Genomic DNA, 110,666 nt, shown 5'->3' with positions numbered 1-110,666 from the left:
CCTGACCGCCAGCATCAGCACGGCGCTCGCCGCCGACCGCACACTGGGCGGCCTCTGCGATTGGGTCGAGGCGGAGGCGCCGCAGCCTGTAGATCTGCCTGTCCAGGGCGCGGCGAGCCTGAAGGCCGCCGTTATCCAGGTCGTCCTGCACTATTCAACGGCTGACCCACTCAGCTGATCCCGATAACCCGAGGAGAACACCATGGCACGAGCCCAAGGGGCGCGAGCGCAGATGGCGCTTGCGTTCGAAACAACCTATGGCACGCCGCCTGCGAGCGGCTTTACCAAAATGCCTTTTGCCAGCACGACGCTGGGGGCTGAACAACCGCTTCAGACATCGGAACTCTTGGGCTACGGCCGGGATCCGCAGGCCCCGATCAAAGATGCGGTGACGGCGGATGGCGATGTTGTCGTGCCACTGGATGCTGAGGCCTTCGGTTTTTGGCTGAAGGCTGCGTTCGGCGCCCCGATGACAACCGGGACCGGACCCTACACCCACGAGTTCCGCTCTGGAAACTGGGCACTGCCGTCCTTCTCGGTCGAGACCGGCATGCCGGAGGTGCCACGATTTGCGATGTATTCCGGCTGCATGGTAGACAGCCTCAACTGGCAGATGGCGCGCTCTGGCTTGCTCACCGCGACGGCCAGCATCGTGGCCCAAGGCGAAAACATCGCCACGAGCACGGCGGCGGGCACGCCAGCCAATATCGCGCTGAAACGATTTGGCCACTTCAACGGGGCGATCACGCGCAATGGCTCCAACATCGGTAACGTTGTCTCTGCCGACCTTACCTATGCCAACAACCTCGACCGGATTGAGACGATCCGTGCCGATGGCAAGATCGACGGCGCGGACCCGTCGATTGCGGCTCTGACTGGCAATGTCGTTGTACGCTTTGCTGACCAGACGCTGGTGACCCAAGCCATCAATGGCGAGGCCTGCGAGTTGGAGTTCTCCTATACCCTGCCCATCGGCGAGACCCTGACACTGACAGCACATGCCGTCTATTTGCCTCGTCCCCGGATCGAGATCTCAGGACCGCAAGGTGTACAGGCAACCTTCGACTGGCAAGCAGCCAGTGATCCAGTTCTCGGCCGTATGTGCACTGTCACGCTTACCAATGAACGCGAGGTATATTGAGCATGCTGCGTTTAAACCTTTCCACCGAAGCGCGCTGGCTCAATCTTGGTCATGGCGTTCGTCTTCTTGTCGAACCACTCACCACCGCCATCATGCTCGCGGCGCGCAGTGATCCGGCGATTGTTGTTGCGGCGTCTGAGGCTGAGAGTAATGCAGACCACTCAAACGAAGATCTCGCTCGAGTTGTGGCCAAAGCGGTTGCGCGCATCGTAGTGAAAGACTGGGAGGGTGTGGGTGACGAAGACGGCAAACCACTACCTCTATCGCCTGAAGGCATCGACGCGCTATTGGAACTCTGGCCGATCTTTGAGGCGTTCCAAACAAAATATATCGCGGGCGCGCTCATTCTGGATGCAGAAAAAAACGCCCAACCGCTCTCGCCGATTGGGAATTTGGCGGGGGCGGCGAGTATTGCTCGGAATGCCGATCTGTTTGCGCGGAATGCCCGCGCAAGCTTCACCAGCCGTTAACCCTTGAAGGCTGGCAAATTTGGGATCTGGTGCTCAGACTGGGTGGGCAAATGCGCATCACTGACGGCATGAGCGGCGGCCGTGTCCTTGGATGGGATATGGCAACGGCTATCGAGATGGGCCGCGCACTTGGCGTTTCTACTACCATCATCGCAGAACTATTGCCCGCCATCGAAGCTGTAATGGTACGCAAAACAAACGAGCAGACAAGATTAAGCGGCCTCGAGGGGTTTGATCCCTGAGACATCAATTGTCTCTTTTGCGCACGCTAAATCCCACGCACGTTGCAGGTTCATCCAATATTCAGGCGTCGTGGAGAAGAAGCGTGCCAGCCGCAGGGCCAGATCTGCTGTAATGGCGGCTTCATCTTTCAAAATGCGAGAGATCCGACTGCGCGGGACAAACAAATGACGCGCCAGAGCAGCGCCACTCAATCCAATGGGCGCCAGATAGAGCTCACGCAAAACAACACCTGGCGAAGTTGGGTTTTTAAAGTGTCGGGACTGTCCTGCCATGGCAAACACCTTATGAACTCAGCTTTTCGATTAGGGTAACATTCGGAAGCCCAGCAAAATGCTTATCGCAAGTCAGTAACTTTGCTCCATTGAGATCAGCCGTTGCGAAAATGATTGCATCTGCTGTTGCGAGGCTCTGCGCGCGACAGGCCTCGGCCGCTGCAAGCGCCACTTCAGTGTCGAGTCCAACAACTTGGCAAGTTTGTGTGAATGCTATTACCTGATCTGCCTTGTCCTCGCTCAACTCGCGCGACAGCCATTTGGAAAGTTCGAGTTGAACAATAGTTGGCACAAGCCAATCTGTTTGCGCAGGCAGCTCGCCGGCCACCAAATCTCCGGTTGTGGAACCAATGAGCCATTCGATCCATGCGGATGTATCAACCAGAATCATTAGGTGCGATCCGCGCGGTCACGGTAATCGCGCGGGTTGGCGTTCTTTGCGATGCCGTGGAGCGCATCCCGTTTGGGGATGGGGACCAGCAAAACCCCCGATCCTTTAGGGATAAAGGCGAAAGTTAAACCCGCCTCCCACTGCTGTGCTCTGCGCACGGCTTTGGGAATTGATATCTGAAACTTCGAGGAGAGTGTCGCAGTATCTGCCATGATCATACTCCTTTCTGATCGATAAGCAAAACGTAAGATAAAATTTTCATTTCTTCAAGGATGCTTTCCTATGGCTGAAAAACGCGTCTCTGTCCGGCTCTCTGCCACGGGAGGTCGCCAAGTCCGTGCCGAACTTGAACGCGTGGGTGAAGCAGGCACACGCGGAATGGGGCGCCTGAGCCGAGAACTAGATCAGGCCAATGCTCGTATGGCAGCGTTTGCCCGCCGCGCTCGAATTGCGGCAAGTGCCGCAGCAACAGCTCTCGCAGGGGCGGTTGTGGTGATGACCCGGTCCACTGTGGCAGCGGCCAATGAGATCGATCAACTCTCACGAGTGGCCAATTCTGGGCCAGAGCTTTTCCAACGCTGGTCGGCGGCCTCCGCCACTGTTGGTATTGAGCAGGAAAAACTCGCCGACATTTTGAAAGATGTGAATGACCGCATCGGGGATTTTCTGCAGACGGGCGGAGGCCCAATGGCGGATTTTTTTGAGAATATCGCTCCGCGTGTAGGCGTTACAGCAGAGCAGTTTGCAAGACTGTCAGGTCCCGAGGCTTTGCAGCTTTATGTTTCAAGTCTTGAGCGCGCCGGCGTTAGCCAACAGGAGATGACCTTTTATCTTGAAGCCATGGCGTCAGATGCCACACGCCTCATACCTCTTTTACAAAACGGAGGCACAGAGATGGCACGCCTTGGCGCCCAGGCCCAAGGATTGGGCGCCGTGCTTGATGCGGATGCCATCGCGGCCATGCGCCGCTCAGAACTGGCCCTTGTCAGCATTGGGCAAGTCTTCACGGGCGTGCGCAACCGAATTGCAGTTGCCTTGGCACCGATACTAGAGACTGCAGCCAATGCTTTTGTGGCTCTCGCCTCAAGTACCAGCCCAATCTCTCGTGCCTTTGATGCGGTGCTCGCAAACTTAGATCGCTTGACCATTTATGCAGGCAGCTTTGCCACGTTTATGGCAGGGCGTTGGGTAGCTGCTATGGCTGCGGCGGTCGTGTCGGTACGCGGGCTCGCCACCACTCTTGTCATTCTAAAAGGCGCACTCATCCGCACTGGCATTGGAGCTTTAATTGTCGGTGCAGGAGAGCTTGTCTATTGGTTTGCTCGCCTCATAGCTGGCGCAGGAAGTTTTGGCACGGCCATGGGCCTGTTGAAAGACCTCGCCCTGGAGGTGTGGGAGAGGATAAAACTTGGAGCATCCTCCGTCGGGACCTCTATGGCCGCCCTATTCTACGACCTCAAAGCCGATGCTGCGGCTGCCATCGATAGTGCAATCGAGAGCGTCATTGCCTTTGGGAATACTGTAGCCAATACGTTCGAAGGTGCGCTTATGGCCATTCGTGAGATTTGGTCACGTCTGCCCGCTGTGGTGGGCGATCTGATCTTCACAGCCGCAAACCGTATGCTTGACGGTGTGGAAGCGATGCTGAACGGGGCCATTACGCGGATCAACAGTTTTACCACACGCATTCGGGACGCCTTGGCTGCAGTGGGGATCGAAACTGCATTCGGTGAGATTGGCGAAATCAGCTTGGGCAATATCGCGAACCCCTTCACAGGGGCTTCGCTTGAGGCTGGAGCCGCTGCGGCAGAAGCCTTTAGACAAGCCTTTTCAGACAACCCGCTGAGCGCCCCGGATCTTGGGCTTGATCGAATTACTTCGACCGCTTCTGCTACTGCGAATGCGTATAAAGAGGCTTCAGAAGATTTTGCTGTTCTTGCAACAGCTCCCTTAACCGCTTGGCAGGCTTTGCAGGACGCGGTCGCGGATACTGGCGCAGACGGTGCGGAGGCTCTGGATGGAGCAACGGCTTCTGCGGAACGTTTGGGGCAAGCCGTGGCAGAGGCTGGAGCAGCATCCACAGGCGCAGGGGCAGCAACCAACAGCGGATGGCGCGCAGTCTCAGAGGCATTGAAGGGCTATGCATCTGACGCGCTCAATTGGGGCAAAACCCTTGGGGAGACCTTAAGCAAAGCATTTTCTGGCGCGGAAAACGCGTTTCGGAGTTTTGTAGAGACCGGAAAGCTTGATTTTCGCGGCATGGTACGATCGATCCTGGCAGACCTCGCGGTTCTTCAGTTTCGGCGCGCCGTGTTGGGCCCGGTTGCGAACGCTTTGGGTGGGATTTTTGGTGGTGGCGGATCCGTGACAGCGGCCGTCTCCCATACAGGCGGGATGGTTGGCATCTCTGGCCATCAGCGCTACGTGCCATCAGCACTATTTGCGCTAGCCCCCCGCCTTCATCGCGGCGGCTGGGTGGGACTGGGGCCCGATGAAGTGCCCACCATTTTGCAACGCGGCGAGCGAGTCTTAAATCGCCAAGAGGCAGGACAGTACGCCCCAGGCATAATGGCCACATCCGGGATCAACATCCATATTGATGCCCGAGGTGCCCAAGCTGGGGTGGCTGAACAAATTGACCTGAAGCTGCGCGCAGCGCTTCCAGAGATCGCACGCATCGCCACTCAAAGCGTGGCCAATCAACGCCGCAGAGGGCATGCAATATGATCCCCGAGCTGCCGGTTTCCTTGGTGTCCTCGCTTGAGCGCAGACTTGCGACGGCGGCCACCGCAACCACCTCTCCTTTCACTGGCACACAGGAGATCCAAGACTGGGGTGGAGAATGGTGGGAGTATCAGATCACGCTGGCCCTCCTACGCCCCGGCGATGGGCGCCGTGTCTCTGCATTCTTCGCAGGGCTTGGAGGGGTCCGCGGTCGGTTCTTGTTTCGTGATCCCTCCATAGAACCACCGACAGACATTGGAAGCGGAACAGTTCTGGGCGGCAATCAAAGCGGCAACAGCCTTCAAACACGAGATTGGCAGACATCGACGCCGCTGTTTCAATCGGGAGATTTTTTCTCCCTTGGAACAGATGCGACAAGCCGAACCTATCAAATTACAGAAGATGTCAGCTCGGACGCAGCAGGCTATGCCACGCTGCGCTTCCTTCCGCGCCTACGCGAGATCCCGGTGGATGGGGCCGCTCTTGAAGTCATTAATCCCAAACTTGCCCTCCGCCTCATAAGCCCTGTGCCCTCTTCCATAGGGCGTGCAGGGAAATATCAATTCACCTTCGCTGCCAGAGAAGCCTTATGACCCGCAATGCAACCGTGGATTATCTCGCCGCTTTAAGCAGCGGTGAACTCTACCCTGCTATCTTCTTTGAGGGTGCCTTTGCATCTGGCTGGGTGCGCATTTGGACCGGATCACATGACATTACCTGGGATGATAAGCTCTGGACAGGTGCGGGCGCCCTCATCGGTCTTGGTGCCTTGGAAGAGACCTCAGATGTGGTGGCCTCTGGCACCAACGTTTCGCTCTCAGGCGTGCCTCTTGATCTCATCAGCTTAGCCATCGAGGAAGCGCGTCAAGGAAGCCCCGGAAGGATATGGCTCGCGCTCCTGACGCCTGAGCGCAAGGTCATTGCCAATCCCGTGCAAGCCTTCTCAGGACGTCTAGATATCCCTGAGATCAGTGAAGATGGATCCACATGCACTATCACGATCTCATATGAAAGCCGGCTGATTGATCTCAACACTCCACGCAACTGGCGCTACACCCATGAAAGCCAGCAGGTCCTGTTCCCCGGAGATCGCGGCTTTGAACATGTAACCGCAATCCAAGACCGCGAGATCACATGGGGGCGAGGATGACCTCAAGTCAAAGCCTGAAATGGGTTCACGATCTGCAAGCTGTCTGCAATCACCATGCCATGCTGCAAATCCTCAGAATAAAGCGTAGTGCAGCCCGCAGACAAAGCCGCTGCCACAATCATCGCATCATAAACCGAGAACTGATACCGTGCAGCGAGCGCAAGGCCCAAATCATGCGTCTCAACCGTCACATCACAAATATCGCAAAAATAGCGTACGCCTTTGAGAAAGGCGCCCGCCTCCTCCCAGCTCATCCCCGCTTTGCGCCGACAATTGGCCAATGCTTCATTGAGGACTTGTACGCTGATCACCCCACGCTTTTGCAAAAGTCCCGTTGCAATCTCCGCCTTCTCCCCCTCTTCCAAGAGATAGAGAATAATATTGGTGTCAAAAAACCAAACCGTCGTATATTGAGCAGTCACGAACTCAGCGGACATTGGCGTCATCACGCGACAAACGCTGATCCGCCTTCAAGCGTCCTCGAAACTGCGCCAAACCTTCTAACACCTCCTCAGGGCGAGGCTGCCGCAACACTGCAAAACCTTGTGCATCTGCGCGCAGATCAATCTCATCGCCAGCTTTGAGATCAAGCTTACGCACCAAATCAGCAGGCAAGCGCACCGCCAGCGAGTTTCCCCATTTTGCAACTTGCATCTGATCTCTCCTAACCAAGGATAAACATGTCTCACAATGTATATCAAATGCCTGAGCGCTGCAAGCCGGGCGCACGCGTTCCAAACTGGGACCACCTCCTCGCCCTATCCATTGAAGACGCACGCAGGCGCCCCTTCGTCTGGGGCGCGCATGATTGCGCCACTTGGGCCTTTGATGTTCGACACCGGCTGACAGGTGGCCCTGATCATGCGCAGATCTGGCGTGGACGCTATAAAACCCCACGTGGCGCTGAGCGGGTTTTGCGCAAACTGGGCTGGGCGTCCTTCGAGGAAGGCGCACGCGCACTATTGGGTGCGCCACTTGGAGCCGTAGGGCTTGCGCAGCGCGGGGATCTTGTTTTGGGCGGCCAACCCGAAGCCTTTGGCATCTGCTTGGGCGCCCGCGCAGCCTTCCTTGCGCCTGAGGGTTTGGCCACGCGCCCGCTCTTGAACTGTCACCTCGCCTGGAGAAGCTAAGCTATGCCTCCTGTTGTCATTGGAGCCGTGGCGCTGGGCGGGGCCGCTGTTGCGGCCGGTGGTGTGGCAGCAGCCTTTGCAGCCGGCGGATTGATTGGCTTTGCTGCCAATTTTGGCGCCTCTATGCTGCTCTCAGCCGCCACGCAATCGATGATGCCAAAACCATCTTTGGGTCAGATGGAGTTGCAATCACGCACCGTTACCGTGCGCGAACCAGTCATGCCCCGTCAAATGGTCTACGGGCGCACGCGGAAGGGCGGTGTGATCACCTTTCTTCACTCCACCGGAGCGCAAGATAAATATCTGCACCTGGTTGTGGTGCTTGCAAGCCACCGCGTCGAATCCATTGGGGCGATTTACTTTGAGGGCGAGATGGCGGTGGACGCAACAGGCCAGGCACAAGGGCGATGGGCAGGCAAAGTCACGATCGAGAAGCGCTTAGGGCGGCCCAATCAAGCGGCCTTCGCCGATCTGATCACTGCTGCCCCAGAATTTTGGACCAGCGCACATCGCCTTTCTGGCTGCGCCGCTCTTTATCTGCGCCTCACCTATGATCAAGACACATTCCCAGGCGGCATCCCCAACATCACAGTCGATATCGAAGGGAAGGATGATATCTTTGACCCCCGCACTGGTAGCACCGGCTTCACACAAAATGCAGCGCTCTGCATCGCCGATTATATGGCCCATCCGATCTTCGGCCTTGGTGCAGCGATCGGAGCTGAGGACGGGATCAGCATTGAAAGCCTCATTGAAGCCGCCAATATCTGTGATGAGCTAATCCCGCTTGCCACAGGTGGCAGTGAGCCACGCTACGCCTGCGATGGCGTGATCTCACTCGCAGAGACCCCAAAGACCATCATTGAGGCGATGCTCACCTCCATGGCGGGGCGCTGTGTTTGGCAAAGCGGCGCTTGGCACATGCGCGCAGGCGCTTACCGCATCCCCTCAGAGATCCTGACCAGTGATGATATCCGAGAAGGCGGCATCGCGCTCACAACGCGCCAAAGTCGCAGCTCCAATTTCAACGCTGTGCGTGGCCAATTCGTCAGCCCGGAGAATGATTGGCAGCCAGATGATTTTCCAGGCTTTGCCAGCGAGGTCTATCGCTTAGAGGATGGCGGCGAGCAAATCTGGCGCGATATCTCGCTGCCTTTCACAATCTCTGCGGCAGCCGCACAGCGCATCGCCAAAATTGAGCTTGAGCGCAACCGCCGCCAACAAACGCTCAAACTGAGTGGAAAGTTGAAAGCCTGGCGCGTGGCCGCTGGAGAAACTGCGCTTTTTAAATATTCTCGCTGGGGCTTTGACGGCGATGCTCTACCCGATGGAAAACCGTTCGAGGTTCAATCAGTGAGACTTGATCTCACCCAAATTGGCGAGGGTGTGCGCCTCGCACCAGAACTGATCCTGCGCGAGACCTCGCCTTTGGTCTACAGCTGGTCCGCATCCGAAGAACAAATCTATGCTGCAGCGCCGCGCACAACCCTGCCTTCTGCCTTTGATGTAGCCCCACCCGGAGCTCCAAAAGGCGAGGAAGAGCTTTACGTCACACGTGATGGCTCCGCCGTCAAAGTGCTTTTGCGCATCATCTGGCCAGAGGCTCAAAACGGCTTTGTGGATACGTACCAGGTGGAGGCGCAAAGAGATGGTTTGGGCTGGCAAGATTATGGGAGGACAACTGGTACCAGTTTTGAGCTTCGCGATATCCGCCCAGGCCAGTGGACGTTTCGAGTAAAAGCCATCTCGGTTCTCGGCGTCTCCTCTATTTGGCGCGAGGGCGCGCGCGAAGTGGTAGGCCTCACCGCCCCACCGGAGCCGCTTGAAGGTCTCACAATTCAAAACGCGGGTGGGCTCGCCATTCTCAAGTGGGAACGCTCTCGCGATGTTGATGTCAGGGTTGGCGGGAATATCATCATCCGACATTCAGTCGCGGAACCTGCAGATTGGTCGAGTTCTATATTCATGGACAAAATTGCGGGCGCCGAGGCGATCGCAGTCGTCCCACTCAAACCTGGCACTTACCTTGTTCGCGCAGAGGATAGCGAAGGCAGGCTTGGCGCAATCCGACACGTCACGACAAAAGCTTCTCATGTCTTAGGGTTCGCACCCTTCGATCAGCTTCAAGCTGAGCCCGCATTTTTGGGCGCCAAAACAAACCTTACTGTGCAAGAGGGCAGCTTACGTATCCCCGAAGAGTTAGACCCCTCCGGTGTACCTCAAACACAAAGCTATGAGGGGCTTTATCAATTCGAGACAGGCTTAGATTTTGGAGCACTCAAACGCGTGCGCGTGCGCAGCCATATTGAGATCGGCGCGCTTGCGTTGCGCGATGATATTGATGCGCGCCTCAATAACATAGACGATTGGGCCGATTTTGATGGCACAGATGGTGCCGAAGTTGATGCAGTGATTGAACTGCGTGAGACAGATGATGACCCAAATGATGCGCCCAATTGGAGCCCATGGGGGCGCATTGATAGCCACGAGATCGAGGCACGCGCCATAGAGGCCCGGGCACGCATCACCACCACAGATCGCGCGTTCACGCCCGCGATATTCGCGCTTCAGATCCGGATTGATGAGGTAAGCCCATGAGCCAAACCCCAAGCTTTGTGATCATTAATGATGCAGGCCTTGCCGTACGCGTGCGCCTCAATGAAATCTTTGAGGCGCTGCAAAGCTCCAATGCAGGCCCAAATGCGCCCGAGGACACCGCTCCAGGTATGCTTTGGTTTGATACAAGCACCCAACCCCCACGCCTAATGATCCGCAACATCAGCGATGATACTTTCCAAGAGCTGCTTGATGGCGGGACCTATTAAGATCACGCAGCTAAAAGCGAGACCATCCATGAGCGAGAGCAGCCTTATTGAAACACTCAACAGCTTTTTTGGCGGCGCTTTGACCACGCTTCTGGGCGCCACCATTGGCCGTCTCATGTATCACTCAGGCGAAGTCAAACTCGGTAATCGCAAGTTCTTCGGCAAAGAGCTTCTTTGGGAAATCCCGATTGCCATTGGTATGGCCATTATTGGCGAAGCGCTTGCAAGCTATTTGGGCCTTGGGCAGCCGGTCTCAACGGGCCTTGTGGCTACTTTGGCTTACTTGGGCCCACGTGGCGCAGAGGCGGTGATTATTCGCTGGCTGGGACGCCATAAGCGATAAGCTTCACCTTGATTTTACAAAATCACATTACCACATCAATGCAGTCACCGCTTGACCCAAGGGGGATATAATGACGCTTCTGACAAAGCAGGACCTTCTCGCGCGCATGCGCGCTGGTGAGGACCCAGTTCAGCTTATGCGCCGCGCCATTTTAGAAACAGGCGGCACCTGGCCTGAAGGCGATCTCGGCGAGGGACTTTTTGAGGTGCAATTCGAAAACATCACCGGCCTTGGCTCCTCTGCGCGCGCTGCAGTAGAAGATTGGGCTCATCAAGCGCAAGGTGAGCGCAGCGCCGCATAGAGGCTAAATGTAGCCCGCCCCTAATACCAAAAACATCTGCCATTCAGCCGCCCAAGATTTTGGGCGGCTTTTTTAGTCATGGGAGCAGCATATGACACCCTATCAAATCGCCCAAACTTATCTCGGCACAGTTGAGGGGCCAGGCCCTGAGAATAACCCCACCATTTTGAAGATGTACGCCAGCATTGGTCAGTCCCATATCGAACATGACAGTGTTGCTTGGTGCGCAGCTTTTGTCGGACATTGTTTGGAGGAGGCAGGCCTCCAATCCACACGCAAATTAACTGCGCGTTCGTATCTCACATGGGGCATTGAGGTCGACCTCTCTGAAGCACAAGAGGGCGACTTGGCGGTATTCTGGCGCGGGAAAGCCGCCAGCTGGCAAGGCCATGTCGGCTTTATCAGCAAAATCGAAGGTAAGTTCCTGTACATCCTAGGCGGCAATCAAGGAGATGCCGTTAGCATTGGGCGCTATCCCGCGGCGCGGCTTCTGGGCATACGGCGCGCGGGCCAAGTCACCCCAAAGGCCACCTGCTCGATCCTTGACGTGCAAACACGCCTCCGGGCTCTGGGCTATTACGAGGTGGGCGTTGCAGACGGCGTTATGGGGCCACGTACACGTGCAGGTATTCTCGCCTTTCGTGCTGATCGCAGCTTAGACCTCGCCCCTTTGATTGACACGAAACTCTGCGAGGCATTGCGCCATGCCCCATCACGCAGCGTAGATCCGGCCCGCAAAACAGGTGCGCCCCAGGAGAGCCGTATCCTTAAAGCCGCAAATCAACAAATGGGACTGGGGCTAGTTGGATCGTTCAGCAGTCTTCTCATGCTTCTAGAGCCACTCGTCTCAAACCTTGAAACCGCACAAGGTCTCATTGCCCGAACTCTCACGCTCCTGCACGACCTCCCCGGGTTCCAGTTTATCCCTACCGCTCTCATCTTCGCGCTCTGCGTCGGCATGCTGCTTTTGGCTTTCAAAACCCGTGCAGCCCGACTTGACGACCATCGCAAAGGCAAAACGCCATGAGCCTGATGCGTATGTTCACATGGGCCCAGCAAAGCCTGATTTCGCTCAAACTGGTCTTCACCGTCATGATACTTGCAGCTGCAAGTATTGGCTTTGCGATCCTGCGCGGCAAGCACGCCGCCCAATCCCATTACTGGCGCAAACGCGCAGAAGCCCGCCTTCACACAATGATCAAAGCAAAGGAGCTGCGTGATGCGCTTGATCAAAAAACTGCGCAAAGCCACCGTGATGCTCTGCGTCGCTGGATGCGCCCAAGTACCAAGCCCCGAGATTGATCCGTGCCTTTGGGCAAACCCCATTCGTCCAAGTGACGAAGATCAGCTCACAGATGAGACCACGAAGCAAATCCTGGTACATAACGAGATGGGAGAACAGTTTTGCGGGTGGCGCCCATGAGCTGCTTTGTTCAAGGCCCCGTCATTCTTATCGGCTATACCTATCGACTTCAGATTGAGACAGAGGCCGCGCTGTTCCCGTCTCAAAGTCTGTTTGAGGCCGATATCCGCGGGAAGCCGAGCGATCCCTTCGCACTCACAACATTAACGAGTGCAGAGGGCACGCTCGCCCGGATCAGTGACACGCGCGTTGAAATTAAAATCCCAAGTACGGCCACTGCGCGCTTCACCAAAGGTTCGGTTATGATCGATTTGGTGCGCCGCGATCTGCCTGAGCCTCTTCACCTAGGCTTCTCTCTGGAGATCCCAGTCCACCTTCCCATCACAAGAGACCCCTCATGACCAGTTACACTTCGCCCTGCGCATCAGGTCCAAGCGGGCCGATAAAAATCAACGTGGCTCAAGGGGTCGGGCGCGTGACCGTTCTAGGCCTTCCAGGCCCCGAAGGTGTTCAAGGCCCACCTGGCGAGCCCGGGCCCCAAGGAGCGCCTGGCATCACTATTGTTCCCGATAATCTCCCCATCAATGGAGGCTTTTTCTGATGGCCAATATTATTCAAGTAAAACGCCGTGTCTCTGGTCTCGCTGGAGCCCCCGCATCCCTCAAATCTGGCGAAATTGCCCATAATGAGATCGACCAAACCCTCTATGTAGGTCTCGGCGATGACGGTACCGGTACCGCAAGCTCGATCACACCTTTAGCCGGCAAAGGCGCTTTTGTGGATCTTGCTTCAACGCAAACCATCCCCGCTGTTAAGATTTTTTCGCAAGCACCGCGTGCAAGTGTCGATGCAAGCCTTGGCACGGAATTGGTGCGCAAGTCTCAATTAGACGCTGCACTCTCCTCTCTTGCTGCAGGCGATATGTTGAGCTCTGTCTATGACACGGATGCTGACGGCAAAGTGGATCAAGCGGAAGCCGCTGACAGCGCACCTTGGACAGGCATCACGGGCAAACCAAGTAATTTTCCACCGGCAACCCATAGCCATTCCATCTCAGAAGTCACAGGGCTTCAGGCAAGCCTAGACACAAAAGCCCCGCTTGCATCACCGAGCCTCACCGGCACACCGACGGCCCCTACCGCCACACCGGGGCTCAACAATACCCAAATTGCAACCACCGCCTTTGTGCAGGCCGCCGTCAATGCGCTCATTGGATCGGCGCCCGGCACTCTCGATACCCTAAACGAGCTTGCTGCAGCCTTAGGCGATGATCCAAACTTCGCCTCGAGTGTTACCACTGGTCTTGCAGAGAAACTCACAAAATCCGCCAATCTCAGCGATCTCACAGATGCAGCCCAGGCCCGTAGCAATTTGGGCTTAGGCAGTCTTGCCCTGCAATCTGCAGGTAATGTGAACATTACGGGTGGCATCTTAAGCGGTGTGACGATCGACTGCGGCACTTTCTAATCAAACGGGAGATGCATGACAGATGTCGATCAAACTCAAACAATCAAATGTGGCTGGTAAAGTCCCACAATTGAGCGACCTTGTTTTAGGTGAGCTGGCCATTAACACCTACGATGGTCGCGTCTTTCTTAAGCGGAACAATGGCACAGAGGCTCTGCTTGAGTTGGCCCCGCTTGAGAGTGGGGCATTAGGGATCACAAGCTTGAACTTAGGCAATTGGTCCCTGCTTCAAAATGGAACCAAGTTAGAGCTGCGCTATAACGGCACCACTCGCATGGCCCTCGACAGCTCAGGCAATCTCACCGTCACCGGTGATGTTACAGCCTTTGGAGCGCCATAATGCCTTTACAAACCACAGGGGCGATTTCGCTTGGAGATATTGCTGCCGAGTTCGGCGGCACCGTGCCGCATGCGCTCTCAGAGTATCGTGGCAAGGGAAATGCGCCAAGCTCAGGCGCAATTACTCTAGCGCAGAGTTTTTATGGGGCCGCAAATAGCCTCAGCTATGATGTCCTAGTCGTGGCGGGCGGGGGCTCTGCCGCCCAGCGCCATGGTGGAGGCGGGGGCGCAGGCGGCTATATCGCAGCCTCCTATTCGGATCCTGCAGGCACAGCTTTTGCCATTGCCATTGGCGCAGGTGGCGCCTCCTCCAGCAATAGCGGCTATATGGGCGGAGACACGACCTTTGGCGCGCGGCTTCGTGCGAAAGGCGGTGGGCGTGGCAGCACCGGAGATACAGGCAGTGCGATGTCGGGCGGCTCAGGTGGCGGAGGAGACTATGTCGTCACAGGTGGGGGTTCGGGGACCCAGCCGAGCCAATCAGGAGACAGCGGAACCTATGGTTTCGGAAATCGTGGGGGGAATTGGAGCTCTACCTGGGCCTTTGCTGGCGCAGGCGGCGGCGGTGGTGGTGCGGGCGCGCGCGGGGGTAACGCTTCATCTGGCGGTAGTCCCTCCAATACTAAGCCGGGCAACGGAGGCACGGGTAAAACTTGGCTCAATGGCACGACCTATGCAGGCGGGGGAGCAGGCTCAGCGCGCGGCAATGACCAAGCCGCCTATGGCGGAAGCGGCGGGGGCGGAAACTCCTACCCAGCCGGCGGACGCAATGGCGCGGCCAATACTGGCGGCGGTGGTGGAGGCGGCAGCGATGCTGTCAGTTCAGGCGCCGGCGGCTCAGGAATTGTCATAGTCCGATATGCAGGGACACCGCGCGCCTCCGGTGGGACGATCACCCAGTCAGGAGGCTACACATTTCACAGCTTTACATCATCAGGGACATTTACGACATGAGCCATTTTGCATGGGTCGAAGACGACATAGTTCAGAACGTGGTGGTTGCAGACTCTATTGCTGATCTGGAAACCATCACGCCACCGGCTTCTCAAGGTCAATGGATCCAGACATCCTACAATACACGCGGTGGGGTGCATTATCTTCCAAACAGCGACACACCAAGCCCAGATCAGTCAAAAGCATTGCGCAAGAACTTTGCGGGGATTGGCTTCACTTATGATGCAGAGAAAGACGCGTTTATTCCGCCGAAAGATTATCCCTCTTGGGAACTTGACCGTGAGACCTGTCTTTGGAAGCCACCAGTTCCGCGGCCATCGGATGGTACCGTTTATTATTGGAATGAGGATGGTCGGGTTTGGGTTGAGGCGACAGTGGTCAGTTAAGTTGGCGCCTGAAATGTCTTCGGAGTGCCGACCTCACCGATCGCGAAAGCCTTGCGCAAACCCCTTTGCCATATCCCACAGTAGCAGCATAGGGAGGCTTAGCATCCAAAGCAGGAATATCACCAATCGGATAGCCAGCATTGCGGCTAGCCCGACCGCCATGGCGCCTATGTAAATTAACTGTAGTTGTGCGGCCTTTTTGCCGCGCAGTTGCACGCCCGCAAATTTAAATGAAGAGTATTGGGGCTTCAGAAAGTTAAAGCTGCCCATGTGGTTTTTCACAGAAGCGCTCACACCAGTCTTGGACAAATTAAATCCAAGAGGTCCAGCTTTCCATCGACCGATGAATTGGAAACGACCATTCTGCAACGCGACCCGAGCGCCGTTTGCCACGCGGGTTGAAACCCGCAGGCCTTTGGAAGAGTTCGCCGTGAGGTTAACGGGTCCAAGTTTTTTCTCAGCACGAACAGAGACGCCGCCAGTGCGTGAGGCACGGGTGTATTTGCCACGATGTTCAATGCGGACTTGCTTGCCGCTTTGGTCTTTTTTGCCGAGGCCGAACATAAATAATTAAATACCGATCGGTACGAATCCGATAAGCCTTGAGTGGGCTTGCATGGTTATCAACGCACTAAGATTGATAAATTGCTTCAGTGTCTAGGTAATCGGATAGTAATGTGGCTCTTTTCTCAATAGAGATACTCGTCCAATAAGCCTGCAGATCATCGAACTCTGAGAAAAACTGTCCAGCCACATCTCCTGAAGAGATCTCAGCTTTCTCCATAAGCATTGCGATAGCATTGTCAGGATTGCTAATTTGAGCTGCTTCGTTGATTGCCAATCGCGCTCGAGCAATTCGTTCAGTTTGACTGGACATTATCAGTTCTCCCGCATTTTTCTGACCAAAGTGTACATCAATATCCGACAGCTATGAAGCAAAATGCGTTGTTTTAAGGTGTTGAATAAATTTATTTTTTTCCCGCTTCCCGATTACTCAGCTTTTGAAAAGGTGGCTATTACGTTCTGAAGGAAACCCAAACCACACTAAGTTAATCGATAAGTTCGTGCATGTTCCTCGAGGGGGAGTTCTTCAGACAGAGCTGCGCTAACGAGTTTGCCTTCAATATGGGGATCATGATGGCGGCGGTGTGGCATTTGACGGGAATGGTGGTGGTTGGGCTGGAAGGGATTGCCGGTTGCGGCGCTGCTGATCATTGACTGGTTGGTCCAGCGGATTCTCCCCTTATCGCAGCCCTGAGCACAAACGTGACGTTGGCGGCTCAATCCGCTTGAAGCATAAGGAGGGTGCGGCGTTTGACATCGCCATGGCGAACCACGACCCAGTGGCCTTCGAGGCCGCGGCGCGCGAGGTCGGGTTCCTCGGCTTCGGCTTCTATCCGCGCTCGGGGTTCATCCATGTGGACCTCGGCCCCGCACGCCAGTGGGGCGAGCGTTTCCCGGTCCGAGCGACCGCATTCGCAGCCGAGGCGCCGCCCGCCCGCGAGGTGCTGGCCGACAGCCGCACGATGAAGGGTGGTGGCACGGCGGGCGTGGCGACGCTGGGCGCGGCGGGCGTCGAGGTGGCACAGGGCGTCCTGGCCGAGACGCAATCCGCCATCCTGCCGCTGGTGCCGTATCTCGACACTCTGCGCTGGGTGTTCATCGCGGTGGCACTCTGTGGCATCGCAGTCACCATCTATGCCCGCCTCGACGACTGGCGCCGGGGGCGGCGGTGACTGCCGTCCTCCTAGGCAGGATCACGGCCAGCCCGTGGGTGTGGGGGGGCGCTGCGCTACGGAGCCTTCCTTCTCGCCGGGCTCATGTTCCTGCTCGCGCGCCGGCGGTCCGGCGCGCGAAGCACGATCTCCCCCATAAGGAGTTGGATCGGCAAGTTCTGCGGCAAGGGATTTCCCGCGAATTCCTGCGTATTTACGTTGTTCGCCAATTTTGAAAAGATCGAGCGGCGCAAGGGCCTCGAACAAACAGGTGGCACAAACTCTTTGGAAACCAGTGCCCGACAAGCCGCAGGAGCATGCCAAGGGGAGTGAACCATGTGCATATCGGCAACCGTGAGCTTCGGCGCTGCCGCCGTCCTTATACCGCTTGGCGGGCTTGCGCTGCGGCATGCCTGCACGACGGACCGGCGTTATCTGGTGTTGGCCTCGTTTCCCGTCATGTTCGGGGTGCAACAGATATCCGAGGGTCTGGTCTGGTTGAGCCTGGATGATCCGGACGGGCATTTTTCGCTCGGCGCCGCAATGGTCTTCCTGTTCTTCGCCTATGTCGTCTGGCTGGTGCTGGCGCCGCTTGCGGTGATCCCGCTCGAACACCGGAAAGACCTGCGGCGGGCTTTTCTGGGAATCCTGCTGTTCGGCGCGGTCTTTGGCCTGTCGCTGTTCCTGCCGCTTCTGGCCAGCCCCGACCGGCTCGGAGTCGATGTCGTTCACGGCTCGCTCCTCTACGAGACGCGCCTGATCTATGGCAGCCTGGTTCCGAGCGCGGTCCTGATAGCCATCTATGCCTGCGTCGTCTGCCTACCGCTCCTGACATCCTCGGCACCCGGCGTGCGACCGTTCGGAATCCTGGTCGCCGCCTCGATGCTGCTTACCATGCTCTTCGCGGGCTATGCCTTCAAGTCGGTCTGGTGTTACCTTGCCGCCATCAGCTCAGCTTATCTCGCCTTGATGATGTGGCGGCTTCCTAAACTAGCGCAGCGCCGGGTCTTCGAGGCGTGACCACAGCGCCGCGCCGATCACGGGCGGCACCGGGCGCCTATCGGCCAGTTTTCGCGCCGCGCATGGCATGGGATCGGGACTGCCCGCGCTTCAGGTCGCAGATGCCGTTTGCTGAGGGGCCGTTTCGCCCGATCCCGGCCTGATGCCGAACATCAGCGCGTAGATCACCGGCACCGCCACCAGCGTCAGCACTGACGCGAAGGCAAGCCCGCCCATGATGGTGACGGCCATCGAGGCGAAGAAGGCGTCCGGCAGGAGCGGGATCATGCCCATGATCGTCGTTCCCGCGGCCAGCACCACCGGCCGGAAGCGGCTGACCGAACCGGCGATGATCGCCTCGGCCCGGTCGCCGCCCTCGGCGATGCGGGCGTCCATTTCCTCGACCAGGATGATGGCGTTCTTGATCAGCATTCCCGACAGGCTCAGGAGGCCCAGAAGGGCTGTGAAGGTGAACGGCAGGCCCGAGACCAGCAACCCCAGCGCCATGCCGGTGATCGACATTGGCACCACAAGCCACAGGATCAGCGGCTGGCGCACCTTGTTGAACAGCAGCACCGAGATCACCACCATGACGAGGAATCCCAGCGGCAACTGCGTGCCGAGCGAGGCTTGCGCGTCCGAGGACGCCTCGTATTCACCGCCCCATTCCATCCGGTAGCCTGACGGCAACTCCATCGCCTCGATATCCGCGCGCACGGCCCGGAACGCCTGATCGGCGTTGAGGTCCGGCACGGAACCGCCAAGCACGGTGATGGTGCGCTCGCGGTTGCGGCGATGAATGGCGGCCTCCTGCGCCACGACGTCGATGCGCTCGACGACCTGGGTGAGCGGCACATACTGGTTGCCCGCCGCGCTCCAGACCAGCTGGTCGTGCAACTGCTCGCTGCTGCGGCGCTCGTGCTCCGGCACCCGCAAGATGATCGGAAGCTGGGTATCGCCCTCGCGGAAGGTTCCGGCACGCACCCCGGATGTCGCATAAAGGATCGTGTCTGCAATGGCCGAACGGGTTACACCGGCGACGCGGGCGCGCGTTTCGTCCACCACCGGCTCGATCACCAGTTCACGTTCGCGCCAGTCGGTGCGAAGGTCCATCAACGCGCCGGACCTGCGAAAACGTTCCTGCGCCTCGGCGGCCAGATCACGCAGCACCTGCGTGTCCGGTCCCGAGAAGCGCACCGCGACATCCGCACCCGACGGCGGGCCGAAGGCCAGTTGCTCGAAGCGGACCTGACCTTGCGGAACGCGTCCTGGCAGGTCCGACAGCCGCTCGATGATCTGCGGGATCATTGCGGCGTCGGCCGCGCGCACGATCAGTTGGCCATAGGACGAATCGGCCTGTTCGGGGCCATATGTCAGCATGAAGCGCAAGGCGCCGCGCCCGACCAGCGTGGTCACGCCCACCACGTCCGGATCGGCAAGGACCGCTTCTTCCAGCGCGATCATGTCGCGTTCGGTCGCGCGGATATCAGCCCCGCGCGGCAGGTTGTAATGCACATAGAAAAGCGGCGTGGTGGAGGCCGGAAAGAACGCCTGTTTCACGTTGCCGAAGGCGACAAGGGACCCTGCCGTGATCCCGACCATCATCAGCACCACAAGCCATCGCGCGCGCAACGATCCGCGCAAAAGCCAGCCATAGGCCCGGTAGACGACGCCGCGATAGGGGTCTTTTCCCGCCGCGTCCCCATCCGATCCGCGCAGCAGCCATGCCCCCATCAGCGGCGTGACCGTCAGCGCCAGAACCCACGACTGCAAAAGCGATATCGCGATCACGGCAAAAAGCGAGAACAGGAATTCGCCCGTGGCATCCGGCGACAACCCGATCCCCGAGAAGGCCATGATGCCGATCACGGTGGCCCCCAGAAGCGGCACCGAGGTCGCATCCGATGCCTCGCCCGCGGCCTCCTCGGCGGATTTGCCGCGCTGCATGCCGATCACCATGCCCTCGGCGATGACGATGGCATTGTCCACCAGCATCCCCATGGCGATGATCAGCGCGCCAAGGCTGATCCGCTCCATCTCGATCCCGAACGTGGCCATGAAGAACACCGTCCCCAGCACGGTCAGCCCCAGCGTGGCCCCGACCGTCAGACCCGCGCGCCAGCCCATCGTCAGCATCAGCGCGCCGATCACGATGGCGACCGACAGCGCCAGCCCGGTGATGAAGGAGGATACCGCCTCGTCCACCACCCGGTGCTGCTCGTAGATCGGCAGGATCTCGATGCCTGCGGGCAGCGCCTCGGCGACGTCGCGCAGACGCGCCTCGACCCGTTCGCCTACGGCGACGACATTCTCGGTCTGGATCGCCGATACGCCCAGCGTAAAGGCCCGCACGCCGTCGTGGCGGATGATCTGCTGCGGCGCCTCGGCTTCGCGGCGGTCCACATGCGCGACATCGAGCACCGAGATCTGCTCGACGCCGCCCACACGCCCCACGCGCAGCGCCTCGATCCCGGCGACGCTGTCGAACCCGGGCAAAAGCAAGGTGCGCAGCCGAGCATCGTCGGCACGGATCTCGCCCCCTTGCAGAACCGTGTTTTCGCCACTCAGAAGGCCCAGAACCTGATCGGGTGGCAGGCCCAGCCGGGACAGCCGGGCCGAAGGCACTTCGACCATCACCACCTCTTCGGGCAGGCCCAGCGTTTCCACCTTGGCCACACCTGGCACCGTCAACAACTCGCGTCGCAGGCGACGGGCGATCTCGCGCTGGTCGGACGGGCTGTAGCCGCTGGCGGTGACGGCATAATACAGCCCGAAGACATCGCCGAAATCGTCATTGACCTGCGGCGCCCTCGCCCCGTCCGGTAGGTCGCCCCCGGCGTCGCCCAGCCTTCGGCGCAGCTCGTCCCAGACCTGCGGCATCTCGTCGGGGCCATAGGTATCCTTGATTTCCACGGTGATCTGGCTGAGGCCCGGCATGGATTTCGATTCCACCCGGCGCAGCTGCGGCATCTGCTGGATCGCGCTTTCCAGCACCTCGGTCACTTCGCGCTCGACGTCCTCTGCCGAAGCGCCCGGATAGGGTGTGAAGACCAGCGCGGTCTTGAGCGTGAAGCCCGGGTCTTCCAGACGCCCGACATTGGCAAGCCCCCAGAGACCGCCGATCAGACAGCCAATGATGAGCAGGGAAATCGCAACAGGGCGGCGAATGGACCAGACGGCAAGGTTCATGGCGCGACCCCGATCAGAACATGGCCGGGCGCACCAGCACCCCGTCGCGCATCTGCCACCAGCCTGCAGCCACGATCCGCGCACCAGGCGTCACGCCGGACAGGACCGGGATGCGGTCGCCCTGCGGCAGGCCCAGGCTCACCTCGCGGGGATGGGCGCGGCTTTCCTCGTCGACGACCCAGACGCGCGGCGCCGCACCGCTGAAGGTGTCGACGGCCGACACCGGCACCATGACCGCATCGACCCTCTGACGCGGGCGAAGCTCGACGGTCGCGGTCATGCCCGGCAGGATGCGCGGGTCGGGCTCGCGCAGGGCGAATTTTACGGCATAGGTCTGCGCCACCGGGTCGGCCTCGGTCACGAAGCGCGCCAGATCCAGCGGCATCGCCGCGTCGGGAAGGGCGGGGAACCGCGCCACCGCCTCGTAGTCTTCCGGTGCAGTGCGGGCTAACACCGCCAGATCCTCGGGCAGCGAAATCGCGACCATCAGCGTGCTGACGTCCTGCAGGCGCAACACCGGCACTGCCGGGGTCACGTTGGAATAAGTCTCGATCAGGCGCCGGGCGACGATGGCCTCGAAGGGGGCAGAGATGCGGGTCTGTTCGAGTGCGCGCTGCGCCTCGGCGACGGCGACCTCGGCCTGCCGCAACTCGGCGCGCGCCCGGTCGAGCTGCGCGCGCGGCGCCGCCGCTCGTTCGACCAGCTCGGACACCCGGGCCTCCTCGCTGCGGGCCAGATCGACCACCGCTTCGGCCCTCTCCAGGGCGAGGCGAAAATTCACGTCGTCCAGCGTGGCGATAAGTGTGCCTGCTGCGACGCGCTCCCCCTCGGTGGGGCCGATCTCGACGATCTGTCCGCCGATCTGGAAGGCGATGTCCACGGTCCGCTGCGCCTCGACCCGGCCGATGAAGCTGCGCGCGGCAAGCCCATCGCCGGCCTGCACCACCTGCATGGGCACCGCGACGGCGGCCTCGGTCGGGGGCGCACCTGCGTCTTCCTGCTGGGCCAGGGCGTTCATGTTGGTGAACCACGCGGTGCCGCCCAGCCCGATGAGTGCGATGATGACTGCGAGAGCGATAGAGAGGCGTTTCATGTGGCAGGCTCCAGATCTTCGATCATGGTTTGAATACGGGTGAGGGTCGCCTTGCGCAGGGCCGGATCGGCGGGTGGCAGGCGCATCAGATGCTGGAACCGCAGCCCGTCCAGCGCCGCCAGAATGACCAACGCGCTTGCCGGGTCGGCAGTCTCTTCCAGAACACGCCCGGTATAACCCTCGATCAGGCGGTTCACCGGCGTCATCAGCGCGGGGGCTTCCGCCGCGGCAATCATGATCGCCATGGAGATGTCGGGATCAAAACGCTCGAAATGGCCGAAGGCGCCGACGAGGGCGCGCAGCGTCGGGTTTGGCTGCCCGGACGCGGCATCGCGGAACTCGAAGAAACTCTGTTCGAAAGCAGCAATCATCTGGTGCATGAGACCTTCAAGCAGCGCCAGCTTGGAGGGAAAGTTGTAGAGAACGCCGCCTTTCGACATGCCAACCTCGCGCGCGACGGCCTCGATCGTCAGACAGCCCGGGCCGTCACGCGCGACCACGGCACGGGCGGCGTCTAGGATCTCGTCAGGGGCATTGCGCGCGCGCATTCCATCTCCGGGGCTGGCGTTCCGACCATTTGGTCGGAAACCGACCGATTGGTCCTATAGATGCTGCGTCGCAGAAGTCAAGCTGATCCCGGTCGACGTCGACGTCGACGGCAAACCAGGTTGGAGAGATCAGACCATGGCGCCGATCGTCCGCCGGAACCGCGCGAGCGCGATGGCAAAGAGGATCGCGCCGATCGCCGCAAGTGCGAGGAACTGGGGCCAGACGATGCCGATGCCCGCGCCGCGATAGAGGATCGCCTGGGCCAGCATCACGAAATGCGTGTCGGGTGCCGCCAGCGCCACCACGCTTTCGGGCACGTTCCCGATCGCGTTTGCGGTATCGCTGCTGTCGCTCGGTGAAATGGCACACCTGGCGGCGAGCATTAACTTGGGCAGGACCATCATGTTACGTTTTTGCATGATCGATTGCATTGAGTTTCCTTTCGCATTTGCTTTCTGCCTCGCCAAAACGGGGCAATCCGCTGTCAGTCCTACCAAAAAACAGAACATGAAGACCAACCGATTTTTCACTTGAAGCTCTAGTTGCTGTAGGTGCTATGTCGATCTGAACTGTCCGAATCCCGAGGTCCGTTCATGCCGTCTTATATCCACCGCCATGATGATACCGACGCTCCGCAGGCATCCGGCGACGGCTGCTGCGGAGGCAGTCGAAGCTGTGGCAACGTCGCTCCAGTAACGCCCGCGCCGTATGCCGGGCGCAGCTTTCAGGTTTCAGGCCTCGATTGCGCCGAAGAGGTCGCGATCCTGAACAAGGTGGTCGGCCCGAAGATCGGCGGGGCGGAGCATCTCGCGTTCGACGTGATCAATGGACGGATGACCATCCTCGACAGCGCAATGAAGGTATCGGACGGCGAAGTTGCAGAACTGGTGGCAAGCACCGGCATGACCGCCAAGCCCTGGGATGCCGAAAACGCGTCGGTCGACCAGGCGGCCCATCTTGCACGCCAGCGGCTGTATACGGCGCTCAGTGGCGGCTTCTGGGCCGCGGGATTTCTGTGGCACATCATCGAGACCGGCATGGGGGGGGCACTCGGCCTCTTCGCAGGGCACGGCGAAGCGCCGATGCCACGGGTCGAGGCAGGGCTATTCGCGGTTGCGATCCTGTTCGGTGTCTGGCTCGTGGCACCCAAGGCATGGTCGTCCGCACGGAGACTGTCGCCCGACATGAACCTGCTGATGGTGGTCGCGGTGGCCGGTGCCATAGGGCTTGGCGAATTCTTCGAGGCGGCGACGGTTGCGTTCTTTTTCTCGCTCTCGCTCTACCTCGAAAGCTGGAGCGTCGGGCGTGCGAGGAATGCGGTCTCGGCGCTCTTGGACCTTGCACCACCGACGGCGCGCGTGATCCGCGAAGACGGAAGCGAGGCCGACGTTCCGGCGGCCCAAGTCGCCGTAGGCTCAAGCTTCATAGTACGCGGTGGCGACCGTATCCCGCTCGATGGTGAGGTGACGGACGGCGCGGGCGCGGTCGATCAGGCGCCAATCACCGGAGAGAGTGCGCTGGTCCCAAAGGAACGAGGCGACGAAGTCTATGCCGGTACGATCAACGGCGAAGGCACACTGACGGTGCGCGCCACGAAGGCCGCCTCGGACACCGTGTTGGCCAAGATCATCCGCATGGTCGGTGACGCCCATGCCCGCCGCGCGCCCGTGGAGCAGTGGGTGGCGAAATTCGCCCGCATCTACACGCCTATCGTCATGGCTCTCGCCATTGCAATTGCCCTGCTGCCGCCGCTCATTTTCGGGGGGGCCTGGGATTATTGGTTCTACAATGCACTCGTTCTGCTGGTGATCGCCTGCCCGTGTGCTCTGGTCATCTCGACACCGGTCTCCATCGTCGCGGCGCTCACCGCTTCGGCGCGGGCGGGCGTACTCATCAAGGGTGGTGCCTATGTCGAGGCACCGGGTCGGACCACCGCGCTGGCCATGGACAAGACCGGCACAATCACAATGGGCGAGCCCGAAGTGGCGGCTGTGCATCCGCTGGGCGGGGCTTCGGCGCAAGATCTGATGACCCTCGCCGTTGCGCTGGAGGCACGTTCCTCGCATCCCTTGGCGCGCGCCATTCTCGCGCGGGCAGAAGCCGACGGCATCAAGGTATCCGCCGCGGAAGATACCCGAACCGTTCCGGGCAGGGGACTTGAAGGACGCACAGACGGCCGGTCGATCTGGCTGGGGTCGGACCGGTTTGCCGAGGAGAAGGGATTCGGCGATGCCATTCCGAAGGATTTGCGCGACCGCATCGAAGGGGCTGGCAGCACCCTTGTTGCCGTAGGCGACGACACCGGCGTCACCGGCATCCTGGAATTGCGCGACCGTATCCGCCCCGATGCCAAGGGCATCGTGGCACAGCTCCACGCGCAAGGCGTGAAGACCATCGTCATGTTGACGGGCGACAACGAGCGGACAGCGCGCGCCGTTGCCGCCGAGGTCGGCATCGACGAGGTCCGTGCCGAGCTTCTGCCCGAAGACAAGGTGACAGCCATCGAAGAACTGGTCGAAACGCATGACATGGTGGCCATGATCGGCGACGGGGTGAACGACGCCCCCGCCATGGCGCGCGCGCATTACGCCATCGCGATGGGTGCTGTTGGTTCGGACGCGGCAATCGAGACGGCTGATATTGCCCTGATGACCGACGACCTCGGGAAGGTGCCTTGGCTGATCGGTCATTCGCGCCGGACAATGTCGATTATCCATCAGAACATCGGTATTTCCTTGGCGACCAAGGGCGTTTTCGTTGTCGCTACCGCGTTCGGACTGGCATCGATGTGGGGCGCGATTGCAGCCGACGTAGGGGTGTCATTGCTGGTGGTGGCCAATGCCCTGCGCCTGCTGAACAGCCAAGAGGCCAAGGCGCCGCCGTCCGGCGGTGAGCAGGTTGGCCCACAGATGACAAAAGCCGCGCTTGCCCACGGACATTGATCAGGCAGCATTTGCAAGGTAACGTAATGTCCATATCAGACCTCACGAAAGAGGCGTCGAGCAGTGAAAAACATCCGATTTCCCCGCCGCGCCGTCCTGTTGGGCGGGTTGGCAGCGTTTTTGTCTGGCTGTGCCAGCAAGTTCCGCAGCTATGGCGGACCCGAAGTGACCCGTGTTCGGCTTTACAAGGGGCAGCGTTTGCTTGTTCTGGACGGAGCCGATCGCGTATTGCAAACCTATCCGGTCGGGCTGGGTTTCGCTCCTGAGGGTCACAAGCAATTCGAGGGAGACGGCCGGACCCCTGAGGGCGCTTACGTAGTCGATAAGCGCAACCCCGACAGTACGTATCATCTTTCGGTTGGCATCTCCTATCCGAATGAGGCCGACATCGCCTTTGCTGAAGCGCAGGGCCTTTCCCCTGGCGGCGACATCTTCATCCATGGTGGTCCACGCCCAGGCATCGACCCAACGGACGTCCGCGACTGGACAGCTGGCTGCATCGCGGTCACAGATCGGCAGATCGAGGACATCTATGCAATGGTGAAAGACGGAACACCTATCCACATCTTTGCATGACGGTCTTTCTCATGCGGCGGTAGTGAGCCGTCGCATTGGCGCCATTGCCCAGCTCCACGAAGCCAAGATGAGCGCCAACAGCATCCAGTCCCCGAAGCTCGCGTAGAGTGTCGGCGGTCGCGCGGAGGGCAGGCTAGCGTCGATGATGCCCGTTTCGCCGGTATCGAGCCGCGCAACGATCTCTCCGCTCGCGTCGATGACCGCGGAGATGCCCGTATTCGCGGCTCGGATGACTGGAAGGCCTTCCTCTACGGCGCGCATACGTGCGGAAGCCAGATGCTGCTCGGGTCCGATGCTGGTGCCAAACCAGGCATCGTTTGTCGCGTTGAAAATCCAGTCCGGCCGGAACAGGTCGTCGACCACATGCCCTGGGAAGATGATCTCATAGCAGATCGCCACGGCGACCAGCGGCACACCCGGAAGCGCAAGCGTTCTCGGGCCCGGTCCGGGCGTAAAATCGCCCAGACCCGCCGTGAGCCGCTCGATGGGCAACCAGCCGCGGAATGGCACATATTCGCCGAAGGGCACGAGATGGTGTTTCGCGTATCCGGTCAGGATCTCGCCGGTCTCGTCAAATGCCTGGACCGTGTTGAAATATCGGGTGCCATCCTCGCTCGGTACACGGTCCGGCACACCGGTGAGCAGCACGCTGCCTTCCGGTAGCGCAGTGGCAATCCGGGCCCGCGCCTTCTTATCCTCATCGAGGAAACCCGGAAAGGCGGTTTCCGGCCAGAGAAGAACGTCGAAATTGCCGGGGCGGGAAGAAAGTTCGAGATAGCGCGCGAAGGTCGCCTTGCGGTTCTCGGGCGCCCATTTCTCCTCTTGGGGAACGTTGCCCTGGACGATGCGCAAATCGACACCGGGTAGCTGTTGTGCATTCGACTGGAGGCGGAGCGTGCCGACGGCCCACATCATCGCGATGCCGGCCAGCGCCATGAGCGAAGCGGTCAATCGTTGCCGCCCGGACGCCATGACAGCCGTGCCGGGGAGTGTCGCGACGAACACGCTGAGAAAGCTTAACCCATAGCTTCCGACCCAGGCGGCGGTCTGGCGAAGGGCGGCGTAGTCGGCAAGTGCGTAGCCGGCGAGGTTCCAGGGAAACCCTGTCAGAACGTGACCACGCAACCACTCGGTCGCGGTCCAGGAGGTCGTGAACAGGAGGCAGGCGAGGAGACTACCCAGGGCTCCGTGCCGCGCGATTTCGGCGAAGAGCGCTGCGGCAATGGCTGGGAAAATTGCGAGACCTGCGGACAATCCCGCGACGGCCGGGATCGCCATCGCCCCGAACCGCTCGGCCTCGACGTAGAAACTCTCTGCAATCCACGAAATCCCGAAACCGAACTGGCCAAGACCAAACGCCCAGCCGACGAGGAAAGCACGCCCGAGGGAGAGATCGCGAAGACCGACAAAGAACGCGGAATAGGCAACAGGAACGAGCAGGAGAAGCGAGAAAGGCGGGAAAGTCAGAACGGTCAGCGCCCCGGCGACGAAACCGAGCGTCATCCGCGAAAGAAAACGGTGGCGAAGAGCGATGCGGTTCAGAATTTCCGGCTTCACGACTTGATCGGACGTCGCGCGCTGATCCATGGCGCGGCGAGCAAGAGCCCCACGCCACCGACGACAAATACATCGGCCATGTTGAAGGCAGGCCAATGTGTTGTGCCAATGTAGAAATCCAAGAAGTCTGTTACAGCCCGATACCGCACACGGTCGATGACATTGCCCAGGGCTCCTCCAATGATCGCGCCATAGGCAAGCGCTTCGACCGCATTTTCGGCGCGAAACAGCATAACCCCCAGCCAGATACAAATGGCAAGAGCAAGAGCGATGAGGCTCCACCACGGCGCGCCGCCCAGCATCCCGAAAGTCACGCCGTCATTACGATAAAAGACGAGGTTGAATCCGGCAAACATGGAAATCCCGGCGCTTAAACTGGCGGCATTCGCAACGACAATGGCTTTGTCGGACGGCGCGACGAACACAATTATGTTTTCCAGAAATGGTTCAGCGATCACAGTGTCTTCGCGCGGGGGCTGGCCCATCACATAAATATCGTCGGCGTTATCTGCGATACGGGCGAGCACGACTTCGCGGTTGGTAATCTGCAGACGTGGCTCGACCCCCGGATACCTGCGTTTGAAGTTTCCTAGCAGTTGCGGGAGAAAATATTTCGCTGTTGAAACAGCGGCGACAGACAATGGGCCTGCAATGTCTCGCTGCATGTCCTCAAGTGCTGTCTGCATGCTTCTAAGTCGCTCCAGGTGTCACTTGGCACTTAATTGTAAGATTGCGGTGGTTTTTGACGGGTTGGGCACTTTATTCGAGATTTTGAATGTCTTCAGTCTCAAATTAACTGCATCTGGCGAGGACCTGGTAGCCCGAACGCCGGGTTGATCAGATGGTCGGTTTCTTCGATGAACCGGAGTCTGTTGTGCCCGAAAGTGTGCGCCTGAAGCATCTGCAGCATCTCCGGGCCGGCGCGCTCCACGATGGCGACACCTGCCAGAAGCGCCGGTCGGATATGGAGTGGTACAATTGGATGCTTGGGTGAGGGTGGGAACGATCCCTCTCGGGCGATGACGTCATCGAGGTCCGGTACTACGACACTGAGAACTCGATAGCGCCAGAGTTCAGCGTCGCGCGGGAATGGCCAAGGCACCCGGCGCATCAGCAGAAGGCGGGCGAGTTCCAGCGGTGATGTCCATGTTTGAATGTCGCGTTCTGCATCATCTTGGAGCAGCTTCTCACCACGATGTGCGGCGGCATGATATTGATTGAACGGACGGCCGCGGTCGCATTGAGCCAAGTCCTGGAATGGCCGGGCGCAATGCGGGCAAGTGATCCGCCATCCCTGCAAATCACAACGTAGGATTGGTCCTGGATCGGAGGTGCCCGATTTGCAGCTGGAGCATCGCTGTAGCGGTTCCTTTGCGATGAAACGATGTGCGGATCTCCGGATGTTGGCGAATGTCATCCGGCGCACGGTCTTGGCATCCATCGAGAACATCTCCGCCAGACGGCCTGCCTGGTCCCGGCTTAGTGTTCGGTCGGCAATGTGCAGCGAGACGGCGTCAGGCAGCCCATGGCGCAGCATGGTCAGGGCCGGAACCCCGTAGAACGCGGCGTGGCGGGCAATCCAGGACGAGAAGAGTTCACCCGTAGCCGGCGGCAGGACGACCGGAAGACGCCCGTTCATGCATAGACCGCTTCCACATCAAAGTCCGGCGCCCAGGCGTCGACAGCGCTGTCCGTGATACGTTCGCTGCCGTCCACGACCGCTTCGATCGCGAGGCTGTTGATCATGTGGAAGATGTTGGCGGTGATGCCGTCCGTGATCTGCAAAATGCGGCGCAGCGACTTCGGGGTCAGTACCGAGGGGCGATGAAGCGGCGTGTTGCGCAGGATCGATGTCACGAGGGTTTCGAAGTCTTCGTTTGCTGCCCATCGGCTCAACGTGAACTGTTCGAACCGACGCGCGAGTTGAACATCCCCGCCGATGGCCTCTCGCGCATCGTTAACGCCAAAGCAGACCAGCGAGATTTGGAGACGATTGCTGAGGAAGCGCAGGGTGTTCAGGACGATGCGCTGCTCCCGGTAAGTTCCGGCGAGGATATTGTGGACCTCGTCTATCACCAGCACCTGCACGCCGATCGCCTCCATGATCCGCAGGGCTGCCTGTTCCATCTGCGTGATGTCGGCGCGGGGCGACTGTGGCGCGCCGAGAAGGGTGAGAAGCTCACCGTAGAAGCGACGCTCGCCGGGGCGGCTGACCATTTCCATGGCAAGAACCGGTGTCGTCAGCGCCCCTGTCGACTTATCGAAGTTTGGCGGGTGCTGATCGCGGAACCGCTTCATGATCATTGTCTTGCCCATCCCGCTGTCGCCGTAGATCGCGATCGAGGGCATGCGTGTGCCTCGTGGGTGGTCGAGCAGCGCGTCCAGCCGACCAAGTGCTTGCTTGGCGCGTGGGTAGAGCACCCATCGGCGTGATCGCATGGCACGAATGCGTGCCGCCTGTGGTTCAGCAAGTAGTGCCGCCGCGCCGGAGGTCAGGTGAGGGGTCGTGTCGGTCATGGTCGCTCCAGCTCAAATTCAATCCTCAACAAACGGGACCGGTTTGCTGGAGTCGATACCGCGGAGCGTGCCCGGTTCCCTCTTATCAAGTCGCGCCTGCGTGCGGGATCGGCCGCGCTTTGCTGCGGCCGTCTTCTTGGCCGCTGCCTCGACTAGCGCTCGTTGCTCGAGAACGGTCCTGACGATGGCGCGGGTACCGACCTCCCGGCGGCCCTTCTCTCTAAGGGCACGGCGGGCGGTCATCGCCTCGTGCAATGTGACCTGCGGCAGCGCCAGGTCGGCATACCGCGCCTCGACGAAGTTCCCCGAGGGCCGACGCACGAACACCCGCGACATGTCGCGGGGGTCATACTTGACAATCAGGCGCCGTTTGGTCCGTCCTACATCGGCGCTCAGTGCGGCCGACCAGTAGCGCAGACCGAAGAGATGAATGCCCGTCGGCCGCAGGGTCCGTTCTTGCTCCGGCAGGAAAGCGAGCCAGAACCGCAACCGATCCTCCGGCAGCCGGAGCGGGATTTCTCCTTCTTGTTCCCGCCAGACCGCGAGTGGTGGACGGCCGAGACTGCCATGGATCGATTGATGATAGGCACCGACGATGTCGAGTGCGATGTACCGTTCAAGCTCTCGCAATGTCAGGGCAGCGTGGCGTTTCGGGTCGTAGTCGCCCAGATCCCGCTCGTTGCTGAACGTCGTTCCAGGAAGGAGGTGCAGCCGTCCCATTTGCGTACCGATAAGCCGCTCGATATGCCCGCCGAACCGCGGCGTGCCCGGTGGCCGCCAGTCAATGGCAATGCCCGCATCGTCACATCCGCGCTTGAAAGCCCGGCTGCGGAAATCTGCGCCGTTGTCGACGTGCACCTTGTCGGGAAGACCAGCGACGGGCCACGGCTCCACAATGTCGCGTTCTTTCAGCCAGGCGGACTTATCGAAGACGGAGTGGAGCAGGCAGAGGCTGGTAGATAGGCGGGAAGGGGCGTCCATGGTGAGGTAGAACCCTGTCACCATGCGGCTGTAGACATCCATCGCGAGCGTCAGCCATGGGCGACCCACCGGCTCACGTGTTTCCTCGTCGACAACAAAGACGTCGGCTCTTGTATGGTCGATCTGCACCACCTCAAGCGGACGGGTAGGGTGGAAGGTTCCGGGAACTGCAGTGGCCGCCTTCTCGACATTGTGCTCGCCCCGGCGCCGGGCGCGTTTGCGAAGATCGATATCCTCGAGCCGCGCCACAATCGTGCGCCGATGCGGCGGCTGCAGGCCCGCAGTCAGGCAGTCCGCGTGCACATCCCGCACCAATTGTGAAATCGATGGCCGAGTTCTCTTGAGGTAGTGTTTGTTGATCGCCGCGTGAATGATCTCCTCGCGTGCAGGGTCCAGCGTTCGATGACCGGTCGGTCGTCCGCGCTTACGCTCGACCAAGGACATCACCGTCCCGCCCTCACGAAACAGCTTGACCAGCCGAAAAACGGATGCCCGGCTGAGATCGAGCTCATCAGCGAGGCGTGCAATGTCGGCGGCAGATGTCCGGCCGGGATTGTCCTTAAGGAAACCACGGATCGCGTCGGCACGGCCTGACGCCTCGTTCCAGAGGTCTTCGTCAATCTCGTCGGAAAGAGGGTCGGTCATGGCAGTTCGGCACCGATTGAACTTCGGAGTGACAGTCTCAGTTAAAGTGACAAGCTACAAGCGGAAATCTCAATTTAACTGCCCAATCTCAAATTAAGTGCCAACGCAACCTACTGAAATCATTGAAAGTGTAGTCTCAGAATTAAGTGCCAAGTGACACTACCGATAAGATACAAACAGCGACACTATGCGACTGATTTTGCGAGACCGGGTGATAGCTGAAGGGCGGAATTATGCCGTTCACTGCGGGCAACGACATCAACACACGCGGCCATGCAAAAATGTCGAATTGTTTATGAGCCGAATGGTTTTGTACGCTCATGCAGATACTTAGCTTTCGGCAGAAACATGGCGAACCTGAACACAATCCTACAAGCAATTGTAGAAAAAGGGTCTCGGTGGATCGAGCCCGCAATTCAATCTGAGCCTCCAGCGAGCCAGATCCGCATTCTTTGCGACAAATTGCTGTCGTCCAAAGGAGAGGCGTCCGGCGTCGCACTGGCAGATCAGGCTCTGCGTTTATATCGTGACTTGTCGGCGGACGAAAAACTCGGGTTCTTCGAATTTTTAGCGGTCGAGTATAACCCCGCACCCTCGGATGTGCTGGCCGCTGCTGAGGATTATCAGGCGGACCAATCCTCAGCAAATTTAAGGCGGCTCGCGCATAGCTGTGAACCGCAACGGCAGGAGTTGCTCAGGCGACTGAACTTTGCACCACAAGGAACTTATCGCCTCGTAAAAATGCGTGAGGATCTGCTTCGCTTAACGCGAACCAAACCGGAGCTGCAGCGTATCGACGATGACCTGCGGCACCTTCTGTCGTCCTGGTTCAATCGGGGGTTCCTAACCCTGAGGCCTATAAATTGGGACTCATCGGCCCGTGAACTTGAAAAACTCATCGCCTATGAGGCCGTACACGAAATCAAAGGATGGGATGATCTGCGCAGGAGAACTGAACCTGCGGACAGGCGCTGCTTCGCGTTTTTTCACCCCACGATGCCGGAAGAACCGCTGGTCTTTGTCGAGGTTGCACTCACAGGTGAGATCCCAAATTCTATACAGGAACTTCTCCGCGAGGACCGGGTACCAAGCCTGCCAGAAGATAAAAAGGTCGCCGTCTTCTATTCGATATCGAACTGTCAGGCCGGTTTGAAAGGTGTGTCTTTTGGTGCCTTTCTCATCAAACAGGTCGTCACGGATCTATCGCGTGACCTTCCAAACCTAGAGCTGTTTCTCACGCTCTCGCCGGTGCCCGGCTTCATCAAATCGCTTGAAGAAAAAATCAGCCTCGGAAATGAAACCACCGATGTCGAAACATTACAGGCAGTCGTCAACCTAGCGGCGGCTGGAAAACCTATCGGCGAAGACATGGCGCAAACCGTGCGGATGCTCGCAGCAGATTACTTGGCCAATGACAAACATAAAAAAGGGACGCCCAAGGATCCAGTTGCCCGCTTTCATCTCGGCAACGGTGCCTGCCTTCACGCTGTCCACGCAAATGCTGACCTTTCTGAAAGAGGGATGCAGAACGCGGCAGGCGTGATGGTCAACTATCTCTATGACCTCGACAAGCTCGAGGCCCGTCATGAAGCATTAAGAAATGAGGGAACGGTCGCTCTGTCTCGCGATGTGTCAGCGCTGATCTCCGCGAAAGGTAAGGTATCCCATGGGAAAAAACTATCTGCATGAGCGGTTGTTTTCAAAACACCGTAACAATTCCGACGTCTTCATGTATCTGCAAGATGGCAGCCAGATCACCTACGAAGAAGCCTACTCGAAAATGGCTGCCATGGCCTCCGCACTCCTAAGCCTGGGTCTTAAACCCGGCGACCGCGTTGCCGCCCAGATTGAAAAATCCCCGACATCGATTTTTATCTATGGTGCAACCGTCATGGCAGGTGGCGTTTATTTGCCGCTTAACACCGCCTATACACATGATGAACTTTCCTACTTTCTTCATGACGCGACACCGGCAATTTTTTTTGGAGATGCCGCCAAAACTGAGGATCTGACTGATCTCGCAGCAGAGGTTTATGCAAAACTCATACCGGTCACCAGCGACGGGGCCATTGGTGATGAGTTTCCCTTGCAAAAAAGCATCTCGTCATCCGCTAAATTCAAACCGGTTGAACGCGGCGAAGACGATCTTGCGGCAATTCTTTACACCTCAGGCACAACAGGCCGGTCCAAAGGTGCCACGCTGACCCATCGCAATCTTGCGTCAAATGCAGAAGTTCTGACCCAGGAATGGGCCTTTACGGCCAACGATCGCTTGATCCACGCTTTGCCGGTCTACCATACGCATGGGCTGTTTGTCGCGACCAATGTCACTCTGGTTGCCGGAAGCAGCTTGGACTTTTTTGCCTCCTTCAATCTTCCGGCCATATTGGAGGCGCTTCCGAAAGCAACGGTCCTGATGGGCGTGCCCACGTTTTACACGCGTCTCTTGTCTTCTGACGACCTGACAGAAGACCTTTGTTCCAATATCCGGCTTTTTGTTTCTGGCAGCGCACCATTACTTGCCGAAACGCATCAGCAGTTCAGTGCCCGGACAGGAAAAGCGATCCTGGAGCGCTATGGCATGACCGAGACCAATATGATCACCAGCAATCCTTATGACGGTGACCGGCGCCCAGGCACCGTCGGGTTCCCCTTGCCCGATATTGCATTGCGGATCGCCGACCCTGAGACCGGTACCCCTTTGCCGCAGGGGGAGGTCGGGGTCATCGAAGTCAGAGGCCCAAATGTCTTTGCCGGTTACTGGTATATGCCCGAAAAAACCAAGGCGGAATTCAGGGAGGACGGCTTTTTTATAACTGGAGATCTCGGCCAAATTGACGAGGACGGCTATGTCAGCATCGTTGGCCGCCAAAAAGACCTCATCATCTCGGGAGGATTTAACGTCTATCCAAAAGAGGTCGAAGAGGTCCTTGATGGCCTGGAGGGTATTATCGAAACGGCGGTCATCTCCGCACCTCATCCCGACTTCGGGGAAGGTGTTTTGGCCGTTGCTGTACCCAACCCGGCCGCAAATGTGACCGAGGAGGACATCCTCACACAGCTCTCTGGGAAAGTCGCTAAATTCAAACAGCCCAAACGGGTCTTCTTTAAAGAGGCCCTGCCGCGCAACGCGATGGGCAAGGTTGAGAAAAAACGTCTCCGGGAAGAGTTCGCTGAAACGTTTGGGCAAAACTAAATCGTTGTTGGCGACCAAATCAGATAGAGGGACAAGGCTGGCAATCTTACGTCGTGCTCCGGTTGCATCTTCGGAGAAAACGCCATGCGGCCGATAACGACGTTTCGAGGTGTTGTTGCGCCAGACGATTGTGATTACCCTGGAAACATAAACGTCTCCAGGTATTTCACAGCCTGTTCGGGCGGCATCTTTGCCATACAATCAAAACTCGGATTGTCAGCTGGTGGTAAACAGGGACGCAAACTCTCCTTGGTGGAAGCCCATACAATGATGGATTTCGACGCCGAACTCAGCCTCGGAGATGCCATGTGTATTGAAACGTCGATCTCTGAAATTGACACGAAACTGATCACGATAAATCACGAACTGATCCGCTGCCATGACGAACTTGTGGCCTTCTCAGCAGTCTTTAAATACATGCTCTTTGACTCTGCCACACGGCGCGCCACTCCCTTTCCGCATGAACTTTGCGAGCAGGTCTCATCCTGGATTGATACCTAGGGTTGGTGCTCAGCCGGTTCGTTTTTCTAGATGGGTTCGTGCTGCAGTCGAGGCGAACCATTAACAAATCTTAACGCAAACACCCGGTCGCCTGCCGTAACATGGCTTGAGCCCTTAAGAGCCAAAGCGACTCGCCGTTTTTCTTTTCTTCTTAGACGGTTACCGCGCTGGCCTTTCTTCGGTCGGATTTTTAGTCCTTCGAACTGGTCTGGGTATTTTTGCACGGACGCACGCGAAAATTCCGACTTCTAAGGTATTTCCGCAAATGCCTAAATGGTGAAAATTATAATCTGCGCATTCCGCAATATGGGAGGACGGGAACACAGATGGACTGGAATCTAATGATTGCTTTGGCCGCAAACGGGATCGTTTGGGGCCTTATCATAGCTTTGATTGCCTTAGGGCTCTCAATTATCTTCGGACTACTCGACATCATCAACGTCGCACACGGTGACTTCTTCATGGTCGGCACCGTGCTTGCTTTTGGTGTCTTGCAAACAACCGGCAACTTCTGGCTCGCCCTGCTGATCGTGCCGATCCTCGGTTTCGTGCTCGGTGCAGTCATCGAGCAAATTGTGATCAAGCCGATCCGCAATGCCGCGGCCCTGTCAATCGTGGCAACATTTGGCCTTTCGATCATTCTTCAAGAGAGCGTTCGTGCAACTTACGGTGCTGCTCCGCGCCGCATCCTCCCGCCAATCGAAGGCACGTTTCCTCTGCTGAACATTGAATACGACATCTACCGTCTCGTCGCAGCTTTTCTGTCGATCCTAGCGATCTCGGGCTTCTTCCTGTTTCTGCATCGGACAAAGTTCGGCACCTGGATGCGCGCGGTCAGACACGATTCAGAAGCTGCGCTCATTATGGGCATACCGACTGAACGTGTCTATCTGATGACCTTTGCGATTGGATTTGCTCTGGCCGCGCTCGGCGGCGTTGTTGCGGCTCCGATCACGACGGTCGACTTCCGGTCTGGGATCGACATCCTGCCGTTCTGCTTTATGGCAGTTATCATTGGCGGCTTGGGCAACCTGCCCGGCACCGCAGCTGCGGCCGTACTTCTTTCCTTCGTCGAAGGGGTTGTCGCAAGTTTCACTGACCCGACCATGGCGCGCATCACGTCGCTTTGCCTCATGAGCGCAGTTCTCCTTCTGCGTCCGCAGGGTCTCTTCACAGGGTTGGCGAAATGAACTCCAAGATTCAAAAAATCAACATCGCCGTTGTTGTCGCCTTTGTGGCGTTCCTATTTGCGGCACCCATCATCCTTCCAATGATCGCAAACCCGTTCTGGGTGAGCGTCACATCGGAAATCCTTATCTGGTCGCTCTTCGCAGCAGGCGTCAATCTGCTCTTCGGATATATCGGATTGCTTTCATTCGGTCAGGCGCTCTATTTCGGCTTCGGCATGTATGGCGTCGCCATCGGCATCGCCCACCTCGGTTTGGGATTTTGGCCAGCCTTCGCACTCGGGATCATTGCAAGCGTCGCAATGTCGGTGATTGCAGGCTCTCTCGCCGTACGGCTGACCTGGCACTACTTTGCGATCATCACTGTTGTCTTCTCGCTGATCTTCTACTTCCTTGCGCTGAGCTGGAAGCCACTCACGGGCGGCGATGATGGCATCGGATTCTCCATGCCGCCTATGCTGCGCATCGGTGATTTCGAGGTCACCCTGCTAAATCCCAACACGCAGTATTACTTTATTCTCCTGGTCGTGATCGGATGCTTCTATCTGATGCACAGATTGCTGCAGAGCCCACTTGGCAAAGCCATGATCGCAGTCCGGGAAAATGATGTTCGCGCGTCTCTCATCGGACTGGATGTCTACCGTCTTCGCCTCGTGGCCTTTATCGCTGCAGGATTTATGGCTGGTGTGGCCGGCGCCCTGTTTGCCTTCTTCGGACGATACGCTTCCGCCAGCTACATGTTCTACCATGTATCCGGCGAAGGCGTGGTCTGGACCCTCGTTGGCGGTGTTGGCACGCTTCTCGGCCCGGTCTTCGGCACCGCGCTACTGGTTATTCTGCGCGAAGAACTGTCGGTACTCTGGGACAACTATCTCCTGCTTGTCGGCGCAATCGTCATTCTCACCGTCATCTATGCCCCAAAAGGCATCGTCGGTCTCTACACAGACATGCTCAACAAACTCCTGAATACGTCAGATGAAAATGGCGACGAACAGGGGGGGAAATAACATGACACAACCAATCCTACGCCTTCAGAATCTTACAAAGAAATTCGGTGGATTGACCGCTGTCGATAATCTCAGCCTTGAGCTTGGGTCAGGCGTTCTCCATGCCATCATTGGCCCAAACGGCGCCGGAAAAACAACGCTGTTCAACCTGATATCCGGGTTTTTGCCATCGACCTCTGGGTCCGTCTGGTTCGATGGACAAGACGTGACAAAGATGCGCACACACCTCATTTCTCAACGCGGTCTCGCCCGTACGCTCCAAATCAAGAGCGTCTTCAGTTCCATGACGGTTGAGGAGAACATCTGGATTGCCGTGCAATCGCGCGGCAAGGTTTTTGATCCCTTCAGTCGCGCATCGTCACTTAAGGACACCAAACGCAGAACTGAGGAAATTCTTGAACAAACAGACCTCAGTCGTCTGGCCAAACGAACCGCGGGGACCCTTTCTTACGGCGACGTGGCTCTACTGGAAATCGGGATCGCCTTGGCGACAAGTCCAAAGATGCTGCTTCTTGACGAGCCTGTTTGCGGCATGAGCCCGGCAGAAACCGATCAAACCGTGCGACGGATCAGCGATCTGTCCAAATCCGTCGACATCGTCATCATCGAGCATGACATGGAAGTCGTCTTTGGTCTCTCCGACCACATCACCGTGATGGCGCAAGGGGCCATCCTCGCCGAAGGGACACCATCCGAGATCCAGGCGAATGAAGAAGTCAGAATAGCCTATCTGGGCGAGGATGACGATGACCAGATAGGGGCGAAAAATGCTTGAGCTAAAAAACGTCAAGGCACAATACGGCAAGCTGCCAATTCTTCACGGCGTAAACCTCGAAGTCGACAAGGGTGAAGCTGTGGCGCTTGTCGGCCGCAATGGGGTCGGTAAGACAACCACACTCCGGTCGATCATGGGTCTTATGAAGAAATCATCCGGAACCGTGACCTTCAACGGCACCGATATTTCTGGAATGGTTGCCAATAAGATACCGGCAACAGGCATCGGCTATGTCCCTCAGGGACGCGGCCTGTTTCCAAACCTGACCGTGTTCGAAAACCTATGCATCGGTTTGCCCGGCAAGCCCGACGAGGAGATGCAGGAATTCGTCTATTCGCGTTTTCCACGTCTCGCCGAACGGGCCGATCAGGCTGCTGGCACGCTTTCTGGAGGTGAGCAACAGATGCTTGCGATCTCCCGGTGCCTGGTCATGCGTCCCAAACTTCTCATCCTGGATGAGCCGACCGAAGGCATCATGCCAAGCCTCGTGGCTCTGATCAGATCCGAAATCCAGGAAATCAACCAGCAAGGTGTTTCAATTCTTCTGGTCGAACAGAACATCCGGATGGCTCTCAAGATCTGCACAAAGATTGCGATCATGGAAAAGGGCGTTGTCGTCCACCAAGGGTCCTCTGAGGAACTCCAAAACCAACCCGAGATCGTTCACCGTTATCTCGGCTTGTCGCACTAAGAAAAACGGTGATCCAACATGAACGGAGGTAATGCCATATGACCGAGGAACTCAAGAATTCGAAGAAGCCGTCGGAGGTGAAATCTCCGTCGCGGCGAAGCTTTCTCAGCCACGCCCTTGCCGGGGGTGCTGCCGCAGGCACGGCCTATCTGGGGTTGACGTCGGGACTTCGCGCCCAGCCCAGTGGGCCAATTGTCATCGGGCATCAGGCCGAGCTCACCGGCGGCTTCTCAAGCTGGGGCTACTGGCATGATAAATGTGCCAAGGCCGCAGCCAATATCATCAACGAAAGTGGCGGGATTGCTGGTCGCGAGCTCGTGCTTCGGACCGAAGATACAGAATCCAACCCCGCAATTGGCGCTCGCAAACTGAGATCGCTGATCCAACGAGGGCAGTCATCCTTCGTCGTGGGATCCGTCCACTCGGGGATCATGCTGGCCTCAATCCCCATCGCGACCGAACTTAAGACGGTCTATTTCTCCGCCGGGGAAGCCACAGAGGCCACAGGCGTAAAGGGCACGCGCTATTCGTTCCGGACCGGTACCGATACCTATGCCCTTGCAGCTGCCGGCGCGCCATGGGCGGTCGAAAACCTCGGCAAAAACTGGACGATGATCTTCCCAGACTATGCCTGGGGCCACAGCCATCACGAGGAACACAAGAAAATCATCGAATCCATGGGCGGCACGGTGAATGACCCAGTTGCCGTTCCATTGGATACGAAAGACCTTGTGCCCTACCTGGCCAAAATCCCAGAAGAGACCGAGGTTCTGTTCTCCGTCTTCTTCGGCGCCTTGTCCGTTGCCTTCTATACCCAGATGAAATCCATGGGTCTCGATAAGCGGATGAAACAATATTCGGTTTCCGGGACCATCGAAGCCGTGAGCCCGGCCCAGATCGACGGTGCGGCCGAAGGCGTATACTTCCTGGAAAACTTCCCGCGGACCGTTGCAACCAAGGACGATGAATTCCACCGTGAATTCAACAGGATCATGGAGATCGATGACGTCCACGCGCAGGAAAACGGGTCTGACCGGGTCATGGCCAAAAGCCACGCCTGGCAAAGCTGGGAAAACCTCTTTGCGCTCAAACAAGCCATCGAGGCATCCGGCTGGAAGCAAAAGAGCGATGACCAGGGCGTCATCGAGGCGCTGGAAGGATTGCAAATGGAGAATTCCCTTGCGCATCCACAAGGCTCTAAGCTCCTGCGGGCGGAAGACCATAGCGGAATGATCGATTGTTACATCACCCAGGTCCAAAATGACGAATTCGAACTCGTCAAGCGGATCCCGAAAGAGGACCTGATGGCCAATTTACCTCCCCGCTACGATTTCACCAAGTACGACTTGTGATCGAAACGTAGATAACCTGGCGGGCGCGCCACGCGAGCCCGCCCTTTTCTATTCGAGGACCACGACATTGACCAAGAACGACACCGTCCGCGTTTGCGCCGCTCACGTAGCCCCTGTTTTTCTCGACGCCAAAGCGACGACGAGTAAAATCTGTAGTCTCATCGCAGAAGCTGCTCGAGACGGTGCAGATTTGATCGCGTTTCCAGAGGCCATGCTTCCAGGCTTCCCGGTCTGGGTCGCTTTACAGGCGCCGATCAATAGCCATGACTACTTCAAGCGCATGGTCGCCAACTCTGTCTCCCCGGCCGGACCCGAAGTTGCTCAAATCCGGGAAGCAGCAAAAAAGAACGAAATCTTCGTCTCTCTCGGTATCAGTGAATCCTCACAAGCAAGTGTTGGCTGTATTTGGAACTCCAACCTCTTGATCAACGACCATGGTGAGATCGTCTCACACCACCGCAAACTCGTACCCACTTTTTACGAAAAGCTGGTCTGGGCCAATGGCGACGGGGCAGGCCTGAAAGTCGCTCAAACAAGGATTGGCAAAATCGGCATGCTGATTTGCGGCGAGAACACCAACCCCCTTGCGAAATTCTCACTGATTGCCCAAGGCGAGCAACTGCACATCTCAAGCTACCCGCCTATCTGGCCGACAAGACGAACCGGTGAAGCTGGTGCATACAATTTGGAAAACGCCATTCGGATCCGGGCCGGAGCGCATTCCTTCGAGGGCAAGGTCTTTAACGTCGTCGCCTCGGCCTGCGTGGACAAAACTCTGGAGACTTTTGTTGAAGGCATGGGCAAGGACGCCATGGATATTCTTCAGGACACGCCGCGGGCTGTTTCAATGATCCTCGGTCCCACAGGTGACGTCATCAGCGACACCCTGTGTGAAGAGGAAGGGCTCCTCCACAGCGAAATCGACCTTAAGGATTGCATTGAGCCCAAACAGTTCCATGATGTCTCCGGTTACTATAACCGTTATGATGTATTTGATTTCTACCTCAATACACGCCGGCAGGAACCCGTGACGATCAACGGCTCCCAAAGGGAATCTGATCCTGCGGATCAAAAAGCCAACCGGTTACCAAACGAGGTTGCACAAGCGTAAGGGTATTCTATGAGATGACGTCTCCGATCAAAAAGCGGGTTTCATTCAATTGGAATGACCTTGTCTTCTTCATTGAAGTCTGTCGTCAGAAAAGCCTGGCAGGAGCTTCCCGTCGTCTTGGGGTCGACCATTCAACGGTCGGCCGCCGCATCCGTGAACTTGAAGATTCCCTGGACACGAAACTTTTTGACCGCTCTGGAACTGGCTATCATCTCACAGAAAGCGGTTTGCGCCTCCTCGACAAGGTCGAGAAAATGGAAGGGATCGCTCAACAAATAGGGCAGGGGGCAGAAGAAAGCGGGCAAGGCATCGTCGGCACGGTCAGGATTGCGACCATGGAGGCGATCGGGAGCCTTTACCTAGCTCCCCGCCTTGCTCAGTTTGCACAGCAAAACCCCGACATCCGAATTGAACTCGTCACCGCCGCGAGCTGGATCAGTCTCTCCCGGCGCGAAGCCGATATCCTGATCAGTTTTCCGCCGCCAAAGGGCCGGCGCTTACAGATCGAGAAAATAGGGCAATTCTCTCTTTATCTCTATTCGTCAGAACAATACCGTGAGAACTTCGGCCACCCATCTTCCGTCAAGGAACTCACCGAGCACAACTTGATCGATTACGTTGATGATCTCGTTCAGATTGATGCGGTCAGATGGCTTGGCGAAGTGTGCCGCGTTCCCGAAGGACCCTTCAAATCCAGCAGTCTCATTGCCCAATTGACGGCAACTCAGGCCGGGGTCGGCATCTGCATGCTCCCAAGCTTTGTGGCTCACCATGCCAAAGATCTCATCCCTGTGATGCGAGACGAGGTACAGGTGACACGCGACATCTGGCTCACAGCGCATGAAGATCACCTTCATAACGCACGTATCCGACGGGTAATGCAGTTTCTTCGCGCTCTGATCAGCAAAGATCAGGACACGTTAAACCTCCCTTGATTTTCCTCACCTGGGCTATCCCGGAATTCTCGACGGTCGGCTTGGCTGTCAAAATTTTTCGGAGGGGTCTTGGTTAGACTCCAGGTCGGTTCGTCGACACTTAAGTCGTCACCCAACTTTTTCTTTCTCGGTCACTCACCACCGCGCATTTGACTTGGTTGCCTTGTCGGCATCTGAATTTTACCCTCAGGGATCGCCGGCGTCTGAGTGCTCTCGTCGTGCGGGACACTCTGACCCGTTGTCCATGGTCTGAGAACGCGACACCTGTGGCGAAGATCCTGAGACCGCCGTGAACATTGTCGGTAGAATTGCAAGATCCGCTCTTCACGAGTGAACCGCGTCTTAAGACCAGTGCCATCTCCAGAGGCGTGGCGTTTCTTCCTGGATGGGACGTGGCAGAGAACCCGTTCCGGTAAAATCACTAAACAGCTACATCACGCCACAAGAGGCAGAGGAGATTTTCTACGAGAACTTGAGCGCCGCAGAAAAAGCGGCTTAACTATTGAACCAGAAACTCTCCGGTAAACCCGGGGCGGTTCAGACAGGATCGTAACCGATGTTACGAGACACACAGTTTTCAGGTTCAAATTCAGTTCGAATGATTAGGTGAGACTGGATGGCGGCTTTCTACTAGTTCGTGCACTTTCGTACTAGCCGCGGCACGAGTCCCTTTGGGCGCGACCGCAGGTCCGATCTGAATTGGCGAACGGCAAGTGCCGTCCACCAAAGTGGTTCAAATGTCGATTTGCATCGGCGATGCTACGGCGATCAAGGATCTCTAATCTCGCGTGAAGAAGCGAACCGGATTGCCAATCGACCACTTCTATTGCGGCCTAATTTCTAAGCGGGATGTGATATATGCTTTCCTGCCCCCTCCCCTAACCTGCCACTTCGCCCACGGCCCAGATCAGACACTCGAACCTTCAAGTTGTCAGCTTTCTTCTTTCCCGGAAGCGGACGTTCGTACGATGTTCAGCATTTCGGGTTTTCGAGCCGCTACGCGCTGTGTAGTCTTCGTTTTGGTTGCTTTTGAATCCAAGAAAGCGAAGAGAAACCAAGATCATTGGCTTACAGTTTCGCGCAGTGATAGGGGCTGAATTGTCAATCCTCCAGATCTGCCTTCTCTCAGTTGCTTCGCAGAGCTTAACAGGTGTGCCGAAGCCGCTCATTTAGGCCGGTAAACCTTCGCGGGTCAACCGACCCATTCCTTAAGCAAAACAGCGTCCTTCAACGCGCACAGGTCGTCCTTCAACTGGCTAAAGGTAACTGGCCCGCCCAAACAAATTCTAAGTGCTTCTTTCGGAGATCCCGTGACTGTAAAGGCATCGCTGGGCATGATGCCGATCTGGCGGCCTGTCATGCGTCCCAAGACCTCGGCCCTGCTGGTGCCTTCCGGAAGGGTAAGCCAAATGTTGAAAGCTTCTGTGTGCCCCTCGAAATCACAACCCGTCAAGATTTCCTTAGCCAGAGCTTGCCGATCTGATGCTGCTTTGCGGACAAAGGATTGCAGCGCCTTGGCCGTACCATCTTCGATCCATCTACTCATAAGGGCCGTGCTTATCGGTGAGGTCATGACGTTGCCTGTCCGCAACACCTGAGAAAAGCGAGCTTTGGAATGGCCTTTCGGTATAGTCGTCAATGCCAGGCGCAGACCGGCGCCAAAGCATTTTGACAGGCCCGCGATGTGCCAGCCTAGATCAGGGGTAAGCTGTGAGATGGGAACTGGCGCATCGGATGCGACAAAACAGCAGGCGTCATCTTCGATCAAGGGCATTTCATGCTGGCGCAGGATATCGGCAATATGCTGACGCCGGTTGGCTGAAATCGTATGCGTGGTTGGGTTCTGTAATGTGGGGTTCAGATAGAGTGCAGACGGCCAGTGTTTACTAATCGCTCTTTCAAGAGCGTCGGGTAGGATGCCGTGCTCATCACTTTCGATGCCGATCAGATTCAAGCCAAGCTGCGATGCAATGGCACGAATGCCGGGATAGGTGATGGTTTCACACAACACGGTCAGGCCGGGCTCGCTCAAATAGGTGAGAATACCAAGAATGCTGGCATGTGCACCAGGTGTGATCGCCAAACTGTCAACAGAAATGTCCAAACCGTTTTCGGCCATCCAGAGGGCCGCCACTTCGCGATCCTGGATGCTCCCCGAAACGGATTGATACCTCAACAAAGGTACAAGGTTAGCCGAAACCATTCTGAGCCCCTGATCCATGCGCGCCACCAGATCAGGGTCGGTCGGTTCCGGCGGCATATTCATCATCGGATCTTCTTCCAGCGCACGCCGTGGGTCGGGCTCTTCTGTGTCATTTTTGCTGGTGCGGACGAATGTCCCCCGGCCGACAAAGCTTTCGACATAGCCCCGTTTGACGGCTTCGGAATAGCCACGAGATACGGTGGTGAAATCAACCCCTAACTGCTGAGCGACACTTCTTTGGGAGGGCAGCCGGTCTCCATGTGACAGGATGCCAGTCTCAATGTCCGATCCGATGGCTTCAGCGATTTCTATATAGCGTGGCTTGCCAGTCTCGCGGAGTGTGGGCTGCCATGGTTTCATTGCCATCTCCTTGCCGCAGGGTAGTTGAGAAATTAAGACATTTATGCAGTCAATACAACTACAATATTGTACAATGATTAGATATGTATGGAAATTGATTGCAATTGCGTCGAGTCCCCTATAAAGGAAGCTGCGAACAAAGGAATTCCGAACATGAGAACCGACATCTGTATCGAAGATGAACCCCGAAATCTGAAATCGGCTATACTTAACGGGCTGCGCTTGAAGTGTCCGAAATGCGGCAACGGAAAACTTTTGTATAGCTACCTGAAGGTGAAAGACACATGCGATAGCTGCCGGCAACCGCTGCATTGTCAGCGTGCCGATGATGGCCCGGCCTATCTGACCATTCTCGTCGTCGGCCACATCATGGGCTTTGCCCTACACATTGCTTGGGTCAATTGGCGTCCTGAGCCGTGGGTTCTGGCGGTTACAATGTCGACGATAGCAATTGTTGGTTCATTGATCCTGTTGCCACGGATGAAAGGGTTGATCGTTGCGTATCAATGGGCCAAAAGATTGCACGGGTTTTGAATTTCAAAGTGGATTCCTGCGAGCCAAGCAACCGGCATTAATACTCGTTGTCGATGAAGTCTTTTCATTCGTGTTGGTCGTGTCCGCATTCATCGTCGAGCGATTTAGTTCACGGCCCGGCTTGGCTCGCAACAACCAGATCTAAAAAATGGCGTACTCTTTTCCGACTAGTGCCTAGAAAAGCGGGTGCCTTTCACCGCCAGGAAGTTGGGCAAAGATCTGCTGGCAAAAAGTGAGGCTTGATCTTTGTCACCAGACAGACGAAGGGAAGCAGACAATGTGTTGCTTCCCCTCATTTTTTGCAAAGGAGATGACGATTACATTGCTGCCTTGATGTTGCTGACGGCTTCCTCGGTTGTCCAAAGCGCGTTTGCCATGTAGCGGAAATTCGTCAACGCGGCGAGATAGCCATCACCTTCGGGAAGCTTAGCCGCAGCGGTAGCATCACGTATAACAGCTACTTCGAAACCGTCCTCAAGCAGCTCGCGAAGATGGCTTTCCGTACAGAGGTTAGCTGACATACCCGCCAAGATCACCTGATTGACACCGTTCTTGCGCAGTTGCAGCGAAAGATCGTTGGTGTCGTTTCCATAGACTTTGTGCGGAGAAGTTACGATCGTTTTGCCGTCGTCGATATATTGTTTGTATTGTGGCATCCAATCGGCTCCCGATCCTTCGAAGCCATCAATAATCAATGGCCCCTTGCGGTCGAACATGCCGATCTTGTGCATTAATTTTTCAAGCGCTCCTTCGAATTTCCACCCATGGTCAGTCGGGTAGTAATAGTGCGGTGATACGGCCACGGTGATGCCCGCTGCTTTTGCATTCTTGAACAGCGTTTCGATATTGTTGACCGTATTATGTTCCTCGACGCTTGCGCCGATGACGCCCCAGGTCACGCCATCGGGATGCAAGAAGTCGATCTGCGGATCAGTCACGACCAGGGCGGTGCGGCTTAGATCCAATTTCATGTCAGATGGCGGCAGGGCCGGTTCTGCGGGGTCGGCATAGGGGTTTTCGGTTGTTTGAGCCTGTGTTGCCGAAGCCGAAATGACCGAGGCGGCCCCTGCGGCCGCCGCTACCAGTCCTCCTCGCAATGCGGTGCGGCGCGAGATGACCTGGTTGTTGGGTTCATGCTTGTGATCATGGCAGTTACACATGGGATTTTCTCCTGTTGAGTTTTGTTAACGAATCCAATGTGGCGAACCGAATGTATCATTAAGTACGAAATTTGCCCTTTAATAGACGTTTTCGTATCTTTTCGTTCGGAGGCTCTATAAAGCTTCTGCATGAAGTTTGAACATCTATTCGATCAGCTTGAGATTGCAACAGATCCGTTTGCTGTCTGCGAACTCAGGGGAGCTTGCGATCTTGGCCTCGGTCAAGACGCCAACGCAACGTTGCACTATATTCTTAGCGGAGAAGGTGTAATTCAACTTCGTGATGCACCGGATATCCAGGTCACTGCAGGCACATTGGCGCTGATACCAGCACTGCAACGACACGCCCTGCGCAGCTTTGGAGGCCTTAGCGATCCGATTCCGAAATGTAACCCGGCCGAACTCCGATTGCGTCACTTAATCGAGGTTTCACAAAGTGACTCCGAGGGCGGACAGATCACCGCGCTCTGCGCTCATGTCCGCGTGGGCTTGCGCGGGGCAGAGGATGCAATTGACCTAATTCGCGCACCACTAATAGAAAATGTCAGCAACGGGAGCCATTTGTACCCGGTGCTGGAAATGCTGCTGCGCGAGCTCAGCCAACCGATCGCAGGTAGCCGCGCAATGATCCGAACTCTTCTGACACAGTGCATGATTGAAATGCTGCGCCGCCGGTTGATGGAGGGTGATGAGGGCCTGCGCTGGATGGCCGCGTTGCGAGATCCATCGATTTGGGAAGCATTGAATGCCATGCTGGATGCGCCAGGCGACCCGCATACCGTGGAAAGTCTTGCCGAGCGGGTCGGCATGAGCAGAACATCTTTCTCACAACGATTTACAAACGCCTACGGGAGCGGCCCTATCGATCTTCTGCGCGACCTGCGCCTGCGCCGTGCCGCAGCCTTGCTGCGCGATACCGAACTGCCTGTAAAGCGAATCGCCCATATGGTTGGGTTTGCCAGCCGCACAGCCTTCAGCCGCCTGTTCGAACAACGCACCGGGGAAAGCCCGAGACACTTCCGGAAATCCCACGCGAGCAACTCCTAGCCGTTGTTCGTAAGTACCGAAGGGGAAGGTCTGATCTCAGATATTCGGATTGTTCCATTTGCCACCCGGGAGACTCCGCACCTTGGAAGCGTTCACCCGGCTGGAGCGCCATTCACAAAAGCCTCGAACACTATGCAATCGGGTCTGAATTGACCTGCTGTAGGTAGGTCAGGAATGTTTGTGCGGCGCTTGTAAGGTGTTTGCCCTTGCGATTAAGAGCAAACCATCTGCGCCTCAATGGGAAGCCTTGGACGTCGAGAACCTTCAGCTCGCCTGTCTTAAGCTCGAGTCGTAACGAGTGAAGCGATAGGTAGGCGACGCCCAGCCCTGAAATCACACCTTGTTTTATCGCTTCTGTGTCGTCGAATTCCATGTGTGCCACAAGGTCTACACCGTCCTTTTGACAGAGCTTTTCAACAGCTTGACGCGTGCCCGATCCAGGCTCGCGTCCGATGATGTTTTCCTGTGCAATTCGCTCGACCGATATCCCGGTTTCCTTACAAAGCGGGTTGGTGATCTGATCAATCGCGAACGCAGTAAGCGCTGCGAAGACGCCGATCATCGGAGATACCTTGTTGAGTGACATTGCCTCACCCCAACCAGACATCGAGAAACAGCATCAGAACGAGCCCGACTGCGAGACCGAGCGTCGCCCTGTTCTGATGGCCGCTGCGATGGGTTTCGGGGATGATTTCGTGGCTAATGACGTAGAGCATTGCGCCCGCGGCAAAGGCCAGACCCCATGGAAGCAGCGGTTCCGACAGTGTGATGATGCCGGCCCCGAGCAAACCGCCAATCGGCTCGACCATGCCCGTCAGCGCCGCGATGCCCCAGGCGCGCAGCTTAGGATATCCCTCGCCCAGCAGAGATACAGCGACGGCCAATCCTTCGGGCGCATTCTGAAGCCCGATGCCGATGGCGAGCGGCAGACCGCCTTCCATACCTCCGGATCCGAAGCCGACCCCGACCGCGAGGCCTTCGGGGAAGTTGTGGATCGTGATCGCGATGATGAACAGCCAGACCCGCCGCAAAGACGCCGCTTCGGGCCCTTCGCGTCCTGTCTTGAAGTGCTCGTGCGGCAGCTTTTCGTTCATCAGCGCGACAGCCCCCATGCCCAGAAGGATCGAGACGCATACGATGGCCGCAGGCATCGCGCCGTTTTCGAACATTGGCTCTGCCGCATCCAATGCCGGGATGATCAGCGAAAAGAACGAGGCTGACAGCATGACACCGGCAGCGAAGCCGAGCGACAGATCGCGCGTGGCCCGGGACGGGATGCGCCCGAACAGCACGGGAACTGCTCCGACTGCTGTGAGCGATCCGGCGGCGAGACTTCCGAGAAAGCCGAGCATTATCGGAGACAGATTTTCCATGGCGGGCCAGATTATCCTTCGGCGTAGCTCGAAAAGACTTCCGTCGACCCGTCCTTGCGGATGAGGAAGACATCATAGGCCTCGCGGTCGTCTTCTGGCCCCATGCCGGGCGAGCCATAGGGCATCCCCGGAACGGCGAGGCCGACGGCGTCCGGGCGCTCCTCGAGAAGGCGGCGGATGTCAGCGGCCGGGACATGGCCTTCGATCACGTAGCCATCAATGAGCGCGGTGTGGCAGGAGACCATGCGCTGCGGCACGCCGTTGTCGAGCTTGAAGCGAACCAGCAACCCGCCGAACATGTCCTGGCCGGTCGGCGCAAAGCCATTCTCTTCGAGATGGTTCATCCACGAGAGGCAGCAGCCGCAACCGTTGGTCTTGCGGACGTCGATCGCCGTTGCCTCTGCGAGGGCCTGGGCCGCTGGGAAAAGGGCGAGCGTGATGGCAAGAGCTTGGGTCATGCGTTTCATGGGTCAGAGCCTTTCGGTTGTCGTTTTGGCAATCTCGCTGCCGAGGTTTTCATTCAGAAGCGCCCGCGCCTCGGCCAGACGCGAGAGCGCGGCGGTATCATCCGCATCGCTCTCATCCGCTTCGGCGAGCCGGTCGTCAGCGAGGGGGTCAGTCGGGCGCCCATCCACGAGGACTTCGTAGTGCAGGTTCGGACCTGTCGCCGTACCAGTCGAGCCGACGCGGCCGATCACATCTCCCGCCGCAACGCGTTGGCCTTGTGCCAGGTCTTCCGGCACGGCGCTCAGATGCGCGTAGCGCGTCATGGTGTCGGAGCCGTGCGAGATTTCGACCACGCGACCATATCCGCCGCGCCAGCCGATGAAATTGACCCGCCCCGGTGCCGTCGCTTGAACCGGTGTCCCACGTGCCGCTGCAAAATCGACGCCGGTGTGCATCCGGACGTTGCCAAAGACCGGATGCGTGCGGCGCCCGAACACCGAGCTGAGGCGCGCACCCTCGACCGGCTGTGCGAAGACGCGCAGCACCTCGCCATCGACGTAGATCGTCGCCTGACCGCTGCCGTCGTCCGGCCATACGATCTCGTAAAGCGAACCGCTGATCTCCAGTGCGGCGAAGGCGAGTTCGGGCTGTCCGATCCTGTCCTCTCCGACCCGCGCCTCGCGCCAGAGAAGACTTAGTTTTTCGCCACCAGCCATCTCGCGGCGGAAATCCAAGGTCCCACCCAGCATCTGCGCAAGCTCCACGGAAAAACGGGCGGGTATGCCGGCTTCGTCGAGTGCCGCGAAGATCGAGCTGTCGATCACCGCTTCGCCGGCAAGGGTTACGATTTCCGGATCCGGAGCCACGACCTGCGTGGACATCTGCTCGCCGAAAACCACCTCAATCCGAACCCCGTCCTCGACGGCAAGTGCGACGGTGCGGGGGCTGCCGTCCATGGTCGAAGCAACAGTGACCGAGTGCCCCGGCCGCAGCCGTCGCAGATCGTATTCGGCACCGAGCGCGAGGGCAACTTCCGCTCTGTCAGGTGCCGCAAGACCGGCTTCGGACAGCAAGAAATCGAGCGTCTCGCCGGGTGCAATGTCGCGCGACCACGTCGACAGCGGTGGCTCGATCGCCCGTACCGGCACGTCGGCAACAGCGACTTGCAGAAGGGGCAGCGGGCCGAGGTCGGATGCATCTTCTGCCCATGCCGTCGCGGGCAGCGTCACGGGAATGTCAACGTTCAGGGGGGCTTCAAGACGTTGGGGCATCCAGCTACCTGCCTGGGCAAGTTCCGGCGGCACGGGTTCTTTCGACAAAAGATCGGAGATGGCGATAGCCGCACCCGAAACCGTCCCCGCAATTGCAACACAAGCCGCCAAAGTTCTGAGCCTCATGTCGCCCCCTCCATTTCTTCTGCCAGCGCGCGACGGATCTTCGGCACCGCGAATTCTCTGGCTTCGTGATAGTCGATCATGGTGACGAACCGCCCGGAGGCTGCGAACAGGAAGACGCTCGCGGTGTGGTTCATCGTGTAATCGCCGCTCTCCGTCGGCACCCTTTCGTAGGTGGCGCGGAAGCCGTCCGCGACGCGCGCTATCTGCTCCTCCGGCCCCGTCCAGCCACGGATCACAGGATGGAAGTAGCCGACATATTCGGCCATCGTTTCGACAGTGTCGCGCTCGGGATCGACCGTGATGAAAACCACGTTCATCTCGTCGGCCTCGTCTCCCAGATCGTCGAGCCATCCCGATATGTCCGAGAGCGTGGTCAGGCAGACATCGGGACAGTAGGTGAAGCCGAAGAACGCCATCGTCGGGCGACCGATCAGGGTTTCTGGCCCGACCCCATTGCCCTCATGATCCGTCAGACGGAAATCCATTTCGGTCAGGGCCACAGGCCGCTGCCCGACAGGTTCGGGTCCACCGGGTCCATCGACCAGCCACCAACCGACGAAGAGCATCAGGGCGACCGCCCCGACACCAGCCGCGCCGTACCCCAGGATCGCCCGTCGCCGCATCAGTCCTGCGGCCCCCTCGCGGCGATTCCGAGGATCGGCACCTCGACCGTCACTTCGCCTCCGTCGTCGAAAAGCATGGTCAGCGGAAAGGTGTCCCCTTCCGTCATTGGTTCTTGTAGCCGCATCAGCATTGCGTGCAAGCCCCCCGGTTCGAGCGCGACGCTCTCGCCCGGGGCGATCGCGATCTCACCCGCCGGGCTCATGGAGCTCACACCTTCGGCATTTGTCTTCGTCTCGTGAATTTCGGGCATCATCGCGAGCGGTGTTGTAAGGCCGATCAGCGTCACTGGCTCGTCGCCGGTGTTGCGGATCGTCATGTAAGCGGCCCCGGGACGGTTCATCCCGATGGAGGCGCGGGACCACGCGTTCTCGACGACAACATCCTCGGGTCCGGCCAGCGCGGGCACCGGGAGCCCTCCAAGGGTCAAAAGCGCGGCCAGTGTGCCAGTCAAAATATACTTTTTCATCGTTCTGATCCTGCCCTTTCTATTCAGCTTTGCGCCGCAGCGACTTCGGCGGCCACCAGACGACGCAATTCTGCCTCTCCGAATGGATCGAGCGGCTTGCCGTTCACGAAGAATGTGGGCGTCTGGCGAATTCCCACGGTCTCGACGTCAGCACGATCCTGGTTCAGGATCGCCACGACATCGGGTGCCAGCATTTGCGTGCGCGCGGCCTCGGCATCGAGTCCGGCCGTGGCGGCGATCTGAAGGATCAAGCCGGGCGCCGGGGCACCATGCGACGCCCATCTCGGCTGTTCCCGCAAAACGGCCTCGAGCACCGGCACGTAAATGTCCTGCATGCGCGCCGTCTCGAGCACGCGGATCGCTTCCTCGGATGCCACGCCGTGGAAAGGAGTGTAGCGGATCACGACGCGGACAGCATCCCCATGCTCGGCCATGATGTCCTTCACGATGGGATGAAAGGCGCGACAGGCCTCGCAGGCCGGATCGAAGAATTCGACGATCGTGACGGGCGCCTGCGCAGGTCCGAGGATGGGCGAGTAGGGGCGGATCATCGCCTCCGCGAGTTCCGGAGCAACAGGCTCCGCTTCGACCACCGGGCCGGGGCGGGTTGCAAACCAGGTGGCTCCGCCGAAACCGGCGACGCCGAGGGCGAGAACGGACAGGATCAGGCCGCGTCGGTTCATGTTCGTGTGTCCTTCAATGAAAGGGCCGACAGCGCCCCGATCAGCGCGAAGGCGACGAGCGCCATCAGCGGGATAGGGACGCCGAAGACCAGTTGGTTGTCATCGGTGCAAGAGGGGCCGGTGGCTGTGCAAGGCTGGATGCGTTCGGGAACAAGACCGACGTACAGCCCCATGTGCCACAGGGCGACTGCGCCGCCGCCAAGCGCCAATGCGATGCCGTAGCGCCCCACACGGCCGTCCCGCCACCAAAGGCCGAGCCCGAGGACAATGGCCAAGGGAAACATGAAGGCGCGCTGGAACCAGCACAGCAAACAGGGCGTCTGCCCCAGCACCTCGCCGATGAAAAGCACGGCAAGCGAGGCGACGAGTGCGATGATCCACGCCAGCCCGAGGGCTGTTTCTCCGGATATGCGGCTCATTTCGGTCAGATCCTCTCTTCCAGATCGGAGAGGATCTCTTCGGCGGAGGTGCCGTAGGGCCACGAGTCGGCGAAGCCCGCGTCGGGATCGAAGAGGAACAGATGCGACGTGTGGCCCATCGTGTAACCATCCGGCGCTGCGGCCTCTTCGACGCGCTCAAAGAAGATTGGAAACGTCTCGGACGTGGCGGCGATCTGTTCCGGCGTGCCCGTCAGCCCGATGATGCCCGCATCGAACAGCGGGACGTATGCGGCGAGTGCTGCGGGCGTGTCTCGTTCAGGGTTGATTGTTATGAAAATCGGCTGGACCTTGGCGGCATCGTCGCCCAGACCCTCCATCACCGCCGCGACCTCAGATAGGGTCGTCGGGCAGACGTCGGGGCAGTTGGTAAAGCCGAAAAAAACCAACATCCAACGCCCCGCAAAGTCTTCCTCGGTTTGAACCATACCCTGGTGGTCCGTCAGTTCGAACTCAGCTAAAAAAGGTAGCTCGGCGTCAGTTCGGGCGCTATCGGCACGATAATCGGACCATAACAATAACCATACGAAGGCAAGCGCTGCCACGCCTGCCAAAACCCAAAGAAACTTTTGTGCCGATGTAAGGGACAATCCTGTTCGCCTGTTTTTGATTCTTACTGCATGTACGGATACATCCTCTAGCCGCTAGAGGTTCAAGCACGAAATCATGGTATCGCTTGAACTCACGCGTTTGTGAATCCGACACTTGTTTATTCCGACGACAAAACCTACACAGACTATATCTTTTTCATGGAGGCGAGAATGCTCACGATCGGTACTCTGTCAAAGAAGACCGGCACGAAGGTGCAGACCATCCGGTACTACGAGCAGATCGGGCTAATGCCCGAACCTGGCAGGACCGAAGGCGGACAGAGGCGCTACGACAATGCACAGCTCGACCGACTGTCCTTCATCCGCCACTCGCGGCAACTCGGCTTCTCGCTCGATGCGATCCGCGAGCTGCTCGACCTCAGCGACCATCCCAATCGGCCCTGTGATGAAGCTGATGCCATCGCGCGTCGCCAGCTCAAACAGGTGGAGCAGCGCATGGCCCGCCTGAAGGCGCTGCGCACGGAACTGAAACGCATGGTCCACGAGTGCAGCGGCGGGCGGACAGCGGATTGCCGGGTGCTGGAGGTATTGCGGGACCATTCTGAATGTCTGACCGAGCACGACGAGATTGGGGCCTGATTGGGCTCTGTTGCAATAGAGCCGTCTTCTGGCCCCGCGACAGCGTGCTGAAGTCGGGCACAGCCCAGTCCAAGCCGATCAGGCGCAGCAGGCTCTCGACGAACCCGGTTATATGGCGCAGGGCCATGCCGAACAGCACCTTCATCGTCAGGCAGGTCTGGATGGCGGCGTCGCTGTCGTCTGGCTGGCGCCCGCGCTTGCCGGTGGGCGCAGCTCCCCATATCATGGCGGGATCGAACCAGATCGTCAGCGAGCCCCGGCGCTTGAACGCCTCGTTGTAGGCTGGCCAGTTCCGGGCCTCGTGCAGCCCAGCTACCACGCTGGCTTCACACGATGAATCCCCTCAGACCATTTGTGCAACAGAGCCAGCGAACGCCCTTCTGACCGTCGCGCAGATCGCAGGCGGGATCGTTTCGGGCAGTCTCGCGCTGATCGCAGATGAGCTGCACAACTTCTCGGATATGGCGTCGCTGGTGATCGCTTTCGCGGCGCGCAAGATCGCGCGGAGGCCTGCGAACGAGCAGATGACCTTCGGATACGGCCGGATCGAGATTGTCGCGGCACTGATCAACTACACGACACTCATCCTCGTCGGCGTTTATCTGATCTACGAGGGCGGTATGCACATTATCGATCCGTCCGAGGTTCAGGGTTGGACCGTCGTGATCCTCGGCGGCGTGGCGCTCGTGGTCGACGCTCTGACTGCGGCGCTCACCTGGTCCATGCAGAAGGGCAGCGTGAACATCCGCGCGCTCTTCCTGCACAACATCTCGGATGCGCTCGCCTCGGTCGCCGTGATCGTCGGCGGCACGCTGATCATTCTCTACGACCTGCGCTGGGTCGATCCCGCAACCACCATCCTAATCGCGCTGTACATACTGTATCTCGCACTGACCGAGATCGGCGGCCTGATCCGGACACTGATGCTGGGCAGCCCGCCGGATATCGACAACTCGGCCGTGATCGCCGCGATGCGGGACGTGGACGGCGTTACTGATGTCCACCACGTGCACCTTTGGCAGATGCAGGAACACGAGGCGGCGCTCGACTGCCACGTGGTCGTCGCCGAAGATGGATGGACGAGAATTGAGGCCATCAAGGGCAAGATCAAAGCACGACTGAGCGAACGCTTCGGCATCGCTCATTCCAGCCTCGAATTCGAGAATGAAAGGAACGCCCAAACCAACGCCAACCTCTACGGTCACGGTAGTAATGGCCATGAATGATCAGGAGGACGAATTGACGGAAGAACGATATTATCTCGCACCTTCATACACTTAAGCGCAGGGCAGGCAGTGTCAGCTTGGTGGAGAAGGTTGGATATCAGGCCCATCCCCTCCGCCACCTCACCCTTTGATGAGTTGCTTACATCGGATCAAACTGATCGGCGGCAAAGACCGTGTGGATGACATGGCCGTCAAACATGTCAAAAAGCCGCTTTGACACTTCTTTGCTTTGCCATCTTGTGGGGGAATTCAGCGCCTCTTCGATGTCATCGCGGGTTTTGAATTTCATGGCCATCACAAGCGGGAAGGGGCTGTCGGGGTCATCGCTTTCCACTTCACGCATCACGCGCAACTCTTGCAGATTGGGAAAGGCCGACCAAAGCGGCAAAAGATTTTCGCGCCAATGGATGTGGAAGTCTGCCTCCATGCCATCCTTGATTTTACCCTTAAAAAAGGCGCATCTTACAAACATCTGTCCCGCTCCATTCTATGCGTTGCAGCAATAGGAGTGCCGAAAGCCTGCGCACAAGCAAGGGGAATGGGATGGATCTTCGCCCCTGTGAAACGTGGGGGTCATGCAAGCGACAAACGGGGGCGGGTCATGGATTTTGGGCTAGAGGGGAAACCCTGCATCGTGACAGGCGGGGCATCGGGGATTGGCGAGGCGATTGTGCAAGATCTTGTGGCCGAAGGGGCCAAGGTCATCGTGATCGACAAAAAACCCTGCAAGGTGGCGCAGATTGCGACATCCGTCACCCTTGATTTGACCGATGATGCGGCCTGTGCGGCGGCATTGCGCGATATTCGCGCTGAATTTGGGGCGATCTACGGGCTTGTGAATAATGCAGGCCTCAATGATGGCGTGGGTCTAGAGGCGGGGCCTGACGCGTTTCGGGCCTCTCTCAATCTCAACCTCGTGCAATATTACACCTTGATGCATCACCTGCATCATGACCTGCGCGCAAGCCGTGGCGCGGTGGTCAATGTGGCCTCAAAAACCGCTGTGACAGGGCAGGGCGGCACATCGGCCTATGTGGCCGCAAAGGCGGGCGTCTTGGGTTTGACGCGTGAATGGGCGGCGGAGCTGGCCCCAGAGGGTGTCCGCGTGAATGCCGTTTTGCCCGCCGAGGTGATGACGCCCATGTATCAAAACTGGCTGTCGACCTTGCCTGATCCAGATGGGATGTGCGGCAAGATCGAGGCCGCAATTCCCTTGTCGCGCCGCATGACCGAAAGCGCGGAAATCGCGGCAATGGTGGTGTTTTTGCTTTCTGCGCGGTCGGGCCATACCACGGGGCAATGGATGTTCGTGGATGGTGGATACGTGCATCTGGATCGCAAGCTGACGCTGTGATCCAACTACATCACCGCCCCCACTTGCCACGGCACGAATTCGACCCCGCCAAAGCCCAGTTCCTCGCTTTTCGTGGTGCCGCCTGAGGCCACGCGTAGGATTTCGCGGTAAATCTCTTGCCCCTTATCGGCTAGGCTGATGCCGCCGCTGATAATGTCACCGCAATTGATATCCATATCGTCCCCCATGCGGGCGTAAAGATCATCATTGGTCGAAAGCTTGATACAAGGTGTGGGCATATAGCCCGACACAGACCCACGGCCCGTGGTGAATGTGATGATATTTGCGCCTGAGGCAATCTGCCCTGTGACCGAGCATGGATCATATCCAGGACTGTCCATATAGACAAAGCCCTGCGTGGTCAGGGTTTCTGCAAATTCGTAAACCCCCGCCAAAGGGGCTGTTCCACTTTTGGCAACCGCGCCCAAAGATTTTTCAAGAATTGTGGTCAGCCCGCCGCGTTTGTTGCCTGGGGATGGGTTATTGTCCATCTCACCGCCGTTTCGGGCGGTATAATCTTCCCACCACTGGATGCGCGAAATCAGTTTTTCACCAATTTCGGGCGATATCGCGCGGCGGGTCAAAAGATGCTCTGCCCCATAGATTTCAGGGGTTTCAGACAGGATTGTGGTGCCGCCCTGGCGCACGATTAAATCAGAGGCATACCCCATGGCAGGGTTGGCGGTGATGCCAGAATAGCCGTCCGAGCCCCCACATTGCATGCCTACCACCAATTTTGAGGCGGGCGCAGGGGCGCGTGTTGCACGATTGGCCACGGCTGCAATCTCGCGCAGCATGCTGAGACCCCGTTCAATTGTGCGCTTTGTGCCGCCTGTCTGCTGAATGGTCATATAACGGAAACTCTCGCCATCGCGCAGGCGGGCGGGGCCGATCAGGTCAGGCACCTGCATCACCTCGCAGCCAAGACCGACCAACAGGATCGCCCCGAAATTTGGATTTTTCGAATATCCCGCCAAGGTTCGGAAAAGCATCTGATACCCTTCACCCAAACCAGACATCCCGCAGCCAGAACTGTGCACAATCGGGACAATCCCATCGACATTTGGGAAATCCTCCAACAGCCCTGATTTTTCAGCAGCCTCCGCGATAAAGCGGGCCACGCTGCCCGCGCAGTTCACGGATGTCAGAATGCCAATATAGTTGCGCGTGCCGACCTGCCCATCAGGCCTATGATAGCCCATAAAGCTGTCGCTTTTTTCCGCCGCGGGCAGGGGGGTGTTCTGCGTGGCAAATTCATAGCCGCGTTTGTGATCGCCAAAAGACAGGTTGTGGCTATGCACATGTGCGCCTGCGGCAATATCTTCGGTCGCATAACCGATAATTTGACCATAGCGGATGACCGCCGCGCCCTTGGCAATAGGGCGCAATGCAAATTTATGCCCTTTTGGAATGTCGGATTGCGCAAGGGTTTCAAAAGATGATAGAGCCGCGCCTGATCGGATATCAACTAAGGCAATTCCGACCGTGTCATCTGCGTTCAGGATCAAAATATCTTGGGTCATCGCTGGCATCATTCATTCAAAGTGAGAGTTTACGATCTTGAAATTTCCACGGCAATCATACTAACATGCTAGAATTATCGAGATTGAGCGACACGATGCAAGAGAATTCACCATCAGACCCCACGCAAGGCAGCGAAGTTAGGCTGCGGTCTTTGGATTCCTATGAAGGGAATTTGGCACGGCGCACCTACGCCGCCCTGCGTGAGGCAATTTTGACCTTGCGCTACAAACCGGGCGAGGCGCTGCGCAAGCAGGATATTTGCGCAACGCTCGGCGTGTCGCGGTCCCCTGTGGCCGAGGCGATCACGCGCCTCTCTAACGAGGGTCTGGTGGATGTTGTGCCGCAATCTGGCACATTTGTCGCGCGCTTTTCGATGGAAGAAATTCGCGAAGGTGCGTTTCTGCGGGAAAGTATCGAACTGGCCTGCGCCGAGCTTTTGGCCGAGATTATCACAGACGAGCAGATCACCGAATTGCGCCGCAATTTGCGCCTGCAAAAGGTGATGGTTGAGGAGGGCGATTTTGCCGAATTTTATCGGCTAGATGGCGAAATGCACGATCTCATCATCGGCTTTACGGGGTTCAAGCAATTATCGATCATTGCCAAAACGGGGTGGGTTCATGTGGATCGCGCGCGGCAATTGATCTTGCCCATGCCAGGGCGCGTGGCCGAGACATTGCAAGAACATTGTGATCTGGTCGATGCGATTGCCGCCCGTGACCCGCAAACGGCGCGAAAAGCGATGCGCGCCCATTTGGGCCAATTGATGAAATCTTTGATTCCGCTTGAAAAGACCCATCCAGAATTGTTCGACCCCAGTTGAAAGTCAGTAAATGTCCTATCCTGCGAATAAACCCCGCTATGCCGCGCGTCTGAATGCATTCAAACCACTGGCCGAGGGGCGGGGTATCGCGGGCATGATTGCCGCCGCCGCCCGTGTTGAAGGGATGGATGCGGCGGATTTGAACTATCCTGATCACTTCGAAGGGCGTCCTGCGCGTGAGATTGGCGAAATGTTGCGCGACAATGGGTTGGGGTTAAACGGCCTTGCGATGCGCTATTACTCTGACCCTGCCTTTGCTATCGGGGCCTTTACCAACCCAGATCCCGCAACACGGCGCAAGGCGATTGATTTGACCAAGCAGGGTCTAGATGCTTTGGCGGAAATGGGTGGGGGCGTGATGACCCTTTGGATGGGGCAAGACGGGTTTGATTACGCGCTTCAGGCTGATTATGCGCGTCTTTGGGCCGATACGCTTGATGCTTTGGCTGAGGTCAGCGCCCATAACCGCGATCTGCAAATTGCTATCGAATATAAACCCAATGAGCCGCGCGCCTTTGCGCTGATGCCCGATATGGCCACAACATTATTGGCCATTCGTGATGTTGGGGCCAAAAATTTGGGCGTCACTGTGGATTTTGCCCATGTTCTCTATGCAAACGAGATGCCCGCGCATGTGGCCTATCTGGCGCAGCGCCATGCCAAGATTTTGGGGGTTCACCTGAATGATGGCTATGGCAAGCGCGATGATGGCTTGATGGCGGGCACGGTGCATCCTGTGGCGACAGTCGAGCTATTCGTGCAATTGCACCGCATGGGCTATGATGGTGTCGTTTATTTCGACACATTTCCCGACCATTCGGGCCTGAACCCGATTGAAGAGGGGCGCACAAATATCCTGCTCATCGAGCGGTTGCGCACCATTGCCGCAGAACTCGCCGAAAGTTCAGAGCTGTCGGATCTGTTGCAAAAGCAAAACGCGGCACTCACCCAGCGACTGATTGCCGAGCGGCTTTATGGCGGGGTGATCCCTGATGGGCGCTGATATCCTTGTGATGGGGGCGCTGCATCTTGATGTAATTGTCAACGCCCCCGCTTTGCCCGCCCCAGACGAGACGATGATGGGCAAAGATGTGGCTTATCGTTTTGGCGGCAAAGGCGGCAATCAGGCGGTTTCTGCCGCCCGCATGGGGGGCAAGGTTGCCATGATTGGCGTGGTTGGCACGGATGATTTTGCGCAGCCTTTGCGCGCTGAACTTGCGCGCGCAGATGTCGATATGTCTATGCTTGCCACCTGTGATGGGGCCTCAGGCATGAGCGTGGCCATTGTGCAAAATGATGGCAGCTATGGCGCGGTAGTCGTTTCGGGCGTGAACCGCCAAATTAATGCGCAGCAGGCAAAACTTGACCCGCCCCCCAAAGTGGTCGTGCTGCAAAACGAAATCCCTGTTGCAGAAAATCACGCGCTCTTGGCGCGTTTGCCGCAGGATGTCACCGTCATTTGGAATGCGGCCCCCGCCTTGACGCGCGATGCGGTGATGGTGGGGCGAGCGGATATTTTGGTGGTTAATCGCCTAGAGGCCGCAATGCAGGCGGGGCTGCCGCATGATCTGCCCGATCCTGAAGCGGCCTTAACGCAGCTTGCACGCGAAGGGCGCGCGGTGATCATTACACTGGGCGCGGATGGCTATATCGCGCAAGCGCGGGACGGCACCCGCTTTGGGGCCAAGGCGCATCGCGTGCCCGTCATCTCCACCCATGGGGCAGGGGATGCTTTCGTGGGGGCGCTAGCCGCTGAGATTGCGCGCGGTGCCGATTTAGCGGCGGCGGCGGCCTTTGCCCAAGGGGCGGCGGCCCTTCATGTCTCAACCCCGCTTGAGGGGCGCGCCGATATTACCCCTGCGCAACTGCGCCACGCCTTTGGCCTATAGTGCCAAGCGATAGGCCTCGGCCGCCGTGCCGCCAAAGACCCGCGCCCGTTCTTCGGCGGTTAGGGTTTTGGTCAGCTCCTCCGCCGCATGGCGCCACGCGTCATATTCCGCCCGCAGGCGGCAGACGGGCCAATCTGACCCCCACATGATGCGCTCTGCGCCGAAACAGCCAAAGACATGATCCGCATAGGGGCGCAGGTCTTCGATTGTCCAACCTTCATTTGCCTCGGTCACAAGGGCCGAAAATTTCAAATAGGCCTTGGTGTCACGCGCCAAAGCCGCCATGCCATCGGCCCAAACCTGAAACGTCTCGGCGCTATGTGCGTGGATTTGCGGCTTCATGCAGTGATCAATCACGCAGCGCATCTCGCTGTGGCGGGTCAAGATGGTGTGGAAATTTTCCAAATGTCGCGGAAATCCAAGCGCGTCAAAGCACAGATCATGCTTGGCGATGGCCGTATAGGCCCATGCGATATCTGTGCGCAGCATCCAGTTATCATCTTCAATATCTTGGATCATGGGGCGCACGCCCACGAATTTAGGATGCTGTGCAAATCGCGCTAAGACTGCCTCATCGTCTGGGTTTTCAAAATCAATCCACCCCACTACGCCCGCAACAAAGGGCGTGGCATCGGCAAGGCCCAACATATAGGCGCTTTCCTCCACCGTTGGGGCGGCCTGCACCAAAACGGTTTTATCAATACCATGACGCGCCAAATGCGGGCGTAAATCATCCGGGCCATAGGGGCGATAGAGCGTGGCGTTTGAGGGATCCATCCATCCATAATCGCCACGGGCAGGGTTCCAGAAATGTTGGTGGGCATCAATTTGCATCGTTTATATCCCCGTTGCGATGTTAGACGATTGGCGCGTCTTGGCGCATCAATCCTGCGGATTTGAGATCAGACCAAAGGGCGGGCGGGATTTGCGCCTGTGCCGCGCGCAGATTGCTGGCCATTTCTGCAGGGCTTTGCCCACCGGGGATCACCGAGATCACCGATGGATGCATCAGCGGAAACCGAAAGGCGGCATCGACAAGGCGCACATCATGCGCGGCACAAACCGCGTCAATGGCCGCGACCTTGTCCAAGATGTGTCGCGGGGCAGGGTCATAGTTGAAATACGCACCCTCGCGCGCACCTGTCGCCAAAATGCCCGAATTATAGGGGCCGCCAATGACAATCCCAATTCCACGCGCGGCGCAGAGGGGGAGAAAGGTTTCAAGCGCCTCTTGCTCAAGCAGCGTGTAGCGGCCCGCAAGAAGGAAGATGTCGAAATCGCCACGCTCGGCCAGCCATTGTGACGCTTGCCATTCATTCAGGCCCGCACCAAATGCCGTGATCACCCCTTGATCACGCAAGGCGGTCAGCGCGGCTAAGCCACCCTCCATGAATGCGGCGCGCTTTTCCTCTAGAACGGTATCGGTCTTGTGGGTGAAGAGGTCAAGATCATGCACATAAAGCACATCAATGCGGTCTATTCCCAACCGCTCAAGCGAGGCCTCAAAAGAGCGCATCACACCATCATAGCTGTAATCGAACACCTCGCGCCGCGCGGGCACATCAAACCATTTCCCAAACCCATCCCGCGCCTCTGGGGCTGTGACCTGCATCAGCCGCCCAACCTTAGTCGAGATCACATAGTCTTCGCGCGGCTTGCCCCGCAAAAAATGGTTGATCCGCGTCTCAGAGAGGCCAAGCCCATAAAGCGGCGCAGTATCGAAATACCGCACCCCTGCATCCCATGCATCTTGCAGGGTGTTTTGCGCATCCTCCTCAGAGATCGCGCGATAGAGATTGCCCAAAGGGGCCGCACCAAACCCAAGCTCGCTCAGCCTCAGCCCGCCATTTCCATGGCGATCCCAATTGCGAAATTTGATCATCATGCGCCCTCCAAGGTTTAACTGACATGCTAGTATGTTTTGCCTTGGATGCAAGATAGTTTCACGTTAGGCTATGTCTCGCGCAGGTCGCGCATAGGAGAGTATCGTGCAGAAATTCAAAGCTATTTTTGGGGATAAGAAACCTGTCATCGCCATGGTTCATTTCGGCGCCCTGCCAGGTGCGCCGCTCTATGATGCAGAGGCAGGTATTGAGGGGTTGATTGCAGGCTGCAGGAACGATTTGCACGCCTTGCAGGCCGCAGGCGTTGATGCGGTGATGTTTGGAAATGAGAATGATCGCCCCTATGAATTGAATGTAGATACTGCCTCGACCGCGACCATGGCCTATGTCATCGGTCGGCTGCGCGACGAGATCACTGTGCCTTTTGGCGTGAATGTTTTGTGGGATCCAAAAGCAAGCCTTGCTTTGGCGGCGGCAACGGGCGCGCGTTTTGTGCGTGAGATTTTCACAGGCACCTATGCCTCGGATATGGGAGTTTGGGCGCCTGATGCGGGGGCGGCCTATCGCTACGGCGCGCGTGTCGGCGCGGGCGATGTTGCAAAGTTTTTCAATATCAGCGCCGAATTTGCCTATAGCCTTGATCAGCGTTCGGTCGCGGATCGTGCGCGCAGCGCCGTGTTCTCGTCCATCCCTGATGCGGTTCTCGTCTCTGGCACCATCACGGGCGAGGCCGCAAAAATGGAGGATCTCGAAAGCGTCAAGGCGGCTTTGCCCGATGCGCCCGTTTTGGCCAATACAGGCGTTAAGCATGAAACTGTGGCCGATGTTATGCGGGTCGCGGATGGCTGTATCATCGGATCGGCGCTCAAGTTCGATGGGCATACATGGAACGCGGTTGATCCTGATCGGGCCAAGGATTTCATGGATCGGGTGCGAGCAATCAGATGAGCGAGCAATTAAAAAAAGATCTTATTGATCTGATGCAGATCGTGGGCCTCTCTGGCCACGAGGATCGGGTGCGCCGCGCCATCGCAGTGCGTCTGTCGCAAATGGGTATTGCGCATGAAACCGACAGGCTCGGCAATCTTATTGCGCGGTTTTCAGGTGATCTTGATGCGCCGTCCGTGATGGTTTTTGCGCATATGGATCAGCTTGGGTTCTTTGTGCGTAAAATCGAACAAGATGGCAGCATCAGGGTTGAACGCATGGGCGGCGTTCCCGAGCGTGCGCAAGCCTCGCAGGCGGTGCGTCTCTGTATCGGGGAGGGGCGTGATATTGACGGTGTGATTGCCAATAAATCGCATCACGCAACCACCCCTGACGAGAAATATCAGGTTTTGACCACGCTGCAGATCCGCATTGATGCAGGCTTTACAGGCAAGGCTGAGGCAGAGGCCGCAGGGGTGCAAATCGGCACGCCCGTGGTCTATCGGCCCAATGTGATTGAATTGGCGAATGGCCGCATTGCGGGCACAGCCGTTGATGATCGCGCGGGCTGTGCCGTTCTTTTGGATTTGGCTGCGCGCCTTAAAGCGCGTAAATCAGGGCCGCCTGTTGCCATCGTCTTTTCGGTTCAAGAAGAATTCAATTTGCGGGGTGCAATGTCTGCTGCACAAATTTTGCAGCCCGATATTGCCATACAATTGGATCTGATGCTGGCCTGTGACACGCCTGAATTGGCGGATCGGGGCGAGATGGTTTTGGGCGGTGGCCCGGGAATGTCGCTCTATTCCTTTCATGGTCGGGGCACCCTCAATGGTGTGATCCCGCACCCTAAGATGGTTGCCCTATTTGAAGGCGCTGCCAAAACCGCCAATCTGCCCTTGCAGCGCAGCGCGCAGGTCGGGGTTTTGACCGACCTATCCTATATTCAGCAGATGGGGCAGGGTGTTGCCGCAATCGATTTGGGCTTTCCATGCCGTTACACTCATTCCAGTCTCGAGGTTTGCGCGCTCAGTGATTTGACTGATCTTGCGCAGCTTCTTGAAACAGGGCTTGCGCAAATTGGCCCAGATTTCAATCTCAACCGCGATTAACGGGGGGCTTGGGCGATGGCCGTGTTTCTTGGCGTAGACATTGGCACCTATGAGACAAAAGGTGTTTTGACCAATGAGGTCGGCCAGATTTTGGCGCAGGCCGCTGTCAGACATGAGATGATCGTGCCACGCGCGGGTTGGGCCGAGCATCGCGCAGAAGAAGATTGGTGGGGTGATTTCGTTGCAGTCACCAAGGCGCTGCTTGCCCAGTCTGGGGTTGATCCGCATGAGATTGCCAGCATCGCCACCTCAGCCATCGGCCCCTGTATGCTGCCCGTGGATGCCGCAGGCACGCCCTTAATGAATGGCGTGCTTTATGGGGTGGATACCCGCGCCACCGCGCAAATTGACCGCCTTAATGCTGAGATCGGCGAAGATCAGATCTTGGCACGCTGCGGCAACGCGCTGACCTCGCAATCTGTGGGGCCAAAAATCTTATGGCTCAAAGAGACGCAGCCCGATCTTTACGCGGCCACAGCGAAAATCCTGACCTCGACCTCGTTTCTCGTGCATCGCCTGACGGGGGAATATGTCATTGACCATTACACGGCCGCAAATTTCAGCCCGCTTTACGATGTAACCATGCAGGACTGGACGCAATCCTTAAGCGATCAGATCATCGAAACAGGGCGTTTGCCGCGCCTTTTATGGTCAAGCGAGATTGCAGGGCGGGTGACCGAACAGGCCGCTGCGCAGACGGGATTGGCCGTTGGCACCCCCGTCACGGCAGGCACAATTGATGCCGCCGCCGAAGCGCTGAGTGTCGGGGTGCAAGAGGCGGGTGATATGATGATGATGTATGGCTCGACCATCTTTATCATACAGCGCACCGCAGAACGGGTGAGTGACGCACGACTGTGGTATGCCCCATGGCTTTGGCCCGACAGCCACGCCTCAATGGCGGGTCTTGCGACATCGGGCACGCTGACCCATTGGTTTCGCGACAGGTTCGCCCCAGACCTGCCAAAGGACACGGCCTTTGGCACATTGGCACTGGAGGCGGCAGCCTCCCCCGTGGGGGCCAATGGCGTTTTGGTCTTGCCCTATTTTTCGGGCGAAAGGACGCCGATCCATGACCCGCTGGCCAAAGGGGCGATTTTTGGCCTGAACCTAACCCATAGCCGTGGCGACATCTATCGCGCCTTCATTGAGGGTATCGCGATGGGAACCGCCCATGTTATCGAAACCTATCGCGAGATAGGCCATGCACCCGAACGCTGTTTGGCGGTTGGGGGCGGCACGAAAAACCCGCTGTGGTTACAGGCAACCTCAGATTTTGGGAATATCCCGCAGATCGTCTGTGAAAAGACCATCGGCGCGTCATTTGGGGACGCATTCCTTGCCGCCTGCGCCATTGGGGCTGCGCGGCCTGAGGATATCAGCAAATGGAACCCTGCCACCCACGAAGTGGCGCCCAACCATAGTGCGGCGCATGCCAGTCACTATAAGCTGTTTCGCCAATTATACGAGGACAGCCGTGGCGTGGCGCATAGCCTCGCTGGGGGGCAGTAATGCGGTTCGAGCGGATGTTGCCCCATCAAATGCGGCATGCGATTGCCGATAACACGCCTGTCGCCTTGGCGCTTGGGGTTATGGAATATCACGGCGAACATATGGCCGTTGGGATGGATCTCTTGGCGGTCACAGAGATCCTCACGCGTCTTGAGGCGGAGATGGATTTGGTGATCCTACCTCCCTTTGCCTATGGCGCGGCCAGTTATGCGGTTGCGGGGCCAGAGGGCACGGGCAGCATGGATATTGATGCATCCAAAATTTCGGCACTGGCCGAGGATATGTTTTTTGCGCTTTTGCGCATCGGGTTTCGCAATATTCACGGCATTATCCATCACCAATCGGAAAACTTCGCCGCAGGTATGCCAACAGATCTGGCGTTCAAATTCGCGGCGCGGCGCGCCTTGTTTCGGTATCTGCAAGAGACGCGCGGCGAAGGGTGGTGGGGCGATAACGCCATGGCCGATTACTATGCCGAGCATGCCACGGGCAGTGATCCTTTCAACTGGATCAAAATTCATCCGCTTATGGGGCCTGAGGTGACGGCGCATTATCCCTTTGATCATGCAGGGGCAGGGGAAACTGCCCTGATGATGGCGCTTGCCCCCGATGTGGTCGAGGCTGCGCGCATGGCGCAGAACACAGCATGGTATACGTCCAGTGCGAGTGAGGCGACACCAGAGCTTGGCGCGAAAGGGGTATCCTTGATCATGGCTGAGATGCGCAAGCGCCTGAGCTAATACCCCGCGCGCGCTAAAGCGGCGCTAAATCCACCACACCTTTTTTCAGGATAAAGCAGCCGTAAGGCCCGCTATCGGCGGTGCGAATGATACAAAAGGCCCGCTTTGCAGCCTCGTAGAAGGCAAACCGTTCCAAGGCCTCGATCAAGACAGGTGCGCCGTTTGAGGCATCCAAAACCTTCTGCATCTTGCCGAAGATAGGCACTACCCCTTCGGGGTCACCCACAACTTGCATCCGCTTAACGGGGGCAGGGACAAAGCTATCGAGCGGCATGAGGGACAGAATGGCGCGCGTTGCGGTCGGAATATCGCACCCCGCCATATCCAAAAGCCTGCCATAGGTTGTCTCTTTTGCGATGGTCACGGCGGGGTGATTGATGTCACAGATCACCAGATCATCCCCATGCCCCATTTGCATCAGCGCATAGACGATTTCAGCGGAAAGGCGCTGATCAATGCCCTTCAGCATTATTTCACCGCCCCAGCTGCCATGCCTTTGATGATGTATCGCTCAAGGATGATGCCGATAATGATCAAGGGCACAATCGCCGCAAAGGACAGCGCCGCCATAGACCACCATGAAATGCCCTGTGAGCCCGTTTGTGAGGCCACCATCACAGGCAAGGTCTTTGCCGCAGATGAGGTCAGAAGTGCTGCAAAGAAATACTCGTTCCATGTCAGCACAAGCGACAAGATGAACGCGGCCACCATACCAGGCAGGGCGATTGGCATCACAATGGTGCTAAAGGCCCCCCAGATCGACAAACCATCCACCAAAGCTGCTTCTTCCAACTCGGTCGGGATTGAGCTGAACTGATCCCGCATGATCCAAATAACAATGGGCAGAACCGTCAGCGTATATAGCAAGATCAACCCGATCCGCGTGTCGAGAAGATCAAGCGATTTATATAAAACCAAAAAGGGCAGGGCCAAAACCACAGGTGGCAGGATCAACTGGCTAAGGAAAAAGAATGAGATGTCCGAATTGCGCATGAAGCCGAATTTATAGCTAAACCGCGACAGTCCATAGGCGGCGCAACTGCCCAAAACCACCGCAAAAAACGAAGCGGTGACAGAGACAACAGTCGAATTCCAAAATCGCTTGAGAAATTCTTCGCGCACAGTGGATTCATTTCCAATCGTATCAGGTGATAGGCCAAGCGACCGCCACCCTAACCAATTGGGCGTGAAATCTGCCCAAGGGATGATATTGCCCTGCATCACATCAGGCGCGGTCTTAAAGGCTGTTGTGGCTGTCCAAAAAATTGGAAACAGGCACACAACGGCCCAAAGGATCAACACGCCATAGATCAGACCGCGAGAGAGATACCAAACGGGGCGAAATTTGCGGTCAGTGTCACTGTCTTTGAAAATCTGCGCCGACATTTTAATACCTCGGTTTCATCCAGCGATCTGCTAGTTTCATCAGGATTGTCATCGCAATTACGATCACAACCAAATAAACAATCGCCAAAAGCGTGCCATATCCCACATTGGATCGGTCACGATATTCTCGGAAAATAAAGCTGGTTACACTATCGGTCGCGCCGCCTGGCCCGCCCGAGGTGATGTTGATGATGATATCCGCCAATTTGAGCTTAAAGATAATGCGGATCAAAATCGCAGTGATGGAAACGGGCAACATTAAGGGGAAGGTCACCTCCCAAAATTGCCGCCATTTCGAGGCGCCATCGACCTCTGCCGCTTCGAACAATTCGCGCGGGATTGCCTGAAGCCCTGCAAGGATCATGATCATCATGAACGGGATGAACGTCCACGCGTCCATCATCATGATCATCGCACGCGCAACCCCCGCAGAGCCGAAGAAGGACGGGCTTGCCCATCCCAACCATTGACCAAAATCGCTGATATGGGAGCCAATCCAAAACAGCGGGGCAGGCAGGTCGGCTGAAGGCTCGGAGGCGATATAGCGCATAAAGCGCGAAATCGGGCCAAAGCGGATTTCCAACATGGATTTGCCAATCATCCAGCTGACCGCAACGGGGGACAGCATCAATGGCAGAAGGAAGGCCACCCGAAAGAATTTGCGCGCCCGAATTTGCCCGTTCAGCAACAGCGCAAGGCCAAAGGCAATCGCATATTCCACAACAATAGCGGCCGTATACCAAACCATGTTGCGCATCGCGTTCCAGTAAAACGGGTCGCCCGCCATCTGCCGCAGGTTGTCGATGCCGTTAAATTGCCGCCCATCGGGCGAGGAGAGGTTCCAATCTGAAAAGGCAATGATCAATCCAAAGAGCAGCGGGAACACCACCATAGAGATCACGAATAATGCGGCGGGCAGAACAAATAATGTGCGCTTTCCATGTTCGCCGCGGATCAAAACTTGCGACACGCAAAGGCAGGTTGACCAAAAGAGATACGCATAAAGAGAGGGCCGCCAATTTTCAAACCCGATGGACAGCGTGCCAATCCCATCAAGGGTCTGTAAGGCCATGATCAAGGCCATCAGCGCGGCTGATCCCCAGACAAGGGTTTTTCCCAAACGGCGGCGTTGATCCGAAATATGATCCGCCGTCACCACGTGAAGCCTGTCGCCGTCTTCCATGCCTATCGCCCGATTTATTGTGTAAATGGATTAACAAATCTGTGGCCGACCCTGAAAGATCGGCCACAGCGTGTTTTTTGCCCTTAGAGCCCGAGAGAGGCGCGATAGAGGCTGATTTGGGTGTCACGACCAATTTGATCCGTGATTCCCTCCCATGCGGCTGCAATCGCATCAGCGGTCTCTTGTGCCGATCCGTATTGACCCGCAAAGCCTTTGGCCAATTCGTCTTCCGCCACCGAATAATATTGGAAGATGCCAGGGATACGAGGCTCAATCGCCGCATTGGGGTGGTTGTAGCTATCCGCGTTCGAGCCCAGATAATCCTCGATATAATCGCGGTCATAGCCCGCTGCTTCCCATTCGTCATACTGGAAGTGCGAGTTACGATAGGGCTGGAAGCCCGATGGATAGGCCGACATCCACAGCGAGATATCTTTGCCGCCCAGATGTGCCGCCGCTGACCAAGCCGCTTTGCGCTTGAGGTCATCGCCCTGCACGTTTTTGGTGACATAGATACCCCAACCCAGATAGGCCATGTTGGGCGCTTCGTTATAGCTGTCTTCCCACTGGCCCGTTTGCGAGTTGTAGACCCGATCCGAACCTGGGTTGATGCCGAAGCCCACAACATCCCCCACAACGGAGGTGTCTGAAGTGCGCGCGTTCGAGCCAATATCACCCCACCACATCAGCATCGACCCTGTGCCAGCCAAGAATTGCTGGAAGCCCGTTGTGCCAGGATCAGCATTGATCTGATCCGCAGGGTAGGCGCCTGGGGTGTCGATCAAATCCATCACATCTTGGATGGCCTGAACCCATGCTGGGTTGTTCACCCGTGGGGCCATTGTGTCTGGATCAAACAGCCACGCGGGATCATTTGGGTGCTTAGCATATGCAGCCGCGCGGTTGGCGATGAAGTAGAAGCCAAAACCACCCCAACCTTTGAGCGGATCAAGATAGCCATGTGCAGGCAGACCAGTCAGCGGGTCGGTCTTGCCAACCAAATCCTTGGTCACTTGGTTCACCTGTTGCCATGTGCGTGGCACTTCGGCCCCGCCGATTGCGCCATCGCCGAAGTAATCCTTGCGATAGCAGAATGTATGGCAGTCGCCATCAATGGTGATGCGATAGGATTTGCCATCCCATGTCCCCACAGGTGGCTGCAAATACCCTACCAAATCATCGGCTTCGATCTGGTCTTTCACCCATTCTGGCATTTCATCCAACAGGCCTTTGCCTGCGGTGTCACCTTCAAAAGGGGCGCCCATTTCGATAATGTCGAAATCAACTGTGCCAGTGGCAATCGCTTGCTGCAAGCGGGGGTTATAATCGGCCTGTGCAAGGTCGATCCAGTTGATCTTCGCGCCTGTATAGGCCTCCCATGGTTTGAGGAAACCACGGAACAAGAAGTTATGCAGGTTTTGGTTGTTGAGGCCCAAGAAGGTCAGCTCAACACCTTCAAACTCGCCTTCAGCAACACGTTCACGGGTTGGCCCGAGGCATAATTCGCCAACGCGCTGCCAGTCTGCATCGGTGGGTGAACCCATGCCCACACCTGGAATTTGTAGCAATTGCGCCCGCAAATCGCCATGTGCTGCGGCTTGCACAGGTTTTGCACCTGTCAACGCGCCCGCGCCGCTGAGTGCGGCCATGGCGCCGACACTGGCGGCACCTTTGAGCATATTACGGCGGCTCATTTGCGCAGCCATAATAGCCTTATACATTTCAACTTTCACGACCTATCCTCCCAGATATTTTTCGCGTCTTTGACAACAGTCGGTGTGCCAGCTTTGCCCGCCTCCCGCGGATAGTGCTGATTTCGCTCAAGCCAGCCCCTCCACCTTTTCAGCCAGATTTGTGTCTGTCAAGATTCTAACATGTTAGTATGTTTAAGTCATGGACAGCACAAAATTTTCCTCTTAACGTCCAAGCCAAAGCGCATGGGAGGAGTGACAGAATGGCAGGCGTAGAAATCCGATCTTTGCTGAAGTCTTACGGCGAAACGGCCGTGTTGCATGGGTTGGATGTCGATATTGAGGATGGCGAATTTGTTGTTCTGGTGGGCCCCTCTGGCTGTGGGAAATCCACGCTTTTGCGCATGATTGCGGGGCTTGAGGGGATCACGGGGGGCACGATTCACATCGGGGATCGTTTGGTCAACAACCTACCGCCTGCCGAGCGGGACATCGCGATGGTGTTCCAGAATTACGCGCTTTACCCTCATAAGACAGTGCGTGCCAATATGGCCTTTTCGCTGCGGATGCGCGGCATGGATAAGGGCGAGATCAACAGCCGCGTTGATCGCGCTGCCGAGATTTTGGGTCTGACCCCCTATCTTGATCGTTATCCCCGCGCCTTGTCAGGCGGGCAGCGCCAACGCGTTGCCATGGGGCGCGCCATTGTGCGTGATCCGCAGGTGTTTTTGTTTGATGAGCCGCTTTCAAACCTTGATGCGAAATTGCGCGTGCAAATGCGCACCGAAATTCGGGAATTGCACCAAAGGCTGCAAACAACGACCGTTTATGTGACCCATGACCAAATCGAAGCGATGACGATGGCCGATAAGATTGTGGTCATGCAGGGCGGCTATATCGAACAAATTGGCACCCCGCTTGAGCTGTATGATCGCCCGCGCAATGTCTTTGTTGCGGGCTTTATCGGCAGCCCTTCGATGAATTTCTTCGAAGGGCAGGTGGTCAAATCTGGGCGTTCTCTGGCGGCGCAGATCGGTGATGCGGTGGTGTCCTTGCCAAAAGGGGCGGGCGTCGCCGAAGGCCAAGAGGTTATCATCGGCATCCGCCCCGAGGCCCTGCAAATCGCGGATAAGGGGATTTCTGGCACGATTTCAGTGATTGAGCCAACAGGTTCAGAGACACATGTAATGCTGCGCCACAGCACGGGGCAGGATTTTACACTGATCTCGCGCGAGCGGCGCGATTTCAAGGTGGGTCAAACGATCACGATGACGGCTGATCCAGATCACCTGCATATTTTCGATAAATCCACCAAAGAACGCGTGTGATCATCACTATTCGAGAAAAGGGGGGGTATCATGCTAAAAGGAATTGATCCAAGGCTTAATGCCGATGTTTTGCATGTTCTGCGCATGATGGGGCATGGCGATGTTCTCATCATTGCGGACACGAATTTTCCATCTGACTCGGTTGCCCGCGCTACGGTTTACGGCAACCTATTGCGCATGGATAACCTCACCGCTGCCGAGGCGGTCGAGGCGGTTCTTTCGGTCATGCCCCTTGATACTTTTGTTGATGATTTCGCAGGCCGCATGGAAATTGTGGGCGAGCCTGACACAATCCCCGCCGTTCAGGCCGAGGTGCAGCAGAAAATCAACGCTGCCGAAGGGGCGGAGCGGCCCATGATCAGCATCGAGCGATTTGCCTTTTATGATATGGCGCGGGAAAGCTATGCTGTGATTCAAACGGGCGAGCGGCGTTTTTACGGCTGCTTCATGCTGCGCAAAGGCGTGATTGGCCCTAACGCATAGGGGAAATGGATGTCTAAGGCGATTGTGATTTTGGGCGTATTTGTGGCTGATACGGCCTATACCGCACCGCGTCAGCCCGTGATGGGCGAGACGCTGATTGGGTCACGTTTTGTGTTGGGGCCAGGTGGCAAAGGGTCGAACCAATCGGTCGCGGCAGCCAAGGCAGGCGGGGATGTTCATATGATCACGCGGCTTGGCCAAGATGATTTTGCCAAGATGGCGCTTGATCTTTGGGCCGAGTGCGGCGTGACCCCCCATGTCAGTCACCATCCCGAAAGCTATACGGGGGCTGCCTATATTTTTATCGAAGAGGGCAGCGGCAATAACGCGATTATCGTCAGCCCTGGTGCGGCAGCACAGATTGCGGTTGCTGATCTTGAGGCGCGCGCCAGCGTCATTAACGCGGCAAAGGTTTTCATGACCCAACTCGAACAACCCTTATCCGCTGCAAAGCACGGGTTGAGCATGGCGAAATCCGCAGGGGCGCTTACGATCTTAAACCCCGCACCTGCGCAAGAATTGGGGCGGGATATCTTGGGCCTTTGTGATTATGTGACGCCCAATGAAATTGAGGCGGAGCAGTTGACAGGGGTAAAGGTGACCACCCCTGAAAGCGCGCAATTGGCCGCGCAAAAATTGCTTAATCTTGGTGCCAAGGCGGCGGTGATCACCTTGGGTGAGCAAGGCGCCCTTTACCATGATGGGCAGCAAACCCTGCACCAACCCGCCTTTAATTGCGGCGCGGTGGTCGAGACAACGGGCGCGGGGGATGCGTTCAATGGCGGCTTTGCTGTGGCGCTTGCCGAAGGGCAGGGGATCGAGGCCGCGTTGCGCTTTGCTTGCGCGACGGCAAGCCTGTCTGTCACCCGCCAAGGCACGGCGCCGGCAATGCCAACCCGCCCCGAGATTGAGGCGGTCGTGTCCTCGTAAGTCGCGCTTTGTGATTGCCGCGCTTCCCCGCTTTGGGTCATAGTCAGACGCGGAGAGGGGACGGGTTTGATGCGCAAGGCGAAAATCACGCTTAGGGATGTTGCGGCAAAGGCGGGGGTTTCACCCTCTGCCGTGTCTCGCGCCTTTACCGATGGTGCATCTGTTTCGCCTGCGATGCGCGCGCGGGTCGAGGCCGCCGCTGCTGCCCTTGGCTATCGCCCGAACGCCTTGGCCTCATCCCTGACCACTGGCCGCAGTAAGCTGATTGGCTTGGTTGCGAATAATTTCCAGAACCCCGTCTTTCTCGAGATTTTCGATCAGTTCACCCGTGGCTTGCAGCAAATGGGATTGCGGCCACTTTTGGTTAATCTCAGCGATGTGAGCGATATTGAACAAGCCGCCGCAATGCTGCGGCAATATTCGGTCGATGGGGTGGTGGTGGCCTCATCCACCTTGCCCGCTGGTTTGGTCGAGCAATTCTATGAAGAGGGCGTTCCTGTGGTTCACGCCTTTGGTCGCCATGATCCGCAGGCGCGGGTCAATGTTGTGGGCATTGATAACCACGCTGCAGGCCGTTTGGCGGGCGAGACATTAATCGCACGCGGCTATCGCGAGATCGGGTTTCTTGGTGGGCCAGAAGGGGCCACCTCAACCCAAGATCGTTTGGCGGGTTTCCGCGCGGCCCTTGCAGAGGCAGGGCTTAGCTGCCGCGCGCGCTTTGTGCCGGCCTATCGGTTCGAGGCGGGGCAGGCGGCCATGTCCGCCGAACTGTCCGCGGGGCCTGCGGAGGTGTATTTTTGTGGCGATGATATTCTATCCATAGGCGCTATGGCCGCGATTGGCGCGGCGGGTCTACGCTGCCCTGATGATATTGGCATATTGGGGCTGAATGATATGGCAATGGCCGCGTGGCCTAATATTCGCCTCACCACGATTGCGCAGCCGATTGAGGCGATTGTGGGGGCGGCGCTGGCGCTTGTCGTGCGCCTGAGTGAATACCCCAGCCCGCAGGCTGAGGCACAGATGTTTCCCTGTCATTTGGTCGAACGCGCAAGTTTGCGTCCGCTTACCCCCTGAACATAGGTGGGCGGGCCTCCTGCCACGCGCCGTTATCCTTGGCTGAGGCCACCGCCGCATAAACAGCCGCCAGCGAGCGACATCCATCTTCTGCCGTTGGCAACCCATCACGGGCCTGACCGCGAATGGCATCGGCCAGATCGCAGTAAATATTGGCCACAGCCAAGGGAAACCCTTCGGGATGTGCAATGGCGACACGGCTGAGGCGGGTGGCCTCGTCATGCAAGCCCCCTTCGCCCTTTTCGATGATCTCCGTGCGCCCGCCTGTGCGGGTATAGATCAATTGATTGGGCTGCTCAGACGCCCATCTTAAGCCACCTTTTTCGCCAAAGACTTGAATGTCGAACCCGTGTTGGCGGCCAATCGCAACCGAAGATGTCCAGAGCCGCCCGACAGTGCCCTTGGACATTCGGAAATTCACCATCGCGTCATCTTCTAGCACGCGCGATGAAATTGTTGAGGCGAAGTCAGCGGACAATGTGGTGACGTGATCATCACAAATAAACCCTGCCATATGCAGCGCATGGATCCCACAATCAGCAAACTGCCCAGAAACACCCGCCATCGCAGGGTCATAGCGCCACCGCACCCGTGGGTTATCGGCATCTTCCGCATCGCCGTGATGGCCATGGCTGAAATTGGTGACGACCAACCGAATGTTGCCCAATTCGCCCGCGCGCACCATGGCACGCGCCTGACGGATCATCGGATAGGCGGAATAGCAATAATTCACCGCGCAAATACGGCCAGTTGCGCGGGCAATTTTTACGATTTCTTCGCCTTCTTCGACTGTCACCGTCATGGGCTTTTCGCAAAGCACATTGAAACCTGCCTCAAGAAAGGCTTTGGTGATTTCAAAATGCGTGGAATTTGGCGTGGCCACAGTCACAAGATCAACGCGATCCTCGCGGGCGCTTTCCCCTGCCAACATCTCGCGCCAATCGCCATAGGCGCGATCAGCGGCAATTCCCAGACGCTGCGCATAGGCGCGACCCACATCCGCGCGATGATCCAAAGCGCCGGCCACAAAGTCAAAATGCCCATCCGCCTGTGCGCCTAAGCGATGTGCAGGGCCGATCTGGCTGCCTTCGCCACCACCGATTAGACCCCATTTCAGTTTTGTCATGATTTGATCTCTTTTCGTTTAAAAACCAATGGATTGCAGATAGGCGCGGTTGGCGCGTGCGTCATCAATGGGGCGCACATCTAGGGTTGGATCGCAATCTTGCTCGACTGTGCACCAGCCTTCGAAATTTGCATCCAAAAGAACCTTGCGCACCGCCTCAAAATCTACATCACCTTGGCCAAGGTTGCAGAAAATCCCCTGTCCGCAGGCCTCATAAAACCCTGTGCGATTGGCAATCACATCTGCCTTAACCTTGGGGTCTATATCCTTGAAATGCATATAGGAAATGCGACTGACATATTTTTGCATGAAGGCCACAGGATCAAACCCCGCATAGGAGTGATGGCCCGTGTCAAAGCAGATTTTCAAAAGGCCCTCATCAACCTCATCAAGCAGGCGGATCAATTCAGGTTCAAAATCCATAAATCCTGCCGCATGGGCGTGGATGCCAACCGTTAGGCCATAGTCTTCGGCGCCAATCCGCGCGCTTTCTACGATGCGGTCGCGAAAACCAGTCCATTCGGCCTTATCCATCTGCACCGCCTCATCAGCGCGGCCCGCAGTAGGGGCGCGGCGCGGTGAGATACTGTCGATAATCACCAGATGCTCGGCCCCATGTGCCTTAAGGGCGCGGGCGGTGCGATGCGTGGCATCGAGCACATCCTCCCATGCGTCAGGGTCATGATAGGGGCGGAAAATCACGCCGCCAATCAAGGTGAGGCCAAATTCATCAAGCGCCTCGCCTAAAATTGCGGGATCTTCGGGCATAAAGCCAACAGGCCCCAGTTCAATCCCGCGATAGCCCGCCTCAGCGCAATCCTGCAGGACTTTGCGCCATGTTGGATTGCGGGGGTCATTTGCAAATTCAACACCCCAAGAGCAGGGCGCATTGCCGATTTCGATTGTCATAATGGGTTATGCCCTCGTTTAAACAGATGAAATATCGCACCACGCGCCTTGATCGCTTGAGGCGATTACGGCAGCAATCACGCGGTTCACAGCGTGACCATCGCGGAAGGTGGGCCAAATCGCCTCGCCCGTTTCAATTGCGCGCAGAAAATCACGGGCTTCGATGATGATTTGGTCTTGATAGCCCGTGCCATGACCTGGCCCTTGGCAGAAGGGCAGGTAATCAGGATGCGCAGGCCCCGTTAAAATCTTGCGAAAGCCGCGCGTGGCCTCTGGCCCTGTCATCTCATAGAGCCAGAGCGCGTTTTGATCTTCCTGATCAAATCGAATGGCGCCTTTGGTGCCTGTGATCTCGTAAGCATAGCCCATTTTGCGGCCAGTTGCGATGCGCGAGGCATAGATTTGCCCCATGGCCCCGTTTTCAAAGCGACACATGAACTGCGCATGGTCGTCATTTGTCACCACGCCCTCTGGCCGTGATTTGTGGACGGTTTCATAAACCCCCATGACCGATGCAATGGGCCCCATCAGCGCAAGGCTTGCGTTGATGATATGCGGGGCCAGATCCCCCATTGTGCCATTTGCCATTCCCGATGTGCGCCAATTTGCGGGCAGGTTTGGATCGGCCAAAAAATCCTCGGTATGTTCGCCGCGAAACCATGTGATTTGGCCAATTGCCCCCTGTGCAATCAGCGCGCGGGCATATTGGCTGGCAGGGGTGCGGATGTAGTTGAAGCCAACCATATTGGCGACACCTGCGGCCTCTGCCGCGGCGACCATAGCCTGACTTTCCGCTAAAGAAGCGCCAAGGGGTTTTTCGCACAAAACGGGTTTTTTCGCCGCGAATGCGGCAAGCGCGATGTCGTGATGTGTGGTTTGCGGCGAGGCGATGATAATGGCCTCCACCTTTGGATCATTGACCAACACGCGCCAATCATCGGTTGCGCGGGCAAAACCATATGCGGCGCGATAGGTTTCTGCGCTTTTTGCGCTGCTCGCGCAGACCATTTCCAAACGGGGCCGCAATGTGGTGTTGAACACCGCACCAACGGCGGACATGGCCACGGCATGGGCCTTGCCCATATAGCCGCCTCCGATGATTCCAATCCCAATTTCTGACATGGCGGCCCCCTCGTGAAATGCACTTGCAAGCGGTTGCAAAAGAAGTAGCTTTGAACGCATAGTCATGCAAGCACGATTGCAGTGCAAGCAAGGTCACGAATGAGGGGCGGGGGTCAGTGTCCGAACTATATGCGCAATTACACAGTGGAATCGCAAAAGGCAGTTTCGTGGTGTTTGGCCGCGCGGGCATGGATCTCTATGCCGATCCGATTGGGGTGAAGGCCGAATTTGGCGAAAATTTTCGGGCCGATCTTGGCGGGTCGTCTGCGAATATTTGTGCAGGCCTCTGTAAATTGGGGATGCAAGCCGCGCTTGTGACTTCGCTCAGCGATGACACGGTGGGGCGGTTTATCCGAAACAAGCTGATCCAGTATGGCGTGGATGTGGGGCATATCCGCACTCTAGCGGGGGAATACCGCTCCTCCTTGGCGGTTTATGAATCGGTGATGGAGGATTTTCAGGTCTGCATCTATCGCAACAATGCAGTCGATTTTCAGGTCACGCCTGAGGATGTTGCAGATATTGACTATGGCCGCTTTGGCGCGCTTGTCACCGCAGGCACGGTTTTCGCAGCGGAACCTTCGCGCAGTGCCACCTTTGCCGCTTTTGATTTGGCCGAAAAGGCGGGTGTGCCGATTATATTTGATATTGATTATCGGCCCTATTCTTGGCCCTCGCCCGAAGTTGCAGCCGATGTTCTGACCCGTGCGGCAGATGCATCGGCGATGATTGTCGGCAATGATGAGGAATTCGGATTTATGGCAGGCGCCTATGAGCGCGGTCTTGACGCGGCCCGGGGCTTGGCTGCGCGGGGCAAATTGGTGATTTACAAAATGGGGGCCGAAGGTGCGATCACCATGACGGGGGATCAGGAATTTCGCACAGGCACCTATCCCGCCACGCCGCTCAAGCCTGTTGGGGCGGGGGATAGTTTTATGGCCGCAACCCTTGCGGCCTTGGCCAATGGTGCAAGCCTTGCCGATGCCGTGGATCAAGGTGCCGCTGCTGCGGCTATCACCGTCTCGCATCCAGGTTGTGCGGGGGCCATGCCCGACCGCGCGGCCCTATCCCAATTCATCGAAATTCATCAGTAAAGGAGGGGCCCGATGCATATCCCACCCCATGACAACCAAAATAAACCCATCGTTGACGTAGATCACGATTTGGTGCCGCTGAATTATTTCAACATCGTAAAGCTGAAAAAAGGCGAGGTGTTCGACTATCAGGTCGCGGGCTATGAGACCTGCATCGTGCCCGCTACGGGCAGTGTTGATGTGGATGTTGATGGCGCGTCCTTTCCCCGCCTTGGCAATCGCGGAGTCGATGTTTGGGATGGCGAACCCGAGGGTGTTTATGTTCCCGTGGGCGCGCGGGTGCGGATCACATGTGTCAGTGACACGACCGAAACCTTCATTGCGGGGGCCAAATATGACAAGGTTTTGGAGCCGTTTGATGTGCGCGAGGCAGAATTAGATGTGATCCAATACGGATCGGATGACACCAAAACGCATCGCAAGATCAAACATATCCTCGGCACTAAATACGCGGATAAGGTGGGGCGGCTCTTGGTGTCGGAATTGTTCACTGTAGGGGCAGGTGGGTGGTCAGGCTTTCCCAGTCACAAACATGACACGGATAGAACGGATGACGGTGGCGAGATCATCGAAACCCGTCATGATGAAACCTATAATTTCCGCTTCCGCCCGAATTACGGGTCGGGTGTGCAAATGTTGCAACGGGTCGATAATGAGGTGGGCGAAGCCTATCATATCATGGATGGCTCGACCATTTTGCTTGATAGTGGCTATCACCCTTGCGCCGCGTTGCCGGGCTATGAGATGTATTACTTCACCATTCTAGGCGGGCTGAGCCAACGCTCGCTCAAACAATATTTCCAACCAACCCATGCCGAACAGATCCACACGATCCCAGGCATTTTGGATATGGTGGCCAAGTTTAAATGACCCGCGCGACCCTCACCGATGTCCTGACCCCTGCCTTGGCCCAAGGTTATGCGGTGGCAGGGGTGGTCTGTTTGGGCTGGGAAGACGCGCGCGCCTATACGCGCGCCGCTGAATTAGAGGGGCTGCCCATCATTTTGCAGGCGGGCCCGGGCGCGCGGGCGCATATGCCGATTTCGATTTGGGGGGCGATGTTTGGCGAATTGGCCGAAAGCGTTTCGGTGCCCGTGGTCAGCCATTTGGATCACGGCACATCACTTGAGGATTGCGCCGCAGCAATAGCGGCAGGGTTTTCCTCGGTGATGTTTGATGGCTCGGCGTTGCCCCTGTCGCAAAACATTGCCCGCACCGCAGAAATCGCAGAGATGGCCCATGCGGCGGGTGTCTCCTGTGAAGGTGAGATCGGGTATGTCGGCTATGCGGATGGGGCAAAATCGCGGGGCACTGACCCTGAGGAGGCTGCCCGATTTGCCCAAGAGACGGGCATAGATGCAATGGCGATTTCTATCGGGAATGTGCATTTACAACAAGAAAAGCACCAAGGTCTGGATCGCAACCGCCTTGCTGCGATTGAGGCGCTTTGTGACATTCCACTGGTTATTCATGGCGGCTCAGGCGTGCCTGTGCGAGAGCGTCAAGATTTGGCGCGTATGTCTAAGATTTGTAAATTCAACATCGGAACCGAATTGCGCATGGGGTTTGGTGCGGCCTTGTCCAATGTGATGTCAGAGCAGCCCGCTGAATTTGATCGTATCAAAATCCTTGGCCAAACCGAGGAAGCCTTGGTCGCTCTGACCCGCCCCATTTTGCGCGCGCTGAAACCCTAAACCTCCAGATCGTGCAGATGCGCCTGATAGGGTTTTGCGGTTGGGGGTAAGGTTTTCTCAATCTGATATTCGGGGTCATTCAACTGCATTTTCAGCGCATGCGCCACCTCGCGCAGCCCATCGACAAAGCCACGATTTGCAGGCGGCAGATCGTGTTTGATCACCTCATGCAGGGCGGGCAGATTGTGATAGGGCACCATGGGGAACATATGATGTTCGACATGGTAATTCATGTTCCAATAGATGAAACGGCTGATGGGGTTCATGTAAACGCTACGGGAATTGAGACGGTGATCCAGCACGTTATCGGCCATGCCCGTATGCTGCAGTAAGCCCGTCATGATCAGATGCCATGAGCCCAAGACGGCAGGGCCAACGCCCACCAACATCAACGGCAAGATCGACCCCGTGATCGGCACCAATGCCAAAACCACGGCGCAGATCGCAAGCCAAATCTGCGCAATCACCTGCGCCTTTTTCCAATAGCGGTCAGGGGTGAAACTGCGTTCTTCTTTGTTCAGCCCATAAAGGGCGTGGCGGAACGTGGCCTTGAACCCATCCCATGTATGGCTGCCAATAAAGAGCCATAGAACCTTAAATATTTGCGGCGGGCGCATGGTGATAATTTCGGGATCACGGCCCACGATGATCGTGTCGGTGTGGTGGCGGGAATGGCTCCATCGCCACAAGACAGGATTACGGAACAGCATGAAGCAAGCGATGTGATAGACCACGGCATTCATCCAAGGGGTCAAGAACGCCGTGCGATGACCTGCCTCGTGCCAGCGGCTATCTGCGCCTGCAGTATAAAATGTGGCATAGATCACCCAAAAGGGCGCTGACCACCATGACCCCCACAGCATGATCCCGCCCGTGGCGGAGGCGATCAAGACCGCGAAATAAAGGATCGTATCACGAATGGCAGGCCCATCTTTGCGCTGCATCAGGCGGCGCATATCCTCGCGCGGGATATCCGAGTGATACCACTGCGCAGCAGCCAGACCCTTTTCCTCTGCCTCGACCGCCGATGCGCCAAGCAGGCTGTAATCACGGGTGATTTTGTTCACGGGCATCCTCCCTTATACACGCCTTTACAGATGCAACCATTGCCACTCATTTCTGTCAATCCTTTCCACGATTAACCGCTTTGCGCCTTGCCGCCCAAAGGGGCAGCGGTTAGGTTTCGCGCGTAAAGAGGCATTGCCAAAGGAGGGGCAGATCCATGGGTCAGATTGATCAATCACAATTCGCCATATATCCGAGCCTAAAGGATAAATCCGTCTTTGTTACGGGCGGTGCATCTGGGATTGGCGCGGAAATCGTCAAGGCTTTTGCAGCGCAAGGCAGCCGCGTTGGTTTTGTCGATATTGATGCCAAGGGCGGTGCGGCCTTGGCCGCCGAATTGGGCGATACTGTGCATTTCGAGCAATGTGACCTGCGCGATATTTCAGCATTGCGAACAGCCTTCAAAAAATTGGCCGAGGCCTGCGGGCCTGCACATGTTTTGGTGAATAATGCCGCCCGTGATGATCGTCATGATTGGCGGACAGTCGAACCAGATTATTGGGACGAGCGATATGCAACGAACCTGCGTCATATGTTTTTCGCCATTCAGGCCGTAGCGCCCGCGATGATTGAGGCGGGTGGTGGCTCGATTATCAATTTTGGGTCGAACTCTTGGATGCAGGCCAGCGGCGATATGCCCGCCTATACCAGTTCCAAATCGGCCGTGCACGGCCTGACCCGCACAATGGCGCGCGATTTGGGGGATCACCGCATTCGCGTAAATACAGTCGTTCCGGGCTGGGTGATGACCGAGCGGCAAAAACAGCTTTGGGTGACGCCTGAGGCCTTGAAAGAGGCGCTTGATCGTCAATGTCTGCCCGATGAGATCGAACCCGTTTATCTCGCGCGGATGGTTTTGTTCTTGGCCTCTGACGATGCGGCCATGTGCACCGCAAACAACTACATGGTCGAAGCTGGATCAATCTAAGAAACCAAGGGGGCGGCACATTTGCCGCCCTTATTCCTTGCTTGGGACATCTTCCCACAGGACAAAGAAATTCCATCCGCAATAGACCGCGATGGCTGCGATGAATGCGGCCCACCCATAGGTTTGGTTCCAGATCTCGACCCCTGTCCAGAGGCAGAGAAATAGGGTCAAGGCCACCCGCCGCCACCGCGGGTTGAAAATGGGATCAGCAAGGGTTTTATGCGCGGCCATCTTTCATCCTTTTCGGGCCTGATCCCACAGCGCCGAAAGGCTGCGATAGCGATCTGCCATTTGCGAAATTGCCTGCGCATCGCTGATTTGCCCTGTAAGCCACGCGCGGGCTGCATCGCCAAAAATTGTGCGCCCCACTGCAAACCCTTTGACCAAGGGCTGACGGGCGGCGAAGGCGAAACTTGCGGCCAAATCATCGGCGGGGGCATCAAGCCCCAAAACCAAAATACCCCGCGTATGCGCATCGTTTGCTGTGATTGTTTGGGTCACAGCGCCCCATGAGGCGTCATCGGCAAAGGGTTCCAATTTCCACCAATCGGGAAAGATGCCTGCATCGTAAAAGCGTTGGATCACGGCTGGGGTGGTTGTCTGATCCACTGCGCCGCGTTTTGAGGGGATCACCTCAAGCAAGAATTCCAACCCATTGCGGCGGGTCGCCGCAAAGAGGCGGCTGACGGTGTCGATCTGGTTTTGCCACAGTGCATCGTCATCTTGGGGATGGCAAAAGCACAGGCATTTCACCACATGATTGCGCGGCCACTCCTTAAGCCCGCCGAAATCGGGGCCAAGTTCAGGTTCAAGCACCAAGGGGCAGGAGCCCGGCCATTCCACAGGGCGGCCAATCCAGAGCGGGCTGTCAGATGCCGCCTGCAAGGCAGAGCGACCCAATCGGTTGTCACATAAAATGCCATATCCCGCCCGATCATCCGCCACAACGCGCGCCGCCTCAAGGCATAGCTCTTTGAACGCATCAATCTTGGCGCGGTTTGCCCCCTCCATCTCTTCAAGTTGCATACGATGGTCAAAAGCAAAGATGTGCATATCGGGTAAATCTGGCCCCCGATTGGTGGCCCAATGAACCTGCTCTAACGGCCCGTCATTGCGCAAGTCGGGCCGAGTGATCCCGCGTGCAAGGAAGAATTGCAGTTCCTCCCATGACGGATAGGCGGGGGTGCAGCCATGCCGAGACACCGCAAATGCGCCGCAGGCATTGGCGTATTTTAGTGCGGTCGCCCAATCAATCTGACCCGCGGGGCAATCAAGCCAACCTTTGATAAGGCCTGACATAAACCCGTCCCCCGCGCCAAGCACGTTGAACACCTCAATCGGAAAACCCTGACCTGCGATCCCGTCATCAAGGCTTGCAGGGATCTCGCCTGTGATTGCCACGGCCCCTGCGGCCCCGCGTTTGCACACCAATGTGGCACCGCTGACTGCGCGCACGGCCCGCAGCGCCGTCAGCGTATCGGTGCTGCCGCCCGCAATGTGAAATTCTTCCTCTGTGCCCACGATTAGGTCAAAGAGATGCAAGGTTGATTGCAGTTTGGCCGTAACGGCCGCGCTTTCCACAAAGCGGCTTTCACCATCGCCATGCCCTGCCACGCCCCAGAGGTTCGGGCGATAATCAATATCAAGGGCGGTGCGGGCACCCCCCTCGCGGGCTAAGCGCAAGGCTTTCAATACCGCGGCTTCGGTCTGCGGGTTGCTGAGATGCGTGCCTGTTGCCACAACTGCGCGGGCGCGCGCGATATAGCTGGGGTCGATATCGTCTTCGCACAGCCCCATATCGGCGCAATTCTCGCGATAGAAAATCAAGGGAAAGCGTTCTTGATCACGGATCCCCAACAGCACCAACGCGGTCAGGCGATCGGGATCGACTTTGATGCCCTCGATATTGACCCCTTCACGGGTCAGTTCTTCGCGAATAAACCGCCCCATATGCTCGTCACCCACACCCGTGATAAGGCCAGATTTCAGCCCCAAACGCGCTGTGCCTGCGGCCATATTGGTGGGTGAGCCGCCAATATATTTGTCAAAGCTGCGCATATCCTCCAAGCGGCCACCGATTTGGGCGCCGTAAAGGTCAACCGAAGCGCGGCCAATTGTGATGACATCAAGGTCTTTTTTCACGCTCATTGCGGATCTTTCCTTTGGAAGTCGGGGTTTAAGTGTCTTTTTGGGTTACATGGGGGATCAGCGGTGCTTCTGTCCCCTTTTGTAAGCGCGCCGCTGTCGCCACGACCAAAGCCTGCGCCACGCACATGGGCGCGGCCAAGGAGCGCGAGAGGCTTTGCTGGTATTCAGGCACGGCGAATAGGATCTTTGCCGATTTTGCGAGGGGCGATAGGGTCGTGTCGGAAATGGCAATAACATCATGCCCCTCCGAGGCGGCCTGATCGACAATCTGCACAACCTCATTGGCGTAGTAGCGAAAGGATACCGCAAAGAGCACGTCTCGCGGCCCCATACTACGCGCCATATGGGTGGCAAGGCCGCCGCTGGCATCCAGAAGGATGCAGCGTTTGCCAATCATGGTCAGCAGATAGCGCATCAGCAAAACCACGGGCGAAGAACGATTTTGTCCGACCAAATAAATGGTTTCGGCCCGCTCCATCAGCTTGGCGGCGGCGGCCATATCAACGCCTGAAATCTCATCAACCAGACCTTCGAGCGAAGCAATGTCTTGCACGATCATCTCGCGCAGGAACCCGATTTCCGAGATATCATCGCGGGCGGCCATGCCATCGCGCAAGGATTGCACCCGCGCCCCAAATCCAGGCGCAGCCGTCTCTAGGCGTTGTTGGAACAGGGCCTGCACATCCCGAAACCCTTTATACCCCAAGGCCTGCGCAAAGCGCACGAAACTCGAGGCATGCACCCCGCAGCTTTCGGCAATCGCATTGACCGAGCGCACCGCCACATCATTGGGGTTCTGCGTCAGATAGAGCGCGATGGCCTGATAGGTGTTGCTCATCGCGCCGTGACGTTCATGGATTAGGCGGATGAACCCCTCATAGGTGTCAGGCGGCGGGGCATCGGTGAGGGATGTGTTGTGATCCATCACGCCCCCGATCAGACTGTCGCGATCCACGTCTCGGACTTGGCCGAGGCTTGGATGGTTTCAACCAGATATTGGATGCGCAACCCAGCACGAAAGTTAAAGGGTTCAGGCGCGCGATCTGCGATGGCATCAAGATAGCCTGCGACCTCAATCGCCTTGAGGTCGTTAAAGCCAATCTGATGGCCCGGTGCGACACAGAATTGCCCATAGGGCGGGTGATCTGGGCTGGCCTCGATTTTGCGAAATCCTTGACGGCCTGTTGCGTCATCGGTGTTGTAGAAATGCAGCTCGTTGAACCGCTCGCCCGTAAAGATGAGGGCGCCTTTGCTGCCATAGACCTCGAAATCATGCTGCATCTTGCGGCCCGTGGCGACCCAATTGGCCTCAATCGACCCTGTTGCGCCATTTTTAAACCGCAAAAAGGCGCGCCCGACATCATCGACCTCGATCTTGCGGGCGGAGCCCGTGGCATCCTTGCGGTGGTCAATCATGGTGACGCAATCCCCCATAACGCGGGTGATGGGCCCCAACAGATATTCCGCCGTGGCCAAAGCATGGCTGCCAATATCGGCCAAGGCCCCGCCGCCCGCAGGATCATGACGGAAGGAATAGGGTGCGCTTGCATCACGCATATAATCCTCGGCATGCACGCCGCGATAGCTGCGAATGTCACCCAATTCGCCGCCCGCAATCATCTCGCGGGCCAGCGCCATGATGGGGTTGCACAGGTAATTGAACCCAACTTGGGTTTTGATCCCTGCCGCCTCTGCCGCAATGGCCATCTCCTCTGCGTCACGCGCCAAGGGGGCCAAGGGCTTTTCGCAATAGACATGCTTGCCCGCCGCAATCGCGGCCATGGCCATTTCTTTGTGCAACGCATTTGGCGCGGTGATATCGACCACATCTATATCGGGGTTTTCGATTAAATCCTGCCACCGATCCGTGGCATGGGCAAAGCCAAACCCAGCCGCCGCGGCCTGAGCCCCCGCAAGCGTGACATCTGCCAGCGTGTGTAATTCCACCTCATAGGGCAGATCAAACACCCGCGCAGCGGTAGCAAAGCCAAACACATGCGCTTTGCCCATAAAGCCCGATCCAATCAAGCCAATGCGAAGTTTCGGTTTAGCTGCCATTGATTGCCTCGTGATTGACAATGAGCGCAGGATCAATCCTGCCTTCGATAAAGTTCAGCGCGTTTTCCACACAGGCGCAGGCCATACGTTCAGCCGCCTCATTGGACAGCCCGCCAATATGGGGCGACAGGATCACCCGCGGATCCGAGAAAAGCGGGTTATCACGGGCAGGGGGCTCGGATTGGAACACATCCAATCCTGCCGCGGCCACCGTGCCATCCTTGAGCGCCGCCAACAGGGCCGCCTCATCGACAACGCCACCGCGCGCCGTGTTGCAGATCACAACGCCGCGTTTCATTTTCCCAAAGGCAGCGCGATCCAGCAGCGCGCCTTTGGCGGCGGGGATATGCACCGATATGAAATCAGCCTCAGCCAAGGCTGCGGATAAATCTGTCACTTCTTGCGCGGCCCCTTCGGGCCATGCGCCCATTTGGGAAAGATAGGGGTCATAGGCGGATATATGCATGCCAAACCCATCGGCCATTTTCGCCAAACGCCGCCCGATGCGGCCATAGCCGATGATCAAGAGGCGTTTGTTATACACTTCACGCGCGCGCAATAGATTACGCCAGTTCCACTCGAACCCTTCGCTGCCACGCGTGGCGAAATGCGCCTCTAGCGCCTGTTTCGCGCCAGCAAGCATCATCATCATGGCCTGCTCGGCCACGGAGATAGAATTCACATCCCCCACAATGGCCAAGCCAATTCCGCGGGCCGACAATGCATCTACATCCACCGCGTCATATCCCACGCCGTGGCGCGAGACGATTTTCAGGTCTGGTGCAGTTGCAATCATCTCGGCCGTCAGGGGTTGTGTGCGCAGCACAAGCGCATCGGCCTGCGGCAGATAGGGCAGATAGGCCGTAGGTGCGGGATCGGTCACATAGGTGACATCCACGCCCTGCGTTTTAAGCCGCTCAAGCAGCGCCTCACCTGTCGGGTGAAGCGCCCCTGCAACCAAGAGCCGTGTCATCAATAGCCCCCTTTGCCAGCACCCGTGCTGTCCGACCCACCGGCGCGGCCCACAACCTCATGCCAGCCCGTGACCGCCGCGCGGGCTGATTGCGCCAAAAAGCGCACGTCACCCCCAACAGTGGTGAGGCGATAGCCCCAGTCAATGGCGCGGGCCGCATAGGCGGGGTTGCCGCAATGCAGGCAGGCGGCGATTTTGTTCTTGCGGCATACGGCGGCGATTTCCTTAATCATCGCGATCATCTCGGGTTCTTCGCGGTCAAATCCTGGGGGCAAACGCCCCGCTTGGGTGCCGAGGGTCAGATCAGCAGGGCCAACATAAATACCGTCTAGGCCAGGGGTCGCTGCGATTTCCTCAAGATGTTCCATGCCTGCCGCGGTTTCGATCATGGCAATGGCCAGAACCTGCGCATTCGCGTCTTTGACATTGTAACTGGGGTCGGCAATCACCGCGCGGGTCGGGCCATAGCTGCGCTGCCCATGCGGGGGGTAGCGCAGGTAGCTGACGAATTCTTCTGCTTCGGCGCGAGAATTCACCATGGGGCAGATGATCCCCTCAACGCCCATATCCAAGGCCTTCATGATCCAACTGGGGTCACGCCACGGCACGCGGGCCATGATCGTGCGGCCTGCATTGCGCAAGGCCTGCATCATGGGCAAAGCCATGCCATAATCCAACGCGCCATGCTGCATATCAATGGTGATGCTGTCAAAACCCTGCGCCGCCATGATCTCGGCGGTAAAGCTAGAACCGATGGAACACCACCCATTCAACGCGGGCTGATCCCCTTGCCATAAGGCCTTGAGTCTGTTTGCTTTCATTTCTAACCTCCCCATGACTGCGGTCGCGATTTGGGGGAATCCCTCGCCCAAAGTTTAAGCAAGCGCACAGTCTTTCAGCGTCACTATTGCAGCGTCAAAAAGTTTTTGCAATGATCGTTGCATAAAAATTTTTTTGTCAATATACATTTCGTGTGAGGACGAATCTAGCCCAGGGGAGGGGTGCTGGTATGAGTAACCGAGCAAGTGCAAACGGCACTGTGCGTCTAACTATGGCGCAGGCAATCGTGCGCTACATGGTTAATCAATTCACCATCATTGATGGCGAGGAGGTGCCGCTGTTTGCAGGGGTGTTCGGGATCTTTGGCCACGGTAACGTAACCTGCTTGGCCGAGGCGCTAGAGCGCGTTCAAGATCAGCTCCCCACATGGCGCGGGCAAAATGAACAATCCATGGCCTTGGCCGCGATTGCCTATGCCAAAGCAAAGAAACGCCGTCAGATCATGGTCGCGACCTCATCTGTCGGGCCAGGGGCCACGAATATGGTCACCGCTGCGGGTGTTGCGCATGCCAACCGCTTGCCCGTCTTGTTGTTGTCGGGCGACACCTATGTGAACCGCTTGCCCGATCCTGTGTTGCAGCAGGTCGAGCATTTCGGGGATCCAAGCATCACGGTGAACGACAGTTTCCGCGCTGTGACGCGCTATTGGGATCGGATCACCCATCCTGCGCAGATCATCCAATCCTTGCCTGCGGCTGTGGCCACGATGCTAGACCCTGCGGATTGTGGGCCGGCCTTCCTTGGTCTGCCGCAAGACACGCAGGAATTGGCCTATGATTATCCAGAGGCGTTTTTCGAACGGAAGGTTTGGACTATCGCCCGCCCACGCCCCTCGCGCGATCAGGTCGAGGCGGCGGTCGAGATCCTGAAAACCGCGAAGAATCCCTTCATCATCGCGGGGGGTGGGGTGCGCTATTCTGGGGCCGAGGCCGCGGTGGCTGATTTCGCGAAGCGCCGTGGTATCCCCATGGCTGAAACCATTGCGGGCAAGGGCGGCGTTGTGCATGACAACCCTGCCTATGCAGGCCCAATGGGGATTGAGGGCACCGAGGCCGCGCGGCAATTGGCCGAAACGGCGGATGTGGTGATTGCCATTGGCACCCGTCTGCAGGATTTCACGACAGGATCATGGACAACATTCCCGAAGGATGCGCGGTTTATCAATATCAACGCCGCGCGGTTTGATGCGCAGAAGCACCGCGCACAGGCCGTTGTGGGGGATGCGCTTGAGGCGATCACCGAGATTGATGCGCAATTAGGCGATTGGTCTGCCCCGTCTGCCCGTATGGCGCAGGCGCAAAAATGGTATGCCGAGTGGAATGATTTCTTGGACAAGGGCCAAGCGCCCACAAACCAGGCCGTGCCATCCTATGCGCAGGTCATCGGTGTTGTGAACCGCATGGCGCGCCCCGAAGATGTGATGGTGACAGCCGCAGGCGGCTTGCCCGGTGAAACGATCAAAAATTGGCGCTGCAAAGCACCGCACACCTATGATTGTGAATTCGGCTATTCCTGCATGGGCTATGAGGTTGCAGGGGGCTGGGGCCACGCGATGGCGATGGCAGGCAGCAAAGGCACACCCATCGTCATGGTCGGGGATGGGTCTTATATGATGATGAATTCCGACATCCATTCCTCGGTGATCTCAGGCCATAAGATGATTGTTATCGTCTGCGACAACGGTGGTTATGCAGTGATCAATCGTTTGCAGACCAATACGGGCGGGGCAGGGTTCAACAACCTGCTCAAGGATTGCCGCGTGAAAGACCCTGCCAATGTGCGCCATGTTGATTTTGCAAAACATGCCGAGGCCATGGGGGCCTATGCGCGCCATTGTGACAGCCTTGCTGATCTAGAGGCCGCGATGGAATGGGCACAGACCACCGATGCGACAACCGTGATTTCAATCGCCTCTGATGCCTATACTTGGACAGATGGCGGCGCGGATTGGTATGTCGGCGTGCCCGAAGTCAGCCCCCGTGAAAGCGTTCAAGCCGCCCGCAAGGGGCAAGAAGAATTCCGCAAAAAACAGCGGATTGGAGTGTAAACCTCATGTTGAAGGCCAAATTGGGCATTGCCCCGATTGCATGGTGGAATGACGACCTGCCTGAATTGTCAGATGACGTCAGCCTAGAGGAATGTCTGGCCCAAGCGTCCGAGGCAGGGTTTAGCGGCATGGAAACAGGCCGCCGCTTTCCAATGGATATGGCGGTTTTAGGCCCGATCTTGGATCGCTATCGGATCTCGGTTTGTGGCGGTTGGTTTTCGGGTGAATTGCTTGATGGGGATATCGAGCGCGAGAAAGATCGCATTGCAGAGCAAATGGCGTTTTTCAAAGCCGCAGGCGCGCCGTGCATCGTCTACGGGGAAACAGCGCGATCTGTGCAGGGTAAGCGCGAAGTGCCTTTGGCGCAAAAGCCAGTGATTAGCGAGGCCGAGATGGCCGCCTACGGGCGCAAGATGTCGGATTTTGCCGATTGGTGCGCGGCCCAAGGGATGCCGATTTCCTATCATCATCACATGGCCGCTGTGGTCGAAACCGAGTCTGAGCTTGATTTGTTTATGAAGCATTCCTCGGTTCCGCTGCTGTTTGATGCGGGGCATATGGCCTTTGCTGGCGGGGATAATCTGCGCGTCATCGACAATCATCACGCGCGGATAACCCATGTGCATACGAAGGATATTCGGAAAAATGTGATAAACACCCTTGACCGAAGCAGCGAAAGCTTTCTTGATGCTGTTGTTAAGGGGGCCTTCACAGTGCCAGGGGATGGGGATTTAGATTTTCATGCGATTGTTTCAGCGCTTGCAGGCCATGGATATGAGGGTTGGTTCGTGATCGAAGCCGAACAAGACCCCAAACCAAATCCGCCGAAGGAAATGGCCATCACGGGGCATAAGACCCTGATGGATGTCATGGCGCAGGCGCATTATGAGGTCATTGGATGAACCGTATTGACGGAAAAATTGCCGTCATAACGGGCGCAACCCAAGGTCTTGGGGCCGCGATTGCGCGCGTATTCGCACAAGCGGGGGCCGAGGGGCTTATTCTGGTCGGTCGTGATAGCGCTAAAGGTCAGCGCGTTTGCGATGAAATCGCGGGCGAATTTGGCACCCCATGCCACGTTGTGGGCGCGGATCTGGCCGATTTGGATGCGGTGCGTGGTATTATTCCCGCAGCCAAGGCGCATTTTGGCCGCGTGGATATTTTGGTCAATGCGGCAGGCATGACCGATCGTGGCAATCTGCTGAACACCAACGCCGCGCTGTTTGACAAGATGATTGCGGTTAACACCCGTGCGCCGTTTTTCTTGATGCAAGACGCCGTTTTGCTGATGCAAGAGGCAGGTGTCAAAGGCAGCATCGTCAATATTGGATCCGCATCTTCGCGGGTAGGGCAACCGTTTCTTGCGCCTTACGCGGTGTCAAAGGGTGCGCTTGCCACGCTGAGCCGCCATGCGGGCTTTGCCCTCATGCGCAATGGGGTGCGGGTGAACCAATTGGATATCGGATGGATGAACTCCGATGGCGAACGTGCCTTGCAAGAGGCGGAGACGGGAGATGCAGGCGCCCTTGATCGCGCCGCAAAAGAATTACCTTACGGAAGACTGCTTGACCCGGTGGAGGTGGCAAAAGCAGTTTTGTGGATGGCGTCAGACGATAGCGGGATGATGACGGGCTCTGTCATTCATTTCGATCAATCTGTCTGGGGCGGGTATGATGGACAGGCACCTGCGCCTGCCCATGCATTGGTGCCATGAGGAGGGGCCAAGCATGAGGGCGCGCCCGTAGGTGTTTCAAAGAATTCTGCCATAAGCGCAGAATAACAGCTCTTCGGAGCATATAACTTGGGAGGAAGACCATGAAAAAACTTATTCTCACCGCTGCAGCAGCTGCTTTGATGGCAGGTGCGGCACATGCTGAGCGTTATGTTATGATCACCCACACGCAGGGCACAGACCCGTTCTGGCCTGTGGTGGAAAAGGGTGGCCGTGATGCAGCCGAGGCTGTAGGTGCGACCCTTGAATATAACTTTGACGTATCTGGCGACATGGCTGCAATGGCGCAGCTGATCGAAGCCGCAGCAGCAACGCAGCCCGATGGAATCATCGTATCGCTGCCTGACGCAGACGCGCTCGGGCCAGCAATTCGTTCCGCTGTTGCCGATGGTATCCCTGTGATCACCATGAACTCGGGCCTCGAAGCATCTGCAGAGCTGGGTGCATTGATGCACGTAGGTCAGCCAGAGCGTTTGGCAGGTCAAAAGGCCGGTGAGCGCGCAGCAGCAGAAGGCGTGACCAACGGGCTTTGCTTGAACCAAGAAGCGTTCAACACCGCGCTTGTGGATCGTTGCACAGGCTACTTTGAAGGTATCGGCGGCGATCTGAAGATGATTGACGTGTCAAACGACCCTGCACAGATCGAAACCCGCACCGCAGCGGCGCTGCAGGCAGACGCATCCATCGATGGCGTTTTGGCTGTTGGCCCACATGTCTGTGAAGCGGCAAACCGCGCGATCAAGGAAGTTGGCGCAGACGTGCATTTGGCATGTTTCGACCTTTCCCCTGGCGTGATGGACATGATCCAAGCAGGTGATGCGGCCTTCACAATCGACCAGCAGCAGCGTCTGCAGGGCTACATGCCTGTGATCGTCCTGCACCTCTACAACACAGGCGCAGGCCTGTTGCCTGGTGCGAACATCCCATCTGGCCCAGGCTTTGTGGATGCATCCAACGCGGCATCGGTTTCTGCACTCGCAGGCATCGATCGCTAAGTTTTGTGATCAGTCGAGACTTGAAACAGGCGGGATTTCCCGCCTGTTTTCACCCTCAAAATCCAAATAAAAACAGGATGTGAGATATGGCCGATCGAAGCGAAGCGAACAGGCTTCAACAAGAAACTGCCTTTCAAAAAATCTTACGCCGTCCCGAGATCGGCTCTTTCGTGGTGATGATTATCATCATTGCGGCCTTGGCGATTGCCTCGGATGGTAAGGCGTTTAACCCCTTGGGTCTGAAAAATAACATCGCGATTATTGCCCAATATGGGATCATTGCCACGGGGGCCGCTGTGTTGATGATTGCAGGCGAATTTGACCTGTCAATCGGTTCGATGATTGGCTTTGCGGGCATGTCGATGGCGATGATGCTGAAATGGGGTTTGCCCTTTGGTCTGGGCGAAGCAACCCCTGCCGCAGCGTTTTTCATCACCCTTGCGATGACATTAGGGATCGGTTGGGTGATTGGCATGATCGTTGTGCGATCTGGCCTCTCGAGCTTCATTGTGACCTTGGCGTTTTTGTTTTTCTTGCGCGGGGTTACCGAAGTTTGCTTCCGCCTGATCAACCAATCGACCCAAATCTCGGGTTTGCAAGATTTCAAACTGGAAAGCTGGTTCGCCGACATCATGGGCGGCGAGGTGTTCGGGTGGTTCTATGATATTTGGTTCGCGCTTGGCGGTAATCTTAACCGCAATGGCGAACAATGGGTTCACGGGTTTGACGCGCGGTTTTTCTGGTGGATTGTGATCGCGGGCGTGTCTTATTTCGTGCTCAGCCGCACCCAAATCGGCAACTGGATTTACGCGACAGGCGACAACAAAGAGGCCGCGCGCGCCAATGGTGTGCCAGTCGACAAGGTAAAAGTGGGCCTGTTCATGTTCACCGCCTTTTGCGCCACGATGTTTGCCGCATGTCAGGTGTATGACACCAACACATCAGATGCCGCCAAAGGCAATTTGATGGAATTGTTCGCGATTGCCATCGCGGTTGTAGGTGGCACACTGATGACGGGCGGGTTTGGATCCATCCTTGGCGTGGTCTTTGGGGCGATCACCGTTGGCCTTGTGGCGAATGCGGTGTTCTTCATTCCTGCTATCGATGGCGCATGGTTCCGCGTTTTCCTTGGCGGTATCCTGCTTGCTGCGGTTTTCGCCAATGAGCGTATCCGCAAGCGTATCACGGGAGGGATTTAACCATGGCTGAACCATATCTTCGCGTAGAAAATCTGGTCAAACGCTTTGGCCCTTTCACGGCCCTCGGTGGCGTTGACCTTGAGGTCTTTCCAGGTGAGGTGCATTGCCTGTTGGGGGATAACGGGGCGGGTAAATCGACCCTGATTAAAACCCTTGCAGGTGTTCACCAACCCACCGAAGGCAAAATCTATATCGAAGGGAAACCTGTTACCTTCCGCTCGCCGCGGGATGCCTCTGCGGCTGGCATTGGCACAGTGTATCAGGATTTGGCCCTGAACCCGTTGATGAGCGTCACCCGTAATTTCTTTATGGGTCGTGAATTGACGGGGCCGCTTGGCAGCTTGCGCATGAATGAAATGAACAAGATTGCGCATGATGAGATGCTGAAAATCGGTATTGATTTCTCTGACCCCACGCAGGCGGTTGGCACAATGTCGGGCGGTCAGCGTCAGACATTGGCGATTGCGCGCGCGATTTATTTCGGGGCCAAGGTTCTGATCTTGGATGAACCAACATCAGCGCTTGGTCAGCGTCAGCAGATGGGTGTTTTGAAAACAATCAAACGCGTCCGCGCACGCGGGGATATTGCGATTATTTTCATCACGCATAACGAAATCCATTCGCGTCTGGTGGGGGATCGCTACACGTTCCTTGCGCTTGGTAAAACGATTGGGGCGGGCACCGCTACCGAGATCGGTGACAAGGAAATGCGCCGCTTGATGTCAGGGGGCGCAGAGATGGGCGACCTTAAGGCAGAGCTAGACGTGATCTAATCTCGCTGTAACTGACAGCAGGGGCCGTGCGCGGCCTCTGCATCCGCGGGGTCATGTGTGACCAAAACCGCAGGAATATTGCGCGCGCGGATATGTGCAAAAACAAAGCGGCGCATCTCATCTCGCAATTCCATGTCCAAGGCGGAAAAAGGCTCGTCCATCAACAGCGCGCGCGGCTCTGCCAAGAGGCTGCGCATCAGGCTGGCACGGGATTTTTGGCCGCCTGAAAGGGTGTCTGGGTCTGCCTCATAGAGGCCTGCAAGGCCCGCTGTCTCAAGGGCTGCCTCTATGCCTGCGCGGCGCGCGGTGCGGTCGGCGCTTGCCCGCAGACCAAAGGCAAGATTGTCACCAAGGCTGAGATGGGGAAAAAGGCACGGATCTTGAAAAATCATGCCCACCCCGCGTGTTTCGGGGGTAAGGGCGGCTAGGTCTTGCCCCTCAAGGGTCATATGACCAGTCGCCGTGACGGATGGATCAAGATGGCCTGCGATCGCCGCCAAAAGGGTGGATTTTCCGATGCCAGATGGCCCCATGATCGTGGCAACCTCGCCACGCGCAACACTCAGGCTGAGGGGCTGAAACAGCCTCCGTTTCCCAATGCTGAGGCTTAGGTCTCTGATCTCTAGGCTCAAGTCACCCTCGCTTGCATCGCGCGTCTGTTGCGCCAAACATAGCGCGGGGTCAAGAAGGCCAGCAGATAGACCAACAGGGGCAGCGCGGCCTGAAGGCTGCCATAAACCCCTGTGATCCTGCGATCCCCGCCTGAGGCGAGCGTGACCGCCTCAGTGGTGATCGTAGCAACCCTGCCGCCGCCCACAAAGAGGGTCGGCAGATATTGCGCAATGGAAACGGCAAAGCCAACTGCCATGGCCACCATGATTGCCCGAAGCATCAAGGGAAGTTTCACAGCGAAAAACCGCCGCCACGGCCCTGCGCCAAGTGCGGCTGCCGCCTGTGAAACCCTGCGATCTAGTGCGCGCCACGGATCGAGCAGCATCAACAAAATATAGGGATAAACGAACAAAATATGCGCCCAAATCACGGGCGCCACCCCTGCCGTGATGCCAAGTTTCAGCGCGGCAATATTCACCCCATAAAGAAACCCAATTTGGGGCATCAACAGCGGGGTGTATATCAGCGGCAAAAGGATAGGTTTCGCCAATTTGTTGGGCAAATGATCCACCGCCTCGAGTGTCAGAAGCGCAAGCGGTGTTGCGATTGTCAGACTGATCACTGCGATCTCAAGGCTTGTCTGAAGGGGCGCAGCCCAATCGCCGCTTTGCCATGCCCTGAGGGATAGGGATTGTGGAAAAACATCAGGCCAAACCCAACGCCATGTGATCGACCACAAAAGCAAGCCCACAATGCCGAGCAGACCCAACCCCATGATCCCGCGCGGCAGGGGCGTGGTCCATGACAGGGGTATCCGCGTTCCCCCACGCCGCCCCATGCGCGCCTCGGCCTTGGCAAGTCGCATCATGCCGCGCTCACATAACCATAGGCTGAGACAGGCCAAGGCAATCAGTGCGATTTGAACCATAGCCCCCGCAAATGCGGGCAATAGCAGCGTCAAATCAGGCGCGATGAACAGGCGCGTGACTAAGACGGCGAAGGTTGGCGGCGCATTCGGCCCCAAGATCAAGGCCATATCCACCACAGATAGCCCGTAAGCCAACACTACCATCACAGGCAGTCGGATCAGCGGGTAAAGCTGCGGCAAGATCAGCAGCGCCCAAATGCGCAGCGTGCCATAGCCAAGGCTTGCCCCGATTTGGCGCGTGCGGGTCACGGGCAATTGCGCCATGGCGCTGGCGATAGCGATGACCAAAAAGGGGGTTTCTTTGATCACTAAGCCAAGGATCAATGCAAACCCCGCAGGATCATTCACCAAGGCCAGATCTGGGGGGCGCTCAAAGCCCAAAAGGGGCGTAAGCGCGCGCATGATCCACCCCGAAGGCGCAATCAAGAATGCAAGGCCAAGGGCGATTGCAGCGTGGGGAATGGCCAATAGTGGGGCTAAGATACGGCTTTCCCCCCCGCCTTGCGCCACGAAGATCAGCGCAAGCAACAGTGAGATGGCCGTGGCCACCCCCCCTGTTTGCAGCGACAGACCAAGCGCGCCCCAAAACTCGGGCACCGCCATCAAGCGCTGATAGGGCGCAAATGTCAGGTGATCTGCGCCAATCGCGGGGAAAAAGCCCAAACTGGCCACAAGGCCAATGGCAAAGCCCGCGACAATCGGGGCCAAGACCAAGGCCGCCGCCGCGCTGAACACACCGATAGATGCGCCACGCCCCATCAGCGTGCGTAGCGCGCCGCCCAATCTTCAGCGATGGCGGTCATCCAGCTGGCATGGGGTTCAAGCAAGGTTGGCCCCAGATCGGCCAGTTCGGGCAAGGCGGGGCTTTGTGGAAGGTCTGCAAAAAACGCTGCCGCTTCGGCATCCATCAGCGCGGGGTCAAGCACGGAAAACGCGCCGAGATTGTCGATATTTTGCATATGCGCCTGCGCTTCGGGCGATAACAGGAAATCTGCCACAACCTGCGCCCCGTCAACATGGGCCGCGTTATAGGGGATCGCCACAAAACTGATATTTCCAAGCGTTCCCCCCTCGGGCACAAAAACGCGGGCCGTGTCGGGCAAAAGCCCCAAATTGATGGCCGCTGCCGCATAGCTTGGGTCAAAGGACATGGTGATATCGATTTCGCCATCGTTCAAAAGGCGCGCTTGGATCGACTCGTTTTCAGGGAATGTTTCACCCTCCCGCCACATCAAGGGGCGCAAGGCATCATACCATGCCCAAAGGGGGGCAGTGAGGGCGGCATAATCCGCCTCGCTCACAGGGTTTTGCAGGATGGCGGGGGTATCAACCAAACTGATCAAAGCCTGTTTTAGAAAACTGGCCCCCATGAAATTGGCAGGATCGGGATGGGTAAAGCGGCCGGGATTGTCACGCGCCCAATCAAGCAATTCGCCCATAGAGTGTGGCGGGTTCGGAACGCGGGCGCTGTCATGGATGAACACAAATTTGGCCAAGCGCCATGGGGCCTCTAGCCCATCAACGGGAACGGTAAAATCAACCGATGCAGGCGCATCAGGCGACAGGTCAACAAAGCGCGCATTTGGCAGGCGTTGAACAAAGGGGCCAAACAGCAAATCTTGCTCTTTCATCGCTAGAAAATTTGGGCCGTTGATCCAGATCAGATCAACCGCGCCGCCCGTGTTCTGACCTGCGGCACGTTCTGAGAGAACCCTTGTCACGGCCTCTGCCGTGTCGGTCAGCGGCACATGCTCGACCGCGATACCAAACCGCGCCTGCATCTGCGCATCGACCCAATCAATATAGCTGTTCGTGCGTGGATCACCGCCCCAAGCATGCCAATACACAGTCTGCCCGCGCGCGGCATCCACTGTCTCTTGCCATGTTTGCGCATGGGTTTGTGTAGCCATCATAAGGGCCAGTATCGGCAAAAGGCGTTTGATCATGAGGTCTCTCTCTCAATGCGTGTTCGGTGAAAAAGCCACCCATGCCGCGATGAGGCGGGTGAGTGTTGTAATGGCGCAGGCCGCTGCAAAAATAAACGCAAAGGCAGGGAAGGCCATGGGGAAAAGGCAAAAGACCACAAATGCGGCAATTGTTTCGGCCCCTTCGGTCAGGCCGCCCAAGTAATAGAACCCTTTTTGCGGAAAGGCTGAAGAATGCAACCCGCGTTTCGCGGCAATCACCGCATAAGCCATAAATGACACGCCCGTACCAATGAAACTGGCCAATAAGAGCGCAGCAGGCAGGGCGTTGCGAGTCGGGTCGAAGAGCGCAAACCCAATTGGGATGCTCGCGTAAAAGAGAAAATCAAGCGCGATATCCAAAAACGCGCCTCGATCTGTTGGCCCCGCGATCCGCGCCACAGCCCCATCCAACCCGTCACAAAGGCGGTTGAGCAGGATGAACATAAGACCCAACCCAAAGTGCCCCATTGCAAGCGCAGGCAGGGCGCACAGCCCCAGAGCAAAGCCAAACAAACTGATCTGATCTGCACTGATATTGGCCTTATACAAAGCTTCGGCAAAGGGGCGGGTCAGGCGGCGTTGTAGGGGCAATAGGCGGGCATCGATCATTTTCCGAGCCTCCAGTCGTGAAACCGCTGCAGCAGCGTAAGGGCGCGGGGGTTCACGCGTGCTTTGCGCCAATTCCCTGCGACATATTTATTCGCCTCTGCGAGGGTTGGATAAATGTGAATGGTGCCCAAGATTTTGTTCAGCCCAAGCCCGTGTTTCATGGCCAAGGTGAATTCGGCCAAGAGATTTCCCGCCTCGGCCCCGATAATCGTGGCCCCAAGAATGCGATCACTGCCTTTTGCGGTCAGCACCTTTACAAACCCCTTTCTGGTGCCATCGGCAATGGCGCGGTCAAGATCATCGAGATCATAGCGCGTGACCTCATAAGCCACGCCCTTGGTTTGGGCCTCACTTTCGGACAGGCCAACGCGGGCGATTTCGGGATCGGTGAAAATTGCAAAAGGAATAGTGCGATAATCGGCTTTGCTGCGCTTAATATCCCCAAACAGCGCGTTTACGGCGGCGTAATAGGCCTCGTGGCTTGCCGTATGGGTGAATTGATAAGGGCCTGCGACATCGCCTGCGGCGAGGATATTGGGGAAAAGGGTTTGCAAATAGTCATTCGTGTCGACCTTGCGATCTGTGACAATCCCCAGTTCCTCAAGGCCAAACCCTGTTAGGCGCGGGCTGCGCCCGACTGCCACCAAAAGATCATCGGCCAGGATCACCTCACGGCCCTCTGGCCCTTCGATTTCCACGGCAATCTGATCACCCGCACGGCTCACGGATTGCGCCGTTGAGCTTGTTTTGACGGCAACCCCATCGCCCTCTATCGCGGCAAGAAGGGCGGCGCTGACCTCCTCATCTTCGCGCGCCAAAAGCCGCGGCGCGCGTTCGATTTGTGTGACCTGAACCCCAAGCCGTGCGAAACTTTGCGCCAATTCGCAGCCAATCGGCCCACCCCCTAAAACCACCATGGATTGTGGGGCGGTGTCACGGGTTTTCATCTCTGACCATAATGTGTCAGAGGTCAGATAGGGCACTTCGGACAGGCCCTTGATGGGGGGGATGGTCGGGGATGCGCCCGTGGCCACGATGATCGCGCGGGTGGATAAGGTTGTGACGCTGCCATCATTTTGCGTGATCTCAACATGCCAAGGGTCACGGATGCGGGCATAGCCTTTGATCACTTCGACCCCCAAACCCTCGTAACGCTCTACGCTGTCATGGGGCGCGATGGTTTCAATCACCTCATGAATGCGGGCCATGACGCGCGAGAAGTCCACCTTGGGGGGCGCTGCGATGAGGCCATATTCCTCGGCATGGGCAATGTCATGGGCGCGCTTGGCGGATTTGATCAATGCCTTAGAGGGGACGCAGCCAAAATTGAGGCAATCCCCCCCCATTTCTCCGGCCTCAACCAAGGTGACCTTGGCCTTGACTGCAGCGGCGATATAGGCCGAAACAAGACCAGCTGCGCCTGCGCCAATCACGATCAGATTGCGATCAAAACGGGCAGGGCGCGTATAGGGGCGATAGGCGCGATAGCGTTTGGTGCGCGCAATCGCAAATTTTGCAATCCATGGAAAAAGGCCAAGCGCTGCAAAAGATCCAATCAGCGCGGGCGACAGAATATCAGCAACGGCTGTGATTGTTGCCAATTGCGTCCCTGCGTTCACATAAACGGCCGTTCCTGCAAGCATCCCCAGTTGGCTTACTCCGTAAAAGGTCAAGGCCTTCATCGGCGATAGGCCCATCACTAGATTAACAACGAAAAAGGGCACAATCGGCACAAGGCGCAAGGTGAAGAGGTAAAAGGCCCCATCTTGTACAAGCCCGCGATTGACGCCCTCAAGCCGCGCGCCAAATCGGGCCATAACCCAATCCCGCGCCAGATAGCGGGCGGTGAGAAAGGCCAAGGTCGCCCCAAGGGATGCGGCAAAGGACACCATCAACAACGCCGACCAAAAGCCGAAAATTGCGCCAGCCCCCAAGGTCATCCAAACCGCCAAAGGCAAAGACAGCGCGGTGACCGCCACATAGATCAGGAAATAGAGGCCCCATAAAACCCCTGCATTTTGGTCGCGCCACATTTGCGCGCCATCCACAAAGCCGCGCAGCCCCTCTAGGGATAAATCAAGCGCGGATAGAGCCCAAAACCCTAAGACAATCAGCACCACCAAAAATGCGGCTATAGCGCGTTTTTTCATCGTGGTCCCCTTAGCCTCATTCGACAGCGTTTCACCGCTTTTGACGAAGAATTCCGCGCGCGCCTAGTCTTATTTCTTTCCCTCACACCCATGTGAGAGGGCGTTACCGCATGACCAAAACGGGGGCCTTGCAGGATTGGATCATCTGCGTGGTGGTTGAACCGATCATCAATTGGCGCACACGGCTGTGGCCATAGGCCCCCATCACCAAGAGATCATGGGCAGCGCCACTGCTGCTGTCACTGTCACAGAGCCGCGCAAGCAGGTGCTCGGGCTCGCCCGCCTCGATCAGGATGTCAGCGCCCATGCCTGCCGCGGTCAGACGATTTTTTGCCGCCTCAAGCGCCGTGATCTGTTCGGCGCTTGGTGTTCCCGCAAAAACCAAAGTGACGGCGCGCTTTGAAAACGCGGGCAAAGTGGCGACATAATCGACTGCCTTTGTGGCAGAGACCCCACCATCAAATGCGATCAAAAGTTTAGAAATAGGGGCAAAGCTGCGATTGGCGATTAAGACGGGGCGGTGCGCGCTGCGCAAAATCCGTTCTAGGTTTGACCCCAAATGCGCCATGGCGTGGCTTGCAGCCTCGCCACGTTTGCCGATCATGATCATTTCAGCCGCTTGTTCTTTGTCAGCCACCGTATCGACAAGATCCCCCTGCCGCAGGCGGGTTTCGACCTCGACCCCCTCGGCGCTGATAAGGGCAGCGGCATCCTCTAGCACAGCGCGGCCTTGCTCTTGGGCCAATTTCGCGCGGGCTTCGTCCATTTGTGACAGCTCGGCCAAAAGGCGGCTGCGCGCACCAAGTCGAATTGCGCCGCTATAATCTCCCCGATCATGCCCCGACCGGCGACCTAAGATGTGATAAAGCTTGACCTTCCACGCGTTCTGCCCCGCGATCCATGCTGCGTAATGGCACAGGCTTTCGGAATAGGCCGAGGCATCCACAAGCGCCATCAGGTTTGGTTTATCGGTCATCACACAATCCCCTTAATGGCCCGTCAGCGCATCCAAAGCGCCTGGTTTGTCATGAATGGCAAGTTTATCAACGATGGTCTCTGAGGCCTCGTTTAGGCCGATGACCTCAACCTCAGCACCCTCGCGGCGGAATTTCAAAATCGCCATATCCAAGGCGGCTACGGATGAAATATCCCAGATATGGGCATGGGTCAGATCAATGGTGACACGATCTAAGGCTTCTCGGAAATCAAAGGCCTTCATAAAATCTTCGGAGGAGGCAAAGAAAAGCTGGCCTTCAATCCGATAGTTGCGATGGCGTCCATCGGCCGTGATGCTCGATGTAACGCGAAAGAGCTGCGAGATTTTCCACGCAAAGAAAATGCCAGACAGAAGCACCCCAACCAAAACGCCAATTGCAAGGTTGTGCGTGTAAATCACAAAGAACACGGTTGCCAACATCACGATAGAGGAGGATTTGGGATGCTCGCGCAAATTGGTGATGGATGACCATGAAAATGTGCCAATCGACACCATGATCATAATCGCGACCAAGGCGGGCATGGGGATAATCGCCACGATGTCACCAAGCGAGACGCAGAGAATCAACAAGAAAATTCCCGCCACAAAGGTCGAAAGCCGTCCCCGCCCGCCTGATTTTACATTGATAATCGACTGCCCAATCATGGCGCAGCCCGCCATCCCGCCGATGAACCCGGTGGCAGAATTGGCCAGACCTTGGCCGATGCATTCTTGATTGCGATCTGACGCTGTGTCGGTCAGATCATCCACAATCTGCTGGGTCATCAGGCTTTCCAACAGGCCCACAACCGCAACGGCGAGTGAATACGGGAAAATGATCTGCAATGTTTCAAAAGTCAGCGGGATATCAGGGATCAAAAATACGGGCAGCGTGTCAGGCAATTGCCCCATATCGCCTACAGTGCGCACATCCCACCCCATGAAGACACATAGCGCCGTCAACACGATGATCGTGACAAGGGGTGATGGAACAGCCCGCGTCAGGCGCGGAAATAGATAGATGATCGCAAGCCCCGCCGCGACCAAGGGATAGGTCAAAATCGGTACATTGCGCGGGTCAAGTTCGGGCAATTGCGCCATGAAGATCAAAATGGCCAAGGCGTTCACAAAGCCCGTCATGACGGATTTTGAAACAAAGCGCATCACATAGCCAAGCCGCAAAAGACCCGCCATGATTTGCAAAAGGCCCGCCAAAACAGTGGCCGCCAAGAGATATTGCAGCCCGTGATCGCGCACCAATGTCACCATCAAAACGGCGGTGGCGGCGGTGGCCGCCGAAATCATGCCAGGCCGCCCGCCTGTGATTGCGCAAATCACCGCGATGGAGAAACTGGCGTAAAGCCCTACTTTGGGGTCAACACCTGCAATGATGGAAAAGGCGATTGCCTCAGGGATCAGGGCCAAGGCCACAACCAATCCTGACAAAAGATCGCCACGGATATTATGCGTCCATTCATGGCGGTAATGCGCGAGAGATATCATCAAATCTAGTCCCTTGCCGGCCTTGGAATGCCAAGGCGGGGTCATGTCCGATCAGCGTGATCAAGCGTTGATTTTGGCCGTGAGGGGCCGGTGCGCCCCTCTGCTGTTCGGGCGGGTTTTAGGGGGAAATGCCGAACTTGCCAAGCCCAGAGGGCAAAGTCGCATTTTGGCTTGAGTTCGTGATGGCCGATGCTAACTCTGCCAGACATGCAGCATAGCCGTGCCATAAATCCTGATCCCGCCGCTTTTGCGGATGTGTTTTTGAAAAGCTTCACCGCCTCTGAAGGGGCGGAGGAGGGGGGATTTGTATCAACACTGGCCGCTGACTTGATCAAAACTACCCCAGAAAATGACATTGCAGCCTTTGCCGCCCATGAGGGCGATCTGTGCGTGGGCGCGGTGATTTTCACGCGGCTCTATTTTCCGCAGACGAGTAGGATTGTGTTCTTACTCTCGCCAATGGCGGTATTGCCAAACCATCAGGGGCAGGGCGTGGGGCAGGGGTTGATTGCCTACGCCCTTTCACAGTTGGTGGGCGATATCGTGGTCACATATGGTGACCCTGCGTTTTACGGAAAGACGGGGTTTGCGGCCATTGACCCTGTGGTTTTGCCCGCACCTTACCCGTTAAGCCAACCGCAAGGGTGGATTGAACAATCCTTGACAAAGGCCCCGATTTTACCGCTAGAAGGCCCCGCAACCTGCGCGCCTGCCTTGCGAAACCCCGCATATTGGTAGGCCCCACCACCAACGCGGTAATGATGTGACCCAGACCCTCACCCACAATGCCCGCCTCAGCGTGGCGCCCATGATGGATTGGACGGATCGGCATTGTCGTTATTTCCATCGTCTGATGTCGCGTCACGCTTTGCTTTATACCGAAATGGTGACCTCCGCCGCTTTGGTGAATGGGGAGGCTGCACGGCATTTGACCTATGATGCGGCCGAGCATCCCGTTGCGCTGCAATTGGGGGGCTCTGATCCTTCTGAATTGGCGCAGGCGGTGAAAATTGCTGCGCCCTATGGGTATGATGAGATCAATCTCAATGTGGGGTGCCCGTCTGATCGGGTGCAATCAGGGTGTTTTGGGGCGGTTTTGATGAAGACCCCACAGCTTGTTGCGGATTGCGTGCGGGCCATGCAGGATGCTGCGACTGTCGAGGTGACTGTGAAATGCCGCATCGGGGTGGATGATCAAAACCCCGCCGAAATTTTGCCCGCATTTTTGAAACAGATGGCAGAGGCAGGGGTCAGGCGTCTGACAATTCATGCACGCAAAGCGTGGCTTGAGGGGCTAAGCCCCAAGGAAAACCGCACCATCCCGCCGCTTGATTACGCCTTGGTGCGGCGCATGAAGGAAGAATTTCCGAACCTGCATCTATCAATCAATGGCGGTGTTGAGGATCTAGACGCGGTCGCATCCCACCTTAGGGATGGTCTTGATGGGGTGATGGTTGGGCGCGCGGCCTATCATAGCCCTTATGTGATCTTGGGCCACGCGGATGCAGTGGTTTTTGATGACCCGCGCACAGTGCTGTCGGCGCATGAGGTGGCCGAGGCGATGATCCCCTATGCCGAGCGTCATATCGCGCAAGGCGGGCGGTTGCATCATGTGACGCGTCATATTTTGGGGCTATTTGCGGGGCAGCCTGGCGCGCGCGCATGGCGGCGTATTTTGTCGACCGAGGCACAAACAGCCGATGCAAGCCCCAAGGTGATTGCGCGCGCGATGCAGATGATGCGTGAGCCTGCCTAGCTCTGCACCCGTGCCGCGCGCCCGCCACGGCGCTTGCTCAAAAGATTTGCGCGGCTTGGCAGGGCTTTCATGATGTCCGCGCGTTCTTCGGGTGACTTGCGGCCCCATGTGCTGATTTCATCAATCGTGCGATAGCATCCTGTGCAAATCCGTTCGGTCGGATGAACAAGGCAGATTTTTATGCAAGGCGAAGCGATTTCTTCGCGCGACCAAACCTCATCCACCATTGCCTGCCCTGCCTCTATTCTGCGCTGCGGATTACCCGCATGCGATCCAGTGATCCTTGCAATATATAGCTTGCGGCGACCGCATCAATCACCTCGGCGCGACGTTTTCGGGACGTATCCGCCTCTAAAAGCGCCCTTTCTGCGGCCACAGTGGATAATCTTTCATCCCAAAACGCGGCGGGCAAATGCGACAGCCCCTCAAATCGGCCGATATTGCGCAAAAAAGCGCGGGTTGATTGGGCGCGGGGGCCTTCGCTGCCATCCATATTGCGGGGCAGGCCAAGGATGAGGCCGCGAATATCGCGTGCCGCCACCAGTTTCGCCAATTCTGCGGCGTCTTGGGTGAATTTCTCGCGCTTGATTGTGACCAACGGGGTTGCAACGCTTTGGAACAAATCGCTGATGGCAATGCCAATGGTTTTGGTGCCAAAATCCAAACCCAAAATCGCGGCAGGCGGCGGGGTGGCCGCTGCAAAGTCGTGAAGGTCGACAAAACCCTCGGTCATTGGGGCAGGCCTGCCTCGGCATTGTCGAGCACTGCCGCAGCGCCGTCTTGGCCCGCAAAATTTGCGCGCGCCTCAGCCAGAATTGTGCGCGCCTCATCAAGGCGGCCCAGAACCCCCAAGGCCGTAATCAGCTGTGCATATTCTTCAACAGTGCCACCCTCATTGGCCAAACGGGCCGATAAATTGCCAATCATGCCTTCAATCATTGCAGCGCGATCTTCGGCGCTCATTTGACCTGCGGCTTCCATTTGCGCGGCATCGGGGCCGCGAAGAGGGGCGTCTTCACGGCGGGGTTGAGGCAGGTCATCCACATTGATGGGATCACCCGCAAGAAAGGCCACTTCTTCAATCTGCAAGCGGATGGGTTCAAGCCATGGCGCATCAGGCGTGCTTTCGGCCAAAAGAGTGCGCCAGATTGTATAAGCCAGATCAGGGCGCCCCCCTTGGGCATACATGAGGCCCATGTAATAGCGCGCGGTTCCATTGCGCGGCTCTTGCGCGATGGTGTCGGTCAACACGGCCTCAGCCTCGGGTGAAACATACCCGCCCGCCGCCAAAATCATCATTTCGGCCAGATTGGCCCTTGCGGCCACACCCTCGGGGGTTTCTGGGGCAAGCAGGCCGACAAGCTGTTCTTGCGCGGCAACGGCAGCCTCGAAATTGCCAAGGCGCAACTCGTTTTCCGCCAAGAGGCGCCATCCTGTTGGATCATCGCGCCGCTCGGCCATTATCGCGCGCAAACGTTCAACCAAGGCCTCAAGTTCTGGGTTTTCGGGGATGGCAGGGCGGGCCGACACCGAAGCCTCGGCCACCGCCTCGGCCTGTGAGGGGCGGGTGGCGCGATTTTCTTCAATCCGTTCAATGCGGGTTGCAATCGGCATATCTGGATAATTGGGCACCCCCAATTGCGCATAGACCAAAACCGCAAGGGCCAATGTCGCAACCAAACCCACAGGGATCAAAACCTTGCCATTGGCGAGGCCCGTTCCCGCCTCTTGGGCCGCTTGCAGGGCGCGATCTGCCTCAATCAGGCGGCGTGAAACTTCGGCGCGGGCGCGTTCTGCATCTTGCGGCGATAGCACGCCACGCGCTTCATCGCGCTCAAGTTCCTGCAATTGGTCGCGATAGACCTGCACATCATAGGCTTCGGTTGGGGTTGTCGCGGATACGCCGCGCAGAAAAGCACGCAGCAAAATCAAGATAGCTGCCACAGAAATTGCAGCAGTTGCGATCCAGAAAACCATCAAGCCTATTCTCCCGCGAATGTCGTCTTGGCTCAGATGTAAGCCCTTGGCCCGCAGATCAAAAGCATAATCGTGACACAAAGCCGCGACCATCTTGCGCAGGCCCGCAAAGCGCGGCAAGAAATGCAGGAATTGCGTTTTGCATCTGGTCGTTTTTGCGCGCAAATATGCCGCCCGCAGTATCCTTTTGCGTCCCGAACAGGGCCAAACAGGGGCAAGTTTTCAGGAGTGTCTTTCGCCATGCGCCACTATTCTGTCTTTGCCATCGTCAAAGAGGCATTGGGATATCACCAAGGTTGGGAGCGCGCGTGGCGCAACCCAACACCAAAGGCCCAGTATGACGCGATCATCATTGGCGCAGGCGGCCATGGTTTGGCCACGGCCTATTACTTGGGTAAGAATTTTGGCATCACCAATGTAGCGGTGATTGAAAAGGGCTGGCTTGGCGGCGGGAACACGGGGCGCAACACCACGATCATTCGCTCGAACTATCTCCAAGACCCATCTGCCGCGATCTATGAGAAATCGCGCAGCCTTTATGAAACCCTGAGCCAAGATTTGAACTATAACATCATGTTCAGCCCGCGTGGCGTGATCATGTTGGCGCAGACCGAGCATGAAAAGCGCGGCTATTTGCGCACGGCACACGCAAATTCGCTGCAGGGCGTTGAGACACGCTTCATCACCCCGCGCGAGGTCAAAGAACTTTGCCCGATCATCCATCTTGAGGGGCCGCGTTATCCTGTTTTGGGCGGTCTGTGGCAGGCGCGCGGCGGCACGGCGCGCCACGATGCGGTGGCTTGGGGCTATGCGCGGGCCTGTTCCGCGATGGGGATGGACATCATCCAACAATGCGAGGTCACAGCCATCCACCGTGAAAATGGCGCGGTCAGCGCGATTGAAACCACCAAGGGCCGCATTGGGTGCAATAAATTGGGCATCGTGGTGGCGGGTCATTCCAGCCATGTGGCCGACATGGCAGGCTTCCGTCTGCCCATTGAATCGGTTGCGCTGCAGGCGCTGGTGTCTGAACCTATTAAGCCCTGCATGGATGTGGTGGTTATGGCCAATACGGTGCATGGCTATATGAGCCAATCTGACAAAGGTGAAATGGTCATTGGCGGTGGTGCGGATGGCTATAACAACTACACACAACGCGGCTCTTTCCAGCATATCGAGGAAACAGTGCGCGCCTTGGTCGAGACATTCCCGATGATTTCGCGGCTTAAGATGCTGCGCCAATGGGGGGGGATTGTTGATATGACGGGGGATCGTTCCCCGATTATCTCGAAAACCCCTGTTGAGAATTGCTTCATCAACTGCGGTTGGGGCACAGGCGGGTTCAAGGCTATCCCCGGATCAGGTTGGGCGATGGCGGAACTTATGGCCAAAGGGCATTCACCCTTGGCCGATGAGTTCGGCTTAAACCGCTTCCGCGAGGGCCGCTTCATTGATGAAAGCGTGGCCGCAGGGGTGGCGCATTGATGCCTGCCTTGATGTTTAAGATTTACCAAAGCGAGG

At 57.3% G+C, this 110,666-nt stretch carries 115 protein-coding genes and 4 pseudogenes (1 of these 119 running past the window's edge); 62 read left to right on the top strand and 57 right to left on the bottom strand.

Annotation, left to right across the window (positions count from 1 at the left end; translation table 11 throughout):
• The 3 genes in view from RYZ18_RS02505 to RYZ18_RS02495 are tightly spaced (at most 24 nt apart) and all read left to right on the top strand, a layout consistent with a single transcriptional unit that may run on beyond the window.
• Nucleotides 1–178 carry the 3' end of an acyl-CoA transferase gene (locus tag RYZ18_RS02505; RefSeq protein WP_317654800.1) on the top strand. Its footprint begins 242 nt before the window's first position, so only the last 178 of its 420 coding nucleotides appear in the window; its start codon lies beyond the left edge, outside the window; it ends in the stop codon at nt 176–178.
• A gap of 24 nt (nt 179–202) precedes the next feature.
• On the top strand, nt 203–1,141 hold the full coding sequence (locus tag RYZ18_RS02500) for a phage tail tube protein (protein WP_317654799.1): 939 nt from the start codon (nt 203–205) through the stop codon (nt 1,139–1,141).
• A gap of 2 nt (nt 1,142–1,143) precedes the next feature.
• On the top strand, nt 1,144–1,611 hold the full coding sequence (locus RYZ18_RS02495) for a hypothetical protein (protein ID WP_317654798.1): 468 nt from the start codon (nt 1,144–1,146) through the stop codon (nt 1,609–1,611).
• Nucleotides 1,612–1,823: 212 nt separating this feature from the next.
• On the opposite strand, the gene RYZ18_RS02490 is transcribed toward RYZ18_RS02495, so the two are convergent.
• Genes RYZ18_RS02490 through RYZ18_RS02480 form a run of 3 tightly spaced genes read right to left on the bottom strand, consistent with a single transcriptional unit; the run spans nt 1,824 to nt 2,729 of the window.
• Nucleotides 1,824–2,126: a HigA family addiction module antitoxin gene (locus RYZ18_RS02490; protein ID WP_317655794.1), complete on the bottom strand. Its 303-nt coding sequence runs from the start codon at nt 2,124–2,126 to the stop codon at nt 1,824–1,826.
• 10 nt (nt 2,127–2,136) lie between these two features.
• Nucleotides 2,137–2,517 carry a type II toxin-antitoxin system VapC family toxin gene (locus RYZ18_RS02485; RefSeq protein ID WP_317654797.1) on the bottom strand — a complete coding sequence of 127 codons (381 nt, stop codon included), beginning with the start codon at nt 2,515–2,517 and terminating at the stop codon, nt 2,137–2,139.
• Entirely contained in the window at nt 2,517–2,729 is a 213-nt protein-coding gene (locus tag RYZ18_RS02480) for an AbrB/MazE/SpoVT family DNA-binding domain-containing protein (protein ID WP_317654795.1), read from the bottom strand. Before RYZ18_RS02480 ends, RYZ18_RS02485 begins: the two co-directional genes overlap by 1 nt.
• Nucleotides 2,730–2,799: 70 nt before the next feature.
• Between RYZ18_RS02480 and RYZ18_RS02475 the strand changes: the two genes are divergently transcribed.
• From RYZ18_RS02475 to RYZ18_RS02465, 3 genes are read left to right on the top strand one after another with little or no spacing between them, the layout of a single operon-like run.
• Nucleotides 2,800–5,244: a phage tail tape measure C-terminal domain-containing protein gene (locus RYZ18_RS02475; RefSeq protein WP_317654794.1), complete on the top strand. Its 2,445-nt coding sequence runs from the start codon at nt 2,800–2,802 to the stop codon at nt 5,242–5,244.
• Complete coding sequence (locus RYZ18_RS02470) at nt 5,241–5,834, top strand: hypothetical protein (RefSeq protein WP_317654793.1); 594 nt, start codon at nt 5,241–5,243, stop codon at nt 5,832–5,834. Before RYZ18_RS02475 ends, RYZ18_RS02470 begins: the two co-directional genes overlap by 4 nt.
• Nucleotides 5,831–6,391: a hypothetical protein gene (locus RYZ18_RS02465; protein ID WP_317654792.1), complete on the top strand. Its 561-nt coding sequence runs from the start codon at nt 5,831–5,833 to the stop codon at nt 6,389–6,391. Before RYZ18_RS02470 ends, RYZ18_RS02465 begins: the two co-directional genes overlap by 4 nt.
• 2 nt (nt 6,392–6,393) lie before the next feature.
• Here RYZ18_RS02465 and RYZ18_RS02460 read toward each other — a convergent pair whose 3' ends face one another.
• Nucleotides 6,394–6,828, bottom strand: a complete 435-nt coding sequence (locus tag RYZ18_RS02460; protein ID WP_317654791.1) for a PIN domain-containing protein — start codon at nt 6,826–6,828, stop codon at nt 6,394–6,396.
• Nucleotides 6,818–7,045 carry an AbrB/MazE/SpoVT family DNA-binding domain-containing protein gene (locus RYZ18_RS02455; RefSeq protein WP_317654790.1) on the bottom strand — a complete coding sequence of 76 codons (228 nt, stop codon included), beginning with the start codon at nt 7,043–7,045 and terminating at the stop codon, nt 6,818–6,820. The genes RYZ18_RS02460 and RYZ18_RS02455 overlap by 11 nt, the downstream gene beginning before the upstream one ends.
• 26 nt (nt 7,046–7,071) lie before the next feature.
• Here RYZ18_RS02455 and RYZ18_RS02450 point away from each other — a divergent pair, with 26 nt between their 5' ends.
• The 12 genes from RYZ18_RS02450 to RYZ18_RS02395 all read left to right on the top strand — a co-directional run bounded on the left by RYZ18_RS02450 (nt 7,072) and on the right by RYZ18_RS02395 (nt 15,499).
• On the top strand, nt 7,072–7,521 hold the full coding sequence (locus RYZ18_RS02450; protein ID WP_317654789.1) for a DUF6950 family protein: 450 nt from the start codon (nt 7,072–7,074) through the stop codon (nt 7,519–7,521).
• Between the two features lie 3 nt (nt 7,522–7,524).
• A complete protein-coding gene (locus RYZ18_RS02445; RefSeq protein WP_317654788.1) occupies nt 7,525–10,119 on the top strand; it encodes a phage tail protein in 2,595 nt (864 codons plus the stop codon).
• Nucleotides 10,116–10,346, top strand: coding sequence for a hypothetical protein (locus RYZ18_RS02440; RefSeq protein WP_317654787.1), 231 nt, complete (start codon nt 10,116–10,118; stop codon nt 10,344–10,346). Before RYZ18_RS02445 ends, RYZ18_RS02440 begins: the two co-directional genes overlap by 4 nt.
• 28 nt (nt 10,347–10,374) lie before the next feature.
• Entirely contained in the window at nt 10,375–10,689 is a 315-nt protein-coding gene (locus RYZ18_RS02435) for a phage holin family protein (protein WP_317654786.1), read from the top strand.
• 70 nt (nt 10,690–10,759) lie between these two features.
• Nucleotides 10,760–10,990, top strand: a complete 231-nt coding sequence (locus tag RYZ18_RS02430) for a hypothetical protein (protein WP_317654785.1) — start codon at nt 10,760–10,762, stop codon at nt 10,988–10,990.
• A gap of 91 nt (nt 10,991–11,081) precedes the next feature.
• The gene (locus RYZ18_RS02425) at nt 11,082–12,017 is read left to right on the top strand and encodes a TIGR02594 family protein (protein ID WP_317654784.1); all 936 of its coding nucleotides are present in this window, start codon (nt 11,082–11,084) and stop codon (nt 12,015–12,017) included.
• Nucleotides 12,014–12,292 carry a hypothetical protein gene (locus RYZ18_RS02420; protein ID WP_317654783.1) on the top strand — a complete coding sequence of 93 codons (279 nt, stop codon included), beginning with the start codon at nt 12,014–12,016 and terminating at the stop codon, nt 12,290–12,292. Before RYZ18_RS02425 ends, RYZ18_RS02420 begins: the two co-directional genes overlap by 4 nt.
• 117 nt (nt 12,293–12,409) lie before the next feature.
• The gene (locus RYZ18_RS02415; protein WP_317654782.1) at nt 12,410–12,754 is read left to right on the top strand and encodes a hypothetical protein; all 345 of its coding nucleotides are present in this window, start codon (nt 12,410–12,412) and stop codon (nt 12,752–12,754) included.
• A gap of 199 nt (nt 12,755–12,953) precedes the next feature.
• Entirely contained in the window at nt 12,954–13,820 is an 867-nt protein-coding gene (locus RYZ18_RS02410) for a head decoration protein (RefSeq protein ID WP_317654781.1), read from the top strand.
• Nucleotides 13,821–13,842: 22 nt separating this feature from the next.
• Nucleotides 13,843–14,160, top strand: a complete 318-nt coding sequence (locus RYZ18_RS02405) for a hypothetical protein (protein WP_317654780.1) — start codon at nt 13,843–13,845, stop codon at nt 14,158–14,160.
• Complete coding sequence (locus RYZ18_RS02400) at nt 14,160–15,113, top strand: glycine-rich domain-containing protein (RefSeq protein ID WP_317654779.1); 954 nt, start codon at nt 14,160–14,162, stop codon at nt 15,111–15,113. The genes RYZ18_RS02405 and RYZ18_RS02400 overlap by 1 nt, the downstream gene beginning before the upstream one ends.
• The gene (locus tag RYZ18_RS02395) at nt 15,110–15,499 is read left to right on the top strand and encodes a hypothetical protein (RefSeq protein ID WP_317654778.1); all 390 of its coding nucleotides are present in this window, start codon (nt 15,110–15,112) and stop codon (nt 15,497–15,499) included. Before RYZ18_RS02400 ends, RYZ18_RS02395 begins: the two co-directional genes overlap by 4 nt.
• Before the next feature lie 33 nt (nt 15,500–15,532).
• Here RYZ18_RS02395 and RYZ18_RS02390 read toward each other — a convergent pair whose 3' ends face one another.
• Entirely contained in the window at nt 15,533–16,063 is a 531-nt protein-coding gene (locus tag RYZ18_RS02390) for a hypothetical protein (RefSeq protein WP_317654777.1), read from the bottom strand.
• A 67-nt stretch (nt 16,064–16,130) separates the two neighbouring features.
• The gene (locus RYZ18_RS02385) at nt 16,131–16,376 is read right to left on the bottom strand and encodes a hypothetical protein (protein WP_317654776.1); all 246 of its coding nucleotides are present in this window, start codon (nt 16,374–16,376) and stop codon (nt 16,131–16,133) included.
• A 191-nt stretch (nt 16,377–16,567) separates the two neighbouring features.
• Between RYZ18_RS02385 and RYZ18_RS02380 the strand changes: the two genes are divergently transcribed.
• From RYZ18_RS02380 to RYZ18_RS02370, 3 genes and pseudogenes are all read left to right on the top strand, one after another.
• On the top strand, nt 16,568–16,717 hold the full coding sequence (locus RYZ18_RS02380) for a hypothetical protein (RefSeq protein WP_317654775.1): 150 nt from the start codon (nt 16,568–16,570) through the stop codon (nt 16,715–16,717).
• 20 nt (nt 16,718–16,737) lie between these two features.
• Nucleotides 16,738–17,235: pseudogene (locus RYZ18_RS02375) on the top strand (YcbK family protein); the annotation flags it as partial.
• A 315-nt stretch (nt 17,236–17,550) separates the two neighbouring features.
• Entirely contained in the window at nt 17,551–18,234 is a 684-nt protein-coding gene (locus RYZ18_RS02370; RefSeq protein WP_173495904.1) for a DUF6629 family protein, read from the top strand.
• Nucleotides 18,235–18,324: 90 nt separating this feature from the next.
• On the opposite strand, the gene RYZ18_RS02365 is transcribed toward RYZ18_RS02370, so the two are convergent.
• From RYZ18_RS02365 to RYZ18_RS02350, 4 genes are all read right to left on the bottom strand, one after another.
• Nucleotides 18,325–21,402, bottom strand: a complete 3,078-nt coding sequence (locus RYZ18_RS02365; protein WP_317654774.1) for an efflux RND transporter permease subunit — start codon at nt 21,400–21,402, stop codon at nt 18,325–18,327.
• Nucleotides 21,403–21,415: 13 nt separating this feature from the next.
• Nucleotides 21,416–22,495, bottom strand: coding sequence for an efflux RND transporter periplasmic adaptor subunit (locus RYZ18_RS02360; protein WP_173495903.1), 1,080 nt, complete (start codon nt 22,493–22,495; stop codon nt 21,416–21,418).
• The gene (locus tag RYZ18_RS02355; protein ID WP_317654771.1) at nt 22,492–23,043 is read right to left on the bottom strand and encodes a TetR/AcrR family transcriptional regulator; all 552 of its coding nucleotides are present in this window, start codon (nt 23,041–23,043) and stop codon (nt 22,492–22,494) included. The genes RYZ18_RS02360 and RYZ18_RS02355 overlap by 4 nt, the downstream gene beginning before the upstream one ends.
• Before the next feature lie 129 nt (nt 23,044–23,172).
• Nucleotides 23,173–23,475 (bottom strand): hypothetical protein, encoded by a 303-nt coding sequence (locus tag RYZ18_RS02350; protein WP_317654770.1) that lies wholly within the window; start codon nt 23,473–23,475, stop codon nt 23,173–23,175.
• A gap of 162 nt (nt 23,476–23,637) precedes the next feature.
• Here RYZ18_RS02350 and RYZ18_RS02345 point away from each other — a divergent pair, with 162 nt between their 5' ends.
• Both RYZ18_RS02345 and RYZ18_RS02340 read left to right on the top strand, forming a co-directional pair.
• Nucleotides 23,638–25,986 carry a cation-translocating P-type ATPase gene (locus RYZ18_RS02345; RefSeq protein WP_317654769.1) on the top strand — a complete coding sequence of 783 codons (2,349 nt, stop codon included), beginning with the start codon at nt 23,638–23,640 and terminating at the stop codon, nt 25,984–25,986.
• Between the two features lie 63 nt (nt 25,987–26,049).
• Nucleotides 26,050–26,562: a murein L,D-transpeptidase family protein gene (locus RYZ18_RS02340; RefSeq protein WP_317654768.1), complete on the top strand. Its 513-nt coding sequence runs from the start codon at nt 26,050–26,052 to the stop codon at nt 26,560–26,562.
• A 9-nt stretch (nt 26,563–26,571) separates the two neighbouring features.
• Here RYZ18_RS02340 and lnt read toward each other — a convergent pair whose 3' ends face one another.
• The 6 genes and pseudogenes from lnt to RYZ18_RS02315 all read right to left on the bottom strand — a co-directional run bounded on the left by lnt (nt 26,572) and on the right by RYZ18_RS02315 (nt 32,262).
• Nucleotides 26,572–28,149: an apolipoprotein N-acyltransferase gene (gene lnt, locus RYZ18_RS02335; protein WP_317654767.1), complete on the bottom strand. Its 1,578-nt coding sequence runs from the start codon at nt 28,147–28,149 to the stop codon at nt 26,572–26,574.
• Nucleotides 28,116–28,559: a signal peptidase II gene (lspA, locus tag RYZ18_RS02330; protein WP_411567086.1), complete on the bottom strand. Its 444-nt coding sequence runs from the start codon at nt 28,557–28,559 to the stop codon at nt 28,116–28,118. Before lspA ends, lnt begins: the two co-directional genes overlap by 34 nt.
• A pseudogene (locus RYZ18_RS14190) lies at nt 28,533–28,784 on the bottom strand (LysR substrate-binding domain-containing protein); the annotation flags it as partial. The gene lspA and the pseudogene RYZ18_RS14190, both read right to left, overlap by 27 nt.
• 122 nt (nt 28,785–28,906) lie before the next feature.
• Nucleotides 28,907–29,758 (bottom strand): TniQ family protein, encoded by an 852-nt coding sequence (locus tag RYZ18_RS02325; protein WP_317654766.1) that lies wholly within the window; start codon nt 29,756–29,758, stop codon nt 28,907–28,909.
• The gene (locus RYZ18_RS02320; RefSeq protein WP_317654765.1) at nt 29,755–30,636 is read right to left on the bottom strand and encodes a TniB family NTP-binding protein; all 882 of its coding nucleotides are present in this window, start codon (nt 30,634–30,636) and stop codon (nt 29,755–29,757) included. The genes RYZ18_RS02325 and RYZ18_RS02320 overlap by 4 nt, the downstream gene beginning before the upstream one ends.
• A gap of 18 nt (nt 30,637–30,654) precedes the next feature.
• Complete coding sequence (locus tag RYZ18_RS02315; RefSeq protein ID WP_317654764.1) at nt 30,655–32,262, bottom strand: Mu transposase C-terminal domain-containing protein; 1,608 nt, start codon at nt 32,260–32,262, stop codon at nt 30,655–30,657.
• A gap of 348 nt (nt 32,263–32,610) precedes the next feature.
• Between RYZ18_RS02315 and RYZ18_RS02310 the strand changes: the two genes are divergently transcribed.
• From RYZ18_RS02310 to RYZ18_RS02265, 10 genes are all read left to right on the top strand, one after another.
• Entirely contained in the window at nt 32,611–33,951 is a 1,341-nt protein-coding gene (locus RYZ18_RS02310) for a malonyl-CoA decarboxylase domain-containing protein (RefSeq protein ID WP_317654763.1), read from the top strand.
• Nucleotides 33,929–35,458 (top strand): malonyl-CoA synthase, encoded by a 1,530-nt coding sequence (locus tag RYZ18_RS02305; protein WP_317654762.1) that lies wholly within the window; start codon nt 33,929–33,931, stop codon nt 35,456–35,458. The genes RYZ18_RS02310 and RYZ18_RS02305 overlap by 23 nt, the downstream gene beginning before the upstream one ends.
• Nucleotides 35,459–35,542: 84 nt before the next feature.
• A complete protein-coding gene (locus RYZ18_RS02300; RefSeq protein ID WP_317654761.1) occupies nt 35,543–35,959 on the top strand; it encodes a thioesterase family protein in 417 nt (138 codons plus the stop codon).
• Nucleotides 35,960–36,285: 326 nt separating this feature from the next.
• Nucleotides 36,286–37,149 carry a branched-chain amino acid ABC transporter permease gene (locus RYZ18_RS02295; RefSeq protein ID WP_317654760.1) on the top strand — a complete coding sequence of 288 codons (864 nt, stop codon included), beginning with the start codon at nt 36,286–36,288 and terminating at the stop codon, nt 37,147–37,149.
• Complete coding sequence (locus RYZ18_RS02290; protein ID WP_317654759.1) at nt 37,146–38,153, top strand: branched-chain amino acid ABC transporter permease; 1,008 nt, start codon at nt 37,146–37,148, stop codon at nt 38,151–38,153. The genes RYZ18_RS02295 and RYZ18_RS02290 overlap by 4 nt, the downstream gene beginning before the upstream one ends.
• A 1-nt stretch (nt 38,154) precedes the next feature.
• Complete coding sequence (locus RYZ18_RS02285) at nt 38,155–38,928, top strand: ABC transporter ATP-binding protein (RefSeq protein WP_317654758.1); 774 nt, start codon at nt 38,155–38,157, stop codon at nt 38,926–38,928.
• Nucleotides 38,921–39,619 carry an ABC transporter ATP-binding protein gene (locus tag RYZ18_RS02280; protein WP_317654757.1) on the top strand — a complete coding sequence of 233 codons (699 nt, stop codon included), beginning with the start codon at nt 38,921–38,923 and terminating at the stop codon, nt 39,617–39,619. Before RYZ18_RS02285 ends, RYZ18_RS02280 begins: the two co-directional genes overlap by 8 nt.
• 38 nt (nt 39,620–39,657) lie before the next feature.
• Complete coding sequence (locus RYZ18_RS02275; protein ID WP_317654756.1) at nt 39,658–40,971, top strand: ABC transporter substrate-binding protein; 1,314 nt, start codon at nt 39,658–39,660, stop codon at nt 40,969–40,971.
• Between the two features lie 67 nt (nt 40,972–41,038).
• A complete protein-coding gene (locus RYZ18_RS02270) occupies nt 41,039–42,082 on the top strand; it encodes a carbon-nitrogen hydrolase family protein (protein WP_317654755.1) in 1,044 nt (347 codons plus the stop codon).
• Between the two features lie 14 nt (nt 42,083–42,096).
• The gene (locus tag RYZ18_RS02265; RefSeq protein WP_317654754.1) at nt 42,097–43,017 is read left to right on the top strand and encodes a LysR family transcriptional regulator; all 921 of its coding nucleotides are present in this window, start codon (nt 42,097–42,099) and stop codon (nt 43,015–43,017) included.
• Nucleotides 43,018–44,209: 1,192 nt separating this feature from the next.
• Here the strand turns inward: RYZ18_RS02265 and RYZ18_RS02260 are convergent.
• Entirely contained in the window at nt 44,210–45,580 is a 1,371-nt protein-coding gene (locus RYZ18_RS02260; protein WP_317654753.1) for a PLP-dependent aminotransferase family protein, read from the bottom strand.
• Between the two features lie 153 nt (nt 45,581–45,733).
• On the opposite strand from RYZ18_RS02260, the gene RYZ18_RS02255 reads away from it, so the two are divergent.
• Entirely contained in the window at nt 45,734–46,114 is a 381-nt protein-coding gene (locus RYZ18_RS02255) for a DUF983 domain-containing protein (RefSeq protein WP_317654752.1), read from the top strand.
• Nucleotides 46,115–46,431: 317 nt separating this feature from the next.
• Here the strand turns inward: RYZ18_RS02255 and RYZ18_RS02250 are convergent, their stop codons facing one another.
• Entirely contained in the window at nt 46,432–47,274 is an 843-nt protein-coding gene (locus RYZ18_RS02250) for a cysteine hydrolase (RefSeq protein WP_317654751.1), read from the bottom strand.
• Nucleotides 47,275–47,403: 129 nt separating this feature from the next.
• On the opposite strand from RYZ18_RS02250, the gene RYZ18_RS02245 reads away from it, so the two are divergent.
• Nucleotides 47,404–48,321 carry an AraC family transcriptional regulator gene (locus RYZ18_RS02245; protein WP_317654750.1) on the top strand — a complete coding sequence of 306 codons (918 nt, stop codon included), beginning with the start codon at nt 47,404–47,406 and terminating at the stop codon, nt 48,319–48,321.
• Nucleotides 48,322–48,451: 130 nt separating this feature from the next.
• On the opposite strand, the gene RYZ18_RS02240 is transcribed toward RYZ18_RS02245, so the two are convergent.
• The 9 genes from RYZ18_RS02240 to RYZ18_RS02200 are packed head-to-tail and all read right to left on the bottom strand — an operon-like array spanning nt 48,452 to nt 54,302.
• Nucleotides 48,452–48,907: a LysR substrate-binding domain-containing protein gene (locus RYZ18_RS02240; protein WP_317654749.1), complete on the bottom strand. Its 456-nt coding sequence runs from the start codon at nt 48,905–48,907 to the stop codon at nt 48,452–48,454.
• A 4-nt stretch (nt 48,908–48,911) separates the two neighbouring features.
• A complete protein-coding gene (locus RYZ18_RS02235) occupies nt 48,912–49,694 on the bottom strand; it encodes a ZIP family metal transporter (RefSeq protein ID WP_317654748.1) in 783 nt (260 codons plus the stop codon).
• Between the two features lie 11 nt (nt 49,695–49,705).
• A complete protein-coding gene (locus RYZ18_RS02230; protein WP_038008346.1) occupies nt 49,706–50,161 on the bottom strand; it encodes a DUF411 domain-containing protein in 456 nt (151 codons plus the stop codon).
• A 3-nt stretch (nt 50,162–50,164) separates the two neighbouring features.
• Nucleotides 50,165–51,538, bottom strand: coding sequence for a M23 family metallopeptidase (locus RYZ18_RS02225; RefSeq protein WP_317654747.1), 1,374 nt, complete (start codon nt 51,536–51,538; stop codon nt 50,165–50,167).
• Nucleotides 51,535–52,161: an SCO family protein gene (locus RYZ18_RS02220; protein ID WP_317654746.1), complete on the bottom strand. Its 627-nt coding sequence runs from the start codon at nt 52,159–52,161 to the stop codon at nt 51,535–51,537. Before RYZ18_RS02220 ends, RYZ18_RS02225 begins: the two co-directional genes overlap by 4 nt.
• Nucleotides 52,161–52,628 (bottom strand): copper chaperone PCu(A)C, encoded by a 468-nt coding sequence (locus tag RYZ18_RS02215; protein ID WP_317654745.1) that lies wholly within the window; start codon nt 52,626–52,628, stop codon nt 52,161–52,163. Before RYZ18_RS02215 ends, RYZ18_RS02220 begins: the two co-directional genes overlap by 1 nt.
• 23 nt (nt 52,629–52,651) lie before the next feature.
• On the bottom strand, nt 52,652–53,311 hold the full coding sequence (locus RYZ18_RS02210; RefSeq protein ID WP_317654744.1) for a DsbA family protein: 660 nt from the start codon (nt 53,309–53,311) through the stop codon (nt 52,652–52,654).
• The gene (locus tag RYZ18_RS02205; protein ID WP_317654743.1) at nt 53,308–53,730 is read right to left on the bottom strand and encodes a disulfide bond formation protein B; all 423 of its coding nucleotides are present in this window, start codon (nt 53,728–53,730) and stop codon (nt 53,308–53,310) included. The genes RYZ18_RS02210 and RYZ18_RS02205 overlap by 4 nt, the downstream gene beginning before the upstream one ends.
• A gap of 5 nt (nt 53,731–53,735) precedes the next feature.
• Nucleotides 53,736–54,302, bottom strand: a complete 567-nt coding sequence (locus RYZ18_RS02200) for an SCO family protein (protein WP_317655792.1) — start codon at nt 54,300–54,302, stop codon at nt 53,736–53,738.
• A gap of 207 nt (nt 54,303–54,509) precedes the next feature.
• On the opposite strand from RYZ18_RS02200, the gene RYZ18_RS02195 reads away from it, so the two are divergent.
• The gene (locus RYZ18_RS02195) at nt 54,510–54,938 is read left to right on the top strand and encodes a MerR family transcriptional regulator (RefSeq protein WP_197919133.1); all 429 of its coding nucleotides are present in this window, start codon (nt 54,510–54,512) and stop codon (nt 54,936–54,938) included.
• Between the two features lie 22 nt (nt 54,939–54,960).
• Here the strand turns inward: RYZ18_RS02195 and RYZ18_RS02190 are convergent.
• A pseudogene (locus tag RYZ18_RS02190) lies at nt 54,961–55,257 on the bottom strand (transposase); the annotation flags it as partial.
• A 49-nt stretch (nt 55,258–55,306) separates the two neighbouring features.
• Between RYZ18_RS02190 and RYZ18_RS02185 the strand changes: the two are divergent.
• Nucleotides 55,307–56,164: pseudogene (locus RYZ18_RS02185) on the top strand (cation diffusion facilitator family transporter); the annotation flags it as partial.
• Between the two features lie 139 nt (nt 56,165–56,303).
• Here RYZ18_RS02185 and RYZ18_RS02180 read toward each other — a convergent pair.
• On the bottom strand, nt 56,304–56,636 hold the full coding sequence (locus tag RYZ18_RS02180) for a hypothetical protein (RefSeq protein WP_317654742.1): 333 nt from the start codon (nt 56,634–56,636) through the stop codon (nt 56,304–56,306).
• A gap of 66 nt (nt 56,637–56,702) precedes the next feature.
• Between RYZ18_RS02180 and RYZ18_RS02175 the strand changes: the two genes are divergently transcribed.
• Complete coding sequence (locus RYZ18_RS02175) at nt 56,703–57,518, top strand: SDR family oxidoreductase (protein ID WP_317654741.1); 816 nt, start codon at nt 56,703–56,705, stop codon at nt 57,516–57,518.
• Nucleotides 57,519–57,523: 5 nt separating this feature from the next.
• Here the strand turns inward: RYZ18_RS02175 and RYZ18_RS02170 are convergent, their stop codons facing one another.
• Complete coding sequence (locus RYZ18_RS02170; protein ID WP_317654740.1) at nt 57,524–59,041, bottom strand: altronate dehydratase family protein; 1,518 nt, start codon at nt 59,039–59,041, stop codon at nt 57,524–57,526.
• Between the two features lie 95 nt (nt 59,042–59,136).
• On the opposite strand from RYZ18_RS02170, the gene RYZ18_RS02165 reads away from it, so the two are divergent.
• The 3 genes from RYZ18_RS02165 to RYZ18_RS02155 are packed head-to-tail and all read left to right on the top strand — an operon-like array spanning nt 59,137 to nt 61,754.
• Nucleotides 59,137–59,865: a GntR family transcriptional regulator gene (locus RYZ18_RS02165; protein ID WP_317654739.1), complete on the top strand. Its 729-nt coding sequence runs from the start codon at nt 59,137–59,139 to the stop codon at nt 59,863–59,865.
• 10 nt (nt 59,866–59,875) lie between these two features.
• On the top strand, nt 59,876–60,868 hold the full coding sequence (locus RYZ18_RS02160) for a sugar phosphate isomerase/epimerase family protein (protein ID WP_317654738.1): 993 nt from the start codon (nt 59,876–59,878) through the stop codon (nt 60,866–60,868).
• The gene (locus RYZ18_RS02155) at nt 60,858–61,754 is read left to right on the top strand and encodes a PfkB family carbohydrate kinase (RefSeq protein ID WP_317654737.1); all 897 of its coding nucleotides are present in this window, start codon (nt 60,858–60,860) and stop codon (nt 61,752–61,754) included. The genes RYZ18_RS02160 and RYZ18_RS02155 overlap by 11 nt, the downstream gene beginning before the upstream one ends.
• Here RYZ18_RS02155 and RYZ18_RS02150 read toward each other — a convergent pair.
• Both RYZ18_RS02150 and RYZ18_RS02145 read right to left on the bottom strand, forming a co-directional pair.
• Nucleotides 61,749–62,588, bottom strand: a complete 840-nt coding sequence (locus RYZ18_RS02150; protein ID WP_317654736.1) for an amidohydrolase family protein — start codon at nt 62,586–62,588, stop codon at nt 61,749–61,751. The two genes, RYZ18_RS02155 and RYZ18_RS02150, sit on opposite strands and share 6 nt — an antisense overlap.
• Nucleotides 62,589–62,610: 22 nt before the next feature.
• Nucleotides 62,611–63,639 (bottom strand): aldo/keto reductase, encoded by a 1,029-nt coding sequence (locus RYZ18_RS02145; RefSeq protein ID WP_317654735.1) that lies wholly within the window; start codon nt 63,637–63,639, stop codon nt 62,611–62,613.
• 103 nt (nt 63,640–63,742) lie between these two features.
• On the opposite strand from RYZ18_RS02145, the gene RYZ18_RS02140 reads away from it, so the two are divergent.
• The 4 genes from RYZ18_RS02140 to RYZ18_RS02125 are packed head-to-tail and all read left to right on the top strand — an operon-like array spanning nt 63,743 to nt 67,886.
• Nucleotides 63,743–64,546, top strand: coding sequence for a BtpA/SgcQ family protein (locus tag RYZ18_RS02140; RefSeq protein WP_317654734.1), 804 nt, complete (start codon nt 63,743–63,745; stop codon nt 64,544–64,546).
• Complete coding sequence (locus RYZ18_RS02135) at nt 64,543–65,634, top strand: M42 family metallopeptidase (protein WP_317654733.1); 1,092 nt, start codon at nt 64,543–64,545, stop codon at nt 65,632–65,634. Before RYZ18_RS02140 ends, RYZ18_RS02135 begins: the two co-directional genes overlap by 4 nt.
• A gap of 15 nt (nt 65,635–65,649) precedes the next feature.
• A complete protein-coding gene (locus RYZ18_RS02130; protein ID WP_317654732.1) occupies nt 65,650–67,146 on the top strand; it encodes an FGGY-family carbohydrate kinase in 1,497 nt (498 codons plus the stop codon).
• Nucleotides 67,146–67,886: a creatininase family protein gene (locus tag RYZ18_RS02125; RefSeq protein ID WP_317654731.1), complete on the top strand. Its 741-nt coding sequence runs from the start codon at nt 67,146–67,148 to the stop codon at nt 67,884–67,886. Before RYZ18_RS02130 ends, RYZ18_RS02125 begins: the two co-directional genes overlap by 1 nt.
• Nucleotides 67,887–67,899: 13 nt before the next feature.
• Here RYZ18_RS02125 and RYZ18_RS02120 read toward each other — a convergent pair whose 3' ends face one another.
• From RYZ18_RS02120 to RYZ18_RS02105, 4 genes are all read right to left on the bottom strand, one after another.
• Nucleotides 67,900–68,355 carry an RbsD/FucU family protein gene (locus RYZ18_RS02120; protein WP_317654730.1) on the bottom strand — a complete coding sequence of 152 codons (456 nt, stop codon included), beginning with the start codon at nt 68,353–68,355 and terminating at the stop codon, nt 67,900–67,902.
• Nucleotides 68,355–69,272 (bottom strand): carbohydrate ABC transporter permease, encoded by a 918-nt coding sequence (locus tag RYZ18_RS02115; protein WP_317654729.1) that lies wholly within the window; start codon nt 69,270–69,272, stop codon nt 68,355–68,357. The genes RYZ18_RS02120 and RYZ18_RS02115 overlap by 1 nt, the downstream gene beginning before the upstream one ends.
• A 1-nt stretch (nt 69,273) precedes the next feature.
• Entirely contained in the window at nt 69,274–70,455 is a 1,182-nt protein-coding gene (locus tag RYZ18_RS02110; protein WP_317654728.1) for a sugar ABC transporter permease, read from the bottom strand.
• A gap of 83 nt (nt 70,456–70,538) precedes the next feature.
• A complete protein-coding gene (locus RYZ18_RS02105) occupies nt 70,539–72,188 on the bottom strand; it encodes a substrate-binding domain-containing protein (protein ID WP_317654727.1) in 1,650 nt (549 codons plus the stop codon).
• A 221-nt stretch (nt 72,189–72,409) separates the two neighbouring features.
• On the opposite strand from RYZ18_RS02105, the gene RYZ18_RS02100 reads away from it, so the two are divergent.
• The 4 genes from RYZ18_RS02100 to RYZ18_RS02085 all read left to right on the top strand — a co-directional run bounded on the left by RYZ18_RS02100 (nt 72,410) and on the right by RYZ18_RS02085 (nt 75,964).
• Nucleotides 72,410–73,474 carry an ABC transporter ATP-binding protein gene (locus tag RYZ18_RS02100; protein ID WP_317654726.1) on the top strand — a complete coding sequence of 355 codons (1,065 nt, stop codon included), beginning with the start codon at nt 72,410–72,412 and terminating at the stop codon, nt 73,472–73,474.
• Between the two features lie 30 nt (nt 73,475–73,504).
• Complete coding sequence (locus RYZ18_RS02095; protein WP_317654725.1) at nt 73,505–73,957, top strand: RbsD/FucU family protein; 453 nt, start codon at nt 73,505–73,507, stop codon at nt 73,955–73,957.
• 9 nt (nt 73,958–73,966) lie between these two features.
• Nucleotides 73,967–74,887 carry a ribokinase gene (locus RYZ18_RS02090; RefSeq protein WP_317654724.1) on the top strand — a complete coding sequence of 307 codons (921 nt, stop codon included), beginning with the start codon at nt 73,967–73,969 and terminating at the stop codon, nt 74,885–74,887.
• 69 nt (nt 74,888–74,956) lie between these two features.
• The gene (locus RYZ18_RS02085; protein WP_317654723.1) at nt 74,957–75,964 is read left to right on the top strand and encodes a LacI family DNA-binding transcriptional regulator; all 1,008 of its coding nucleotides are present in this window, start codon (nt 74,957–74,959) and stop codon (nt 75,962–75,964) included.
• On the opposite strand, the gene RYZ18_RS02080 is transcribed toward RYZ18_RS02085, so the two are convergent.
• From RYZ18_RS02080 to RYZ18_RS02070, 3 genes are read right to left on the bottom strand one after another with little or no spacing between them, the layout of a single operon-like run.
• The gene (locus tag RYZ18_RS02080) at nt 75,954–77,090 is read right to left on the bottom strand and encodes a Gfo/Idh/MocA family protein (protein WP_317654722.1); all 1,137 of its coding nucleotides are present in this window, start codon (nt 77,088–77,090) and stop codon (nt 75,954–75,956) included. The two genes, RYZ18_RS02085 and RYZ18_RS02080, sit on opposite strands and share 11 nt — an antisense overlap.
• An 18-nt stretch (nt 77,091–77,108) precedes the next feature.
• A complete protein-coding gene (locus RYZ18_RS02075; RefSeq protein ID WP_317654721.1) occupies nt 77,109–77,999 on the bottom strand; it encodes a sugar phosphate isomerase/epimerase family protein in 891 nt (296 codons plus the stop codon).
• A gap of 18 nt (nt 78,000–78,017) precedes the next feature.
• Complete coding sequence (locus RYZ18_RS02070) at nt 78,018–79,121, bottom strand: Gfo/Idh/MocA family protein (RefSeq protein ID WP_317655791.1); 1,104 nt, start codon at nt 79,119–79,121, stop codon at nt 78,018–78,020.
• A gap of 116 nt (nt 79,122–79,237) precedes the next feature.
• On the opposite strand from RYZ18_RS02070, the gene RYZ18_RS02065 reads away from it, so the two are divergent.
• From RYZ18_RS02065 to RYZ18_RS02055, 3 genes are read left to right on the top strand one after another with little or no spacing between them, the layout of a single operon-like run.
• Entirely contained in the window at nt 79,238–80,215 is a 978-nt protein-coding gene (locus RYZ18_RS02065; protein ID WP_317654720.1) for a PfkB family carbohydrate kinase, read from the top strand.
• Between the two features lie 12 nt (nt 80,216–80,227).
• Entirely contained in the window at nt 80,228–81,085 is an 858-nt protein-coding gene (locus tag RYZ18_RS02060) for a 5-deoxy-glucuronate isomerase (protein ID WP_317654719.1), read from the top strand.
• Entirely contained in the window at nt 81,082–81,909 is an 828-nt protein-coding gene (locus RYZ18_RS02055; protein WP_317654718.1) for a class II fructose-bisphosphate aldolase, read from the top strand. The genes RYZ18_RS02060 and RYZ18_RS02055 overlap by 4 nt, the downstream gene beginning before the upstream one ends.
• On the opposite strand, the gene RYZ18_RS02050 is transcribed toward RYZ18_RS02055, so the two are convergent.
• On the bottom strand, nt 81,906–82,976 hold the full coding sequence (locus RYZ18_RS02050; protein WP_411567069.1) for a fatty acid desaturase: 1,071 nt from the start codon (nt 82,974–82,976) through the stop codon (nt 81,906–81,908). The two genes, RYZ18_RS02055 and RYZ18_RS02050, sit on opposite strands and share 4 nt — an antisense overlap.
• 155 nt (nt 82,977–83,131) lie before the next feature.
• On the opposite strand from RYZ18_RS02050, the gene RYZ18_RS02045 reads away from it, so the two are divergent.
• The gene (locus tag RYZ18_RS02045) at nt 83,132–83,902 is read left to right on the top strand and encodes an SDR family oxidoreductase (protein ID WP_317654716.1); all 771 of its coding nucleotides are present in this window, start codon (nt 83,132–83,134) and stop codon (nt 83,900–83,902) included.
• Nucleotides 83,903–83,932: 30 nt separating this feature from the next.
• On the opposite strand, the gene RYZ18_RS02040 is transcribed toward RYZ18_RS02045, so the two are convergent.
• From RYZ18_RS02040 to RYZ18_RS02015, 6 genes are read right to left on the bottom strand one after another with little or no spacing between them, the layout of a single operon-like run.
• Complete coding sequence (locus RYZ18_RS02040) at nt 83,933–84,133, bottom strand: hypothetical protein (RefSeq protein WP_317654715.1); 201 nt, start codon at nt 84,131–84,133, stop codon at nt 83,933–83,935.
• Between the two features lie 3 nt (nt 84,134–84,136).
• Nucleotides 84,137–86,050: a bifunctional 5-dehydro-2-deoxygluconokinase/5-dehydro-2-deoxyphosphogluconate aldolase gene (locus tag RYZ18_RS02035; RefSeq protein ID WP_317654714.1), complete on the bottom strand. Its 1,914-nt coding sequence runs from the start codon at nt 86,048–86,050 to the stop codon at nt 84,137–84,139.
• A 28-nt stretch (nt 86,051–86,078) separates the two neighbouring features.
• Nucleotides 86,079–87,005: a MurR/RpiR family transcriptional regulator gene (locus RYZ18_RS02030; protein WP_317654713.1), complete on the bottom strand. Its 927-nt coding sequence runs from the start codon at nt 87,003–87,005 to the stop codon at nt 86,079–86,081.
• On the bottom strand, nt 86,987–88,108 hold the full coding sequence (locus tag RYZ18_RS02025; RefSeq protein WP_317654712.1) for a Gfo/Idh/MocA family protein: 1,122 nt from the start codon (nt 88,106–88,108) through the stop codon (nt 86,987–86,989). Before RYZ18_RS02025 ends, RYZ18_RS02030 begins: the two co-directional genes overlap by 19 nt.
• On the bottom strand, nt 88,098–89,081 hold the full coding sequence (locus RYZ18_RS02020) for a hydroxyacid dehydrogenase (protein ID WP_317654711.1): 984 nt from the start codon (nt 89,079–89,081) through the stop codon (nt 88,098–88,100). The genes RYZ18_RS02025 and RYZ18_RS02020 overlap by 11 nt, the downstream gene beginning before the upstream one ends.
• Nucleotides 89,081–89,902 (bottom strand): HpcH/HpaI aldolase family protein, encoded by an 822-nt coding sequence (locus RYZ18_RS02015; RefSeq protein ID WP_317654710.1) that lies wholly within the window; start codon nt 89,900–89,902, stop codon nt 89,081–89,083. The genes RYZ18_RS02020 and RYZ18_RS02015 overlap by 1 nt, the downstream gene beginning before the upstream one ends.
• A 188-nt stretch (nt 89,903–90,090) precedes the next feature.
• Between RYZ18_RS02015 and iolD the strand changes: the two genes are divergently transcribed.
• From iolD to RYZ18_RS01985, 6 genes are all read left to right on the top strand, one after another.
• A complete protein-coding gene (gene iolD / locus RYZ18_RS02010; RefSeq protein ID WP_317654709.1) occupies nt 90,091–91,968 on the top strand; it encodes a 3D-(3,5/4)-trihydroxycyclohexane-1,2-dione acylhydrolase (decyclizing) in 1,878 nt (625 codons plus the stop codon).
• 5 nt (nt 91,969–91,973) lie between these two features.
• Nucleotides 91,974–92,870 (top strand): myo-inosose-2 dehydratase, encoded by an 897-nt coding sequence (iolE, locus tag RYZ18_RS02005; protein ID WP_317654708.1) that lies wholly within the window; start codon nt 91,974–91,976, stop codon nt 92,868–92,870.
• Complete coding sequence (locus RYZ18_RS02000) at nt 92,867–93,682, top strand: SDR family oxidoreductase (RefSeq protein ID WP_317654707.1); 816 nt, start codon at nt 92,867–92,869, stop codon at nt 93,680–93,682. The genes iolE and RYZ18_RS02000 overlap by 4 nt, the downstream gene beginning before the upstream one ends.
• A gap of 101 nt (nt 93,683–93,783) precedes the next feature.
• Nucleotides 93,784–94,695 (top strand): sugar ABC transporter substrate-binding protein, encoded by a 912-nt coding sequence (locus tag RYZ18_RS01995; RefSeq protein ID WP_317654706.1) that lies wholly within the window; start codon nt 93,784–93,786, stop codon nt 94,693–94,695.
• An 86-nt stretch (nt 94,696–94,781) separates the two neighbouring features.
• Nucleotides 94,782–95,894: an ABC transporter permease gene (locus RYZ18_RS01990; RefSeq protein WP_317654705.1), complete on the top strand. Its 1,113-nt coding sequence runs from the start codon at nt 94,782–94,784 to the stop codon at nt 95,892–95,894.
• A 2-nt stretch (nt 95,895–95,896) separates the two neighbouring features.
• Entirely contained in the window at nt 95,897–96,667 is a 771-nt protein-coding gene (locus RYZ18_RS01985) for an ATP-binding cassette domain-containing protein (protein ID WP_317654704.1), read from the top strand.
• Here RYZ18_RS01985 and RYZ18_RS01980 read toward each other — a convergent pair.
• From RYZ18_RS01980 to RYZ18_RS01950, 7 genes are all read right to left on the bottom strand, one after another.
• Complete coding sequence (locus RYZ18_RS01980; RefSeq protein ID WP_317654703.1) at nt 96,664–97,299, bottom strand: ATP-binding cassette domain-containing protein; 636 nt, start codon at nt 97,297–97,299, stop codon at nt 96,664–96,666. The two genes, RYZ18_RS01985 and RYZ18_RS01980, sit on opposite strands and share 4 nt — an antisense overlap.
• Nucleotides 97,296–98,966 carry an ABC transporter permease gene (locus tag RYZ18_RS01975; protein WP_317654702.1) on the bottom strand — a complete coding sequence of 557 codons (1,671 nt, stop codon included), beginning with the start codon at nt 98,964–98,966 and terminating at the stop codon, nt 97,296–97,298. The genes RYZ18_RS01980 and RYZ18_RS01975 overlap by 4 nt, the downstream gene beginning before the upstream one ends.
• Nucleotides 98,966–100,153, bottom strand: a complete 1,188-nt coding sequence (locus RYZ18_RS01970) for an ABC transporter substrate-binding protein (protein WP_317654701.1) — start codon at nt 100,151–100,153, stop codon at nt 98,966–98,968. The genes RYZ18_RS01975 and RYZ18_RS01970 overlap by 1 nt, the downstream gene beginning before the upstream one ends.
• Before the next feature lie 12 nt (nt 100,154–100,165).
• Nucleotides 100,166–100,783, bottom strand: coding sequence for a CDP-alcohol phosphatidyltransferase family protein (locus RYZ18_RS01965; RefSeq protein ID WP_317654700.1), 618 nt, complete (start codon nt 100,781–100,783; stop codon nt 100,166–100,168).
• On the bottom strand, nt 100,780–102,933 hold the full coding sequence (locus RYZ18_RS01960) for an FAD-dependent oxidoreductase (RefSeq protein WP_317654699.1): 2,154 nt from the start codon (nt 102,931–102,933) through the stop codon (nt 100,780–100,782). Before RYZ18_RS01960 ends, RYZ18_RS01965 begins: the two co-directional genes overlap by 4 nt.
• A gap of 103 nt (nt 102,934–103,036) precedes the next feature.
• Nucleotides 103,037–103,909, bottom strand: coding sequence for a universal stress protein (locus RYZ18_RS01955; RefSeq protein ID WP_317654698.1), 873 nt, complete (start codon nt 103,907–103,909; stop codon nt 103,037–103,039).
• A gap of 12 nt (nt 103,910–103,921) precedes the next feature.
• Nucleotides 103,922–105,412 (bottom strand): SulP family inorganic anion transporter, encoded by a 1,491-nt coding sequence (locus RYZ18_RS01950; RefSeq protein ID WP_317655790.1) that lies wholly within the window; start codon nt 105,410–105,412, stop codon nt 103,922–103,924.
• 189 nt (nt 105,413–105,601) lie between these two features.
• Here RYZ18_RS01950 and RYZ18_RS01945 point away from each other — a divergent pair, with 189 nt between their 5' ends.
• A complete protein-coding gene (locus RYZ18_RS01945) occupies nt 105,602–106,150 on the top strand; it encodes a GNAT family N-acetyltransferase (protein ID WP_317654697.1) in 549 nt (182 codons plus the stop codon).
• 25 nt (nt 106,151–106,175) lie between these two features.
• Nucleotides 106,176–107,168, top strand: a complete 993-nt coding sequence (gene dusA / locus RYZ18_RS01940; protein ID WP_317654696.1) for a tRNA dihydrouridine(20/20a) synthase DusA — start codon at nt 106,176–106,178, stop codon at nt 107,166–107,168.
• Here dusA and RYZ18_RS01935 read toward each other — a convergent pair.
• From RYZ18_RS01935 to ccmI, 3 genes are read right to left on the bottom strand one after another with little or no spacing between them, the layout of a single operon-like run.
• Complete coding sequence (locus RYZ18_RS01935) at nt 107,165–107,395, bottom strand: DUF1289 domain-containing protein (protein WP_317654695.1); 231 nt, start codon at nt 107,393–107,395, stop codon at nt 107,165–107,167. The two genes, dusA and RYZ18_RS01935, sit on opposite strands and share 4 nt — an antisense overlap.
• Before the next feature lie 14 nt (nt 107,396–107,409).
• The gene (gene ruvX / locus RYZ18_RS01930) at nt 107,410–107,901 is read right to left on the bottom strand and encodes a Holliday junction resolvase RuvX (protein ID WP_317654694.1); all 492 of its coding nucleotides are present in this window, start codon (nt 107,899–107,901) and stop codon (nt 107,410–107,412) included.
• On the bottom strand, nt 107,898–109,238 hold the full coding sequence (gene ccmI / locus RYZ18_RS01925) for a c-type cytochrome biogenesis protein CcmI (RefSeq protein WP_317654693.1): 1,341 nt from the start codon (nt 109,236–109,238) through the stop codon (nt 107,898–107,900). Before ccmI ends, ruvX begins: the two co-directional genes overlap by 4 nt.
• Nucleotides 109,239–109,385: 147 nt before the next feature.
• On the opposite strand from ccmI, the gene RYZ18_RS01920 reads away from it, so the two are divergent.
• Complete coding sequence (locus RYZ18_RS01920; protein ID WP_317654692.1) at nt 109,386–110,630, top strand: sarcosine oxidase subunit beta family protein; 1,245 nt, start codon at nt 109,386–109,388, stop codon at nt 110,628–110,630.
• Nucleotides 110,631–110,666 lie beyond the last annotated feature (36 nt).

It is taken from the genome of Roseovarius sp. 10 (assembly GCF_033100315.1).
Classification (GTDB): domain Bacteria; phylum Pseudomonadota; class Alphaproteobacteria; order Rhodobacterales; family Rhodobacteraceae; genus M30B80.
The sequence above is the reverse complement of the archived record's forward strand: the minus strand, read 5'-3'. Positions and strand labels throughout refer to the sequence as shown.

Excerpts from the sequence above, each read along its gene's own strand:
- RYZ18_RS02275 (WP_317654756.1), top strand. The coding sequence starts at position 39,658 with ATGACCGAGGAACTCAAGAATTCGAAGAAGCCGTCGGAGGTGAAATCT.
- RYZ18_RS02400 (WP_317654779.1), top strand. The coding sequence starts at position 14,160 with ATGCCTTTACAAACCACAGGGGCGATTTCGCTTGGAGATATTGCTGCC.
- RYZ18_RS02205 (WP_317654743.1), bottom strand. The coding sequence starts at position 53,730 with ATGAGCCGCATATCCGGAGAAACAGCCCTCGGGCTGGCGTGGATCATC.
- RYZ18_RS02415 (WP_317654782.1), top strand. The coding sequence starts at position 12,410 with ATGAGCTGCTTTGTTCAAGGCCCCGTCATTCTTATCGGCTATACCTAT.
- RYZ18_RS02085 (WP_317654723.1), top strand. The coding sequence starts at position 74,957 with ATGCGCAAGGCGAAAATCACGCTTAGGGATGTTGCGGCAAAGGCGGGG.
- RYZ18_RS01920 (WP_317654692.1), top strand. The coding sequence starts at position 109,386 with ATGCGCCACTATTCTGTCTTTGCCATCGTCAAAGAGGCATTGGGATAT.
- RYZ18_RS02500 (WP_317654799.1), top strand. The coding sequence starts at position 203 with ATGGCACGAGCCCAAGGGGCGCGAGCGCAGATGGCGCTTGCGTTCGAA.
- RYZ18_RS01950 (WP_317655790.1), bottom strand. The coding sequence starts at position 105,412 with ATGATATCTCTCGCGCATTACCGCCATGAATGGACGCATAATATCCGT.
- RYZ18_RS02290 (WP_317654759.1), top strand. The coding sequence starts at position 37,146 with ATGAACTCCAAGATTCAAAAAATCAACATCGCCGTTGTTGTCGCCTTT.
- RYZ18_RS02060 (WP_317654719.1), top strand. The coding sequence starts at position 80,228 with ATGCATATCCCACCCCATGACAACCAAAATAAACCCATCGTTGACGTA.
- RYZ18_RS01955 (WP_317654698.1), bottom strand. The coding sequence starts at position 103,909 with ATGACCGATAAACCAAACCTGATGGCGCTTGTGGATGCCTCGGCCTAT.
- RYZ18_RS02095 (WP_317654725.1), top strand. The coding sequence starts at position 73,505 with ATGCTAAAAGGAATTGATCCAAGGCTTAATGCCGATGTTTTGCATGTT.
- RYZ18_RS01985 (WP_317654704.1), top strand. The coding sequence starts at position 95,897 with ATGGCTGAACCATATCTTCGCGTAGAAAATCTGGTCAAACGCTTTGGC.
- RYZ18_RS02125 (WP_317654731.1), top strand. The coding sequence starts at position 67,146 with ATGCGGTTCGAGCGGATGTTGCCCCATCAAATGCGGCATGCGATTGCC.
- RYZ18_RS02110 (WP_317654728.1), bottom strand. The coding sequence starts at position 70,455 with ATGGAAGACGGCGACAGGCTTCACGTGGTGACGGCGGATCATATTTCG.
- RYZ18_RS01965 (WP_317654700.1), bottom strand. The coding sequence starts at position 100,783 with ATGATCGATGCCCGCCTATTGCCCCTACAACGCCGCCTGACCCGCCCC.
- RYZ18_RS02015 (WP_317654710.1), bottom strand. The coding sequence starts at position 89,902 with ATGAAAGCAAACAGACTCAAGGCCTTATGGCAAGGGGATCAGCCCGCG.
- RYZ18_RS02155 (WP_317654737.1), top strand. The coding sequence starts at position 60,858 with ATGGGCGCTGATATCCTTGTGATGGGGGCGCTGCATCTTGATGTAATT.
- RYZ18_RS02300 (WP_317654761.1), top strand. The coding sequence starts at position 35,543 with ATGCGGCCGATAACGACGTTTCGAGGTGTTGTTGCGCCAGACGATTGT.
- RYZ18_RS02180 (WP_317654742.1), bottom strand. The coding sequence starts at position 56,636 with ATGTTTGTAAGATGCGCCTTTTTTAAGGGTAAAATCAAGGATGGCATG.
- RYZ18_RS02115 (WP_317654729.1), bottom strand. The coding sequence starts at position 69,272 with ATGTCGGCGCAGATTTTCAAAGACAGTGACACTGACCGCAAATTTCGC.
- RYZ18_RS02355 (WP_317654771.1), bottom strand. The coding sequence starts at position 23,043 with ATGCGCGCGCGCAATGCCCCTGACGAGATCCTAGACGCCGCCCGTGCC.
- RYZ18_RS02120 (WP_317654730.1), bottom strand. The coding sequence starts at position 68,355 with ATGCTGAAGGGCATTGATCAGCGCCTTTCCGCTGAAATCGTCTATGCG.
- RYZ18_RS02420 (WP_317654783.1), top strand. The coding sequence starts at position 12,014 with ATGAGCCTGATGCGTATGTTCACATGGGCCCAGCAAAGCCTGATTTCG.
- RYZ18_RS01995 (WP_317654706.1), top strand. The coding sequence starts at position 93,784 with ATGAAAAAACTTATTCTCACCGCTGCAGCAGCTGCTTTGATGGCAGGT.
- RYZ18_RS02175 (WP_317654741.1), top strand. The coding sequence starts at position 56,703 with ATGGGATGGATCTTCGCCCCTGTGAAACGTGGGGGTCATGCAAGCGAC.
- RYZ18_RS02135 (WP_317654733.1), top strand. The coding sequence starts at position 64,543 with ATGAGCGAGCAATTAAAAAAAGATCTTATTGATCTGATGCAGATCGTG.
- ccmI (WP_317654693.1), bottom strand. The coding sequence starts at position 109,238 with ATGGTCGCGGCTTTGTGTCACGATTATGCTTTTGATCTGCGGGCCAAG.
- RYZ18_RS02045 (WP_317654716.1), top strand. The coding sequence starts at position 83,132 with ATGGGTCAGATTGATCAATCACAATTCGCCATATATCCGAGCCTAAAG.
- RYZ18_RS02495 (WP_317654798.1), top strand. The coding sequence starts at position 1,144 with ATGCTGCGTTTAAACCTTTCCACCGAAGCGCGCTGGCTCAATCTTGGT.
- RYZ18_RS02165 (WP_317654739.1), top strand. The coding sequence starts at position 59,137 with ATGCAAGAGAATTCACCATCAGACCCCACGCAAGGCAGCGAAGTTAGG.
- RYZ18_RS02280 (WP_317654757.1), top strand. The coding sequence starts at position 38,921 with ATGCTTGAGCTAAAAAACGTCAAGGCACAATACGGCAAGCTGCCAATT.
- RYZ18_RS02365 (WP_317654774.1), bottom strand. The coding sequence starts at position 21,402 with ATGAACCTTGCCGTCTGGTCCATTCGCCGCCCTGTTGCGATTTCCCTG.
- RYZ18_RS02395 (WP_317654778.1), top strand. The coding sequence starts at position 15,110 with ATGAGCCATTTTGCATGGGTCGAAGACGACATAGTTCAGAACGTGGTG.
- RYZ18_RS02080 (WP_317654722.1), bottom strand. The coding sequence starts at position 77,090 with ATGACAAAACTGAAATGGGGTCTAATCGGTGGTGGCGAAGGCAGCCAG.
- RYZ18_RS01945 (WP_317654697.1), top strand. The coding sequence starts at position 105,602 with ATGCTAACTCTGCCAGACATGCAGCATAGCCGTGCCATAAATCCTGAT.
- lnt (WP_317654767.1), bottom strand. The coding sequence starts at position 28,149 with ATGGATCAGCGCGCGACGTCCGATCAAGTCGTGAAGCCGGAAATTCTG.
- RYZ18_RS02255 (WP_317654752.1), top strand. The coding sequence starts at position 45,734 with ATGAGAACCGACATCTGTATCGAAGATGAACCCCGAAATCTGAAATCG.
- RYZ18_RS02210 (WP_317654744.1), bottom strand. The coding sequence starts at position 53,311 with ATGAACCGACGCGGCCTGATCCTGTCCGTTCTCGCCCTCGGCGTCGCC.
- RYZ18_RS02225 (WP_317654747.1), bottom strand. The coding sequence starts at position 51,538 with ATGAGGCTCAGAACTTTGGCGGCTTGTGTTGCAATTGCGGGGACGGTT.
- RYZ18_RS02160 (WP_317654738.1), top strand. The coding sequence starts at position 59,876 with ATGTCCTATCCTGCGAATAAACCCCGCTATGCCGCGCGTCTGAATGCA.
- RYZ18_RS02250 (WP_317654751.1), bottom strand. The coding sequence starts at position 47,274 with ATGTGTAACTGCCATGATCACAAGCATGAACCCAACAACCAGGTCATC.
- RYZ18_RS02020 (WP_317654711.1), bottom strand. The coding sequence starts at position 89,081 with ATGACACGGCTCTTGGTTGCAGGGGCGCTTCACCCGACAGGTGAGGCG.
- RYZ18_RS01970 (WP_317654701.1), bottom strand. The coding sequence starts at position 100,153 with ATGATCAAACGCCTTTTGCCGATACTGGCCCTTATGATGGCTACACAA.
- RYZ18_RS02150 (WP_317654736.1), bottom strand. The coding sequence starts at position 62,588 with ATGCAAATTGATGCCCACCAACATTTCTGGAACCCTGCCCGTGGCGAT.
- RYZ18_RS02465 (WP_317654792.1), top strand. The coding sequence starts at position 5,831 with ATGACCCGCAATGCAACCGTGGATTATCTCGCCGCTTTAAGCAGCGGT.
- RYZ18_RS02455 (WP_317654790.1), bottom strand. The coding sequence starts at position 7,045 with ATGCAAGTTGCAAAATGGGGAAACTCGCTGGCGGTGCGCTTGCCTGCT.
- RYZ18_RS02485 (WP_317654797.1), bottom strand. The coding sequence starts at position 2,517 with ATGATTCTGGTTGATACATCCGCATGGATCGAATGGCTCATTGGTTCC.
- RYZ18_RS02310 (WP_317654763.1), top strand. The coding sequence starts at position 32,611 with ATGGCGAACCTGAACACAATCCTACAAGCAATTGTAGAAAAAGGGTCT.
- RYZ18_RS02440 (WP_317654787.1), top strand. The coding sequence starts at position 10,116 with ATGAGCCAAACCCCAAGCTTTGTGATCATTAATGATGCAGGCCTTGCC.
- RYZ18_RS02360 (WP_173495903.1), bottom strand. The coding sequence starts at position 22,495 with ATGAAACGCCTCTCTATCGCTCTCGCAGTCATCATCGCACTCATCGGG.
- RYZ18_RS02220 (WP_317654746.1), bottom strand. The coding sequence starts at position 52,161 with ATGCGGCGACGGGCGATCCTGGGGTACGGCGCGGCTGGTGTCGGGGCG.
- RYZ18_RS02405 (WP_317654780.1), top strand. The coding sequence starts at position 13,843 with ATGTCGATCAAACTCAAACAATCAAATGTGGCTGGTAAAGTCCCACAA.
- iolE (WP_317654708.1), top strand. The coding sequence starts at position 91,974 with ATGTTGAAGGCCAAATTGGGCATTGCCCCGATTGCATGGTGGAATGAC.
- RYZ18_RS01990 (WP_317654705.1), top strand. The coding sequence starts at position 94,782 with ATGGCCGATCGAAGCGAAGCGAACAGGCTTCAACAAGAAACTGCCTTT.
- RYZ18_RS02195 (WP_197919133.1), top strand. The coding sequence starts at position 54,510 with ATGCTCACGATCGGTACTCTGTCAAAGAAGACCGGCACGAAGGTGCAG.
- RYZ18_RS02435 (WP_317654786.1), top strand. The coding sequence starts at position 10,375 with ATGAGCGAGAGCAGCCTTATTGAAACACTCAACAGCTTTTTTGGCGGC.
- RYZ18_RS02325 (WP_317654766.1), bottom strand. The coding sequence starts at position 29,758 with ATGAACGGGCGTCTTCCGGTCGTCCTGCCGCCGGCTACGGGTGAACTC.
- RYZ18_RS02345 (WP_317654769.1), top strand. The coding sequence starts at position 23,638 with ATGCCGTCTTATATCCACCGCCATGATGATACCGACGCTCCGCAGGCA.
- RYZ18_RS02445 (WP_317654788.1), top strand. The coding sequence starts at position 7,525 with ATGCCTCCTGTTGTCATTGGAGCCGTGGCGCTGGGCGGGGCCGCTGTT.
- RYZ18_RS02215 (WP_317654745.1), bottom strand. The coding sequence starts at position 52,628 with ATGAAAAAGTATATTTTGACTGGCACACTGGCCGCGCTTTTGACCCTT.
- RYZ18_RS02350 (WP_317654770.1), bottom strand. The coding sequence starts at position 23,475 with ATGCAATCGATCATGCAAAAACGTAACATGATGGTCCTGCCCAAGTTA.
- RYZ18_RS02410 (WP_317654781.1), top strand. The coding sequence starts at position 12,954 with ATGGCCAATATTATTCAAGTAAAACGCCGTGTCTCTGGTCTCGCTGGA.
- RYZ18_RS02295 (WP_317654760.1), top strand. The coding sequence starts at position 36,286 with ATGGACTGGAATCTAATGATTGCTTTGGCCGCAAACGGGATCGTTTGG.
- RYZ18_RS01935 (WP_317654695.1), bottom strand. The coding sequence starts at position 107,395 with ATGGTGGATGAGGTTTGGTCGCGCGAAGAAATCGCTTCGCCTTGCATA.
- RYZ18_RS02070 (WP_317655791.1), bottom strand. The coding sequence starts at position 79,121 with ATGTCAGAAATTGGGATTGGAATCATCGGAGGCGGCTATATGGGCAAG.
- RYZ18_RS02380 (WP_317654775.1), top strand. The coding sequence starts at position 16,568 with ATGTTCCTCGAGGGGGAGTTCTTCAGACAGAGCTGCGCTAACGAGTTT.
- RYZ18_RS02430 (WP_317654785.1), top strand. The coding sequence starts at position 10,760 with ATGACGCTTCTGACAAAGCAGGACCTTCTCGCGCGCATGCGCGCTGGT.
- RYZ18_RS02035 (WP_317654714.1), bottom strand. The coding sequence starts at position 86,050 with ATGAGCGTGAAAAAAGACCTTGATGTCATCACAATTGGCCGCGCTTCG.
- RYZ18_RS02100 (WP_317654726.1), top strand. The coding sequence starts at position 72,410 with ATGGCAGGCGTAGAAATCCGATCTTTGCTGAAGTCTTACGGCGAAACG.
- RYZ18_RS02305 (WP_317654762.1), top strand. The coding sequence starts at position 33,929 with ATGGGAAAAAACTATCTGCATGAGCGGTTGTTTTCAAAACACCGTAAC.
- RYZ18_RS02425 (WP_317654784.1), top strand. The coding sequence starts at position 11,082 with ATGACACCCTATCAAATCGCCCAAACTTATCTCGGCACAGTTGAGGGG.
- RYZ18_RS02025 (WP_317654712.1), bottom strand. The coding sequence starts at position 88,108 with ATGGCAGCTAAACCGAAACTTCGCATTGGCTTGATTGGATCGGGCTTT.
- RYZ18_RS02055 (WP_317654718.1), top strand. The coding sequence starts at position 81,082 with ATGACCCGCGCGACCCTCACCGATGTCCTGACCCCTGCCTTGGCCCAA.
- RYZ18_RS02235 (WP_317654748.1), bottom strand. The coding sequence starts at position 49,694 with ATGGAAAATCTGTCTCCGATAATGCTCGGCTTTCTCGGAAGTCTCGCC.
- RYZ18_RS02385 (WP_317654776.1), bottom strand. The coding sequence starts at position 16,376 with ATGTCCAGTCAAACTGAACGAATTGCTCGAGCGCGATTGGCAATCAAC.
- RYZ18_RS02230 (WP_038008346.1), bottom strand. The coding sequence starts at position 50,161 with ATGAAACGCATGACCCAAGCTCTTGCCATCACGCTCGCCCTTTTCCCA.
- RYZ18_RS02315 (WP_317654764.1), bottom strand. The coding sequence starts at position 32,262 with ATGACCGACCCTCTTTCCGACGAGATTGACGAAGACCTCTGGAACGAG.
- RYZ18_RS02075 (WP_317654721.1), bottom strand. The coding sequence starts at position 77,999 with ATGACAATCGAAATCGGCAATGCGCCCTGCTCTTGGGGTGTTGAATTT.
- RYZ18_RS02475 (WP_317654794.1), top strand. The coding sequence starts at position 2,800 with ATGGCTGAAAAACGCGTCTCTGTCCGGCTCTCTGCCACGGGAGGTCGC.
- RYZ18_RS02390 (WP_317654777.1), bottom strand. The coding sequence starts at position 16,063 with ATGTTCGGCCTCGGCAAAAAAGACCAAAGCGGCAAGCAAGTCCGCATT.
- ruvX (WP_317654694.1), bottom strand. The coding sequence starts at position 107,901 with ATGACCGAGGGTTTTGTCGACCTTCACGACTTTGCAGCGGCCACCCCG.
- RYZ18_RS02285 (WP_317654758.1), top strand. The coding sequence starts at position 38,155 with ATGACACAACCAATCCTACGCCTTCAGAATCTTACAAAGAAATTCGGT.
- RYZ18_RS01960 (WP_317654699.1), bottom strand. The coding sequence starts at position 102,933 with ATGAAAAAACGCGCTATAGCCGCATTTTTGGTGGTGCTGATTGTCTTA.
- RYZ18_RS02240 (WP_317654749.1), bottom strand. The coding sequence starts at position 48,907 with ATGTCACTCAACAAGGTATCTCCGATGATCGGCGTCTTCGCAGCGCTT.
- RYZ18_RS02470 (WP_317654793.1), top strand. The coding sequence starts at position 5,241 with ATGATCCCCGAGCTGCCGGTTTCCTTGGTGTCCTCGCTTGAGCGCAGA.
- RYZ18_RS02090 (WP_317654724.1), top strand. The coding sequence starts at position 73,967 with ATGTCTAAGGCGATTGTGATTTTGGGCGTATTTGTGGCTGATACGGCC.
- RYZ18_RS02040 (WP_317654715.1), bottom strand. The coding sequence starts at position 84,133 with ATGGCCGCGCATAAAACCCTTGCTGATCCCATTTTCAACCCGCGGTGG.
- RYZ18_RS02145 (WP_317654735.1), bottom strand. The coding sequence starts at position 63,639 with ATGATGATCAAATTTCGCAATTGGGATCGCCATGGAAATGGCGGGCTG.
- RYZ18_RS02320 (WP_317654765.1), bottom strand. The coding sequence starts at position 30,636 with ATGACCGACACGACCCCTCACCTGACCTCCGGCGCGGCGGCACTACTT.
- RYZ18_RS02130 (WP_317654732.1), top strand. The coding sequence starts at position 65,650 with ATGGCCGTGTTTCTTGGCGTAGACATTGGCACCTATGAGACAAAAGGT.
- RYZ18_RS02460 (WP_317654791.1), bottom strand. The coding sequence starts at position 6,828 with ATGTCCGCTGAGTTCGTGACTGCTCAATATACGACGGTTTGGTTTTTT.
- RYZ18_RS02480 (WP_317654795.1), bottom strand. The coding sequence starts at position 2,729 with ATGGCAGATACTGCGACACTCTCCTCGAAGTTTCAGATATCAATTCCC.
- RYZ18_RS02265 (WP_317654754.1), top strand. The coding sequence starts at position 42,097 with ATGACGTCTCCGATCAAAAAGCGGGTTTCATTCAATTGGAATGACCTT.
- RYZ18_RS02000 (WP_317654707.1), top strand. The coding sequence starts at position 92,867 with ATGAACCGTATTGACGGAAAAATTGCCGTCATAACGGGCGCAACCCAA.
- RYZ18_RS01975 (WP_317654702.1), bottom strand. The coding sequence starts at position 98,966 with ATGGGGCGTGGCGCATCTATCGGTGTGTTCAGCGCGGCGGCGGCCTTG.
- RYZ18_RS02245 (WP_317654750.1), top strand. The coding sequence starts at position 47,404 with ATGAAGTTTGAACATCTATTCGATCAGCTTGAGATTGCAACAGATCCG.
- RYZ18_RS02370 (WP_173495904.1), top strand. The coding sequence starts at position 17,551 with ATGTGCATATCGGCAACCGTGAGCTTCGGCGCTGCCGCCGTCCTTATA.
- RYZ18_RS02490 (WP_317655794.1), bottom strand. The coding sequence starts at position 2,126 with ATGGCAGGACAGTCCCGACACTTTAAAAACCCAACTTCGCCAGGTGTT.
- iolD (WP_317654709.1), top strand. The coding sequence starts at position 90,091 with ATGAGTAACCGAGCAAGTGCAAACGGCACTGTGCGTCTAACTATGGCG.
- RYZ18_RS02170 (WP_317654740.1), bottom strand. The coding sequence starts at position 59,041 with ATGACCCAAGATATTTTGATCCTGAACGCAGATGACACGGTCGGAATT.
- RYZ18_RS02450 (WP_317654789.1), top strand. The coding sequence starts at position 7,072 with ATGTCTCACAATGTATATCAAATGCCTGAGCGCTGCAAGCCGGGCGCA.
- RYZ18_RS02260 (WP_317654753.1), bottom strand. The coding sequence starts at position 45,580 with ATGAAACCATGGCAGCCCACACTCCGCGAGACTGGCAAGCCACGCTAT.